Source organism: Clostridium sp. AM29-11AC, from assembly GCF_003480545.1.
In the GTDB taxonomy this organism is placed as follows: Bacteria; Bacillota; Clostridia; order Lachnospirales; family Lachnospiraceae; genus Otoolea; species Otoolea saccharolyticum_A.
Window position 1 is genome coordinate 1 of record NZ_QUJI01000006.1, and the last position, 114,497, is coordinate 114,497.

A 114,497-nucleotide genomic window follows, 5' to 3' on the forward strand; every position below is an offset into this window, starting at 1 on the left:
ACATCGCTAAAGCTCCTATAGAACCACGCGACTATCGCGTGGTTTTCCTGATACAAAAACGGCCCCGCAAATCAGGCGCTTGCGGGGCCGGAGGTCCTCAGGCTTCTCTGTGACCTATTATCTTGTGGGCAGGAAGGAGGAGCGGGGAGAATTTCATTCTCTGTTTTTGTCTCCGGCAGAAAAACATAAACCGTCCGTTTCTCAGCACACCTCCTGCAGTGCCTTCAGAAACTTTTTGACCAGCTCAGAGGGCTCCGAAGAATAGAGGATGCCAAACGGGATGGCATAATTCCAGTCCACGGAAATCACCTTGAGCAGAGGATGGACATCCCTCCAGTTCTCCACCACCATCAGGACATCATTGCTGTTTTCGCAGCGGTTAAATATGTCAACCGTATAGATGTCAAAATCCACCACGTTGATCTGGGGATGGTTTTTCCAGATATCATCACGCAGTTCATCCACGTAATTGCTCCATCCACGGTGCATCATCAGAAGGTTTTCCCCGTACAGATCCTGGATCGTAAGCCGCTCTTTCCCTGCAAGCCGGTGGCCTGCCGCCACTGCACAGCAGATAGGCTGTCTGGACAGCTCCAGCCCGGAGCACTGACGCAGCCTCAGCATGGTATCATCGAAGATCCCCGCTACCACATCGATATTCGTTCCCAGATTTTTCAGAATTTCCCGGGCATTTTCCTGACTGTTCATGAAGGGGATCAGCTGAAGCTTCAGGCCGGGAATCTTTTCCTGAGCCTGACTCCAGGCTGTCACAATCGGCTGGGCAGGCGTCATGGGGGAAGTCCCGATTCGGAGCACCTGATCCTTTTCCTGCATGGCCTTTTTCGCCCTCTCCAGCAGATTAATCTGCTTGGTTACCGCCGGAGCACTGATATAGAGGGCCTCTGCCGCTTTGTTAAAGCTGCCCAGGTCCGCAACTGTGATAAATGTTTCCAGCTGTGTGTTGTACATACGTCAATCCTCCCCCGCTGATGCCTGGTTTCAGGTCAAATCCTGCTTTGCTGTGAGCTGTTTTTTATCATTATAGCGGTTCTTTGGAGGCTTTTCCAGTATGCATCATTAAAGTTTATGGTTTTTTCATAAACCATCTTTCACCACAGCATGCCTCAGTATTTTCAAACCTTCCGCCCATCCCCTGCATACACTGTTATATAGCCTTACGAACAGGAGATCTGAACTATGCCAGTGACAGCAGCTATCACACCGCTCCACATTCTCTATCTGATCGGAGTGGTTTCAATTCTGGCCGTCATGATACTGCGGCTTGACACACCTATCGTCTGTATCGCCTTTCTCTTTCTCATCGGCTCCATGGGACTTCACTCACTTATGGGAGGGATACAGACTGTATTTAACGCCATTCTCTACGCGTCCAGAGAATTTATGGAGATTATTGCCACCATCGCCCTTGTAACGGCTCTCTCCAAGTCGATGAGCGATCTGGGAAGCGATCGGATTCTCATGGCCCCCATGAAGCGGATCATGAGAAATCCCTCCCTCACCTGGTGGATTCTGGGAATTACCATGTTTCTCTTTTCACTCTTTCTCTGGCCTTCCCCCTCAGTAGCCCTGATCGGCGCCATCATGCTCCCCTTTGCCGTGGGCTCCGGACTTTCTCCCCTGTTTGCGGCTATGGCCATGAATCTCTTTGGGCACGGCTTTGCCCTGAGCTACGACCCGGTAATCCAGGGTGCTCCTGCCGTCTCCGCCTCTTCAGCCGGAATCCCGGCCGCTGATATTCTCACAGAGGGGAGGCCGCTGTTTCTTGTCATGGGAGCTGTCACCGTTATCTCTGCCTATCTGCTGAACAGAAAACAGATTGTGGCAGGCTGGAAGAAAGCAAAGGACCAGACAGAGGAAGGATATCAGATACAGGCTCTTTCACAGACAGATGCAAAAGAGCCCGGCAGCCCCCGCAGAGCCGCGGTGATCCTTGCCTTAGCCGTCCCGTCAGCCTTTCTTGCAGATATTCTTGTCATGCTGGCCTTTCATCTGAGCGGCGGGGACGCCACCAGCATTGTATCCGGGACGGCCGTGCTTCTCATGTGCCTCGGCTCAGTGCTGGGATACGGGAGACGCTCTCTGGAAAAGGTGACCTTTTATCTGACAGAGGGCTTTCTCTTTGCCATACGGATCTTTGCTCCCGTCATTGTAATCGGAGCCTTTTTCTTTCTGGGAGGCAGCGGAATCACTGTGATTCTCGGTGAAGAGTATCAGAGCGGAATCTTAAATGACTGGGCCCTGTGGCTGGCCGGCCATGCCCCTCTCAACCAGTATATGGCCGCAGCTCTTCAGCTTCTCGTCGGAGGCCTCACGGGACTTGACGGCTCCGGCTTTTCCGGTCTTCCTCTGACCGGCGCCCTCGCCCAGACCTTTGGAACAGCCACAGGGGCCTCTGTCCCTGTTTTAGCTGCTCTGGGACAGATCGCTGCGATCTTTGTGGGCGGCGGAACCATCGTCCCCTGGGGCATCATCCCGGTGGCGGCTATCTGCGGGGTAAGTCCGTCGAAGCTGGCAGGGAAAAACCTTCTGCCCGTCTGTCTGGGCTTCCTGGCCGTCTTTGCCGTCTCCTGCTTCCTGCTGTAGCTTCGGCTGCGGCAGCCGATCCGACCAGAAGACATGTGCGGCCTGTTTAAAAACAAAACCGGTCAGAGGAGCAGCCGGAAGATACGGCAGAGTCTTTCCCGTCTGATTCAGCCGTAAACTTTTAAACGATTCAGCTGTAGATTTTTGAATTCAACATATAAAGCAGTCAGGGGGTATATCTCATGTGCGCAATTGCAGGTTTTTATAACCATGAAGCAGATTTTAAAAGAAAAGAAGTCTATTGCCGCTCTGTGCTCGAGGCTATGAACCAGGCTCAGAGGCGGCGGGGTCCCGATGACAGCGGAACCTACCTGGACAGCCACTTTGGCCTGGCTCACGTCAGGCTGCAGATCGTAGATTTAGAGACAGGACACCAGCCGATGATCCGCCCCAAAGGGGAGCATAAGGTGGGAATTGTATACAACGGAGAGCTCTACAATATGCCGGAGCTTCGCTCTGTACTCTCGGACCGGGGCTTTTCCTTTGAGACAAAGAGCGACACGGAGGTTCTTCTTCTGGCCTATCTGGCCTGGGGACCGGAGTTCGTGCGAAAGATCAACGGCATCTTCTCCATAGCCATCATGGACACGGAGATGAACCGCCTCCTTCTCTACCGGGATCGCTCAGGGATTAAGCCCCTCTTTTACACGGAGGCAAACGGCACGGTCTTTTTTGCCTCCGAGCTGAAGGGACTTCTGTGCTGTCCCGGAGTTCACCCCCAGGTGGATCGAAAGGGACTCAATGAAATTTTCAGCATTGGCCCTGCCCGGACAGGCGGCTGCGGCGTCTACAAAAATATCCACGAGGTGCTGCCGGGACATTTCCTGTGCTGCTCACCGGGGGGAAGCCGGCTCCACACCTACTGGAAGCTGAAGGCCAGACCCCATGAGGATTCCTTTGATGAGACAGTAGAGAAAACGTCCTTCCTGATCCAGGATGCCGTAAAGCGTCAGATGGTGGCAGATGTCCCCATCTGCACCTTTCTCTCCGGCGGGGTAGATTCCTCCCTGGTTTCCGCCATCTGCGCCGGGGAGCTGAAAAAGAAAAACCGGAAACTCGTAACTTATTCCTTCGATTTTGCCGGAAACAGAGAGAATTTCCGTTCCAATGCATTTCAGCCCTCCCAGGACCGCCCCTATGTGGAGCAGATGGCAGCCTTCCTTGGATCTGAGCACCACTTTCTGGAATGCTCCACCAAAGAGCAGGCCGATCTTCTCTCAGAGTCAGTAAAAGCCCACGATCTGCCCTGTATGGCCGATGTGGACTCCTCTCTCCTCTACTTCTGTTCTCTGGTAAGCAGGCACCACAAGGTAGCCCTGACCGGAGAATGTGCAGACGAAATTTTCGGCGGGTATCCCTGGTTCCACAGGGAGGATTGCCTGAGTGCAGACACCTTCCCCTGGACCATGGATCTGACGCCCCGGAAAGCCCTCCTTTCTGACAGTTTCCTTCAGGAACTTCAGATGGATGACTATGTAAAGGAGGCCTATGAAGCCTCTCTGGCACAGACGCCGCGCCTGGACGGAGAAACCGGGAAGGATGCCAGAAGGAGGGAAATCTCCTGGCTCAACCTTCAGTGGTTTATGCAGACCCTTTTAAACAGGATGGACCGCACCAGCATGAGGAATGGCCTGGAGGCCAGAGTTCCCTTTGCCGATCACCGGATCATTGAATATCTGTACAACGTGCCGTGGGAGATGAAGGCAAAGGACGGCATCGTAAAGGGTCTTCTGCGGGAGGCCGGGCGCGGACTGCTTCCTGACGAGATTCTGTTCCGGAAAAAGTCCCCCTATCCCAAGACCTACGACCAGGGCTATGAAAAGCTGCTGGCCGGGCGCGTAAGAGAGATTCTCCATGACTCTTCCTCTCCCGTTCTCCTGTTCCTGGACCGTGAGAAGACGGAGCGCTTCCTCACAAGTCCCTCCGACTACGGAAAGCCGTGGTACGGTCAGCTTATGGCAGCGCCTCAGATGATGGCCTATCTGATCCAGATTAACTGCTGGATGAAGGAATACCAGGTGGAGGTGCTTCTTTAAGCTGCCGCGGCAAAGGCAGCCTTCTGAAACCCCTCCTTAAAGCAGGGCGGTGACAGTAAGCCTTCCTATCTCCCACTTGCGGAATGCGGCGTACTCCTCTGCCAGCCTGGAAAGCTCTCTTTCCTCCTCCGGCAAAAGGGCAGAAAAAAGCTCTATGGAAATATCTGCCCTGGACGCCTCCGACTCCTTTCTCCGCCCTCCGGCAGACTGTTTTTTCGTCTTCCAGATTCCGACAATGCGTCCGTCTCTTATGACAGCGCCTGGGTTTGCCACGGTCCTCCATACCCTGGGCCACAGAGCTTTCTCTTCCAGAAGAATCTCCCTGTGGCCTGGATCCAGATAGGGATCGTGGGCCCCCAGAAGCAGAAGATGCCGCGGGGTTAGCAAAGCCTCCCCCTCCTTCCTGCTTGTGCAGGCTTCTTCGCCCTTCAGAAAGCTCTCCCTGTCGGAAGACAGGATATATCCTGTTTTTCCTCCAGCCTGCACCGGCTCCAGAGCGGAGGCTGCCTTCTCAAACAGCCGTTTCGCCTGCCTGGGGGAACAGCCCAGCCATTTGGCAAACTCCTGCACTGTGGAAGGCCCGTAGCAGTGAAAATACTTCTCTGTCAGCCTCTTTTCCGCTTCCGGAAGAACCGCCGCCTCGCTGCCTGTCCAGCGCCTGTAGGAAGTGAAATCCTGGCTGGCCCCTGTGCGCTTGCCAAAAACTGTCAGCCCCAGAAACGAACAGGGCCGGAGCAGAAAGGATACCGCCGCCCCGCCTGCCGTCTGTCTGTCAGGCTGACCGTACATGGAGGGAGAATCCCAGAGGGCCCGCCTGTCAGCAGGCAGCCGCTCCCCGATGAGAGATGCCAGGGTCTGATCCAGTTCTTCCTTCCCCGTCACCGTATGGCTGTCCAGATATGCGGCCGCCTCCCTTACATAGGAAAAGACCTCCTCAAAATCCATATGCAGGAAATCCAGGGCCGCCGAGATCCCTCTGGTGTAAATCCACGGCTCCTCGCCGGGAGCTGCTGCCAGGGGATGAAGAAAAATACCGCTCTCTGAAGCGGGAAATACCACAGGGGCGCCGCGAAAGCTCCACGCCTGCACCAGCGTCTTTTCTTCATACAGCTCATTTCTGAGGGCATCCAGGCTGAGCCCGTCAATGCGGTTAAAAAGCGCCGTCTCCCATGCTCCCGGCGGGGAATTCTGAAGCCCGCAGGCGCCGGCTGCCTCCAAAAGAAAATCCCGTCCTCTCCTGGCATCCAGATGATGGGCTCTGATTCTGTGAGAGCGGATCTGGTCCCCGCTCAGGCTCAGGCAGCCGGACAGCTTTTTATCTCTTTTTTCTGTCATCTCTTTTCTCTATCATCTCTTCTATCTGTCATCTTTTCTCTGTCATCTCTTCTCAAACCGGATCACAATATCCTTGAGGATCTCCACCATAGTGTCGATGGACTGCACCGGGATGAACTCATATTTTCCGTGGAAGTTATAGCCGCCTGTGCAGAGGTTTGGACAGGGCAGACCCATGTAGGACAGGCGCGCGCCGTCCGTGCCGCCGCGGATCGGTGTTACCTGGGGAGCGATGCCGAGGGCCTTCATGGCTTCGCTGGCAATATCAATGAGATAGAGGTTTTCCGGCTCGATTTTTTCCTTCATGTTATAGTAGGAGTCCTTCAGCTTCACCACAACTGTCCCCTCTCCGTATTTCCGGTTCAGGTAAGCGGCAGCCGCCTCAAACAGCTCTTTCTTTTTCTCGAATTTTTCCCTGTCATGGTCACGGATAATGTACTCCATATGGGCGCTCTCCACATCCCCGCTGAACTGGTCCAGATGGAAAAACCCTTCATATCCTTCTGTGTACATGGGATTTTCAAAGACTGGAAGCAGAGACTGGAACTCCATTCCCACTAAAAGGGCATTGATCATGCTTCCCTTGGCGCTTCCCGGATGAACTCCGCGGCCGTTAATCTCCACCTTTCCGGAAGCGGCGTTGAAATTTTCATATTCCAGCTCTCCGATAGGGCCTCCGTCAACTGTGTAGGCCACGTCCGCGCCAAACCCCTCCACGTCAAAAAAGTCTGCTCCGCGGCCTACCTCCTCGTCGGGCGTAAAGCCGATGCAGATTTTCCCGTGGGGGATTTCCGGGTGGGACAGGAAGAATTCAGCCATCTCCATAATCTCAGCCACGCCTGCCTTGTCGTCGGCTCCCAGAAGGGTGGTTCCGTCTGTGACAATCAGATCCTTTCCCACACAGTCAGCCATTCCCGGGAAATCCTTGACCCGCATGACGATCTGCTTTTCCTCGTTCAGGACGATATCTCCTCCTCCGTAGTTCTCTACGATACGCGGCCGCACATCCGTGCCGGACATGGCAGGAGCCGTATCCATATGAGAGATAAAACCCAGGGCCTTTACCGGTTTATCTGTAGTAGCCGGGAGCACTGCGTACACATAGCCGTTTTCGCTCATGCGCACATCAGACGCCCCCATCTCCTCCAGCTCTCTTTTTAACACCTCTGCCAGCACTCTCTGCTTTTCTGTGCTGGGAACCTGCTCCTCATCGTCCTTTGACTGGGTGTCAAAGGATACATAATGTAAAAAACGCTCTGCTGCTCTGCTTATCATGTCTAATGTCCTCCTTATCCTGTTTCGGTTTTATTAAAAGTAACTGTTCTGTTTTTCCTCCGCCTCTCTCCACTCCAGATCCTTTTTCACAGCCTCCAGGTAATGGACAAAGTAATCCCGGTAGCTGCGCACCCGGTACTCCTTGTCCACCTCCTCATAGGTAAAGCTCTTTCGGCCTCCCCTCTCCATCCGCACCCAGAACCGCTCCACATCCCGGAAAGGAATGTAGTACATCTCGTCCATGGCCGTGTAGGATACAAGGATAAAGGCGATTCCTCCCTGTTTCTCAAACTCGCCCATAAACGCCACCTGATGGGGATGGAGATTCTGCAAAGGGAAGGTGGATGCGGCGCACTCCTTGGCGTCAAAGCACACGGGGATGCCCTGGATGGCTCCGATGTAGTCCACGGTACTCTTCTGGTCAAAATAGGCCAGAGTGATGTGACGGCTGGCCTTGTCAATGGTAATAGGGGTGATGGGCGTCGGAATCTTCTGGATCAGAGCCAGCCCCTTCTCCCTGTAGCTGTCGTTCGTCCTGTTGATCCGTTCCTCCAGACTGGAGCCTCTGAGCCCTCTTGTTTTCCATGTTCCCATCCCTATCTGCCCTTTCTGTCCCTGTTTCTGCCGGCACATTTCCAGGCCGCAAGAATTTGTCTGCTGTCCTGATCCGGGAATACCGCCTCTGCCATAGTCAGAAAGGTCTCCGGAAGAGGAGCGGCAAATTTCCTGCCTCTGAGCCGGCATAAGGGTCCGGAGAGCTCCCCGGGCATCACCAGCTCGGCGGCATGGAGAAGCTGCCCTGTCACTCCAAACTGCTCCCTTGCCTTCCTGTTTTCCGCCGGATCTCCATATTTGCTGTCACCCACAATGGGGCAGCCGATGGAGGCCAGGTGAGCGCGGATCTGGTGGGAGCGCCCTGTGATCAGCTTCACTTTCAGAAGCGTGTGGGCGCCGCTTCTCAGCAGAGGAGTATATTCCGTACAGATAGGAAGGCTTCCCTCCCTCTCCTCCTTTGTCACCTCCACCCGGTTTGTCCTCTCATCTTTTAAGAGCCATCCCTCAATCCGGCTGGGCTGTTTCACCTGCCCCTTCACCAGGCACAGGTAATATTTTCCAATGCTTCTGTCCTTGATGATTCTCGACAGCTCCTGAAGCCCCGGGAGGCTCTTTCCGGCAGCCACCAGACCGCTGGTATTGCGGTCCAGGCGGTTGCAGACGGAGGGTCGGAAGCTTTTAAGCTCCTCCTTGGTGAGCTGACCGCTCTCCATGAGGTAGGCAATCAGATATTCCACCAGGGACTCATCCCCGTCCCTGGCCTTCTGGGACAGCATGCCTGCCGGCTTATTAATAAAAATCACATCCTCGTCCTCATAGACAATCTCTAACTTTACCCGGCTGACCTTCTGCACTTTTACCTCGGAAAATTTTTCAATGGTCTCCTCAGAGAGAAACAGGCGGATCTCGTCTCCCTCCAGAAGCCTCTCTGAACCGTCGCATTTCTTTCCGTTCAGAGTAATATTCTTTTTCCTCAGCATCTTGTAGACAAAGCTCTTCCCCGCCAGATTCATATATTTGAACAGCAGCTTGTCCAGGCGCTGCCCCGCCTCGTTTTTCGTCACTGTCACAAGCCTCATTACATGGACAATCCTTTCATTACATTTACCCCATATTCTACGCTTCCGTCGTCCTCGTACTCAGAGGCCGGCTTCAGGCTCTTTGCCCTCTTCTCAAAGGAGGAGAGCTCCTTTGTAATCCGAAAGTTCGGATCCAGGCGATTCGCCTTCAGAATCTCATTCAGGGCTTTTTCTGCCCTGGCGGCGTCTGCTTTCTTGTTGGTGCAGTAGGCATAGATCCCCGTGGGATGGACCAGTATGGCATCCATGGGGAGTATGTCGTCTTTGGTGGTCAGCACCAGATCGTAAAGCACCTGGCATTTGTCCTCAAAGGGCCTCATTCTCTCATAAAAGTCCCTGGCCGGCGTCTTAAACGGCAGCACCGCAACATACGGCGAAGCCAGATTGGCCGCCGGAATCACCGTGATCACCGCCATAACAGTGAGAATATTTTTAAGTGCCGTACTGTCTGTCAGCCATCTGGCGCCCAGCTGGGCCAGAATAAAGGCTGCCAGAATGGCGATTTTAAACAGAAGCCCCCGCTTCATGCTGTTTCTGTATCCGTACTCTCCCTTTTTGATCCGTTTCATCTGTCTGGTTCTCCTGATTTTCTGATCTTGCTTTTTGATCTTCCTGTATTTGAGCTTCCTTTGTTTGATCTTACTTTCCCGCTCTTACTTTTTCTGTTTTTGCTTTTCCATTCCTGCTTTCTGTTCTTACTCTTCTGCTCTTCCATCGGCGGACGAAACACCGTCCCCCTCCCCCGTTTCCTCTGCCGGTTCAGGGGCCGTCACCTTTTGGGGCGACAGGGCCGACATGGCTGCCAGCAGAAGGCTGTGGGGCAGAATCTTGGCGGCAGCAAAAAACAGGTTCATAAGCGGCCCGTAGACGGAAACACTCTTTCCCATTACAGAGTCTCTGATGGCCTTTTTTACCACCCGCCTCGGATCTGCCATGGCAAGGAGCTTGTAGAGCGGCATGGTCCCAGTGGTCTGGGCAATGTCGAAAAATTCCGTCCTCACCGGGCCCGGGCAGACAGCGGTTACATAGATCTGGCGGCCCTTGACCTCCTCGTTGAGGGCCCGGCTGTAGCTGAGCACAAAGGCCTTTGTGGCTGCATAGACGGCAAAGCCCGGCTGCGGCAGAAAGGCTGCCGAGGATGCAAACTGGATAATCCTGCTGTTCTTTTCCATATAGGGGAGAACCAGATGGGTAACGCCTGTGAGAACCTCACAGTTGAGCCTTACCATCCCCGCCTCCTCCTCGAGGGGGACCTCTCCCACACGGCCGATTTTTCCAAAGCCTGCCGCATTTACAAGAAACTTTACCCTGGGCTGTTCTGTCTGAAGGGCCTTTGAAAGGCGGGATAACTGCCTGCTGTCTGTCAGATCCATCTCAAATATCCTGGAGGGAACAGGAAGCTGCCGTTTCAGCTCCTTCAGACGTTCCTCTCTTCTGGCAATCAGCCAGATACTGTCAAGGCCTGCAAACCGATCGGCCAGCTGAATGGCTGCCTCCCTCCCCATTCCGGAAGAAGCTCCTGTCACGATTGCAATCTTCATGTTCTGTGCCTCCTTTTCTTTTCCATCCGCCGCCCGGAACCGGCCTGGCCGGTTTCCCGTTCGTCTCATCAGACGTGCTTTTTGTGGACATTCCGAATGGTCTTTTTCTTTTTCGGCGCCTGCGCTCCGTTTCCCTTTCTTCCTGCTGTGCCAGAGCCTCCAAAAGATTCCTGTCTGGTTCCTCCTGGCTTCATAGTGCGCCCGCGGCTGCCTGAGCCTGAACCTGCGCTGTGGGCGGCGTGGCCAGAGCCGGAGCGGTAAAAGCTCTCCCCTGTCCTTCTCGGACGGATCAGACATTTTTTATCAAAGCCGATCAGATCGGTTCTTCCTGCCTTCTTTAAAGCCTCCTCCACCAGATCATAGTTTTTGGGATTTCTGTACTGGATCAGAGCTCTCTGCATGGCCTTCTCATGAGGATTGGTGGGCACGTACACCGGTGTCAGAGTCTTTGGATCCAGACCTGTGTAATACATGCAGGTGGAGATGGTGGACGGTGTCGGATAGAAATCCTGTACCTGCTCAGGCATGTAGCCCAGATCCCTGAGATACTCCGCCAGCTCTATGGCTTCCTTAAGGGTAGAGCCGGGGTGGGAGCTCATCAGGTAGGGAACCAGATACTGCTTCAGTCCCAGACGCTCATTCATCTGCCTGTATTCCTTCATAAACTGGCGGTAAACGCTGTTTTCCGGCTTGCCCATCCGCCTCAGGACGTTGTCGGCCACGTGCTCCGGCGCCACCTTCAGCTGGCCGCTGACATGGTACTGGCACAGCTCCTTTAAAAACTCTCTGCTTGGATCGGCAAGCAGGTAATCAAAGCGGATTCCGGAACGGATAAACACCTTTTTTACCCTGGGAATGTCCCTGAGCTTTCTGAGCAGGGCGATATAGTCCCTGTGATCCGCCCTCAGATTCCGGCAGGGCTTCGGAAACAGGCACTGCCGTTCCGGGCAGACTCCGGCCGTCATCTGCTTTTCGCAGGCAGGAAAACGGAAATTTGCCGTAGGGCCGCCCACATCGTGAATATATCCCTTAAAATCCGGTTCCTCCGTCAAAAGCTTTGCCTCCTCCACGATGGACTCATGGCTTCTGGTCTGGACAATTCTTCCCTGGTGGAAGGTCAGAGCGCAGAAGTTGCAGCCGCCAAAGCAGCCTCTGTTGCTGATCAGGCTGAATTTCACCTCCGTGATAGCCGGAACTCCGCCTGCCGCCTCGTAGGAGGGGTGATAGCTTCTCATATAGGGAAGGGCATATACATCGTCCATCTCCTCCTGTGTCAGCGGCTTGGAAGCCGGATTCTGGATGACGAACAGCTTTTCCCCGTAAGGCTCCACCAGCCGTTTTCCCACGAAGGGATCCGTGTTGCAGTACTGAGTATAGAAGCTCCTCGCATACTCCCGCTTGTCCTCCTTCATCTCCTGATAGGAGGGCAGGCGTATCTCATCATAGACGGAATCCAGATTGTCTGCCCTGTAGACGGTTCCGTCGATAAAGGTAATGTCCTTTACGTCTATTCCGCTGTTTAACGCATCTGCAATCTCCACAATGGATCGCTCTCCCATCCCGTAAGAGATCAGATCTGCCTGGGAATCCAGCAGGATCGAGCGCTTCAGCCTGTCCGACCAGTAGTCATAGTGAGCAAGCCTCCGAAGGCTTGCCTCGATGCCTCCGATGATGATGGGCTTATCCTTGTAAACAGAGCGGATCAGGTTGCCGTATACGATGGTTGCGTAGTCAGGCCTCTTTCCCATTTCCCCGCCGGGTGTATAGGAATCCTTTGCCCGGCGCTTTTTGGAAACAGAATAATGGTTTACCATGGAATCCATATTTCCGCCGGAAATCAGGAAGCCTAACCTCGGCTCTCCAAGCACCGTAATGCTCTCCGGCTTTTTCCAGTCCGGCTGTGGGATGATTCCCACCCGGTAGCCGTGGGATTCCAGCACTCGGCTGATAATCGCATGGCCGAAGGAAGGGTGATCCACATAGGCATCGCCTGTCACATAGACAAAATCACACTGATCCCAGCCTCTCTTCTCCATATCCTCTCTGCATATGGGTAAATAATCATGTATCATAAACTCTCTGCCTTTCCTCCGTCTGTATTTTCACTCTCCGGAAGCTTTGCCGGCGTTTCCTGTCCCGCCCAGCAGCCGGCTGCCTGTTAAAGAAGAGCCAGGTAGCCGTCAATATAGCCGTCGGCCAGCCTTCTCTTTTCCTGTTCCATTCCCTTTGAGAAATCATCCTCCACGGCGAAAACGGTCATGCCGGCCCGCTTTCCGGAAAGAATTCCCGCCGGCACATCCTCAAAGACTGCGCACTCCTCCGGTTTTACAGAAAGCCGGCGGGCCGCCTCCAGGTAGATGTCCGGGGACGGCTTTCCGGCCGCCACCTCGCAGCCCGTAATCACACAGGAGAAAAAGTCCCGGATCTTTAACGCGCTTAACACGGCGTCCACCATCTCCCTGCCATTGCTGGTGCAGATGGCCATTTTAATGTCTCTTTCTGCCGCCTTCTCAAGAAACCGGCGGACTCCCGGCTTTAGCGGCACTTCTGTCCTGTATTTTTCTATAGACATGGCCGTCCAGTCCGCCTTAATCTGCTCCAGGGAATCCGGCAGGGAAAACCGTTCCTTAAAGTAGACGGCCGTCTCCGTAAAGCTCATCCCCTCGATGGCTTTCTGCAGATCCTTCGGACAGGGAATCCCGAATTTTCCCAGATATTCGATATCAATGGCTCCCCACATCCACATGGAGTCCACCAGCGTTCCGTCCAGGTCAAAGAGATAGGCCCTTTTTCCGGAGAGAAGCCCTCTCTCATCCCCGGAGTCTCCTTCCCCCTGAAGCTTTGAAATCTCCTCCTCAGTCAGCCTGCGATAAGCTCCCGGAGCCAGACTCTCATCCAGTCTCAGTCTTCCCATGGACAGCCGCTTCAGATAGACTACGCGGCAGCCCACCGCCTCAAACATGCGCTTGACCTGATGGAATTTTCCCTCGTGAATGGTCAGCTCGATCTCGGAAAGGCTGCTGCCTGCTTTCCCATCATCCTCAGCAGTCCCTGATGCCTTCTGTATCACCAGCCTTGCAGGCAGGGTCCTTGTTCCGTCCTCCAGCGTGAGCCCCTCTTTAAACTGCTCGATTGCGTTCTCTGGAAGTCTCCCCTCTACCCTTGCAAAATATGTCTTGTCCACATGCTTTTTGGGCGAGAGAAGGCGGTGGGCCAGCTTCCCGTCATTGGTAATCAACAGAAGGCCCTCTGTGTCTATATCCAGTCTTCCCACAGGAAAGAGGTCTCTCCTCTTTGCATCCTCAATCAGGCTCACCACGGTCTTATGGCGGCCGTCCTCTGTGGCCGACACCACGCCGGCCGGCTTGTTGAGCATAAAATATTCATAGGCGGCGTAGCCCACCTGCGTTCCGTCCAGGGACACCTCACTTGCAGAAGGCTGAATCTTTCTCTCCGCTTCCCGGCAGATTTCTCCATCCAAGCTCACTCTTCCGCTTTTTATCATTTTCTTGACCTCGCTCCGGCTTCCCTTTTTCATCTCTACCAGATAGCGATCCAGGCGCATGGCCTTCTCCATCACTGCCACCTCCATCCGGGGTAATACTTATTTTTCAGGTTCAGACCTGCTTTTTTAGCCCAGCCCAGGGGGAACCCGTCTGTGCACACGAGAACCCAGGAGCCGTCCGGCCAGGAGGCTTCCTCCTCCCTCAGAGCCACCGTTTCTCCCTTCAGATACCGGATAACCCGCTCATCCTCTGCCTGGAAATCTGCAGTAAAGGGATATTCCTCTTTTCTGAGAGCCATGGCGAGGGCCTGGGACGGTTCAAAGCGTCCCCGCTTCAGTTCTCCCAGCAAAAGCCCGGTGCGAAGAAAACGGATCCCCTTTCCGGCGCCCTTCATATCCTGGAAATCCGGTGGAAGACAGTAAAGTTTCCCGTTTTTCTCCTCCACCTGTCCCGGCAGGCCATCTGTGCCGCCTCGTCTCAGATTCAGGCAGCTCAGAAAAGCCATAGCCTCGTCAGGAAGCTTCAAGGAAGTCCCTGACTGCGCTGTCCTGTCTTTCCTCCGGGGGCGCTCCCCGGAGCCGGCCCGCTGTAGAAGAGCCGCAAAATGTCCCTCCCCCTCTATCCGGTGGGGAAACAGGCGCACACACTCCGGCATCCCTATCCCTTCTGCAAATCCGTGCCTGTGGGGCAGACTGCAAAGGCTCATATCTGGATGTCTGTCTAATATATACCGAATTATTCCCTCATTTTCCTCCCGGTCAAAGGTACAGGTGGAATAGAGCAGATAGCCGCCCGGCCGCAGCATCTTTACAGCCTCCTCCATGATTGCCCTTTGAATCGGCACATAGTCCTCCGGGCCCCGCTCCCTGTAGCTCTTTATCATATCCGGTTCCCTGCGGAACATTCCCTCGCCGGAGCAGGGCGCGTCCACCAGAATGCAGTCAAAAAATTCCGGCAGAAACTCTGAGAGCTTTTCCGGCGCCTCACTGGACACACAGATGTTTGGAATCCCGGCCATCTCCAGGTTTTTCAGGAGAGCCTTTGCCCTGGTATTACTGATGTCATTGGAAAAAAGCAGTCCCTCTCCCCTTAACCTGGCGCCCAGCTCTGTACTTTTTCCGCCTGGGGCGGCGCAGATGTCAAGTACCCGGTCCCCCGGCTTAACTGGAAGCAGATTGGCGGGAGTCATAGCGCTTGGCTCCTGCAGATAGTAGAGTCCTGCGTAATAGTAGGGATGTCTGGACGGCCGGCCTGAGCCTTCATCTGAAGCGTTGTAGTAAAAACCGTTTTCAATCCATGGAACCGGCTCTGTCTGAAAGGGCGAGAGGCGGTTCCAGTCCTCTGCCGAGAGCTTCATGGTATTGACCCGAAGCCCGTTGTGGCAGGGCTTTTCAAAGCTTTCCAGATACGCCTCGTACTCCTTCCCCAGAAGTTTTCTCATCTTTTCCCTGAAATCCTCAGGGAGAAGCTCTGCACGGCAGCCCGGGGCGTTTTCCGTCCGGATTTCTGTTTCTGCGCTGTCCCCGGTCTCCGGCCTGACTCCTCCCAGACTGCCTTGTGCCAGTCTGCTTTCCTCTGATCGGCTTTCTTTCAGTCCCTTTTCTTTCAGTCCCTTTGCTTCCAGGCTGCCCTTCTTTCCCTTTTTTCTGCTGCCCTTTTTCCTGCTGTCCTTCATCCTGTTTTTCATTCCATCCTTCCGTCTGCTCTCAGACTCATTTCTGTATTTCTGTTTGCTTTCTGCCTGTATTTCTGTTTGCTTTCCGTCTGTATCTCTCCCGGACAAAAGCCGCTTCCGGACACGGCCAGTTCCAAAATCTCAGTATTCACAGGAAATCCGCCTTTTTTCAAGATACCTGAGAATCCAGTAGGGATTTACGCTCAGCTCCTCATAGTGGGCTGTCCTGATATAAATTCCCACATGAAGGTGAACCGGGAATTGCCCCACCGTATTTTCTTCCTTTCCATAGCCGGAATCTCCCATGAAGCCTAAAAGCTGCCCGGCTTTCACCGTATCTCCCTCCTGCCATTTGCTGCTGTAGGAATACAGGTGGGCATAGTAGAGGTAGGCGCCCGACTCTGTCCGGATCCCGATTCGCCACCCTCCCTGCTCCAGCCAGCCGACCTTCTCAACGGTTCCGCTGCTCATGCTGACAACAGGGTAAAATCCCCGCTCCCCCTGTCCGCCCATGATATCACAGCCCTCGTGGCCCCGCTCCCCGCCGTAGGTGCGGGGCTGCTGCCAGCCGTCCTCGTAGGTCACATCCGGCGTTTCCGGATCTGTGCTCTCGGGGATTGGGAAATAGACCAGATCGGAAAATACCGTCCGGTACGCCTCAGAAAGCTCCCTGTACTCCGCCGGCTTTCCGGCGAGAAGTTTCTTATTATCATAAGACAGATCCTCACATTCTGTCAAATCGTAATCGTGCTTCACCATCAGAGCAGCCGTCTGATCCGGATCCAGCCATTCCAGGCCGGCCATGGCAGGCCCAAGCCTCATGGCGCGAAACTCCGCAGACTCACTGACATTGGGCTCCAGCCGGGACAGCAAGGCGGCTTCCTCCAGGGAGTGAACAGCCGTCATATTAAAGACCGCCAGAAGCAGAATAAAAATCAAGATCATAACAGAACCTTTTTCCTACATATAGTGTATAAACAATCATATTCGGTCTGCCATGAAAAAATCCATTCTCCGGCTTTTTGCCGTCAGCACTCTGTTTCTTCTGCTCCTGAACCCTTCCCTGTCCCTGGAGGGGGCGAAAAACGGCCTCCTTTTGTGGTTCAACACGGTTCTTCCCACGCTTCTTCCCTTCATGCTCTGCTCCAATGCCATCGTGGTGTCCGGAGCTGTGCCTGTGCTGACCGCTCCCTTTTTTCCGGTTCTCTCCCGCCTGGGGCTGTCCAGGCAGGGAAGCTATGCCCTTCTTTCCGGCCTTCTGTGCGGCTATCCCATGGGGCCCAAAACCACGGCAGATCTGCTCCAAAGCCGAAGCATCTCTCTTTCGGAGGCAAAGCTTCTCCTAGCCGTCTCCGCCTGGCCCAGCCCCATGTTCCTGTCAGGGTATCTGCGGTCTTTTTTAGAGCCGTCTGTCTCCTTCCCCTTGGTGCTGGCATCAGTCTATCTGCCTCTTCTGCCCCTGTCTCTGGCAGCAGGCCGTCTCTATGGGGTTCGCAAAGCCTCAAAAATCTCAGAGAGGAGCTCCTGCCAAAAAGCTGACAGGGGTCTCTTGCGCCCATCAGAACCCCTTTCACCGGCAGCCGGTTTTCCCGGCGACTCTGAGCGGTCGGAGGATACGCCCTCCTTTGACGGGCTGATGATGAACTGCCTGGAAATTATGGCAAAAATCGGGGTGTACCTGATGATCTTTTCTATCCTGGCCGTCTTTCTCGGCCATTTTTCCCCTCCGGGAAGCTTCCTTGGTCCCTGTCTTCTGGGGGCTGTGGAGATGACCACGGGAATCCGGGAGATCGCAGCCTCCATGACAGGCGTTCCGGCTGCTGCCGCCATGCTGGGCTCGGCTGTGTTCGGCGGCCTCTCCGGCATCTTTCAGGTTTCTGCCGTCATAGGGCCCCGAAAGCCCCATATCGAAAAAAATGCCGGACTCTCCATCCGGCATTATGTACTGTGGAAGCTCGCTCACCTCGTCCTGTCCACGGCTCTGTTTATTCTGCTGTCATCTCCTGGTTAGGCACCTCCGGCTGCTGTACCAGGCTTCCGGCCAGCTCATTGCGGTTTGAGGAGACAATGTCATAGCTGGACTGAAGGGAGGATGCAAAGGAATCAAAGCGGCTCTGGGCCTCATCCATGGAATGTTTGATAATCGTCTGGAGGCTTCTCAGCATATCATCCGTATACTGCACAGCTCCCTGGCGGATGCCGTTTGCCTCTCCCACTGCATTGTCCACAATGGCCTGGGCCTGAGCCTGGGCATTCTGAATAATCCCCTCCGCCTCAGCGTAGGCTCTCTGCATAATCTCGTGCTCATTGACCAGTTCATTCGTCTGAGCGGTAGCTTTGGCCACCATGGCGTCAGCCTGAGAGCGGGCTTCCTGAAGAATCGCATCCTGGTTGCTGATAATCTTCTGATACTTTTTAATCTCCTCCGGGATACGAAGACGAAGCTCTACCAGAAGCTCCTCGATCTCCTCCTTATTTACAAGAATCTTCGTATTGGACAGAGGCTGGAATTTGCAGCTCTCAATATATTCTTCAATTTCGTTGATAATCTGTTCAATTCTGCTCATAGCACTCAATCTCCTTTACCCTTCTTACCGTTTCTGAATGACAGAACACTTTTTCTGCACTTCCCTCTCTACCGCCGGATCCAGAAATGCCGAGATATCTCCTCCATACATGGCGACCTCCTTGGCAATACTGGAACTTAAGTATGCGTATTTCAGGTTTGTAGTCAGAAACAGTGTGTCAATTTCCGGGGCGATCACGCGGTTCATCTGCGCCATCTGAAGCTCATACTCAAAATCTGTAACCGCACGCAGGCCTCTGACAATCACCTGCGCCTGATTTTCCCGTGCAAAGTCGATCAAAAGTCCGTCAAATGACTTAATCTCCACATTCGGAAGCTCCTTTGTCACGTCTTTTAACATCTTAACACGTTCTTCCACAGAAAACAATGGAGATTTTGCACTATTATTGAGAACCCCCACGATCAGTCTGTCGAAAATCTGGGAAGAGCGCTCAATAATGTCATAATGCCCCAGAGTTACCGGATCGAAGCTGCCCGGATATATGGCTGTTTTCATATACTGTTTTCTCCTTTAGTATTCAAGAATCCCCCAACCGCCTGGCAGGAGTAATAAATAAATGCTTGTTCGTCTTGTATTCCTTTACGCGGCTGATGCAAAATCCCAGAGACGGAATGTAGGATGTGTCCGTTTCCCTGGACGCCTCTGCAATGATCAGCGTATTCTCCTTTATAAGCGGTGAGCCTGACAGGCGTTCCAACACCTGTTTCTCGTAAAGGTGATTGTAGGGCGGATCCATGAAGATAAAATCAAAGGACATCCCTCTCTCCTCCAGACGGTTCAGAGCAGTCTGCACATCGCAGTTCATCACCATCGCCCTGTCCTCCAGATGGGTTGTCTTTAAATTGCTGCGGATCACCTCCACAGCCTTCGGGCTGTTCTCAACAAACACTGCCAGCTCGCCGCCCCGGCTCAGGGCTTCGATGCCGATTCCCCCGCTTCCGGAAAAAAGGTCGAGAAAACGGCAGTGGTACAGCTCATCCTGAATCATATTAAACAAGGTTTCCTTTATCCGGTCTGTGGTGGGTCTGGTGTCCATCCCTTCCGGTGCCTTTAAAAGCAGCCTTCTCGCGCTGCCTGCTATTACTCTCATATCTTTGTCCTGCTGTTCTTTTTTGACAAAAGGCTTCCTGCCTGTTCGTCAAAGCATATTATAGTATGTAATTCTATTATATACAAGCCAAAATTTTACGAACAGGCTATGTTTTTGGCTGTTGCAGCGTCCGAAGGCGTCGTTTTTTGCAGTTTCGGGAAGGTTCTGTTTCATTTCTTCATCTAATGAAAAAATATTTGCGCGTTCTTCTGCCGAACTCAGGCAGACACTGGAAATCTGCACAAAAGATGCCAGTGTATTATTGCGTTTTAAACACATAATAGGAGTGTAGCATAAAAAACAGCCCATGAAGACAAGACAAAATGAAATAGAGCATGGGCAAAAGTCAGATGAAAAGGAGGGTTTGTTATGTCTACAAATAACAACACAATGAATGTACCAGAGGCTAAGGAAGCAATGAACAGATTCAAGATGGAGGTTGCCAATGAGCTTGGTGTTCCGTTAAACAGCAACGGATACAACGGCAACTTAACTTCTGCTCAGAACGGTTCTGTAGGCGGATATATGGTTAAGAAGATGATCGAGGCTCAGGAAAGACAGATGGCCGGCAAATAAGCTGTTTCAGACACAGCCCACACAGCTTCAGAGTACCTTGCATGACAGAGAGTGAAAGCTCTTTTCTGTAGGGCCACAGAGGCAAACGAAAAAGGAACTGCGGACAGAGACAATTCCTCTGGCCCAGTTCCTTTTTTACTGTTTATTCTGGCGTCCTGCCATGTTTCCTCCCCACCATGGAGCGCAGGCCGGAGCTGATGGAGGGTGCAGACCTCTATCTCAGGCTCAGAAAAGCGCAGAGGTTTCCCCGGCGCTCGGCGTTTCTTCTGTGTGAAAACAGAAGCTCGGGGTTGCAGTGGGTACAGATATTTGTCACAGAAATATTCTCCGGCCGGATTCCGGCCTCCAGAAGGACGATCCGGTTGGCCTCCCACAGGTCAAGGAGGTATTTGCCGTTTTCCTTTTTCCTCAGAATGCTTTCCCTGTGTTCTTTTCCAAAGCTGTCGGCAAAGACCTCGGCCACCTCGGGCCCCACCTCATAGCAGTCTGCGCAGATGCTGGGGCCCACGCAGGCGATCAGGTCCTCCGGCTCTGTCCCGAAAGCCTCCTTCATAGCCTCGGCCGTCTTCTGTCCCATCCGGTTTGCCGTGCCCCGCCAGCCGGAATGTGACAGCCCGATGGCCCGGCGGACCGGATCCAGAAAATAGAGGGGAACACAGTCGGCAAAGAAGGTCACAAGGGTGAGCCCGGGAATGTCCGTGATAAGTCCGTCCACATCCCTGTAATCTCTCTCCCGCACCACGCCCTTTCCGGCGTCCTCCTCTGTGACGCGGCGCACGTTGGTCGTGTGGGTCTGATACGTCAGAACCATCTTTTCCCTCTCCACGCCGAGAGCTGCCGCCATCCTGCTGTAATTTTCCAGCACATCATCCGGGTTATCCCCCCGGGTAAAGGAAAAATTCATCGTCGCAAAATCACCTTTGCTCACACCCCCCAGGCGGGTGGAGAAGGCATGCGCCACCAGTCCCGTTTCCTCAAGAGCCGGAAAGGAAAGATAGGGGACTCCCCGACTCTCCCGAAGCCTTAAAACGGCCCTCTCGTCTTTTTTCTTAAAATGAATTTCCATGGGTTTTATTCTCCTGTTCTGTTGGGCAAAAGAGGTTCCGAGAGGCTGAATCTTTTACGGTCAGAAGGCATCCCGCAAAAGCCTGAAGTCACTTCCCAGAATCGCTACCACGTCAAAACGGCAGGGCTGTTCCGGACAAAGCCCCCTGGCATAGAGGTAGAAGGCAGCGGCCTTCCGGATCTTTTCCTGCTTTCTCTCATTAACAGCCTCTGCCGGATCTCCGGCAGCCAGATCCTTTCTGTATTTTACCTCCACAAAGACCAGCGTGTCTCCCTCTCTCGCGATAATGTCAATCTCTCCGGTCCTGCAGAAAAAATTCTTTTCCAGAATCACATAGCCCTGTTTTTCCAGAAAGGCGGCAGCCAGCTCCTCATACCTGGCCCCTCTGGCCCTGGTACTCTTCCTGCCCGCCGGGCCCTTCCTTCGTTTTTCTTCCTGCATTTCTATTCGCTTTCCAGCTCCTTTGCCTCCCGCTCCATAAATTTCTTCAGAAAACTTCTCCTGTGAATCGGGCACATGCCGTGCTCCCTGACAGCGTCCAGATGAGCCTTCGTCCCGTACCCCTTATGCTTGGCAAAGCCGTATTCCGGGTACAGCCGGTCGTATTCTTCCATCATGTGATCCCTGGTCACCTTGGCAAGAATACTGGCAGCCGCAATGGAAACGCTCTTTGCGTCGCCCTTTATAATCTTCACCTGCCTGCTCTCGTCAATGCCGGGAATCACCACCGCATCATTGAGAAACACGTCCGGCCTGACAGACAGCTTTTCCACTGCCTGGCGCATGGCCTCGTAGGTGGCCTGAAGGATATTTATCTCGTCAATAACAGCCGGGCTGACAATGCCCACACCAAAGGATACCGCCTTTTCCTGAATCTCCACAAACAGCTCCTCTCTGCGCTTTTCTGTCAGCTTTTTGGAGTCATTGAGATAGAGGATCTCACAGTCCGTCGGGAGAATACAGGCCGCCGCCACCACCGGGCCGGCCAGGGGGCCACGTCCCGCCTCGTCGATTCCGCAGATAAAGCCGCAGGAGGCATATTTCCTTTCGTACTCCTTCATCCCCTCCAGGCGGAGAAGTTCCTTTTTAAGCTTTTCACCGCTCAGTGGCTTCATACCTGCGCTCCTTTGTCCTGCTCTCTGCCATCCGGAAATTCCAGGGTGATTCTTCCCAGCTTTCCGCTCCTGAAATCATCCAGAAACAGGTTGGCCGCCTTCTTCAGATCCAGCTCATTTCCCTTGAGAAGGCAGGAACGTACTCTGGCAATCTGCTCCAGCACCTGGTAGGGCTCGTACTTCTCCCCGGGCACCAGCTGGTAGCGGGCCTCCAGCATCTCCCGGTAATGAGTCATCAAAAAGTCTGCCAGCTCCGCCGCCAGCTCTGTCTTGTCAATAATCTCGTCATTGATGGAGCCGATAAAGGCCAGATTCAGGCCGACTGTCTGATCTTCAAACTTGGGCCAGAGGATACCCGGCGTGTCTAACAGCTCCAGCGTCCTGTTCAGACGAATCCACTGGTTTCCCTTTGTCACGCCCGGCTTATTTCCCGTTTTTGCGCAGGCCTTTCCGGCGAAAGAATTGATAAAGGTGGATTTTCCCACATTGGGAATTCCCACTACCATGGCGCGGACCGGGCGGTTCTTGATTCCCCGCCTTCTGTCCCTTTCGATCTTCTCGCGGCAGGCCTCCTGAACCATGGGATGAATCTGTTTTAACCCCATTCCCGTCCGCGCATTGATTTTGATCACATGGAAGCCTCTCTCCTTAAACCAGGAGGTCCACTGTTCATTCATTCTCTCGTCTGCCAGATCCGCCTTATTGAGAAGAACCATCCGCCCTTTTCCCTTGGCCAGCTCGTCGATGTCAGGGTTTCGGCTCCCCAGAGGCATTCTCGCATCCACCAGCTCAATCACCAGATCGATGAGTTTGATGTCCTCCTTCATGGCTCGTTTGGCCTTTGTCATATGGCCCGGATACCACTGTATATTCATAAATTCGTTTCCTTTACTGACTTTTGTTTGTATGGTCTGCGGGAATTTTTCCTTTCCGCCGCAGTGCGATCCCCGCGGAGCGTTTTTATATAACAGGGAACGAAGTTTCCTGTTATATAGAGAAAGGGACAATTTTCATTGTCCCTCTGATTACAAGAATTATTTAACTAACTCTTTTACCTTGGCAGCCTTGCCAACTCTGCTTCTTAAGTAGTTTAATTTCGCTCTTCTAACCTTACCGCGTCTCACTACCTCGATGTTCTCAACAGATGGGGAGTGTACCGGCCATGTTCTCTCAACGCCAACGCCGTTGGAGTTCTTTCTTACTGTGAAAGTCTCACGGATGCCGCCGTTCTGTCTCTTGATTACTGTTCCCTCGAAAACCTGGATTCTCTCACGGTTTCCCTCTTTGATCTTAGCGTATACCTTAACTGTATCGCCTACGTGGAACTCCGGCACTTCTGCCTTTAACTGTGCGTTCTCAATGTTCTTGATAATCTCGTTCATCTAAGTGAACCTCCTTTAAAATCTTTGATGTTCTTAATACAATGCGTAACAGAGGACCATCTCTTTATTTCACGAGTATAGATTGTACCACAGAATTTCTGCCCGCGCAAGGCTTTTTCTGCAGATTTTCTGACTGATTTTCTGACTGGTTTTCTGACTGGTTTTCTGACTGGTTTCCGGCGCGGAGTCTGGAAAAATTACAGCGCATTCCCGCCTCCGCTCAGGTACCGGAACACCTCTTCCAGGCTTTCTATCCTGTAGTCAGGCTGCACCTTTCCCTTATACGGTGTGTAATCGCGGCTGATCAGGCAGGTGTGGACTCCCGCTGCGGCCGCTCCCGACACGTCGCTGGGGCTGTCGCCAATGTGGAGAATCTCCTCCGGCCTCACTCCCAGTGTCCTCACAACCGTATCGAAAAAGGCTCCGTCCGGTCTTCCCTTGCAGATGTGAAGCTCGTCAGAGAGAAAGACCTGCTCAAATGTGATGCCCTCTTTCTTAAGTCTTTCAAGGACTCCCTCTGCCATAAGAGGGCTGGCATCGCTGGATAGAATCAGGCGATACCGTTCCCCCAATTTTTTAAGCACCGAAACCACATCCTCATACACAGGGGCCTGGCCGTGATTTTTCAGGATCACCTCCGCCATCCGTTCCCTGGAGACGCCGAATTTTTCTCCTCCAAACCCGGTAACACGGAGTACCTCCTCTGAACAGCGCAGATACATCTCCTCCATGTCCAGAAATTTGCTTTTCCTGAACGAATCCCGCAGGAGCTTTCCGTAGGCGCTCACAACCGCCTCCGCTCCCGTTCTGGCACGGCGATCTGTGTAATGCTCCCCCAGGATTTCCTTCCAGATCTCGGGAATCCTGGCATTCACATCTGCCAGAGTCTGGAACAGATCAAAGCTCAGCACCCGGTAGGACGCGCGGGCTGCCTTCTCCATCCCCCTTTTCAGGCCGTCGGCATAGGCGTTCTCGGCCTTTGTGAGGACTGCTCCCTCCATCAGCTCCGGCCTGCGCTCCATGGTACGGCGGATGGACTGCTCTCTGCGCCAGGCCTCAATCTTTTTGTGATCCCCTTTAAGCAGCACCTCCGGCACCCGCTTTCCGCGAAATTCCTCCGGGCGCGTATACTGAGGGTACTCCAGCAGATTATCGTGAAAGGATTCAAACTCTGCCGACTCGTCATTGTTCAGCACTCCGGGCACCAGGCGGGAGATGCAGTCAATCATCACCATAGCAGGAAGCTCGCCGCCTGTCAGCACATAGTCTCCCACAGACAGGTAATCCGTCACAATCAGCTCCAGAGCCCGCTCGTCGATCCCCTCGTAATGGCCGCAGAGAAACACCAGCTCCTCCTCCCTGGCCAGCTCCTCTGCGATTTTCTGGGTGAATACGCGGCCCTGGGGCGTCATGTAGATCACTCTCGGCCGCTTTCCGATGCGGGCTGAAAGGGCTTCATAGGCCTCCACCACCGGCCCCGGCTGCATGACCATCCCTGCACCTCCGCCGTAGGGATAGTCATCTACATGGTGATGCCTGTCAGCAGAATAATCACGGATATTGACCGCCTCCGCGGTGATCAGCCCTTTTTCCATGGCGCGCCCGATAATGCTGTTTTTCAGTCCTCCCATCACCATCTCGGGAAATAATGTCAGTATATGGTAATTCATTCCATCCTCCTAAAACCTTCCCCTGCCGGGCTACAGATCCAAAAGTCCGTCCATAATGTGAACCAGCACCCTGCCAGCTTCCAGATCCACATCCAGAATGCACTCCTTGATGGAGGGGAAGAGGTATTCCTTGTGGTCCTTGCCCTCGATCACATACACATCGTTGGCAGCCGTCTGGAGAATATCCTTCACGGTTCCGAACTCCTCCCCCTCGTCCGTCACAACGGTAAGGCCGATGAGATCCACGATAAAGTTTTCGTTTGGGGCCAGCTTCACCGCCTTGTCTCTAGAAACCAGCAGATCCTTTTTTCTGAAAGGCTCTACCTCGTTGATGCTGCCAAACTCCTTAAATTTCAGGATTGCCATTCCCTTAAAAAATTTTACCTGCTCCACGTGAAGAAGGATCTTCTCTTTTCCTGTGTCCAGAAATACCTCCTTCAGCTTTTTAAATCGGTTTATGTCATCGGTTGTGGGAAATACCTTTACCTCACCCCGTACGCCGTGCGGCGAGGTGATCACTCCCACCCGCAAAAACTGCTCCATATGCTCTCTCCTCTGAAACTTCCTTCCGTCTGCCTGTAAAAGCAAAAAGCCGTCTGCTCATAGGGCCGGCGGCTTCGTAGTTACTGAATCTCTACAATAACTTTCTTATCTTCTTTTGATGCGGCTGCTTTTACAACAGAGCGGATCGCCTTTGCAATCCTGCCCTGCTTTCCAATCACCTTACCCATATCGGAAGAAGCGACTGTCAGCTCAACTACAATCTCGTCATCTTTAACAGATTCTGTAACTGCAACCTCATCTGGGTTGTCAACCAGCGCTTTTGCAATCACTTCCACTAATTCTTTCATACCATTCACCTCGCTGACCGGAAACGGCAGGGCCGAAACCAGCCTATGAAAAATGCCTTTAAAAGGCATTCTTCATACAAGCTATTTACTGGATACCGGCGATTTTTAAAAGCTTTCCAACAGTCTCTGTTGGCTGAGCGCCTGTTGCTAACCACTTCTTAGCAGCTTCCTCATCGATCTTGATGGTGCTCGGCTCTGTGTTCGGATCATAGTAGCCAATCTCCTCGATGAATCTTCCATCTCTCGGGGATCTGGAATCTGCAACAACAATTCTATAGAAAGGTGCCTTCTTCTGGCCCATTCTTCTCAGTCTCATCTTTACCATTTCAATTTCACCTCCTTGTAGTGAGTCTTCTATAGGAAATGCTTGCGCATTTACTAACTAAAAGGGGAGCTTCATCTTTCCCATCAGACCTCCGAGACCGCCGCGGCGCTTGCCGCCCATCATGCCCGGAAGCTGCTTCATCATCTTTTTCATCTGCTCAAACTGCTTGACCAGTCTGTTTACCTCGGCAATGTCCACGCCTGCGCCCTTCGCAATGCGCTTCTTTCTCGACGGGTTAATCAGGTCAGGATTGCTCCTCTCCTCCTTTGTCATAGAGAGGATAATAGCCTCCACCCGCTCCATCACTTTCTCGTTGCCGTCCAGATCTACGTCTTTTAGCTGGTTCATGCCCGGCATCATGTTCAGAATGCTGGCCATGCCGCCCATCTTTTTAATCTGGCGCATCTGGTCGAGGAAATCGTTGTAGTCAAACTCTGCCTTCTTGAGCTTCTGGGAAAGCTCCTTTGCCTTCTCCTCGTCGATCACGGCTGTAGCCTTGTCGATGATGGACATAATGTCGCCCATTCCGAGGATTCTCGACGCCATCCGGTCCGGATAAAACTGCTCCAAATCGGAGAGCTTCTCGCCCATTCCCACATAAAGAATCGGCTTTCCTGTCACTGCCTTGATAGAGAGGGCTGCACCGCCTCTGGTATCGCCGTCCATCTTTGTCAGGATTACGCCGTCAATGCCAATCTTGTCGTTGAACATTCCGGCTACATTGACCGCATCCTGTCCGGTCATGGCATCCACGATGAGAAGCGTCTGGTCAACAGATACATTCTCCTTGATCTCCACCAGCTCGTTCATCATGTCCTCGTCAATGTGAAGACGACCGGCCGTATCGAGAATGACCACATTGTTGCCGTTTTTCGCTGCGTGCTCGATGGCAGCCTTCGCGATATTTACCGGCTTGTGGCCCGTTCCCATGGAGAACACGGGAACTCCCTGCTTCTCTCCGTTGATTTTGAGCTGTTCAATAGCTGCCGGGCGGTAGATGTCACAGGCCGCAAGGAGAGGACTTCTTCCCTTTGCCTTCAGCTTTCCGGCAATCTTGGCCGTGGTGGTGGTCTTACCGGCTCCCTGAAGTCCGGCCATGAGAATCACTGTAATCTCATTGGCAGGCCGCAGGGCAATCTCCGTCATCTCGGAGCCCATCAGCTTTACCAGCTCTTCATTTACAATCTTTATGACCATCTGTCCCGGATTCAGACCGTTTAAGACATCCTGTCCCACTGCCCTCTCCTGAACAGAATTGATAAACTGTTTTACTACCTTGAAGCTGACATCCGCCTCCAGCAGGGCCATCTTAACTTCCCTGAGTCCGGCCTTCACATCAGCCTCCGACAGTCGGCCTTTTCCAGTCAGATTCTTAAATACATTCTGCAGCTTGTCTGCAAGGCTCTCAAAAGCCATCCGGCAACCTCCTGTCCGTCACAGTATCCTGTTACAGTTTGATAATATCGCTGGAAATCTCCCCAATCCTGTCGATCAGGGCCTCGTCTCCGCTCTCCCGAAACCTCCTGGTCAGCTCGTGAATCTCCTCCACTAGCTCCCTGGTTCTCTGGAACTTTCGGATCAGACCGAGCTTTTCCTCGTACCCGGCCAAAGTTTTGTCACATCTCTTTATCAGGTCATGGACACCCTGCCGGCTGATTCCCTGCTGGTCTGCAATCTCGCTGAGAGACAAATCGTTAAACACGGCATCCTCATAGATTTCCTTCTGGTGGTCCGTCAGGAGTTCGCCGTAGAAATCATAAAGCAATGTCTGTTCCACAATTTTTTCCATTTCAATCACCTGCATCATCATAGCATAGGGTCTGCCTTCTGTCAAGCATTTTTGCTTTACAGTCAAAAATATTTTTCAGAACCTGTTTTTAAGAATCATCTGTCCCTGTTTTTTGACGTCCGATCTTCTGCCAGCGCCCCATAGCAGCACAGATCTGAGAGGCCCTGGTTGTTTCTTCCTGCCTGCCTCATCGTCCCCTCATAGCGCATCCCGCATTTTTTCATCACCTGACCGGAATGAGGGTTGTTCACATCGTGAAGGGCTTCTATGCGGTTTGCACCTACCGTATCAAAAAAGTAATCCATCACGCAGCTGAGGGCCTCTGTCATGATCCCCTGGTGCCACCACCGCTTTCCCAGGCAGTAGCCCACCTGTACCATAGAAATACTGTCATCGTGCTTTACCGCGCTGATGCTGCCGATGGGCTCCCCGGCAGATCCTTCCTCTCCTTTTAATACTATGGCCCACTGATAGCAGTCTTTTCTCTCATTCTCATAATCTCTCACCCACACTGCCAGCGTTTTTTCAGCGTCCTCCAGACTTTTGTAGGGCTGCCAGGTCAGAAATTTTGTCACCTCGCCGTCACTGGCCCAATTTTTATACATGGCAGGCGCATCGTCCTCTGTAAACCGGCGAAGAATCAGACGTTTTGTCTCCAACCGTTTCGTTCCGCTGTGATTCATGGATGTCCCTTCCTTCTCTGCTTTTATTTTTGCAGCCATTATACCATATCTTCCCTGTCTGCAGGCTTTTGAGTCTGTGTCTTTTTGCTCCTCTGTCCTTCTCTGTGCGGTTTCTGCATGTGCCAAAGCAAAGCGGCTGCACTTCCTGTACCAGTTAAGAATATGAAGCCGGCAATCAGCCACAGGCCGGATATTCCGATTTTATCTGCAGTAAAGCCTGCGAAGCAGCTGGCCAGAAAGCCTCCTATCTGTATGGCAAGCCCTCCTCCGCTGAGGGCTGTAGCCCGAAGAGCCGGCGATACTGCCCGGTGGACTGCACTGCTCTGGGCCATGGAAAAAATTCCGAGCAAGAAGTAAAGAAGGAGATAAAACATTGAAAAAAAGAGAACTGTCTCTGACCTGCAAAGAAGCAGCAGAACTCCTCCCGTCATCAGACCTGACAGCGCAAAGGCCGGGACGGCTGTTTCCTCCTTCAGATATTTTCCGGCAGCCAGACTTCCTGCCGCAGAGGCGGCGTAATAAAAAAAGCCCAGAACGCCGGGAATCCAGGAATCCTGTGCTCCCGGCAGAAGCCCCGCCAGCATCGGCTGCCAGTATGTCTCCATGAGTGCCAAAGAAAAACCTGCAAACAGAGAACTGCCAAGAAGAATGGGCAGACCGTTTGACAAAAGCTCCCAGAAAGCCCTTCTATTTTCTCCCGTTTCCTCTCTGGCCGCCAGATGGTTTTCTCCCTTCCGTTTTGCCTTCTCCCGCACTCCTTCGTCCTCTGCATGACCCTTATAAGACGCCTTGTTCGCCCCTGCCTCTGCGGTAAAGAAAAGGGCGCAAAAGAGGGCCGCTGCCGTCAGTATCACTGCCCCAGTCAGTACAAGCTGGCTCGCCGTCTCTGCCGAGTGCCTCCCGCCGGCATAGTTCAGAACACCTCCGAGAAGGGCTCCCCCTGCGCAGCCTGAAATTTCTGCCAGCTCCAGGTGCATAGCTCCTCTCTCAACTGTAATGGTTCCATCTGCAATACAGGAGTCCATGTACAGTGCGTCCATGCTTCCGCTGGAAAATGCTCCGGATGCGCCGTAGAGAAAGAACGCTGTACAGACTGCCCAAAAGGAACGTCCCTCCAGCATCAGAAGCAGGGCTCCCAGCCCTACAGCCTGCGCCGTAATAAATACCCGTTTTCTTCCTGCACAGTCGGCGAGCACCCCGCTGGGCACTTCCAGCAGAAATGACGCGGCTGAAAAAACGGCAAACGCAGCTGAGAGCTGTGAAAAAGTCAGTCCCTTTCTCAGCACAATCAGGCTCAGCACTGCGGCCAGCGCTCCCTTTCTGGCAGCCTCCAGTCCCAGCGCCAGAAGCGCTCCCCAAAAAATTCTGTTTTTTCGCATTCCTCTTCCCATTGGCTTTTGCTTCTGTTTCTTCTCCATATCCTTCTCTATATCCCTGTCACCTCTTTTCACCTTTTTTCCATCCATTTTCAGCCTGGCAGAAAATCAGGCCATACTCGCAGGGTACCGTCCCCTCCGAGGGTATTGCATGCTCTGATAAAAAATCTGCCAGCCTGCGGCGAAGCTGTGCGATCTCCTCCTGTTTCAGATAAACGACGCCGAACATAGCATCCCCCTTCTCAGGGTTTAATTCCTGGGATTTCTCCTCCGCCTCCCGAACCATGTTAAAAAAATGTTCCTCCAGCTCGTTCATGGAATTTCTTACGAGTGCGTCTCTCATCTGACCGGCTGCCGGTTCCGTTTCTTTCAGATACACATCCACCGGCGCTGCGCGGTAATATTTGGCTGTCAGGCCATGAATCTTCTCTGTGTGGGACAGTTCTACAAGTCCCACCTTTTCAAGAGCTGCCAGATGGTGCCCTGTGCTGGACGGGGCCACATGAAGGCAGTCTGCAAGCTGCTTAGCCGTCATTCCAGACGGCTCCAGGTAGAGACAGTGAAGAATCTTCTGCCGGAGCGGATGCATGTAGGCTCTCAGTTCTTTTTCCGTGCGCAGATAGAGTTTTTTCCTTCCTGCCGCGGTTCTCTCCTGATCAGGAATTTCCTGTGATTCTGTTCTTGGCGGTTTTGATTGTCTCATCTAATCTTCCTCCTCGTGTCCCCTTGATTTCAATTCTCCATTTACCCCTGCATACTGTTTCCAGACATGCCGATCATAACACAAATTGTTATGTTTGTTTTTTTTGATTATATCATAACATTTTTTGTTATGTCAATCCTGACTTTTCTCCTAAACGATCCCAGGTTTCCATTTTTACGAAATAAAAGTAATTGACAAAAACAATGCCCACAGGAACGCAAACACGTTTTCATTGCAGGTGACAGCGGATGAAGATATAATATACCTGTTAATCAGAGTCGGAAAAGGAGAAAAGAAAGTTGAAAAAAACAATTTTATTCGTGGTTTTACAGCAGTATGCGGACTGGGAGGCGGCATATATTTCTTCTGCAGTAGCTATGTTAGGAGAGGGACAGTATGAAATCAAGACGGTATCCTTATCTAAGGATTACGTTCAGTCAATCGGTGGATTCAGAATCATGCCCGATTACGATATTACGTCTGTCCCCAGCGACTACGAAGCGCTCATTTTGATTGGAGGTATGACATGGAGAAATGAAAATGCATATCAGCTGAAAGCGCTTGTTGAGGATTGTCGTCAGAAAGGCAGGTTATTAGCCGGCATCTGCGATGCCTCCGCCTTTTTAGGTACAGTCGGCGCTTTAAATGAGGTAATCCATACAAGTAATGATTTGAATGACTTAAAACAATGGGCGGGGGCTCATTACTCCGGTGAACAGAACTATACTGCGAGACAGGCAGTCAGAGACAAAAATATAGTCACTGCCAATGGCACAGCACCGATGGAATTTGCAAAAGAGATCTTACTTGCCTTAAATGTGGCAGATAAGGAGAAAATAATGGACTGGTATAACTTCCACAAATTGGGATTCTACACCGCACCTATGCCTGAAATGTAAAATTTCATTCACACAGAACGCGTGCATCCCTGCATTCTGTGAGAGACTGGCTGCAGATGCAGGACAGTATGGAAAAGCGTGCAGGCAGAAGAGGTATGATTTACCGTATACTTCTTCTGTCTGCACGCTTTTCCGCTATCTTATCGTTTTTTCCAACCGCTCCGCACAGCAGGGCAGAATTGGGATCCCAGAGTTTTCTGTTTTCCTCCACCCTTCTTCTGCTGTCGTTGGCATAGCAGTACAGACAGCCGCCGGGGCAGGTATGGTAGGCTCCTATATCTGTGCTCTCCACGCAGAGACATTCTCCTCTCTGGCCTTTTGCTTTTCTCGTCTCCACACTTCGCCCTGCCGCCCGTTCTAGAAGCTCCCTGCTGATGCAGCCGCTCTTCTTTATTCCAAACCGGGACAGATCACAGGCTTCCGCGCAGGCGCAGATCTCCATTCCATGTTCTGCGGCAATTTCCGACAGAGCGCTGACAAACGGACCGAATGCGCCGCTGTCAGGCATGGTTCTCAGTTCCCCTCCATATGCTTTCATATTTCTCTTTACCTTTGCATAGAGATCCAGAAAGCTGATAACCACCCGTCTGGTATATCCCTGAAGTGCCTCTGCAATCTGCCCGAAGGCCCTGAGATGGTAATCGGCCGTGTACCTGTCAGTAAAAAAGATCGGATCGTATCTCCACACGACTCTGTCTTTCCCAACCTGCGAGGACAGCTCCCTGAATATAGGAATCATGCACTCTTTTTTGTGCGGAAATCCCGGCTCTATATCTCTCCCGTATCCGGTCAGCGTAAACTGAAAATAAAAGGGAATTGGATCAAGAAGCCCAAGTTTTCCAAGCATCGGGCCTGGATTTTTGGTCCAGAATACGATACACTCCACCGCTTCCGGCGTCATGGGAATTCTGCTGAGCTGATGCAGGTTAAATGGGTTCCTGACCAGACAGCTTCCCTCCCTGAGCCTGCCAAAAAACCACTCACTGTAAAAGGCTGGAATATCCGTCCTTCTGCTGACGCTGAGAATCAATGAATCCACCTCCCTAAGTCTCACTGACTTTAAAAAATTTTTTTCTCCCAACTTTTTTGTCCCCTGCTCCGTCTATACTATAGAAATAAAGAAAAGGAGAGATTTTCTATGAAAAAAAAGTATTTAATTCTTCCATATCTGTCAGCAGCCATGCTGCTTTTCACCGGCTGCGCCAGCAGCGCTCCTGGCACCGGAACTGCATCAACCTCAGCTGCCCTGGAATCTTCGCTCTCTGAACAGGAAACGGAAGATTCTAAGGAAAGTTCCAGCGAATCCTCTTCGGCAGAAAGTGAATCCGGGATACGTGTAGAGAAGGGAGAAACGTACCAGGATGGAAATGAGAGAGTTTCAGCAGACATTGCCCGGCCTGTTCTCGTGGACAAATCAGGGGAGGAGCTGCCTGCCAACCAGGAAATTTCCTCCTACATTGACGGCCTGATTGCCGAATATGAGGAGGCCAGAGATGAGGCAGGCGATAAGGGGCATTATTCCGTTTCCTCCGCCTATGAGGTTACCCACGACGGGACACGTTATCTCTCCCTCCGCATCATCACCACCCGTATTATGGCCAGTGGAGCCGAATCCTTCAAAACCTATACAGTAGATAAGCAGACGGGAGAACTCTTAACTCTGTCTGAACTGCTCGGAAGCGAGGACGCTCTGAAAGAGGTCAGCGACAATATCCTGAGCCAGATGAAGGAGCAGATGGAGGCAGATAAGAATGTAACCTATTTCCTGGATCCTGCCACAGACGGTTTCTCCGGTCTGACAGGCGAAGAGAGCTTCTATCTGTCAGAAAGCGGCTCCCTGATAGTAGCCTTTGACGAGTACTCTGTGGCTCCCGGCTCCATGGGAGCTGTAGAATTTACAATTCCCGAAAGCCTTGTCGGCACCTTTGACTGATTTTTGACAGCCCGCCGCTGCTTGACAGGCAGGCATTCTTGCCGGCAGCGGCCGCCTGCCTGTCGCTTTTCTCCCTTTAAACGGGTTTAGTCAAAGAGCCACCAGGTCGGCGGGGCAGCGACCTCCATGCCCAGCTTCTTCTGAAGATTCATGGACTCGTCATTGCCCTCAATGATCTGGCAGAAAGGGATCCTTCCCTGCTCTACAAAGTGGCGGATCAGATAAGCCTCCAGACGAAAGCCTATCCCCTGCCGTCTGTATTCCGGCACGACTTCCAGAAGCCCCATGCTTCCTTCCAGGTGTTCTCCCACAAAGCCGGCCAGATTTCCATTCTGAAACATTCCCCACATCTGTCCCCTGGAAATCAGTTCCTCCACATACTCTCCGGGATCTTCCATGGTCGTGTAATGGCTGCACACCTCTTTTGCATGTTCCGGCTTCAGGCGGATAATGCCGCTGTCGTCAAATGCAGGCGGCTCTGCCTTCATCCATGCAGCCTGGCTGGTGGCCACACTTGTGGAAAAGTGATACTCTTTCTGAATTTCCTCAGCCAGTTCCCTGTTATGCACAGCGAACTGATGGTATGTATTCTTTTTCAGGATATTCCGGCACGGCTCCAGATTGTCTGCCGCAATCATGCAGGTTCTGCTGTCTGTCTCGTAGATCATAACGCCGTCCTCACAGGCATACAGGATCTGCGCATTTTTTCTCCTGACTGCCTCTATCATATCCACATGGGCCAGCAGCCCGCGGCGGTACAGCAGGGAAACTGCCCTGTCTTCCTCATCTGCCCTGTTCAGCCCTCTCTCTTCCCTGAATTCCATATTTTTATCCTCCTGACCATTTTTCTGCACCTGTATGCTCCTCCTGCAGCCCTATTTTCAGCCGCTTTTTCGGAAACCTGCCCCAAAGCCTTCTCCGTCGTTTTCGCCCTCTTCCCCTCTATCCCGGAATCTGCATCAGCCAGCGGTTCTGCTCCTTCATATACAGCAGATGCACCTGCATCCACAGACCGTGGAAAAAAATCCGGCAGCCGAATTCATGAAAGGGAATCCCTGAGTAGTGCTTTTCCTCCTCGTAATCCACCTGTATCGTCTGGATTGTCTGAAGCTCCCCGTTTTCGTCCTGAAATTTAATCAGACGCGGAATCGGCCTGCCCGTACTGGTAAACCAGCAGCCGCAGGCAACTGCAAGCTGTCTGCCCCTCAGCCGGCCGCTGTCTTTATCCTGTATGCCGAAGTCTGTCTTAAATACCATTCCTATCCCCTCCTGAAACTGTGAGGCAAATCGCCGCTCAATCAGAACATATGTTCTTTTGAGTTGATTATATCAGATTCACACAGGCGGTTCAAGATACATTTTATGGAAAATCCGTCTTCTATCACTGCAGAAAGGAAAAACTGAGCTGTTCATACTCTGTCTTTTTCTCGATTTCAGGGAAGGGCCCTTCCAGGAACCCGGCAGTCTTTCTGCCGTCCTTCAGCCATTCCCAGGCGCGGCTCTTCTCTATAATGAGAGGCATGCGCTCGTGTACAGGGAGCATGGTCTGATCTGCGCCGACCGTTAAGATGGCAAACTCATCTCTCTCCTCACCGGCCTGGTAGCATCCGGCCAGAAGAAGGCTCTCTCCCGCCGGTCCCGTAAAGGTAAAACGCTCTCCCGCCAGATTCCACTCATAAAAGCAGGAGGCCAAAGCCAGACAGCGGCGCGCTTCCATACATCCCCGAAAACTGGGCTTTTTCATAGCCGTCTCCGCCCTGGCATTAAAAAGAAGCCGGTTCTTCTCCCTTCCGGAAAATCCCCATCTCTTCTCCTCTACCGCAAATTCCTCACCATTCCAGACCAGAACGGGAGCAGTCCTGCCAGGGCAAAATTCCTCACCTGCCTCCATTTGAGCCTTTCTCCCTGTTTCCGCTGCGGCTTTCAGAATCTCTCGGCCTCTCTTTTTCCACAGGCCTCTCTCCTTTTCCCAGCCAGAAGTCTCCCCGCCTGTGTTGCTGCAGTCTTTTCCTCCTGCCCTGCGGTTCCATAAAGCAAGCAGTTCTCCAATTTCTCTGACTGTCTCTCCATTCAGATAATAGCGGCCGCACATAGGCATTCCCCCTCCTCTCATTCTCTCGCAGTCCCACTTGACTCCGGCAGTATCTTTTCTTCTTTCATGTCTGCCGTCCTTCTTGGCTTCTGCAGCCTCTGTCATAAAGTATACCACAGTTTTTCTGAATCAGTCAGGCCTTTGTCTTTCCAAAGAAGTCTGATAATCTTCGTGCTGTATCTGCGCTGCGCAGGCAGGGAAAAGGCGGGGAGAAGCCTTTCGCACAGGTGTGGCTAAAAAAGAAAAAGCCCTGTAAATAAAGGAAAAATCCAACATTTACAAGGGTTTCACGAAAGTGGAGATAATGGGACTCGAACCCACGGCCTCTTGAATGCCATTCAAGCGCTCTCCCGGTTAGATCGGTTACATACCCCTCTAAATCGGGCCAATAGAGCGTTCAATACGCGGGACACCCCACCAAAAGCCGCAAAACCATCGGCGTTTTTCTTGAAATTCATTATAGCTGGGGCCAGACCGCATATCAATACTAAATTTGAAAACAAGCTCGATACCGCAATTCCCTTTTCGCATGGTATAATTTCCTTGTTCCATAGCGAAAGGGGGTGTTGAGTATGGAGAAAGAATATATAGCTGGTGAGCCGCAAAGATATGAGATCGGCAATCGCGTTTTTATCGTGGAGCCCCGTTATGATAAAAACGGTGAAAGTATGTCGGACATCCTGTTAAAGCTGATGATGGCCGATGTCGATGAAAAAATGTGGAACGAAGGCCACCGCGAAAAAATCTAATCTAAAATTAAATCCGAGTTGTCAAGCAAGGTATTTATTCTAAAACAATTTCATATTGAGCATTACGCCGCCCGAGTGAGACTATGGGCGGCGTTTTCATACACCACAACTTGAAAGGAGGAGTCCCTTATCTGCTGCCAGCCATCGGGCTGGCTTTTTTCATTTCAAGACAAAGGAGGTTTGACATTGGCAGACGATAAAAAGAATATCGGCCCCGAGGCAGAAACGACTGACACGGCCCCCGCGCAGGAGCAGCCTGCTCCCGGCAAGGCCGAGCCCGTTGTGGCAGATCCCGCCCCGGCTGAAAAGGCAGCTCCCGCAGAAAAGGCGGAGCCCACCGTCCCGGAGGCTCCCAGCCCTGCGGCTCCCGAGCCGCTCAAGCCCGACAAGGAGGCCAAGCAGACTGCCACCCCGGACAAGAGTGATCCTGCCCCTGCTCCCTCTGGCAAGGTGGTGGATTTCGCCGCCGCCCGTGAGGAGGCCGGAAAGGACAAGGCCCCGAAGGAAAAGGCTCCCAAGCAGAAAACCACGGAGTCGAAGGACAAAGCAGCGGCCAAGGCCAGCAAGGGCCGCCCGGCAAAGGCTGACAAGGCGGCCCCCGACAAGGCCAAGCCGCCCACGCGAGACAAAATGTCCCAAAGTAAGGCTGCCCCGGAAAATGCTGCACCCAATCCGCAGGAGGCTCCCGCCCCTGCCGCGCCGGAGCAGCCCGCCGCGCCCCGTGACGCTACCCGCGCAGAAAAAGAGGAAATTGTCTACCTCAATCTGTCCGAGCTGCGCCCGTTCAAAAACCATCCCTTTGGTGTCCGTGACGATGCCGAGATGCAGGGCCTTGTGGAGTCCGTCCGGGCAAGTGGTGTAAACCAGCCCGCGCTGGTGCGCCCCACCGAGGATGGCGGGTATGAGATCATCGCGGGCCACCGCCGCCAGAGGGCAAGCGAGCTGGCCGGGTTTGTGAATATGCCCTGTATTGTCCGTAACATGACCGATGACGAGGCCATCCTCGCTATGACGGATGACAACCTGCGCCACCGCGAAAAGATTTTGCCCACGGAAAAGGCACAGTCTTTGAAAATGCAGGTGGAGGCCATCAAGCACCAAGGCGCTCGTCCCGGTGAGGACGCACAGGAGGCGGGTAAACGCTCCACGCAGATCGTGGGTGATCGCAACGGCATGAACTACAAACAGGTACAGCGGTATATCCGCTTGACCGAGCTGGTGCCGGATTTGCAGAAAATGCTGGACGAAAAAAAGCTGGCATTTACCCCCGCCGTGGAGATTTCCTTTATCCGGCCCAAACATCAGAAGTATATCGCCGTGTCCATTGAGGGCCAGCAGTCCTCTCCGTCCCTATCCCAAGCCCAGCGGCTCCGCAAGCTGGATCAAGAGGGCAAGCTGAACGGCGATGTGATCGACGGCATTTTGATGGAAGAAAAGAAGGAGGTTGATAAGGTGATTATCAATAGCGCGGAACTGGAAAAGTATTTCGGCAAGGACAAGTCCCCCCGTCAGATGAAGGATCAGATCATGGCCCTGCTGGATGACTGGAAGGCCAAGCAGCCCCCCGAGCTGGGCAAGCCCGAAAAGAAAACGGATAAGAGCCTGTAACCTCGAGACAATTTGTCCCGAGGTTTTTTCATTGAATGGAGGTTTTAACAATGAAACGACCCCTCGCATATATCACCGCTGCGTGGTGCGGCAGCGATGCCGAAAACGCAAAACAGGCGGCGCAGTATTGCCGCAGCGTGTATGAGGCGGGCTTTTCGCCCATCTGCCCCACGCTGTTCCATCCCCTGTTCCTCAATGATGCCATTCCCGAGGAGCATAAAAGCGGGATCGACATGGCCCGTAATCTGCTCAAACGCTCTCATGTGCTGGTGGTGTGCGGCCATACCGTCACCGAGGCTATGAAGAACGATATTGCTGTTGCCCAGCGGCTGGGTATCACGGCAACCACGCTGGAGGGCATCTTGACGGTCAAGGGACAGGGCCGCCGCTGATATGGCGGCCCTGCTGGAAGCCTACATTACCAACCTCGGCAAATATGCCGAGGGGCAGCTTGTGGGCGAAACGCTGAAATTTCCCACCACGGCGGAGGAGGTACAGTCCCTCTTAAAGCGCATCGGCGTGGACGGCATACGGTATGAGGAGATTTTCATAACCAGCTTTGACGGCGATGTACTGGGGCTGCATGAGCACTTGGGCGAATATGAAAGCATTGACGAGCTCAACTATCTGGCCGCGCTGCTGTCGGAAATGGATCAGAGCGATATAGAAAAGTTTGAGGCGGTCATAGACGCTGGCGAATACACAGGTAGCGTAAAAGACTTAATCAACCTCACGCAAAATCTGGATTGCTTTGAGTTCTATTCCGGTGTCCGTAGTGACGAGGAGCTGGGCCGTATGTATGTGCTGGAGTTCGGCGGTGTGGAAGTCCCGGAACACCTCATTGATTATATCGACTATGAGGCATACGGGCGGGATGTGCGGATCAATGACGGCGGCCACTATGCCCCCGGTGGATATGTGGCCGACAACCGCAGCAGCTTTATAGAGCACTACACGGGCCGGGATGACATTCCCGACGAGCACCGCGTTTTCTCCATGCCCAAGCTGTCCATCCGGGAGCAGATGTCAGCTTTCAAGGAAATTATAGACCGTTCCTCGCTGGAGGGGGAACGGAAACGGCCCACGCTGGGCCATACGGAACGATAACCCCACCTTGGGACAACTTGTCCCGAGGTGAGAAAGGAGGCGGCATAGCTGATAGAAGAAGATATTTCCCGGCGTACTGTTGCAGTTTCCGTCCGGGCCAGTAAGCTGACGGCGCGGAGCCTTGCCTATGTGGTGGCCGCTGTGGGGCGCAAAATCGCCAAAGAACACCGCGCCCGGCAGATCCCTCACGGCAAACAGACGGTCAAGCAACTTATGCGGCATGGCGTGTCTACCAACAGTCTGGAGCTGTCCGGCGATACCAAAAGTTTTGACCGGGTGGCCCGGAAGTGGAATGTGGATTATGCCTTTTACAAGACAGGCCCGGACAAATACCTGTTGTTTTTCAAGGCGGGACAGGCTGATGCCATGACCGCCTGTTTCTCGGAGTATTCCAAAAAGGTGCTGAACAAGTCCAAGTCCAGGCGCATCCCCATCCGGGATCAGATCAAGCGGGCCGGAGATCAGCTCACCCGTGAAAAGCCCAAACAGCGGGAGCGTGTGAAGGAGGCGGCGCATGAAAACAGATAAGCTCCGAAAATTCCTCATTCCCAATATCCCGTATGTGTTCATCGGCTGGGCGTTCCTCAAATTGAGTACGGCCTATCGGCTGGCCGCTGGTGCGGGTTTCCTAACAAAAGTGATGGGGATCGGCCAGACTATCGGCCCGGCCTTTGCCGATTTCGCGCCGGGGCTAAACCCTGTTGACTGGCTGGTTGGTATCGTGGGAGCCGTGGCGTTCCGTCTGTTCATCCACATGAAAAGTAAAAAAGCCAAGAAGTTCCGGCGTGACGAGGAGTACGGCTCGGCCCGGTGGGGAAACGAAAAGGACATCAAGCCCTTTGTCGATCCCAAGTTTGAAAACAATGTCATTCTGACCGGGACGGAGTTTCTCACCATGAACACCCGGCCCAAGATCCCGGCCAACGCCCGAAACCTCAATACCTGTGTCATCGGATCGTCCGGCTCGGGCAAAACCCGCTTTTGGCTCACGCCCCAGCTTTTACAGGCCCATTCCTCTTTCGTGGTGGTAGACCCGAAGGGCGGCGTCCTGTCCCAAGTGGGCAGCTTTCTCCAAAAGCGGGGGTACAAAATCAAGGTATTCAACAGCATCGACTTCTCCAAGTCCATGCACTATAACCCGCTGGCGTATATCAAGAACGAGTCCGACATCCTAAAGTTCGTCAATGCCCTTATTTCCAACACCAAGGGCGAGGGCAAAGAGGGCGATCCGTTCTGGACGAAGGCCGAAACGCTCCTATACTGCGCCCTGCTGGGCTATATCATTTTCGAGGGCGCGGAGGAAGATCGCAATATGAATACGCTGGTGGACATGATCTCCGGCATGGAGGTCAAGGAGGATGACGAGGACTTTATGAACGCGGTGGACTATATGTTTGCCGGGTTGGAAAAGCGAAAGCCGGATTGCTTTGCTGTGAAGCAGTACAAAAAGTACAAGTTAAGCAGCGGCAAGACGGCCAAAAGCATTTTGATTTCCTGCGGTGCTCGTCTGGCTCCCTTTGACATCCCCCAGCTCCGGGAGATTATGAGCTACGATGAACTGGAACTTGACCGTATGGGTGACAGACGGACGGCAACATTTTTCTGCATCAGCGATACGGACAGCACCTACAATTTTTTGGTCGCTCTCGCTTTTTCGCAGATGTTCAATCTCCTGTGTGAACGGGCCGACAATGTGCATGGGGGCCGCTTGCCCCATCATGTGCGCGTCCTGTGGGACGAGGCGGCCAATACGGGCCAAGTGCCGGGGCTGGAAAAGCTGGTGGCCGTCATTCGTTCCCGCGAGGTGAGCCTTGTACTGCTCTATCAGCAGCTTGCTCAATGCAAGGCCATTTACGATAAAAATGCGGAAACGATCCTCGGCAACATGGACAGCGTGATATTCCTCGGTGGCCGCGAGGCCAGCACTATCAAGGAAATATCGGAAAACTGGCTGGGCAAGTCCACGATCTCCATGCAGACGGATGGCCGCACACGGGGCCAGTCCGAAAGTTACAGCCAAAACATCCAGCGGCTGGGCCGGGAGCTGATGACCCCCAGCGAGCTTGCCACAATGCCCGGTGATCGGTGCATCTTGCAGCTCCGGGGCCTGCCCCCGTTCTATTCCCGCAAATACGATCTGAAGCAACACCCCAACTACAAGTTTACGGCTGAGGCCGACAAGAAAAACGCCTTTAACCTCGACAGGCTGATAAACCGCCGCAGGCGGCCCGGCCCCAACGAGGCTTGTGAGGTGTACGAAGTGGATGTGCCCGCCGAGGCGCTCACAGAAGAGGACGAGGACATCCTCAACTATGACGACCTCGACGATCCAGACGCTTTTGTATAAAACCTTGGGCTTTTAGGGTTCCCGCAAAATCAGCGATTTTGTGGGAAGAGGAGGCGCAACGGAGCGTGCGGAGTTTGGGACATTTTGTCCCAAAGTAGCAAAGCGAAGTTTGTGCCGACGAGTCCCGAGGTACGGACGCTGCCGCCCTACACGGGGCGGCTTTTTTCATGGCCGGGTATAGCCCGGAGAAAAGGAGTAATATATGCAGTTTTTCGCTTCTGCCATCAACACTTTGCAGACCCTCGTTATTGCCCTCGGCGCTGGCCTTGGCGTGTGGGGCGTTGTCAACCTGCTGGAGGGCTACGGCTCCGATAACCCCGGCGCGAAGAGCCAGGGTATGAAGCAGCTCATGGCTGGCGGCGGCATCATCGTGCTCGGCACCACTCTGATCCCCCTGCTGTCCTCCCTGTTTTAAGGGTTTAGCTTATGGGATTTCTCACCGACTGGCTTACAGACTGGATAAAAGGGCTGCTGATTGAGGGTATCATGGGCAACCTCACGGGCCTTTTTGATACGGTCAATACCCGTGTCGGAGAGATTGCGGTGCAAGTAGGGACGACCCCGGCGGCTTGGAACGCCGGGGTCTTTTCCCTCATACGGCAGCTTTCTGAAACGGTGATACTGCCGATTGCCGGTCTGATTTTAACCTTTGTTGCCACCTATGAGCTGATCCAGCTCATTATCGAAAAGAACAACCTACACGATCTGGACTACTGGATTTTCTTCAAGTGGATTTTCAAAACGGCGGCGGCTATTCTCATTCTCTCCAATACATTCAATATCGTCATGGCGGTATTTGATATGTCCCAGAGCGTGATTGCCAACGCCGCAGGGCTGGTGCGCGGCTCCACCGACATCAGCGCGTCCATGCTGGATAATCTGGAGGCTACCTTGGAGGCGATGGAAGTCGGCCCCCTGCTGGGTCTGTGGCTCCAGTCGTTCCTCATTCACATTACCATGCTTGCGCTGAACATTATTATTTTCGTCATCGTCTATGGGCGCATGATTGAAATATATCTGCTCACCAGCTTGGCCCCCATACCCGTGGCTACGCTCTCCAACCGTGAAATTGGCAGTATGGGCCAGAACTATATCAAGTCCCTGTTTGCTGTCGGTTTCCAAGGTCTGCTGATCCTTGTGTGCGTGGCCATCTATGCGGTGCTGGTACAGGGTATTGCCACTAGCGGCGATCCCATCGGGGCGATCTGGAGCTGCATCGGCTATACGGTGCTGCTGTGCTTCACCCTGTTCAAAACTGGCTCGGTGGCAAAGAGCATATTCGGCGCGCATTAAGAAAGGACAACGCCATGAACAAAACCACTTTGGAAAACAAGGGGTACCCCGCAAAGTCGGCAGACTTTGTGGGGAGAGGAGGCGCAACGGAGCGGGCGGATTTCGGGACAAATTGTCCCGAAGTAGCAGAGCGGAGTTTGTGCCGACGAGTCCCAAAGGCCCCGGATGGCCGGGTGTTGGAGCCCAGCGGCCTGTTCCTTATGGACGGGATCGAGGGCTTGCGCTCCTTGCCCCGTCATTCGGTGGATATGCTTTTGACCGATCCCCCATACGGCACGACCCGGAACTATTGGGATGTGCCGCTGCCGCTGATCGAGTTTTGGGAGGCGGTGCGCTGGGCGGTCAAGCCGGACGGCGCGGTGCTGCTGTTTTCCCAATGCCCCTATGATAAGGTGCTGGGGGCATCCAACCTTGCCATGCTCCGCTATGAGTGGATATGGTACAAAGAGCGCGGAACAGGCTTTCTCAATGCCAACCGCGCCCCGCTGAAAAAGTCCGAGAACATTTTGGTGTTCTACCAAAAGCCCCCGGTATATAATCCGCAGTTCACCTATGGGGAGCCGTACCGCAAAACCCATGCCCGAAGCGGGAGCAGTCCCAACTATGGCAAGTTTGAACGGGTCGGCACCGAGTCCAGCGATGGGCGACGCTATCCCAGCAACGTCCTTTTTGTGCCTACGGTGTCGCACACGATCCACCCCACACAAAAGCCTGTGGAGCTGTGCGAGTACCTCATTCAGACCTATACCAACGAGGGCGAGGTGGTGGCTGACATCTGCGCCGGCTCCGGCACAACTGCCGTTGCCGCGCTGAACACAGGCCGCCGCTTCATCTGCTTTGAAAATGCCCCCGTGTTCTACGGCCCCGCCGTGGAACGCATTGAACAGGCGCGGCTGGCCGTGGCCGGGGGCGGGAAAGGAGTGTGACAATATCGGAGGATATTCCATCATCTATGCCGATCCCCCTTGGCAGTACCAGCGGAGCAAGGTACAGGGGGCGGCTGAAAACCATTACCCCACCATGAGCATAGACGAGTTATGTGCGCTGCCTGTGGCCGAGATTGCGGCCCCGGACAGCGCACTTTTCATGTGGGCAACATTCCCGCAGCTCCCGGAGGCCCTGCGGCTCATTAAGGCGTGGGGCTTCAACTATAAATCCGTGGCCTTTGTGTGGCTGAAAAAGAACAAGAAGGCCGATAGCTGGTTTTATGGGCTGGGTTTCTGGACGCGGGGCAACGCGGAGATCTGTCTGCTTGCCACACGGGGCCACCCCAAACGGCAGGCCGCCGATGTCCACCAGTTTATCATTTCTCCCATCGAGGCCCATAGCAAAAAGCCGGACGAAACGAGGGACAAAATTATTTCCCTCATGGGCGATCTGCCCCGTGTGGAGCTGTTCGCCCGTCAGACCCCGCCCGGCTGGGATGTATGGGGCAACGAGGTGGAGCCGACAATCCGGGACTTCGGGACAATTTGTCCCAAGGAAGGAGTGTGACGGATGCCCTATGTAAATGTCCCCAACGACCTATCCAAAATCAAAACGAAAATCGCCTTTAACCTCACCAAACGCCAGCTTGTCTGTTTCGGCATCGGCGCGGCGGTGGGCGTCCCGGCCTATCTGCTCTCCCGTGGTGCCATCGGCAACACCGGGGCGCTGTTCGTCATGCTGGTGATCATGCTCCCGGCCTTTATGATGGCCATGTATGAAAAAGACGGGCTGCCCTTTGAAAAGGTGCTGCGAAACATCCTCAACACCCGGTTTCTGCGGCCCGGTGTGAGGCCCTACAAGACGCAGAACATCTATGCGTCATTCACAGGAAAGGAGGAGCCTATTGCAGAAAACAAAAAGTAAAAGCAAGCCAAAGGCAAGTAAGCGCCGGGCCGTGGTGTCTGCCCAGCAGACGATCCCCTATGTGGCGATGCACCCGGACGGCATCTGTCAGCTCCCCGGCGGGCTTTACACGAAAACGGTGGAATATGAGGACATCAATTATGCCGTTGCGTCCACCGAGGATCAGACTGCTATCTTTGGCGGCTGGAGCTCATTCCTCAATTACTTTGACAGTTCCTTGCCGTTCCAGCTTTCTTTCGTCAATCGGCGTTCCCGGTCTACCCACCGTTACAAGGTGAATATCCCGGCCCAGCAGGATGCGTTCAACAGCATCCGGGGCGAGTTCGTGGATATGCTCAAAGGCCAGATTGCCAAAAGCAACAACGGCATTGAACGCTCCAAATACATCACCTTTGGTCTGCCCGCTGGCAGCGTGGCCGAGGCCCGGCCCCGTCTGGATCGTGTAGAGGCCGATGTGATGGGCAACTTCAAGCGGCTGGGGGTACAGTCCCGGCCCCTCGATGGCCGGGATCGGCTGGCCGCCTTGCATGGGCAGCTCCACCCCGGCAGTCGGGAGCCTTTCCGATTTGCGTGGAAGGATATTCCCAGAACTGGCATGGGTACGAAAGACTTTATTGCCCCGGACAGCTTCGACTTCCGGCAGAGCCGTACATTCCGGGTGGGCCAGTCTTGGGGAGCTGCGTCCTACTTGCAGATTTTGGCGTCGGAAATGTCGGATAAGCTGCTGGCTGAAATCTTGGAGCTGGATGCCGAGCTGACGGTGACGCTCCATGTTCAGACGGTGGATCAGCTCAAGGCCATTAAAACCATCAAGGGTAAAATCTCCGATATTGGACGCATGAAGGCCGAGGAACAGAAAAAGGCTGTCCGGGCCGGGTACGATATGGAGATTTTGCCCCCCGACCTCATTACCTTTTCCAAGGATGCGGCAGAGCTGCTGGCCGATCTGCAATCCCGCAACGAGCGAATGTTCCTTTTGACCTTTACCGTCATCAACCTTGCGCCCAGCCGCCAGCGTTTGGAAAACGATGTATTTACCGTGTCCGGCATCGCGCAGAAATACAACTGCGCTCTGAAAAGACTGGACTGGCAGCAGGAGCAGGGTTTCCTGTCCTCGCTGGTGCTGGGGTACAACGGCATTGAGATCCAGCGCGGTATGACAACCAGCTCCACGGCGATCTTTATTCCCTTTATGACCCGTGAGCTGCGTATGGACGGACAGGCCCTGTACTACGGCATGAACGCCCTTTCCCATAATGTCATCATGGCTGACCGCAAAAAGCTGAAATCGGCCAACGGAATGTACCTCGGCTCCACGGGATCGGGCAAGTCCTTTGCGGCAAAAAGAGAGTTGATCAATGTGTTCCTTGCCACCAGCGACAGGATCGTGGTGGTAGACCCGATGGGCGAATATGCCCCGCTGGTGAGGCGGCTGGGTGGACAGGTCATCGAGATCGCCCCGGACAGCCCCAACCATATCAATCCTATGGACATCCAGCTATCCACCAATGACGAGGACAGCCCCCTGTCCATGAAGGCCGACTTCCTGTTGTCCCTGTGCGAGTTGATCGTGGGCGGCAAGGAGGGCTTGCAGCCCATCGAAAAGACGGTCATTGACCGCTGTGTGCGGCTGGTCTACCGGGAGCTGGCGCTGGGGATCGGTAGCGGGGATATGCCGCTGCTGCAGGACTTGTATGAGGAACTGCTGAAACAGCCGGAGCCGGAGGCCCGGCGTGTGGCAACGGCGCTGGAGCTCTACTGCACAGGCTCCCTCAACCTGTTCAACCACCCCACCAATGTCCAGACGGATGCCCGTGTGGTGTGCATCGTTCTGAAAGGCATGGGCGAAAACCTCCGCAAGATCGCCATGCACATTACAAACGAGTTTGTCACATCGGCTGTCAACACCAACCATGCCGAGGGCCTTGCTACTTGGTGCTACTTTGATGAGTTCCATATTCTGCTCCGCGATCCGCTGACGGCCAGCTACTTTGTGGCCGTGTGGAAGATGCTCCGTAAAAAGGGCTGCGTCCCCTCGGCGCTGACGCAGAATGTGAAGGACTTGCTGGCAAGCCGGGAAATCGAGGCCATTCTGGATAACACCGACTTTATGATCCTGCTGTCACAGGCCCAAAGTGACCGGGCGATCCTCGCAAAGCAGCTCGGCATTTCCGAGCATCAGCTCTCCTATATCACCCATAGCAATTCCGGCGAGGGTTTGCTGTTCTACGGCTCCGTGACCATCCCGTTTGTGGATCGTTTCCCCAAGGGTGAGATTTACAATCTGCTGACCACCCGCCCGGAGGATATGGCCCATGAGCGAAAGGACGAATAAGGGCGGGGCCACTTCGGGACAAAAAGTCCCAAAGTCCCCCAAAAGCAAGTTTAGAGCCAAAAGCCAGCAGGAGCAAACCGCCGAGTCCAAGCTGCGTATGGAAAAGCGCGGCGAACAACTGGATAAGGCCAAGAAAAAGCTGGCAAAGCAGAAACCGCCGAAAAAGTCCGGCCCCGTGAAAAAGGCGGGCCGGGCGGCGGGTGCAACCGTTCATGGGTATGTGCATGGCAAGCTATATGAGGTAGAGCATGAGAATGTCGGCACCGAAAGCGCCCACCGATCCGAGCTGGTCGGTGAGGCCGCCCTGCGCTCCACATCCCGGTATGTAAAAAAGCAAATCCGGGAGCACCCGGCCAAAGCGGTGCAAAAGGCCGAGTCCAGGCACATCAAGGCTACGGCGGATTATCAGTACCGGGCCACGGTGGAGGCCCACCCGGAAATGCAAAAGGGCGGCGCGGTGTCCCGGTATATCCAAAAGCAGAAAATCAAGCGGCAATACGCAAAGCAAGCGCGGGAGGCTGCAAAGCAGACGGCCAAGGCCGCAGAGAAAACGGCGGTCACAACGGAAAAGCTGGCGGCCCGGGCCGTGGCCTTTGTCAAGCGGCATCCTGTGGGGGTGTTGCTGTTCCTTGCCTGTTTTCTGCTGCTGGTGCTCATGCAGTCGTGTATGTCCTCTGCGGTGACGATTGGCAACGGCGTGGTGGGGGCCATCGGCGCGTCCACCTATGCCGCCGAGGATGCCGATCTGCGCGGGGCCGAGGCCGCCTACTGCGGGCTGGAGGCCGAGCTGCAAGACTATCTGGACAGCTACGAAAGCACTCACGATTATGACGAATACCACTTTGAGCTGGATGACATTGAACACGATCCCTATGTGCTGCTGTCTATTATCAGCGCCATACACGAAGGGGCGTGGACGGTGGACGAGGTACAGGGAACGCTGCAAATGCTCTTTGAAAAGCAGTACATTCTGACGGAAACGGTGGTGACGGAGCGCCGCTACTACCTCGAAACGGACACATGGACGGACGAAGAGGGCAACACCCATACCGACACATACCGGGTCTATTACGATTACTACATTTGCACCGTGACGCTGGAAAACTTCAACCTGTCCCATCTGCCCATCTACATTATGGGCGAGGATCAGCTCTCCCGGTACGCCCTGTATATGTCGGCGCTGGGCAACCGTCCAGACCTGTTTCCATCGTCCCCCTATGTGGCAAAGTACACCGCCGATCCCGTGGAGCATGAGATCCCGGAGGCGTATTTGGCCGACGAAACCTTTGCCGCCATTTTGGAGGAGGCCGAGAAATATATCGGCTATCCCTATGTATGGGGTGGGTACAAGCCCAGCACATCCTTTGATTGCTCCGGCTTCGTGTCCTATGTCTACAATCAATGCGGCTGGGACTTTGGGCGGTTGGGGGCGCAGGGGCTGTATAACATCAGCCGCCGCACCAGCTCACCCCGCCCCGGCGATCTGGTGTTCTTCACCGGGACTTATGATACCCCCGGCGTTTCCCATGTGGGTATCTATGTGGGCGATGGCTGGATGCTCCATTGTGGCGATCCCATCGGGTATGCCAATCTCAACACAAGCTACTGGCAGTCTCATTTCTACGCCTACGGGCGGTTATCGTGAAGGAGGTTATCTATGGCAACTACGAAAAGCGCGAAAATCGAAGCCGAGATCGAAAAGGTCAAGGCCAAAATCGCGGAACAGCAGACCAAACTGAAAGAACTGGAACAGCGCAAGGTGGAGGCTGAAAACAGCGAGATCGTGGACATCGTGCGCGGCATGAGCATCCCTCTCGCGGAGCTGCCGCTGGTGCTCCAGCAGCTCCGGGCCGGGAAAACCTTGGGACAAAATGTCCCGAAGTCCGAGGAGGTGGCTGCGGAATGAAAAAGCTGCGTGTTCTTTTACTGACGCTCTGCGTGGCCGTGTTCATGTGCGGCTTTACCGTGACGGCCCATGCCGGGGGCGGTGACGAGTACATCGAGCCTACCGACCAGTGGGAAGGGCTGGAGGAGCCTACCCCCACCACCGAGCCGGGGGTAGGCTTTTCTGACGAGGGCAACCTTGTCACCCGCGATCTGCTCTATGACGAGCACACCAACAAGCAGTTTATCACCGTCCAGACCAGCGGCGGCAATACATTCTATATCGTCATTGACTACGATAAGCCCGTGGACGAGGACGGCGAACAGTACGAAACATACTTTTTCAGCATTGTGGACGAGGCCGATCTGCTGGCTGCTATGGAAGCCGCCGGGATGGAAGTCCCCGCCTGTGCCTGTACGGATAAGTGCATGGCCGGGGCCATCAACACCGATTGCCCCGTATGCGCCACCAACATGACCGAGTGCGTGGGCGTGGAGCCCGAGCCGGTGGAGGACACCGAGCCTGTGGACGATCCCGAGCCGGAGCAGCCCGAGGACACAGACGGCAATATGGGTACGATCCTGCTCATTTTGGCGATTGCCGCCGTGGGCGGCGGTGCTGGCTGGTATTTCAAGGTTTACCGCCCCAAGCAGCAGCGGGCCACAGAAGCGGTTGAGGAGGACTACGGGGACGAGCTGGATGCCTTTGACGATCTCGAGGACGATACGCCCCCTTGGGACGAGGACGAGGTATGAGCCGGGAACTGACCCGCGAGGAAAAGAGGGCGATCCGCAAGCTGGTGTTTTCCCTGTGTGCGAACTATGATCGGGAGTATGGGTGCTTACCGCTGGACGGCCCCTGTTATATGCTGGGGAAATGCTGGACGGGAGCCTACTGCCGCTACTTCCGGGATGCCGTTCTGCCCAATGATCCGGTGCTGGAGGCGGCGCTGACCGCCGAAGGCCCGGTCCCGGAAACGCGGCCCTGCCCGATCTGTGGGCGACCTTTCCTCCCGGATGGCCGGACACGGTATTGCTCTGCGGCCTGTTCCGCTACTGCCCTGCGAAAACAGAAGCGGGATTATATGCGTAAAACAAGGCGCTGACCCGTGGAAAATTAGGCCCGAAAAAACCGCCTGTATCAAGGCTTTTCGGGGCCGCTTGTGGGGTGGGGTGTATCATTTCATACCCCACCCCTGTTTTCGCAAAATACTTTCCACTTTTTGAAGGAGGTGTACCGTGGAGAAAAACGCCGGATATGTGATCCGCGAGTCCGTTCTCTTTGACAACAAACGGGGATTTGCCATCGCGGAGCATGGAAACCCCAAAGTCCCGGCTCCCTTTGTCACATGGCAGTTTGCCGAAGAGAACGGGCGGCGGGATTATTATTGGGGCCATTACCACGCAGACGAGGCATCGGCTCAAAAGGATTTCAAGGATCGAGCCGCCGACTACAAGCGGATGTATAAGGTGCAGGAGGTCAAGCCCCGCACGATTGCCCAGCAGATGAAAGAGGCCGCAAAGCTGGCCGAGGCTGACCGGGGCCGCGCTGCCCCGAAAAAGACTACCCCCGACAGGGGCGACAGATAGGAGGATCGCTATGCCCGAAAAGTATGACCCGCTGAAAAGCGCGGAACTCACCACCGAGCAGAACTATAATATGATCGACGGTATTCTGAACAACGGCCCGGCCCCGGTGCTCCCGCCCGAGGAAAAGCCGCTGGATAAGGTGCGGGAGATCCCGCCCAAACGCCGCAGCAGGGAGCGCGAGGAGCGTTGACGAAAAAGCGCCGTCGCTGCGTCCATCTCAATGTCATGGTAACGCCCGAGGAGCAGGAGCTGATCTATGAGCGCATGGCCGAGGCGGGTATTCAAAATATGGGAGCATATATGCGGAAAATGGCCCTCAATGGGTATGTGCTCCATGTTGATCTTGCGGATGTGCGGGAGCTGGTGTCCTTGCAGCGGCGGTGTGCAAACAACCTCAACCAAGTGGCGATCCATGCCAATACCTACGGCATCTACCCCTCGGAGATCGCTGCGCTGCAAAAGGACTATGCAGACCTGTGGGGGCCGCTGTCCGTTCTGATTAAAAAGCTGTCGGAGGTGGTGGAGCTATAACAAAACGCGGGGAGCACAGGTTTATACCTTGCTCCCCGCATTATTCTGTTTCATCGGGCAAATATGCGATTATGTCGTCAAGCTCACAATCAAGTATTCTGCAAAGGGCATCCAGCGTGTTGGTAGAAACGGATTCATTCGCTTTCAGCCTACGCACCGTGGAGCTACTGATCTCCCCTTTGACCTGCAAAGTGTATGTGGTTGCATTTTTGCGCTTCATAGTTTCCCACAATGGGGCGTATGAGATCATCCGGCCTACCTCCTTTCACGCTTGCTTATATAAACATTATTGCCTATAATTGACCTAAAGCGTGATAGGCAATATTGCCCATACCAAGGCGGGGCAATTTCAGAAAAGAGGTTTGGATAATGGGAGAGAAAACTTGTTGTGTAACAGGCCATCGTGATGTGCCAGTCGGCAAGGAGCAGTATGTGGAAGAAGCACTACGGAAAGAAGTGCTGGCTGCGATTGCAGCGGGATATACCCGTTTTATCTCCGGGTTTGCCGATGGTGTTGATCTCACTTTTGCCGCCATAGTTGCAGCGGAAAAGAAACAAAATAGCTGTTTGCAGTTGGAGGCCGCGCTCCCATATCGAAACCGTATCAATGCTAAATCTCCCTTGTTTCAAGAATTGCTTGCTTGTTGTGATCGCGTGTATGTTCAGTCTGAAAAATCCAATCGCCAATGCTACCATGAACGCAACCGCTACATGGTACTTTCCTCGGATCGGGTAATTGCCGTTTATGACGGGAGATCCACGGGCGGCACTTTTTACACCATTCGTTTTGCACAGGCAAACGAAAAGGAAATTCGCATCATTGAGATATAATCCTTGGGACATTTTGTCCCAAAGTAGCCCGGCCATCGACATCCTTGTTTGCTTATATGGGCGGAGTTATAATATTGGTAGGAGGAAACCCATCAACTTTTACAGGAGGTAGCCGCTTATGATCGTTCTGAAAATCCTTGCCGCCCCCTTTGTGGTGGTGCTCACCGTTCTGGCCGCCGTGGTGTCTTTTCTGTTCTGTATGGCAACTGCGGTTTTCGTTGTGGCCTGTGTGGTGCTGACCCTGCTTGCCGTGGCCCTGTTCATCAGCGGCCAGACGCTGGGCGGGATCGTGTTCCTTGTCCTTGCGTTTCTGATCTCTCCCTATGGCATCCCGGCCATCGCGGAGTGGCTGGTGGATAAGCTGCACAATCTCAACTTTGCTCTGCGGGGCTTCATCACAGGCTGATACTTCGGGACAATTTGTCCCAAGGTAGCATGACGGCGGCTGAACACAGCCGCCGTTTTTCTTACAGGAAGGAGGGCTGCCTACGGCAACGACCTATCTCAAAAAGCACAAAATCAGCAAGGGAGAAACTATCGCGCAATCGCTGAAGGATCGGTTTGAATACGGACAAAACCCGGATAAGACGCAGGGTGGCGAGTTGATTTCTTCCTATGCCTGCGACCACATGACCGCCGATGCGGAGTTCCTGTTAAGCAAGGCAAAGTACCGGGCTGTCACGGGCCGGGAGCAGCGCCGGGATGCCGATGTGCTGTGCTATCAGATCCGGCAGGCGTTCAAGCCCGGAGAGATTACCCCGGAGGAGGCCAATCGCATCGGCTACGAAACGGCGATGCGCTGGACGAAGGGCAAGTACGCCTTTTTCGTTGCCACCCACACAGACCGCCAGCATATCCATAACCATATTTACTACAATTCTACTTCGCTGGATTGTACCCGGAAGTTCCGGGATTTCATCGGCTCGGCCCGCGCTGTGCGGCGGCTCTCGGATCGGGTGTGTCTGGAAAATGACCTGTCCGTGATCCTCAATCCCAAGCTACATAGCAAGGGCCGCTTTCTTCACTATGGGGCATGGCTGGGAGCCGAGCGCCAGCCCTCTTATAAAGAAAGGCTGCGCCTTGCCATCAACGATGCTCTCGCAAAAGGCCCCGCCGATTTTGCCGACTTTCTGCGGCTCATGGCGGAGTCCGGGTATGCGGTCAAGCATGGGCGCGGCGGTGTGATCTCGTTCCTTGTTCCCGGACAGGAACGGGCAACGCGGCTCCGGGCATCCACCCTTGGGGAAGGTTACGATCCCGAGAACATTCGAGCCGTGATTGCCGGGAAACGACCCGTCCCGCATATCCACGATGCGGCGGCTCCCACGCCCAGGCGTGTCAATCTCATTGTGGATATACAGGAGCGTCTGCGCTCCGGCAAAGGCCCGGCCTATGAACGGTGGGCCAAGGTGTATAACCTCAAACAGATGGCAGCAGCCCTCATGTTTTTGCAGGAGCACCAGCTCACCGAGTATGACCAGCTCGCTGCGCAAGCTGACGGAACGGCCCAGCGGTTTCATGCGCTGGCCGGGGAACTGCGTCAGACCGAGGCTGACCTCGCCAAAACCTCCGCGCTGATGGAGGCTGTGGTGCAGTACGCCAAGTCCCGGCCTGTGTTCGAGGGGTACAAGGCGGCCCGGTACAGCAAGAAATATCTGGCCGAGCATGGCCCGGAGCTGGCCGACTACCGGGCAGCGAAGGCGGCACTCAATGAGCTGCTGGACGGTGAAAAGCTCCCGAAGATGGACGCGCTAAAAGAAAAACGCCGCAAACTTGCAGCGCGAAAAAAAGCCCTCTATGCCGAGTACCGGGCGGCCCAGCAGGAAATGCGGGAGGCCGTGGCGGTCAAGGCGAATATCGATCATCTGCTCGGCCTGTCGGACGAGCGCAAAAATAAGGAACAGGAGCGATAAGCAACGGTGACGCAGACAACAGACTTCGGGACAACTTGTCCCAAAGTGCCGGGTTTGGGGAGGCTCCCCAACAAGCGTTTTTGCAGCCCCCACGGGATGCAAAAATAGCAAGTGTGGCTACACTTGCCCTGCTTGCCATTTGTGCGCTCCTCTCAAAATAGCGCAAAACGTCTTGACCGATTCGGTTATTTATGTTACACTGTATACAAATAACCGATTCGGTTATTTGAAGGAGCAGAATAGTAATGGAAAAATTATTAGCGCTTTCACAGGAGAAACAGGCAACAATCCGTAATGCGGCGCTTGCCTGTTTCGCAAGACATGGATATGAAAAAACGTCAATCAATGATATTGCGGTAGCGGCAGGTATCTCAAAGGCGTCTATATTCCAGTATTTTGGAAATAAGCAGACACTTTACCAGTATTTATTTGATTACTGCGCTGCCCAAATGAAGCAAGCCTATAACACGAGTGCATTGGAGGAAACTACGGATTTCTTTGACCGTGTATGGGAAGCCAGCGTTATGAAAGTGGAAATCTTAAAAAAGCACCCGCATATTGCGTCGTTTATTGCAAGTGTGGCAGTGGAACCAACGCCTGAATTGAAAAGTGCCATATTTTCAGAAGCAAATGAAAAATATATCGCATCGCTTGTTCTGCATGAGCGGGATTATAAAAAATTCAGACACCCGGAGGATGCAGAATTAGTGTTTCAGATGCTTATGATGCTTGCAAAGGGTATGTCCGTTCAGTTGGAAAGTGGAGTGGATTATGACAGCATGATGAAAGAGTTTCGAAACATCCTAGATATGTTGAAACACAACTTTTACAAGGAGGAATATTTGCCATGAGCAAGCCGGTAATTGTCCTAAACGAACTTACAAAAAGCTATGGAAAACATCGAGGAATTGAAAACATTAGCTTTACTGTTGAACAAGGCGAGGTTTTCGGCTTTATTGGCCCCAATGGAGCAGGAAAATCTACCACAATCCGTACTCTAATGGGCCTGCTGAAACCCTCCAACGGAGGAGCCTCTATCTTTGGGTTAGATTGTAGTCGGGAGCCCGCCCGTATCGCAAAGGATGTGGGGTATCTTCCCAGCGAAAACTGTTACTACAACAATATGAAAGTAAAAGAAATGCTTTTCTACACAGCAGAACTCTATGGTGTGAATGCCCACAGCCGGATGGAAGAATTAGCGGAGCGGTTGAATTTAGACTTATCCAGGCGAATTGGCGATTTGTCTTTAGGGAACAAGAAAAAAGTTGGCATTGTGTCGGCTCTGTTACCCTCTCCGAAGTTGCTGATTATGGACGAGCCTACCAGTGGCCTTGACCCGCTCATCCAGCAGGCTTTCTATGATATTCTGAAAGAAGAAAACAAACGAGGTGTGACCATTTTTCTGTCCTCCCACGTTTTGAGTGAGGTGCAAAGACTTTGTGACCGTGTAGCCATTCTGCGGGAGGGGAAGCTGATCAGTGTTCAATCCATGAAGGAACTGCGGGAAAACGGATACAAGAAAATCTCGCTGACAGCAAAAAGCGCCATTCCAGAGGATTTCTTTTCTGTTCCCGGTACGGCTAATTTAGAGTGGGACAAGAGCAAGACTTCTGTATCCTTTATGTTCAGCGGACCAGTTATGATGATTATGAACCAGCTTCATCGGCTGGAGCTGGAGGATATTTTAATTGAGGAACCGTCATTGGAAGAAGTATTCCTCCACTACTACGAATAGGAGGTCGTTATGTTGATTTTTCGATTTGAATGGAAACGAAAACGAAAATATATTCTGATTTGGGCCGCAACTCTTGCGGTCTGTATCTTCTCCATGACGCCAGTGTATTATGGCATGATTGAAACGGTGGAAACTTTGCCTGTGGAATTTACACAGGGAGGCTTTTTTGAAACGGTTGGTATTTCTCTGGAGCTATTGATGGAGCCACTTGGTATGTACTCGTTCCTCACAGGCTTTTTTATGGTTGCAGGGGGGATTTTCGGGATGCACTTGGGGCTGTCGTTACATACAGAAGAGTGTACGGGAAATACGGCTGAATACTTATACACAAAGCCTTGTGGACGGAAACAGATTTATATGGGAAAGCTGCTATGTGCGCTTGCCGGAATATGTGTAACAGGGATTTTTTATCTGGCGACTTCATTTCTAACGATGACTCTGTTCCGTTTCGGATTTCCCATCGGGGAATTTTTCTTGGTGGCAGGTTCGTTTATTCTCATCTCCCTCTTTTTTGCACTATTGGGACTGATGGTTGGAATATTTCACCCCAATAATCGTTCCCCACTTCTGACAGCCGGATTGGTTGTGTTTGTGGAATATTGTATCACTTCTTTTTCGAGGACTGTCAATATCCGGGCAATCGGCTTTTTATCGCCGTTTTCTTTTTTCAGTCCAGCGGAAATCCACAATGCTGGAACTTATTCATGGGACTATATGCTCTGGTATCTGCTCCTGCTGTTTGGGTTTGCGCTGCTGGCATACTGGAAAATCTTGAAGCGGGATATTGCGTTGGCTGTGTAAAGGAGGAAACGAATGAAGGCGTTAGTGAAAAACGAGCTGCGCTTAACAAGAAAACTACTGCTGATCTGGATGGGAATTGTCTTGATTTTGTGTGGCTTCGCTTACTTTGAGTATTTGTCACTAAAGGAAAGCCTCAATGAGCTGACAGGGCTAATATCGAATTTTCCGAAAATTCTGAAAGCTATGTTTGGTGTGAGCGGTGATCTGACTTCTGCTTTGGGCTGGTATGGCTGTATGTATTATTGGGTCACGATGCTAACCAACAGCTATGCGGTCTATCTCGGTGTTTCGTGTGTAGCGAAAGAACAGGCGCAGGGAACGGCAGAATATCTATTTACAAAACCAGTGGGTCGCAACAAGGTTGTCTGTGCCAAAGCAGTTGCCTGTGTATGTAATTTGCTTGCACTTGCGGTATTCAGCGGGTTATGTAATTATTTTACCGCCATTTTACCGCTAGGCGGTTTAGAGCAAAGAAACGCTGCTTTTACCACCACATTGGGCCTGTTTTTGACAGGGTTGACTTTGTTTGCAATCACGCTTCTGGCCTCCAGCCTGACGAGAACCTATAAAGGGGCTGTTCGGATAGGCGCGGGAATATTATTGCTCTTTTATGGCATCAGCATCACCGCCGAATATCTTGAAGCTCCAATGCTGTACTGCTTAACGCCATTAAAATTCTTCGATGTTTACACAGTGGCAATAAGTGGAATACAGTTTTCGTTCTTCCTATTGGCTATGATAATTGCGATTGGTTCTGTTATCACAGCTCAAAAAGTTTGGACGCTCAGGGAAATTTGAAATGAACGATATGGATAGCTTCGAGTGGCTGCTATGTCCTGTCTGTAACAGTAAAACTCGTATCAAGCTGCGGTTAGATACTGAGCTGAAAAACTTTCCTTTGTTTTGTCCTAAATGCAAACAAGAAACTTTAATCAGCGTAGAAAAATTTAAGATTTTAGTTATCACAGAGCCAGACGCACAGACGCAGAGCCGATAACCCGTTAGCCCTCAGGCGCGGATTATCGGCTCTTTTGTTTTCGGCGGCTGTCAATTAAAGCCGCCGCGTTATACGACGACTTTATGAGGAACACGGCGGTTTCCGAGGAGGGATCGTCGTGTTCATTTTGCTTTTTCATAGTACGCATGATCTTCACCAGCTAAAAAAAGCGTAGCTCCCCCTCCGGGCAAGTCCGGCATTGGACGCGAAATTTGCCAGTACATTAAGAATAATGTCATTTCACGCGCTTGTGTGGCATCACGCCATGCGAGCGCGTTTTTCTATACCCACCTTGGGACAAGTTGTCCCGAGGTAGGCAGGGGCGGCCCCGGCTGCCGATCCCCGCCATCCCCCGTTCAGATCGTCCACCCACAACAAAAATCTGAACGGAGGAAAATATAATGACTACTATCAATCTGAAGGACTTTTACTCTTGGCACACCCATGATGAATATATCGAAGTTTCCGATGAAGTGGCCGCCGAGCTGCGGGCCGACAAGCTGTATGAGGCTGCCTACCAGCGGCGGATAATCCGCAATAAGGCACAGTATTCCCTCGACTGTGATGATGGGATCGAATACTCTGCCTGCCTTTCCGAGCCGACCCCGCAGGAGCTGCTGGAGCGCATGGAGCGTTTCTGCGATCTGTGGAACGCGCTGAACACTTTGCCCGAAACGCAGGGGCTTCGCATTGATGCCTGTATCATTGAAGGCAAGAGCATGACTGAGGTTGCCGAGGCCGATGGCGTAAGCGTGGCCGCCGTACATAAATCTATCCAGCAGGGTTTGAAGTCCATGAAAAAATATTTGCAAAATGTTTGATGTAGGGGGTTAAAAAACATCTTCCAAATGTCCTTGGTATATGAGAGGAGTTGATCCTCTCCACAACTGAATAGCGGCGGCTCCGGGCATAGTGCGAGGAGCCGGGCGGCGGGTGCGCCAGGACTTCTCCAACACGGAGGACGAGCGATCCACACCAACGCCGCAAGTGGGGACTTGCCACCCCACGGCCACGATCCGCGAGTGGACAGGCTGGCAGCCTGTCCCCCGGAGCTGCCGCACCACCCCAGCAAGGAGCGTCGCGCCGAGTATAGCTGTCTTATGACGGGCCAAGAAAATGAGCGCGGCGCTCCTTATTCTAACTTCGAGACAAATTGTCCCAATGTGGAGAAAGGCAAAAGGGCGACACCCAATCGCGGGTGCCGCCTTTTCGTGTTTCCCCAACAGACAACGGGGATCAATCAGTTCTACGCCATTTGTGAAGGAGGTCATCTATGGAGCGCACAAGAGAATTAACCACTTTCGCCATTGACGGTTATCAAATATCCGCTACCTTTGCCGATAGCAGAAACACAACGGCCCTCGGCCATGTGAAACAGATTTTGCTATCCTCTTTTGCCAACAATGCCGCCAAGCATACCCACGGCGACATCCTTGCAATCCACCCCAATCGGAGCGATAATAATAGTGGGGGTAGCCCCTATGTACCTTGAAAAGTTCATATCTCCCGCGTATTGATTCGCTCTTTTGGTTTGCCCTTATGACAAATGAAAGGACGGATCAATATGGAAAATAACATTCTTATCGGAACTCGCGTTGACTGTTTGTATAGAGTGTCCACCGACAAGCAAGTGGACTATGACGATAAAAGCCAAGCCGACATCCCCATGCAGCGCAGAGAGTGCCACCGCTTCTGTGAAAAGATGGGCTGGACGATTGTTCACGAAGAACAGGAGGACGGCGTATCCGGCCACAAGGTACGGGCCGAAAACCGCGACAAACTCCAAATCATCAAAGAACGGGCCAAGCAGGGCAAGTTCGATATTCTGCTGGTGTTCATGTTTGACCGCATCGGGCGTATCGCTGACGAAACGCCCTTTGTGGTGGAATGGTTTGTCAAGAACGGCATCCGGGTATGGAGTACCCAAGAGGGTGAGCAGCGTTTTGATACCCACACCGACAAACTCACCAACTATATCCGCTTCTGGCAAGCTGACGGTGAAAGCGAAAAGACTTCTATCCGCACAAAAACCGCCCTCGGCCAGCTTGTCGAGGACGGCGGTTTCAAAGGCGGGCTTGCTCCCTACGGCTACGATCTCGTAAAAAGTGGCCGCTTCAACAAGCGAAAGCATGAGGTTTATGAGCTGGTTGTCAACGAGGCCGAGGCCGCTGTGGTGCGGATTATCTTTGACAAGTATGTGCATGAGGGCTACGGAGCCCAGCGGATCGCCACCTATCTGAATAAGCTCGGGTATCGGGCAAGGTCGGGTAAGATGTGGCACCACGCCAGCATCCGGGGTATCATCTGCAACCTCACCTATACCGGCGTACTCCGCAGCGGCGATAGCCGATCCCAAGTGCTGCTGCACTTGCAGATTATCCCGCCGGAACTCTTTGAGGCCGCACAGCATATCCGCACTTCCCGTGCCAATTCTGCCGAACAGGAGCGCCGTGTTCCTCTCAACACCCGAGGCCAGTCCCTGCTGGCCGGGAATGTGTTTTGTGGTCATTGTGGCTCCCGGCTCTCACTCACCACAAACGGCAAGGCTTATCCCTGCAAGGACGATCCAAACCGCATTGTAAAGCGTGTACGGTATATCTGCTACGGCAAAACCCGCAAGCAAACGGAATGTGACGGTCAGACCGGGTACACGGCACATACCCTTGACGGCATCATTGATAAGGTGGTGCGACAGATCTTTGAGCGTATGAAAGCTGTCCCCAAAAGTGAGATCGTCAATATCCGATACAAAGAAAAGATGGAGGAACGGAAAGCGCTGCTCCGCAGCATCCGGGCCGAACATACAAAAGTATCTGCCGAGCTGAATATGCTGAAGGCCGAGGTCATTAAATCCCTGCGCGGCGAAAGTGCTTTTTCGCAGGACTTGCTCGGCTCTCTGATTTCTGACTGTGAGACAAAATGTCTCGAAGTTCAGCAGCAGCTTGAGGCGGCGCAACTGGCCTATGACGAAGGACAGGCTGTGCTGGAACACTTGAACGCCCAATACGATGACATTATCTCTTGGGCTGATATGTACGACACCGCCAGCATGGAGGCAAAGAAAATGATCGTCAACTGCCTTATCAAGCGGGTGGAGGTCTACCGGGACTACAAGTTGCATATCGACTTTAACATTGACTTTGAGCAGTTCAGCATGGGCATGGACATCGTTGCCATCGCTGCATAAAGCAAAAACCCCACTTCCGAAGAAGTGAGGTTTTCGTTCACAATCTCTTGGTGATGGTGGAGATAAGCGGGATCGAACCGCTGACCTCTTGAATGCCATTCAAGCGCTCTCCCAGCTGAGCTATACCCCCAGATAAGAGAGATTGTGATGTTTAATTTTTATGTTCCCTGTACGGGGGTTGTTTACCGCTTCAACCGGGCTCCCAGCTGAGCTATATCCCCAAATATTTAATTCTTCTGACAGGTCATATAATACCATAAAAAATCTGTTTATGCAAGTTTTTTTCAACTATTTGTTCTTTTAATCTGGCCGCTGCCCCTGTCTCTTTCCTCCTTTTTCATCTGCCTGCGCGGCGCAGGCTGCAAAATATGCCATGTCTGCTTTCTGAGTAAGCCGGCATTTCCAGTGTTCACCTGTCCAGAGCTGAAACCGGAAAAACCAGTGCGATATACCTCTATCGTCTGATACAGAGAGCTTTCAGACAGATACCGGAGCACTCCAGTGCACTTTCGCCTGCCTGGAAGTCTCCGGCCTTCTTTTTCTTCTGTCCGCCTACTTCATCAAATCGTAGACAATCGCTGAAAAGGCAGCCACTCCTTTTACCAGCACCTCCTCATCCACATCAAAGCGGACCGTGTGCTGCGGGGAGGCCATTTTCGTCATGGTTCTCATATACACGGCCTGTCCTCCCTGCTCCTGGACACGGTTCATCATAAATCCAATGTCCTCGCTGCCCCAGTTTCTCGCGTTGGGGTTGCTGCTGACGCGGTACTGGGGGAGGTGTTCCTTTACCATGTTCGAAATCCGCTCAATTAACTCCGGGCTGCTGACCTGGGACGGAGCATGGCCTAAAAGCTCCATCTCACAGGTACATTCCTCCATAGCGGCGGCCGCCTGGCAGATCTCCCTTGCCCGTTTGTCCATATAGTCGTTAATCTGCGTCGTCTCGCCGCGCACCTCCATAATCAGCATGGCCTCGTCGGCTATCACATTGCTGTTGCTGCCGCCCTTTATGACCCCCACATTGACACGGCTGATTCCCTGGCTGTGGCGGGCGATTCCTGAGAGTCCCACAGTTGCATGGGCGGCAGCCAGAACGGCATTTTTCCCCTCCTCCGGAAATCCCCCGGCATGGGCTGACTGTCCGTGAAATAAAACCTGATACTTGCAGGTGGCCAGAGAGCCGTAGGTTCCCGGCGTAATATCTCCGTCATCCTCCCTGTCATCCGGCGCCACATGGGTTCCGGCAAAATAGTCCACTCCGTCGAGATGCCCGTTCTCCACCATGGCGTAGGCGCCCTTTGTCCCCTCCTCTCCAGGCTGGAACAAAAATTTTACAGTGCCGTGAAGGCTGTCCCTAATCCCTGACAGCAGCTTCGCCGTTCCCAGACCGATGGCTCCATGACAGTCATGACCGCAGGCATGCATCATCCCATGGTTGACAGAAGAAAAGCCTTCCCTGTACGGGCGGTGCTCCTCGTCGGAGGCCTCCGTCATGGGCAGAGCGTCAATGTCAAACCGCAGGGCTGTCACAGGCCCCTCGCCGCAGCGCAGAATCCCCACGACTCCCGTGTAGCCCTGCCCCATTTCCTCTGTCAGAAATTCCTCCGGCGCTCCCTGGCTCTTTACCTTCTCGAAGTGTTCTCTGAGCGTTTCACCGTCCGGCACAGCCATTCTGGCTCCCTCCCGGCAGACGCTTTTTCCCGTCAGCACCTCCAGCCCCAGGCTCTTCAGATACTCTGCAATTTTGGCGGAGGTGCGCATTTCCAGCCATCCTGTTTCCGGATACCGGTGAAAATCACGGCGGATCTTCGTCAGCTCCTCTCTCTCCTTTTCTGCCATTTTCGCAATCTTCTGATACATATCCTCCCTGTTCTCAGAGGTATTTTTCATCTCTGATTTTTTTATCTCCGCATCTTTCATCTCTGCATCTTCCATGACATTTCCTCCTTCTCCTGCTTCACAGAACCTTTTTCCGGCACTTACACGTACATTTCCGGGGGCATCCGGTCGTCTTTTGAGAGAGTCCGGATCACCCGGCAGGGATTTCCCGCCGCAAACACGCCGGAAGGGATATCCCTGGTCACCACGCTTCCGGAACCGATCACCGTGTCATGCCCAATCGTGACGCCGGGATTTACGGTCACCCTTCCTCCCAGCCATACATTGTCCCTGATCGTGATCGGACGGCAGTATTCCAGATTGTATTTTCTCCCCTCCGGGTCAGTCCTCACATTCCGCTCCCCGGCAAGCATCGGGTGCACCGGCGTGAGAAGCGCCAGCCCCGGCCCGGCAAACACCTGATTTCCTATGTGAATCGGCGCGCAGTCAAGGAAAATGCTGTCAAAATTAAAGTAACAGTTATCGCCGATATAGGTATTGCATCCATAGTCAAAGCGGATACTCGGCTCCACACAGGTGTCTGCGCCCAGATGGCCTAAAAGCTCCTCCAAAATCTCCCGGCGGGTGGCGCCCTCGTCCTCGTCCGTCCTGTTATAGCGGTTGGCGGCCTTCCTTGCAGCCCTTCTCAGACGGCTCAGATAGTCATCTGACGGATCATACAGAACACCCTTTAGCATTTTTTCATATTCTGTCATCGCGTTTCTGTCCTTTTCTCTGTTTTCAGTGTTTTGTCTGCACGTATAAATATACTATATTTATTTTCCTTCTGCCACTGGATTTAACAGAAACTTTCATTTTTTCCCTGCCCTTTACTATCCCGTCCATTCGCCGGCCTGCTTTATTTTTTCTTGATTCAAATGACAGATCCGGGATCATTGTGTATAATGAAAACGGCTTCTGCCTGTTTTCCCTGTTCCTCCTGCGGAGTACAGGGCAGGCAAAGTGCAGAAATTCGCGAATATATCAGGAGAAAATAGATGAACAGAAATACAGATGATTTAAGAGAAAACCGCTTAAACAGGAAAAAAATTCTCGTGATCGGCTCCACCTGTGTAGACATTATCATCCAGATCGATCACCTTCCCAGAACGGAGGAGGACATCCATCCCACCGGCCAGTCCCTGTCCCTGGGCGGCTGCGCCTACAATGTGGCCAACATGATCCGGCTTTTCAACGCTCCCCTCACCTTCATCTCCCCGGTGGGCACCGGCTTCTACGGAGAATATGTGGAAAAGGAGCTGAAAAAGCGGGGCTTTGAGGTTTTCGTCCATGTGCCGGACCGGGAAAACGGCTGCTGCTACTGTCTGGTAGAAAAGGGCGGGGAGAGAACCTTTATGTCCTGCCATGGAGCAGAATATACCTTTGACAAAAAATGGATGGAGCCCTTTGAGAATACGGACTTTGACATGGTTTATGTCTGCGGGCTGGAAATTGAAGAGCCCACCGGGCTCAGCCTGATTGAATATCTGGAGCAGCATCCAAAGCGGGAGCTCTTCTATGCCCCGGGCCCCAGAGGAATCCAGATCAGCAGGGAAAAAACGGAGCGCATTTTCGCCCTCCATCCCATTCTCCATATCAATGAGTCAGAGGCCTTCGCTCTCTCCGGCTGCTCTTCGGTCACAGATGCAGCCCGCGCCCTCTCTGAGCGGACAAAGAACACGGTTGTCATCACCCTGGGCGAACAGGGTACCTACTGTCTCGAACGAAACGGCCTCTCCTATCTGGAGCCCTCAAAGCCGGCCCGGGTTGCGGACACCATAGGAGCCGGAGATTCCCACATCGGCACTCTGATGGCATGCCTGAGCCTGGGGCAGGATATGGGAGAGGCCATCCGCACCGCCAACCGGATCGCCGCAGCCGTCGTGGAAGTTCAGGGCGCCTCCCTGTCTGAGGAGGAGTTTCTGGCAGCTCTTGGGCAGCAGAAACGATAAAAACGGCGGAGCAGAAACCCCACAGGTCTGAGAAAAACATGGCCGCAGTGTCTGAACGCTGTCCTTCGCGCTCTGACACTGCGGCCATCCTTTCAAAACTAGAGCATATCTTCATACTTCTTAGCTGCTTCCATAAATGGTCCCATCTCCTGTTCCAGCTCTCTGCGGATTTTCTGAAGATCCGCCTTCACCAGCTGCTTTCCTCTCACCAGAAGCTCCCCGTTTACCATCACAGTGTCCACATTCGATGCATTGGCAGAGTAAACCAGAGCCGAATAGGGATTATAGCAGGGAAACATATTGACGGAATCCGTTTCCACTATCACCAGATCTGCCTTTTTTCCCGCCTCGATGGAGCCCAGCTCCTGTCCGGCTCCCAGGGCCAGAGCCCCTCCCATGGTTCCGATTTTCACAATGCCGTCGGCCGGGAACAGGCTCCTGTCATGGTAAGCCGTTTTCTGGAAATCGGCAAAGAGTTTAAACAGGGTAAAAAGATCCAGGGTATTTCCCGAGGAGGCGCCGTCTGTGCCAAGCCCCACAGGGATCTTTCTCTTAAGCATGGCAGGGACTGGCGCTACTGCCCGTCCTCCCTTTGTGTTGGAACCGATACAGTGGGCGACAGACGCCCCTGTCTCTGCCAGCAGGTCCATATCATGCTCTGTCATATAGACACAGTGGGCCAGCAGCGTTCTGCGGCTTAAAACTCCCAGCTCATGCAGAAATTCGGTGGGCGTTTTTCCCTGACTCTTAAACTGCTCCATTTCAAAATCCATCTCACTGGAGTGAAGCGTATAGAGGGTGTCATATCTGCACGCCAGCTCATAGGACTTCACCAGCATTTCAGGGGTATTGCTGTAGGTGGCGTGGGGGGCGATAAGGGGATGAACCAGTTCACTGTCCTTCCACTGGCGGATAAAATTCTCCCCGTAGGCCAGCCCTCCGTAGGGCTCGCCGCTGTCGCAGGTTTTCTGGCCGATGACTGTCTCTCCAAGCCACCCTCTCATGCCCAGCTCCTCGCAGGCTTCTGCCACCTCGTCCTCGAAATAATACATATCCACGAAGGAGGTGACACCGGCCAGAAGCATTTCACAGATGCCGTACCGGGCCGCCAGGCGAACCAGGCGTCTCGTCATGGCATCGTTTTCCAGAGGGAAGAGGAAGCGTCTGAGCCTGTCTGCGCAGTCATCTCCCAGGGTTCTGAAGGGCATCATAGACACATGGCAGTGGGTGTTGATAAGCCCGGGAAGCAGGATTCCTCCCCGCCCGTCAATCACCTCTGCCCCCTCCTGAAGCAGATTTTTCTCAGAGCTGTCTTCCCATTCCCCCGCCTCAAGGATTCGGCCTCCCTCTGTCAGGACATAGCCGTTTCGGTATATGGTATTTTTCTCATCCATGGTCAGCACGGTCACATTTTTAATCAGTTTCTTCATTCGCTTCTCCTTCCGGGATTTCTCCCTCTTTCACTATGTCCTCTTCTGCCGGTTTTTCTTCTTACGTCTCGGTCTTTCTGTTGATATACTCGGTCCTGATTTTCGAGTAGGCAAACTTCTGGCTGGAATAGAGGCCGTAATATCCGGAAAGCGTGAAGCTCACCGCGATGGACAGGACAAAGTAGGGCATCGCCTCATAGCCAAACATTTCAAAGCCGATAAGCAGCGTGGAAATCGGGCAGTTGGTAACGCCCACAAACAGGGCCAGCATGCCGCAGGCGGCCATCAGTCCGTGGGGCTGGCCGGTCAGCATGGCAAATGTGCAGCCGAAGGTGGCTCCGATACAGAAGGTGGGCACAATCTCGCCTCCCTTGAATCCTGCCTCCAGGGTCACCGCCGTAAACAGAATTTTCCAGAGGAAGGCCTCATAGCGCACCTCCCCCTCGAAGCACTGCTCAATCAGATGGATTCCGCTCCCGTTATAGTCAATATTCCCGACCAGAATCGTCAGGACAATGACAAGAAAGCCCCCTGCAATCACCCGCTTGTTCGGCGTCGGAAAATACTTTTCATAGATCCTGGCTGTGCGGTGGAGCACGATGCAGAACAGCTCCGACACCAGGGCGCAGAGAAGCCCCAGGATGATGATCAGGAGCGCCATCTTAAGACCGAACTCAGGGATCTCTCCGATGGGAAAGGCCTCCGCCTTAAGCCCCAGATGGCTGGACACAGCCGCGCCGATGAAGGCGGAAAATACGCAGGGGACCAGAGCCGCATAGTACATGACTCCGATGCTGATAACCTCCATGGAAAACACAGCTGCTGCCATGGGAGTTCCGAACAGGGCGGCGAAGGCCCCGCTCATCCCGCACATAACAGCAATTTTTTTATCCTTCTCATCCAGCTTCATTAGCTTTCCGATCTGGTTTCCTATGCTCCCTCCCATCTGAAGGGCAGCTCCCTCTCTTCCCGCCGATCCGCCGGAAAAGTGAGTCAGCACCGTTCCCAGAAAAACTGCAGGGGCCATGCCCAGGCTGATATCCGAGTTCGTGTAGATGGACTCGATCACCATGTTGGTTCCCCTGTTTTTGTCCTCCTTAAGAATATGGTATATCCAGACAATCAGAAGCCCCGTCACAGGAAGGAAGTATATACTCCACCTGTTTGTTCTGAAATAGTTCCCGGCCCACAGAACACAGTGGCCGAATGCCGTCCCGATCAGCCCGGTGGACAGACCGATGAGGACGGAAATTGCGCTCCACTTGACAAAATAGTGGAGATTTTTTCCCATAGGTGTGTTTTTATTCAGCTGATACATAGAGGTTCCCTGCCTTTGCCTGTCCCTTGTCTGCCCGGCTCATAGTTCCCGCCGTGAGCCGGGCTCTCATGCAGCTTGCTGCTGCTACATTTCATAGATGCTTTTGGACTTTACTAATTTCGGTCTGTAGCCTGCGTCATTTAATGCAGCTACGATACTGTTTTTGTGCTCCGTGCCAAAGGCCTCCAGCGTAATGCGAAGCTCCACAGCCGCATTCCGGTTGATGCTGACAAACTGATTGTGCTCCAGTTTGATTACATTGCCCTGCTGCTCAGCCAGAAGAGAAGCCACCTTGGCCAGCTCGCCGGGCTTATCCGGCAGCAGCACGGAAACCGTAAATACCCGATCCCTCTGAATCAGGCCGTGCTGGACAATGGAGGCCATGGTGATCACGTCCATATTGCCTCCGCTCAGAATCGAGACAATCTTTTTCTTCCTGACATCCAGATGCCGGAGAGCCGCCACGGTCAGAAGGCCGGAATTCTCCACGACCATTTTGTGGTTCTCCACCATATCCAGGAAAGCCACAATCAGCTCTGAATCCTCGATGGTGATAATTTTATCCACGTTTTCCTGAATATAGGGGAACAGAAGATCTCCCGGAGTCTGGACAGCCGTTCCGTCTGCGATTGTGTTGACACTTGGAAGAGAAACCACCTTTCCCGCCTTCAGGGATTCCTGCATACAGTTGGCTCCTGCAGGCTCCACGCCGATGATCTTGATTTTCGGATTCAGGAGCTTGGCCAGGGTGGAAACGCCTGTGCACAGCCCGCCTCCGCCGATGGGAACCAGAATATAGTCAACGGTGGGAAGCTCTTTGATAATCTCCATGGCGATCGTTCCCTGTCCTGTGGCTACGTCCAGATCATTGAACGGATGGACGAAAGTATAGCCGTGCTCATCCGCCAGCTTGTAGGCGTGGGCCAGGGCCTCATCAAACACGTCGCCTTCCAGAACCACCTCTGCTCCATAGCTTCTGGTGCGGTTTACCTTCATCAAAGGGGTGGAGGTGGGCATCACAATGGTGGCCTTGATCCCTGCCAGCTTCGCCGCATAGGCCACGCCCTGGGCGTGGTTTCCGGCTGACGCCGTGATCAGGCCTTTTTTCTTCTCCTCCTCGCTCAGGGTGCTGATCTTGTAGTAGGCTCCTCTGACCTTGTAGGCGCCTGTGTACTGCATATTTTCCGGCTTAAAGTACACTTTATTTCCCGTCATGTTGGAGAAATGCTCGCTGTAGACCAGCTTTGTCTCGGTTATGACCCTGCTGACTGCCTCAGTCGCTTCCTCAAATTTCTCCAGTGTCAGCTTCTTCTCGTTTTTTTCCTTCTCGCACATCGTTTCCAGTCTCCTCTCTGATGTAAGGGCGGCATCTTCAGACAGGGCTTCTCTTGTCCTGCGCCGCTGTTTCTGCGTGTCTGCTGTTTCTGCGTATCTGCTGTTTCTATGCAGTTTATCTGTTTACATAAAAATATTATGTAAATCAGCGTGACTGTATATTCTGTTTTGAAAACCTATTGCCCAGTCTCTACTGACTTGTCTTATTGAACAGAGCGTTTACGAAATCATTGGCATTGAATTTCTGGAGATCGTCGATCTTTTCTCCGATTCCCACATATTTTACCGGAATCCCAAGCTCTGACTGGATCGCCACGGCAATTCCGCCCTTCGCTGTTCCGTCTAACTTCGTCAGGATAATTCCCGTAATGTCAGCCACCTCCATAAACTGCTTTGCCTGTGACAGAGCGTTCTGACCCGTGGTTCCGTCTAAGACTACCAGCGTTTCCCGGTAAGCCTCCGGAAACTCCTTGTCAATGATGCGGTTAATCTTCTTCAGCTCCTCCATGAGATTTTTCTTGTTGTGAAGGCGGCCGGCCGTGTCACAGATCAGCACGTCCGCGTGCCTTGACTTGGCGGCGGCGATAGCGTCGTAGATGACAGCCGCCGGGTCGGAGCCCTCCTGCTGGGCAATCAAATCTACTCCCGCCCGGTTTGCCCACTCTGTGAGCTGCTCAATAGCCGCTGCGCGGAAGGTATCTGCGGCAGCCAGAATCACCTTCTTTCCCTGGCCTTTCAGCTGGCCGGCCAGTTTCCCCACAGAGGTAGTCTTTCCCACTCCGTTGACGCCGATGACCAGCACAACCGACTTTCTGTTCTCAAACTCATAGGCGTTTTCCCCCAGATCCATCTGGGAACGGATGCTTTCAATCAAAAGCTCCTTGCAGTCTGACGGCTCCTTGATATGGCGCTCCTTTACCTTTGCTCTCAGATCCTCCATAATCGCCATGGTTGTCTGGATTCCCAGATCTCCCATAATCAGCGTTTCCTCGATCTCCTCGTAAAAGTCATCGTCGATGGCGGAAAATCCGCTGAAAATCGTATCGATTCCCGCCACAATAGAATTTCTCGTCTTGGTCAGTCCCTCCACAAGGCGGCCGAAAAAGCCTTTTCTTCCCTCACTCATACTGTCTGTGTCCTCCTGTTATTCCGGTATTCCTTTCAATGCTGAATCCGTCTGATTTCAATATTGTTTCCAATCTGTCCCCTGCCCCATACTGGATCAGAATCTCGTCTTTCCCGCCTTGGCCTGGGCCTCCAGCTCGCTCTCCACTAGGCTGACGGAGACAAGGGTGGAAACTCCCTTCTCCTGCATGGTGATTCCATACAGCCGGTCAGCTGAAACCATGGTTCCCCTTCGGTGGGTGATCACGATAAACTGGGTGTATTTTGTCAGCTTATGCAGATACTTTGCAAAGCGGTCCACATTGGAATCATCAAGCGCCGCCTCAATCTCGTCCAGCAGGCAGAAGGGCGACGGCTTCAGATTCTGAATGGCAAAGAGAAGAGCGATGGCAGTGAGCGCCTTCTCTCCGCCGGAAAGCTGCATCATGTTCTGCAGTTTCTTGCCCGGCGGCTGGGAAATGATCTGGATTCCCGCCTCCAGAATGTCCTCATCCTCCTGGAGAACCAGGGTTCCGTGGCCTCCGCCGAACAGTTCCTTAAACACCTTGTCAAATTCCAGACGGATCTGTGCAAACTTTTCCTCAAACTGGAGACGCATTCCCGTATCCAGTTCCTCGATAATCTTGAGGAGCGTTTCTCTGGCTGTCACCAGATCCTGATGCTGAGTGTTCAGGAACTCATACCGCTCTGACACCTCCCTGTAATCCTCGATGGCATTGACATTGACAGAGCCGAGGGCTTTTATCTCTCCCTTCAGCCGGTCAATGCTTCTGTGGATTTCAGGGATAGTCTCCGGCTCCTCCTTTGCCAGGCTGCAGGCTCCCGAGTAAGTCAGTTCATACTCGTCCCACATATAGGAGATTCTGGACTCTATCCGCTCGGCAGCTCTCTCCCTCTGCCCTTCCAGGCGGAACATCTCCCTGTCCAGGCTGCTGATTCGGCCGGACAGCTCCTCCCTGCTCTTAAAAAAGGCTTTCTGACCTGCCAGCAGCTCCTCCTTTCTGGCTGTCTGCTCCGACAGGCTCTCCCGGATGGCCGCGGTGTCCTTCTCCTGCTCCCCGATCTGCTTTCTGATGCTGTCAATCTGGCGTTTTTTCTCCTCCACCGCCTCAGCACTCTTGCCGCTGCCGCTGTCAAGCTCTCTCTGCTCGGCGCAGAGCCTCTCCTCCTCGTTCTTCAGCCGTCTGATATTTTCTGAGATAAAGCTGTCCTGCTGCCGGACATTCGCCTCCGAAAGCTGGGCCTCCGAAAGACGGCCAGCCGCAGCCTCACGGCTCTCCTGGGCTCTCGAAAGCTCTTCTGACAGGCGATTTGCCAGCTCTGTTTTCTCATCGTGCAGGGTCTCCAGCTTTCTCATCTCCTCTGACAGTTTTTCCGTATTCTCTCTGATCTCCCGGAGCTGAAATTCCAGCTCGCGGCTCTCCATGACCAGATCAGAGGAGGATTCCGCTATCTCCTGCCTTTTTCCCTCCAGCCGCTCAAGATTGAGCTCAGAGGTATTTTTTCTGAGAAAGGCCTCCTGCTTTTCTCCCCTCAGGCGCTCTGCCTCCTCCTTAAACTGGATCTGCAGAGCCTCGTTGGCCGCTATGGACTTATGGAGCTCCTCCACCGCCTCCAGGGCAGAGCGGCAGGCTGTTTCCAGTTCTGCAATTTCCCTCTGGCGTCCCAGAAGATTGCTGCTGTTTTTAAAGGAACCTCCTGTCATAGAGCCTCCGGCGCTGAAAAGCTCCCCCTCCAGAGTTACAATCCGCAGCGTATGCCTGAATTTTCTCGCCAGGGCAATGGCGTTGTCGATTCCATCTACCACAACGACACGGCCTAACAGGTACCTGGAAAGTGCCTGGTATTCGTCCTTCACTTCCACCAGGTCGCTGGCAAGCCCCAAAACCCCGGGTTCTCTCAGGGCCTTCTCCTGGGTAAAGCCCCCTCTGTCGCTGATTCCTGTCAGAGGGAGAAAGGTGGCCCGCCCGAACCTGTTTTTCTTCAGATATTCAATCAGCTCCTTGGCTGTCTCCTCCCGGTCAGTGACAATGTTCTGGATACTTCCCCCGAGGGCCGTCTCAATAGCTGTCTCATATCGTTTCGATGTGGCAATCAGGTCCGCTACCACGCCGTGAATTCCCTTTACTCTGTTTTTCTGTTCCATTACGCGGCGGATGCTCGTGCCATAACCCTCATACCGCTCTGCTAAATTTCGCAGGGATTCCAGCTTCGTGTGGCTGGTGTGGTATTTCTGCTGCTCTGCGCTCAGCCTTCTTGCAAGCTCTGCACCCTCATCCTCCGCCTCAGTCAGACGGCAGGCGTTGGCCTCCTCCTGGCTGATGAGAGCGGCAAGCTCCTCCTCCACTCCGGCGAGAACGGCCTCCTCCTTTTTCAGCTCTTCCTCCTGAACAGATTCGTCGCTCTTAAATCGCAGGAGCTTCTGCATCACCTCTGAGCGGCGCACATCCACCTGCTCCAGCATGGTTTCATAGCGCTGGCTCCTGGCGGCAAGACCGGCCTTCTCATTGAGGGCGTTTATGATCACAGCCTTTGCCGCCTCTGACTCTCCGGAAATGGAAAGAAGGCGTTTTTCCCATTCCTCCAGCTCGCTCTGAGCGCTTTTCAGGGCAGCTTCGGCTTCCTGAACCTGCCTTCCGGCTTCTTCCTTCTGCTTTTCATACTCAGCCCTCTGGGAAGCCTTTTCTGAAAGCTCTACCAGGATCGCAGCAGACCTGCTCTTAATGTGTTCCTCGTTCATCCGCTCTGAGTTGATCTGCTCCTCCAGGACCGCAATCTGGCCCTCCAGGCTCTCCCTCATCACACCGGCTCTGGAAAGCTGTTCTCTGCCTGCAGCAAGCTGTTCCTCCACAGCCTCTGCCTCTTTTTCCAGGCGTTCATAATCCAGCTTGAGCTTTTCAGCACTCTCCTTCGCATCCTCCAGATCTCCGTTTACTATCTGCTTCTTATCCTCCAGCTCCTTCAGCTGCAGATTCAAAGCCTTATGCTCCAGTAAAAACAGGTTGGCATCCTCGCCTTTCAGCTCCTCTCTGAGCCGCAGGTACTCCTTTGCCGCCTCTGACTGGGCCTTCAGAGGCCCCACCCGTTTCTCCAGCTCTGAGAGAATATCACTTACTCTGACCAGATTCTGCTCCTCATCCATGAGCTTTCTCTGGGCGATAAGCTTTCTCCTCTTAAATTTGACGATTCCTGCAGCCTCGTCGAACAGCTCCCTGCGCTCTTCCGGCCTGCCGCTCAAAATCCGGTCGATCTGTCCCTGCCCGATAATGGAATATCCTTCCTTGCCGATACCCGTATCATAGAAGAGTTCCTGGATATCCTTCAGGCGGCAGGCACTGCCGTTAATCCGGTATTCGCTCTCGCCGGAACGGTACAGACGTCTGGACACCGTCACCTGGTCATAGGATATGGGCAGCCTGTGATCAGAGTTATCAAGGGTGATCGCCACATAGGCAAATCCCTGGGGCCTTCGTATCTCGGTTCCCGAGAAGATGACATCCTGCATGGTTCCGCCGCGAAGCTGTTTTGCCCTCTGCTCTCCAAGCACCCACCGCACTGCGTCCGCCACATTGCTCTTCCCGCTTCCGTTTGGGCCCACGATGCCGGTGATCCCGTTGTGGAATTCAAAAAGGATTTTATTGGCAAACGACTTGAATCCCTGAATTTCAATGCTCTTTAAATACATACGCTACCTTAGATTCCTTCCCCAGCCTCTCGCTTCAGCTTTAAAATAGCCTGGTAGGCAGCCATCTGCTCTGCAGCCTTTTTTGTGCGGCCGGCCCCTCGGCTGACTTCCCGTTCTCCGATCAGGGCAGCCACCTCAAACGTCTTATTGTGATCCGGCCCCTCCTCTTTCAGAAGCTCATAGGACAGAAGCTCTGTTCCCCTCGCCTGCACCATTTCCTGGAGAATGGTCTTGCTGTCATAGAAGAGCTTTTTATGCTCCATATCATTTAAGACATAATTTAATATAAACTCCTTCGCACAGGAAAAGCCGCCGTCCAGGTAGATGGCGCCGATCAGGGCCTCCATGGCGTCTGAAACCACAGAATTTCTCGTCCTTCCTCCCGTAGCATCCTCGCCTTTCCCCAAAAGCAGATAGCCCCCCAGACCGATCTGCTCGGCACAGTAGGCCAGGGTCGGCTCGCAGACCATGCTGGCCCTGGTCTTGGTCAGGTCTCCCTCCGGCATATCCGGGAATCGGTGAAAAAGAAAATCGCTGGACACGATCTCCAGAACAGCGTCCCCCAGAAATTCCAGCCGTTCGTTGCAGCCCAGCTTTCCCAAATGCTTCTCATTGGCGTAGGAACTGTGGCTCATGGCCAGCTCAATCAGTGATTTATCCTTAAAGCAGTAATGGATTTTATCCTCCAGCTCCCTAAAGTGTTCTCTTGGCATAACTTCCTCCTGTTCCTGTCCGTCAACAGGTTCTATATGATGGGAGCAGCCCCGTCGCCAGAGCTGCTCCTTTTAAGATGGTATTAATTTAACGCATTCCGAATCTGCTGCGCCGCATCTCCCACTGTGGCAATTCTCTCTGCCGCATCTGCGGGGATCTCGATGTCAAACTCCTCCTCAATCCCCATCACAATCTGAAAAATGTCCAGGGAATCCGCTCCCAGGTCATCCACAAACGAAGCGGAGGCTTTAATCTCCTCAGGCTCTGCATTCAGCACTTCGGCGATAATGCTCTGCAATTTTTCAAATTCCATCGTTTTCCTTCCTGCCTTCCCTTTTTCTTCGCGTATATTTTACACACTGTCCTGCGGCAGATCAAGCATTTTCTTTTGTCTCCTTCAGACTTTCAAAGATTTTTTCATTTATCCTCTGCTCTGTGAAGGTAAGGCACTGGATAATGGAATTTTTCACCTCTGTCCGCTTGGAGCTTCCATGGGTTTTTACAACCAGACCCTTAAGTCCCAGAAGCGGCGCTCCGCCGAAGCGGCTGGCGTCGAAATCCTTTAAGGTCGCTTTTAAGGCAGGCTTTACAAGCAGAGCCCCAATCTTTGAGCGAAGGCTCGTCATCATTCCTTCCTTTACCTTGGAAAGAAGGGTGGCACCCACTCCCTCGTAAAGCTTCAGGATTACATTCCCCACAAAGGCCTCAGCCACAATCACATCTGCTCCGCCGTGAGGAATCTCTCTGGCCTCAATGCTGCCTGTAAAGCGGATGTCCCCGCATTCCTTTAAGAGAGGAAAGGTTTCCTTCACAAGAGCATTTCCCTTCTCCTCCTCCGCTCCAATGTTTACAATGGCAACGCTGGGACTCTTGACTCCCATCACATGCTCCATATAGATAGAACCCATCTTTGCAAACTGAACCAGGTGGGAAGGCCTTGCATCCACATTCGCCCCGCCGTCTAAAAGCAGGGATACTCCCCTCTCCGTGGGGATCAGGACAGCTAACGGAGGCCGCTCCACTCCCTTGATCCGGCCCACCAGGACCTGTCCGCCTACCAGGATGGCTCCCGTGCTTCCCGCAGATACAAGGGCATCTGCCTCTTTGCGGCGCACCATATTCATTCCCACTACCAGAGAGGAATCCTTTTTTGTCCTGATGGCGTTTACCGGAGGCTCCTCTGTGGCAATCACCTCAGAAGCTCCGATAACCTCTATCTGTTCCTTATTATATGTATACTTTGAAAGCTCCCTGTTCACAGCCTCTTCCTGGCCGATGAGAAGCACTTTTATCTCGCTCTTTTCTCTGACTGCCTCCACAGCACCTGCCACAAGCTCCGCCGGCGCATTGTCTCCTCCCATAGCATCTACTGCTATTCGAATCATCTTAAATCCCTTCTTTCACCTGATAAACCTGTAATTACTATACTAGAGATTGTCTGATAAATCAACATTTTCTTTCAGTAAATGCATCCAATTACAGCTGTTCATCCCTGATAAGCCTTTCCTTTTCCGTCATCTTCCCAGCTGCCAGAAGGCTACCGCGCTGGCAGCCGCCACGTTCAGGGAATCCACGCCGTGAGACATGGGAATACGCACCACATAATCGCTTTCCCTGATGGTCTGGGCGCACAGGCCTTCTCCCTCTGTGCCCATGATAACAGCCAGCTTTTCCTCTCTTCTGAGTGCCGGCTCGTCAATGCTGACTGAATCGTCGCTCAGAGCCATGGCCGCTGTCTTAAAGCCCATCTCTCTCAGAAGCTCCTGCCCGTTCTCCGGCCATTTTACCTTCTTTCCGTCAAAAAAGGTCCACGGGATCTGAAACACTGTTCCCATGCTCACCCTGACAGCTCTCCGGTACAGCGGATCGCTGCACCCGGGCGTCAGAAGCACTGCATCCATGCCAAGGGCAGCTGCAGAGCGGAAAATCGCCCCCACATTCGTGGGATTCATCACATTTTCCAGAACCACAATCCGCCTGGCTCCGGCGCAGATGCTGCAGGCCTCCGGCATCCGTTTTCTCCGCATGGCGCACAGGACACCGCGTGTGAGCTGAAAGCCCGTAAGTCTGGTCAGCACATCAAACTGTGCCGTATAAACAGGGATATGACCGCAGCGGGCAATCACCTCCCTCCCCTGTCCTTCCACATGCTTTGTTTCCATCAGAAGGGAAATCGGCTCATATCCGGCATCCAGCGCCCGCTCGATTACCTTTGGGCTTTCTGCAATAAAGATTCCCGGTTCCGGTTCATAAAGGTGAAGCAGCTGTCCCTCAGGAATTCTCGCATATACATCCAGCTCAGGGGCCTCCAAGTCCTTTATTTCTATAATATCAGGCATTCCTTCTCTCCTTCTGGTCATCAAATGTTCATCGCCTAAGTTTATGAGACTAGCGTTTATTCTTTTCATAGAGAATCTGAAGGCCCTTCAGGAGCAGATCATCATCCAGGATAATCTCCCGCCTGCAGTGGGGAACAATTCTCCTTGCCAGGCCGCCGGTAGCTACAACCGTCACCTTCTCTCCCAGTTCCTCCTCTATCCGGTCTATAATCCCATCCATGGCCGCCGCTGCGCTGTAGATCACCCCGCTCTTCATACAGTCGATGGTATTTCTTCCGATCACCCGCTCAGGCGGCGCTTCCAGGCTGATTCCTCCAAGCTGTGACGCATGAGAGGTCAATGAGTCAAGAGAAACGCCGAGTCCCGGATAGATCATCCCTCCCAGATACCGTTTCTGCCCATCGATCACGCAGACCGTATTTGCTGTGCCCATATCAAAAATTGCAAGAGGAAGGGGATACTCTGCTATTCCGGCAACAGAATCTGCCACCAAATCTGCTCCCAGCTGGGCCGGATCGTCAATCCGGATATTCAGTCCTGTCTTGATGCCGGACCCGATCACGAGAGTCTCTTTTTTCAGAATTTTCTCGGCAGCCCGCTTAATATTCACCGTAATCTGCGGAACTACGGAGGAGATAATTCCCCCCTCTATCTCAGCCGGGTGGACATGATAGATGTCCAGAACGCTCTTTATATCAATGGCATATTCCAGCTCCGTCTTCGTCCTCACAGTGGAAAGCCGCTCAATAAAATGGCATTTTTCCCTGTCAATGCATCCGACAACAATATTTGTATTTCCCACGTCAATAGCTAATATCATCTGTAATTTCCTCCATTTTCTCCCTATCCATCCTGCGGGTGCTTTTATCATTATAGATGGAGATGAGGGAAAATGCAATCTGAAACCATTGGGATGTAAAATTATATCGCTTTTCTTTCCCTCCCTGATGATAAAAGCGCCGTACTCTCCCGGATTATTCCGGCAGAGTACGGCGCTTTAAGAGACGGTGTCACTGGCCTTTATACAGCCTCAGGATTTCACTATGTACCGTCGTACGTCTTCTTTCCCGATAGACACTATCTCCACTGTTTACGAATTTTCAGCTGCATATTTCCTATTTGCAGATCTTCTTAAACTCATCTGCAACGAACTGAACCTGTGTTCCGACAATAACCTGAACACTGTTCTTTCCAGGACGGATTACACCTGCAACACCTGCAGATTTGATCTTCTTCTCATTGACAAGAGCCTGATCCTTTACTTCGAGACGAAGACGTGTGATGCAGTTGTCAACGGAAGTCACGTTGGAAGCCCCTCCAAGTCCCTCAAGGATGATAGAAGCTACCTCTGTGTAGTTGTTATTGGCAAGGCTTACGCTCTTCTCGCTCTCTGTATCGTCATCCTCGCGTCCCGGAGTCTTTAAATCAAACTTCGTAATGACAACGCGGAATACCAGATAGAATACGATAAATGCCGCAATTCCCAGCGGAATAATCAGCAGTGTCTTCGCTGCAGCCGGAAGCTGTGCGGAGAAAATAAGGTCTGTAAGACCTGCAGAGAAGGAGAATCCTGCACGGAATCCCAGAGCAACTGTGATGCCTGCAAAAATACCATATAACAGGGCATATACCAGGTAAAGGCCTGGAGCTAAGAACATGAATGCGAACTCGAACGGCTCAGTAACACCGCAGACAAAGGCTGCGATAGCTGCAGAACCTACAAGACCGATAGCCAGTTTCTTCTTTTCCTTCTTTGCGCAGTGAACCATGGCCAGAGCTGCACCAGGGATACCAAACATCATACATGGGAAGAATCCTGCCATGTACATACCAAGGCTCCATGTCACATCTGCAGATGTCTCGCCTGCCCAGAAGTGAGTCAGGTCACCGATACCGATGGTATCAAACCAGAATACATTGTTCAGGGCGTGGTGCAGACCGAATGGGATCAGCAGACGGTTGAAGAATGCGTAGATACCTGCACCTACTGCGTCCAGGCTCATGATTCCCTCACCGAGAGCTACCAGGGCACCGAATACAACCGGCCATACAAAGAACAGAACTGCTGCCACGATAATGGAAACAAGCGCTGTTACAATGGCAACGCTGCGCTTTCCGGAGAAGAAGGACAGCCAGTCCGGAAGCTTTGTGGACTTAAAGCGGTTGTAGCACATTGCACCGATAATACCTGCCAGAATACCGATAAACTGTGTCTCGATCTTGCTGTAGGATAAGTCTACCGCATCGGCTGCAACGCCTGTTAAGGTTGCGACAACTGCCGGATTTAAGAGCTTGGTCATCATCAGCCAGGATACCAGACCTGACAGACCTGCCGTACCGTCGTTGTCATCAGACATGCCCACTGCAACGCCTACTGCGAACAGCCAGGACATGTTGTCGATCAGGGCGCCTCCGGCCTTCACCAGGAAGAAACCGATAATTGGCAGCGCGCCTGTAATTTCTCCACCCTGCATAGAATTCGGGCAGAGGAAGTAGCCGATTCCCATCAGAATACCACAGACAGGAAGACATGCAACCGGGAGCATCAGGGATTTTCCCAGTTTCTGTAAAAACTTCATTACCATAAATAATGAACCCCTTTCCTTTATTTCGCCTTCCGGCGATGTTTTTATCTGAACCTGCCCCCTTGGCAGGAACAAATCATGTTTCTCTCAGGAGAAGCTTAAAGGCTTCTCTTGCTTTTTCTTCACCTGCTCCGTCAAATTCAAACCGGAGTTCTTCCCCGAAAGCGGCTTCCAGACTCAGAAGTTCCATGATGTTTTTGCAGTCTGCCTGCCGCTCAGACCCAAAGGCTGTAATCCGGCAGCCGTACTTTCTCGCTTCCATGAATATCTTCGAGGCCGGTTTTACGTGAAGTCCCTCGGGAACTCTTATCCTGACAGTCAGTGTTTTCATCTCATCTGCTCTCCTGTCCGCTTCCGGCAGCCTCTGCCTACAGCTCGATGATCGGATCCAGCTCCTTCACATCCATTCCCGTATGGCATACCATGTTCGGATAATCCGGCGTGTTGCAGATAATCACGGGAGTGATCACATCGTATCCTGCCGCCTTGATGGCCTCCATGTCAAACTCTAAAAGCAGCTCTCCTGCCTTCACCTTATCTCCCTGTTTCTTGTGGGCCGTATAGTGCTCTCCCTTTAAATTTACTGTGTCAAGACCCACATGAACAATAATCTCGGCACCGTTGTCTGCGGTGATGCTGACCGCATGTTTTGTCTCAAAAAATACGCTTACCACTCCGTCCGCCGGAGCAACCACCCGTCCCTTGGAGGGGATGACAGCAACTCCCTTTCCGAGAATTTCCTGGCTGAAGGTGGGATCATTTACCTCTTTCAGGGAAACTGCCTTTCCCTCCACCGGCGCTAAAATCACTTTCTTATCGTCTTTGCCTCCAAACATCTTTTTCAGTGAAAACATCAAACTACCTCTCTTTCTTCAGCTGACTCTAGGTTCTGATTCTTCTGATATGGACAGCCAGATATGCGGTCTCTTCCTCCGTCACATCATGGCTGTATGTATCCTTTATATATTCTCTGAGCTTTAAGCTGCATTCATATTCTTCCGGGTACATCTCTGAAATGAGGCGGTTAAATTCAGGACTTCCGCTGTCTAACAGCTCTCCTGCCACAATCCTCTGAGCCAGAAATCTCAGGTGAGTGACAAACCGCTGGTAGTTCAGAGAGGTTTCATCCAGGCTCATCCCAAAATACTCTGTTACGATTTTCACCACCTTCTGTATCAGGTTCGTAATGTCAATCGTCTCTCTCATGGCTGTGTTATACTCTGCTGTTACCACATGGAGAGCGATAAACCCAGCCTCATCTACAGGAAGCCTGACTCCCACCCGGCGCTCAATAAGAGCAACTGCATACTCTCCTATCAGATACTCTTCCTTGTAAAAGGCTCTGATCTCGTTAAGAAGCGGATTGGAAAACCGGATCTTCTGCCGAAATCTCTCAACAGCAAAATTGATGTGATCCGTCAGGGTAATGTAAATATTCTGATTCAGGCTTCTGTTCAGCACAGTCTTTGCATAGCTTATAATCTCACTGGAAACCTGGATATGCTCTAAAGGCAGGTTGGAGAGAAGCTCCTTAAACCGATCCATGCTGTTCTGGCTGTCCAGGCGGAATATCTTTTCTATCTTTGCCTGGGGAATCTCCCTTCCGGCTTTCATTCCAAAGCCCAGGCCCCTTCCCATAACTATGACTTCCTTCCCGTCTGCATCCAGAGCGCTGACAATATTATTGTTAATGATTTTGTCGATTTTCATAAATCATGCTTCCTCTTCAGGCAAAATAAAAAACCAACCTTGAAAATGAAGTTCCCTGCGGAACACTGCACCGCTCCCTTCCTCATCAAAATTGGTTTTGCCTGCTTACCAGTAACAATCCATAGCTTATTAACTTTCCTAAATTTTACCAAAAATCAGACGATTAGTCAATAGATATTTTATTTTTTGTTTATATTTTTTTAATGATTATCGGATAAATTGTCCTTAAAATCTGTCATTATCCCATCCTTCTGTGGATTTTGTCCTGCTTTTTACTCTGCATCAGAGTCTTATCTGGAGAGGAAGGAGTATCTCTCCCTCATCCCTTCCTCTCCCTGAAATTCCCATAGGAAAACCACAGCAGCACCAGAAAAACAGCTCCAAACGGAAGCAGAAACAGCAGATCCTCTATCTTTTTCATTCTGGGCAGAATAACCGCCGCCAGTATGAGCAGCGGAACCATCCACTTCACCGCAAGCCGCATAAGCCCTCTCCTTTTTGCCGGCACTGCCCCGTCGCCAGCCTCCTCTGGATGCTTCATGGTACAGCATATGACCGCTCCCCACCGGCTGAAACGGCGATAGGCGGTGTACTCGATCCCGTTTAGTGTAAACTCCGGGTACATCCCTTCTTTCGTAATGACCAGATCCTCGTCATTTTCTCTGGCATACTGGCACAGGGCATCCGTAAACTCCCGGCTGTTCATGCACATCGTGTCAGGCCTGAAGGAAAATTCCCGCTTGGCCTGTGCCCTGGCCACGGCAATGAAATCCTCTGCAAAATCCACGAAAACAGATCCTCCCCTCTCCAGTTCCTCCATCTCGTTCAGATATTTCTCCGCCTGAAGCTCATCCAGCTCAGTCTCCCGGATCCTACCATAAAATTTCAGCACAGCCTCCAGATGCTTCTTCTCCTTCTCCTGCCTCTTTTTCTGGGCTGTCAGGGCCTCCTGCAGGCTCTGTTCCCTGATGAGCATTCTTCTGATATCTTCAATAGGCATATCCAGCTTCCGAAACAGTTTGATCCTTTTTAGCTGTTCTGCCTCCTCCTCCCCATATATCCGGTAGCCGTTTTCCGGATTTCGCTTTGGCGAAAGAAGGCCCTGCTTTTCATAGTACCGGATATTCTGACTGCTGATACCCGTCTGTTTTTCCATCTCTTTTATCCCCATCTCGTTTCTGCCGCCCATATCCTCACTCCTCTCCTGGTTCGCTTGCCTCCTGGTTCTTTTCTCTCTTCTGCCGTGCATGCTTCTCTTTTCTTACAGAAATTATAAAGGATATACCAACTGCAAGGTCAAGAGATTTTGCATAAAAACGGCAGGATCAGGCTTCCTCCCGCGCGAACAAACTTCCCTTTCGTCCACGGGGTATGTCCTGATCCTGCCTTCCCGCTTTTCATGCTATTTTTTCAGCGCAGCTGTCACTTCAGCGTAGGCAGCATCCACCTCGGGCATCACCGCCGAAGCCTGGTCCATCCTGCCATCTCTGAGGAACTCTGTCTGCTTCTCCACTGCACGGTACAGGCGCTCAAGGGAGAGATTCCCAGCCACCCCCTTTAAAGTGTGAGCGGCCTCGAAAGCGCCTTTGGCGTCTCCCTCTGCCATGGCAGTCTTCAGCAGGCTGTAATTGGCATCGTCTGCAAATTTTTCCAGAAAGCGGTTGAAAAGCATCTCGTTATTCATAAAACGGCCCAGCGCCTCTTCCACCTGGATTCCGGCTGCCGTCAGTCTGTCATACCTGTCTTTTTCCATCGGTACACCTCCCTTCAGACATTCTGGTTTATTTTCTCCTGATACATCCTGCGCAGCTCTCCCTCCACCTGAAGGAAGCTGTCTATCAGCTCCGGATTGAACACCCCGCACTCTTCGTTTACAATCATCCTGACCGCCTCATCACAGCTGCAGGCATCCCTATAGCACCGTTTGCTGATCAGCGCGTCATAGACATCTGCCAGGGAGACCACCTGAGACCATACGGAGATCTCATCCCCCTTCAGACCGTCCGGATATCCTCGTCCGTCCCACCGCTCGTGATGATGAAGTGCAATATCGTAGGCGTAGGAATAGGATTCGTGCTCCTTCATCTGCGGAATCTTGGCAAGCAGACGGCCTCCCTGAATGGTATGAGTCTTCATTATCTCAAACTCCTCTGGCGTAAAGCGGCCAGGCTTTTTTAATATGGCATCGGGAATGGCAATCTTTCCCACATCGTGCATAATGGCCGCCAGGGCAATCAGCTCTATCTCATTCTCTGAAAGCCCGTCCCCGAACCTGGTATTCCGCAGAAGAAAGTCCGTAATGTCATGGATTCTGCGCACATGCTCCCCGGACTCATCACTTCTGAACTCGATAGCCGTCGAGAGGGATTCCACCATTCCCACGCTCATCCGGTACATCTTCTTTGTCTGCTCAAAAAGTTCCTCACGCTGGCGTTCCACCACATTTCCAAGGCGCTTTCTGGCCTGAAACAGCTCGATGATGGAATTGACACGCCGTGTGACGATGTGGGGCACTACAGGCTTTCCGATCACATCCATGACTCCCAGAGCGTAGGCCTCCCGCGTCACCTCGTCGCCGGTTTCTGCCGTCACCAGAAAGACAGGCATGTGCTCTAAAAGATTCATCTCCTTCATAATCCTTAAAAGCCCGATGCCGTCCAGCTCCGGCATAATCACATCCAGAAGGACAGCACAGATGCGCTCTGCGTGATCCGCTAATATCGCAAGAGCCTCTCTTCCGTTCTCCGCCTCCTCAATCCGGTAGGAGTCTCTGAAAATTTCCGCCAGAATGGCCCGGTTCATCTCCACATCATCTATAATCAGAAGCGTATCTGCCGTATTTGGAGAGCTTATGTCTGCATTTTTCATTGGTATTCCCTCCTTATTTAGATACATTTTACTGAACTATCGAAAAAAATTCAACCGCGGGAGGCAGAGAGGCAGAAACATACAGAGCAGACCAGCCTTCCGTAGGCAGTCCGTCAGGCATTTTGGCGGACTGCTTTTTCCAGGCGGGACAGGGCGTCAAGCAGTACAGATTTGGGGCAGGCCAGATTCATGCGCTCAAAGCCCTTTCCCTCAGGTCCGAACAGGATCCCCTCGTCAAAAAACAGGTCCGCCTCTGTCATAATCTCCTCCTGTCTTTCCGGCGTCCATCCGAGGGCCCGAAGGTCCATCCACTGAAGATAGGTTCCCTGAAGCTTGGCTGTGCGGATTTCAGGCAGGCGCTCCTCCATAAACTGCTTTAAGGTCCGGTGGTTCTCCCAGATCACCTGGATAGCCTCGTCGAGCCAGGCATCGCACTTCGTGTAGGCTGCCTCCATGGCCTTGTAGCCCAGGGCATTGACCCTGCCCTCAAAGGAAACCTTTGCCATCTGTGCCTTCAGCCTTCTTCTCCTCTCCTGATCCGGGATGATCACGCAGGAGGCCTGAAGTCCTGCCAGGTTAAAGGTCTTGCTGGGGGCCATGCAGGTCATGGTATTTTTTTCTGTCTCCTCCGAGAGGGAGGCGAAGGAGGTAAAGGTATTTCCGGGCATGATCAGATCGCAGTGGATCTCATCGGAGATGACGAACACCTGGTGCTTCAGGCAGATGCGGCTCACCTCCATAAGCTCCTCCCTTGTCCACACCCGTCCCACCGGATTGTGGGGATTGCACAGGATCAGGAGGCGGTTTTCCGGCTTTGACGCCAGCTCCTCCAGCTTTTCGCAGTCAATGGAGTAGTGGAGGTTTTCCCCCTCAATCAGCGGACATCTGACCATCCTGCGCCCGTTTTCCTCCACTGCCTTATAGAACGGATAGTAGACCGGAGGCATGACGATGACCCCGTCTTCCTCCTCCGTAAAGGCAGCTACCCCGTGATAGAGGGCGTTGACGATCCCCGGCGTCGTGTAGAACCACTCCGGCCTTGTCTCCCAGCCGTACCTTCTCCTGGTCCATCCCGTAACCGCCTCGTACCAGGAGGGCTCCGCCGTCTGGTAGCCAAGCACTCCCTGGTCGAGACAGTCCTTTAACGCCTCCACAATCTCCGGCGGATTTTTGAACTCCATATCTGCTATGGAAAAGGGGACAATCCCCCTTTCCACCTGAGGCTTTTTCTTTTTCATCAGGTTCCACTTGACGGAGCCATTGTCGTAGCGGTCCAACACTGTTTCAAAATCGTATTTCACGGTAAATCCTCCCCTTTATCTTCTCAATTATAGTTTCGCCTGCTGCCTGTAATCTCTATAAAGCCAGATCAAACAGAGAGAGCTGATTGCTCTCCGGAAGCCCCTTAAGAAGCCCCAGATCGGCCATCAGATCGGCCACTGTCTTCGTCACCTTCGAGCGGTTGATAAAGTCCTCCTTGGACAGGAACGGGCCGTCCTCCGCCGCGAACACAATTCCGTCCGCCGCCTTCTCCCCCAGCCCGTCAATGCTGCTCAGGGACGGCATTAGCTTTCCGTCGATAATCTGGAAGTTTCTGGCGCTGGCCCTGTAAATATCGATGGGCATAAACTCAAAGCCCCTGGCATACATCTCCTGGACAATCCTCATATCCCTCAGGGTATCCTGCTCCTTTTTCGACAGGGTATCCAGCCGCTTTTTGTAGTCAGCCAGATGGTACTCCAGCTTCTCCCTTCCCTGACACATCAGCTCATAGGAAAAGCCGCTGGCGCGGATGCTGAAGAAGGCCGCATAGTAGGCAAGAGGATAAAACACCTTGCAGTAGGCGATGCGCCATGCCATCATAACGTAGGCTGCCGCATGGGCCTTCGGGAACATGTATTTGATCTTTTTGCAGGACCAGATATACCAGTCCGGCACGCCGTGGGCTGTCATCTCCTCCTCCCACTCAGGCTTCAGGCCCTTGCCCTTTCGCACACTCTCCATGATGGTGAAGGACAGTCCCTCCTCCAGGCCCCTGCTGATCAGGTAGACCATGATGTCATCTCTGGTACAGATGGCAGTCTGAATGGTTGCCTTTCCCTCCTGGATCAGAGTCTGGGCATTGCCTAACCACACATCGGTTCCGTGGGCCAGACCTGCAATCCGCACCAGGTCGGAAAAGTATTTGGGCTTTGTGTCAAGGAGCATCTGCATGGCAAAGTCCGTTCCAAACTCCGGCACACCGAGGGCCCCCAGAGGGCAGCCGCCGATGTCGTCCGGCGTGATTCCCAGAGCTTCCGTGCTCTGGAAGAGGCTCATGACCTCCTTACAGTCAAGGGGAATATCCCTGACGGGATCCAGGCCTGTCAGATCCTGAAGCATACGGATCATGGTGGGATCATCGTGTCCGAGAATATCCAGCTTCAGCAGGTTGTGGTCAATGGAATGGTAGTCAAAGTGGGTGGTGATCGTCTTTGAGGTCATGTCATCTGCCGGGTGCTGTACAGGGGTGAAGGAGTAGATCACCTCCCCGTGGGGAAGCACGATGATTCCTCCCGGGTGCTGTCCCGTCGTTCTCCTGACTCCCACGCAGCCGGTGACAATGCGGTTGATCTCGCAGGCTCTCTTTCGCTGTCCCCTCTCCTCGTAATACTTTTTCACATAGCCGAAGGCCGTTTTGTCCGCCAGGGTTCCGATGGTTCCCGCCCGGAAGGTCTGCCCTTTTCCGAAGATTACCTCCGTGTAATCGTGGGCGCGGCTCTGGTATTCTCCTGAAAAGTTCAGGTCGATATCCGGCTCCTTGTCCCCCTTAAATCCCAGGAAGGTCTCGAAGGGAATATCAAACCCGTCCTTCTTTAAAGGCTTTCCGCAGACAGGACAGAGTCTGTCCGGCATATCACACCCTGCCATTCCGGAAAACTTCTTCACCTCCTCAGAGTCAAAGTCGTAGAAATGGCAGTTTGTACAGTAATAGTGAGGACTCAGAGGATTTACCTCTGTGATACCCGACATAGTAGCCACGAAGGAGGATCCCACAGAACCTCTCGAGCCCACCAGATAGCCGTCCTCATTGGACTTCCACACCAGCTTCTGGGCGATGATATACATCACCGCAAAGCCGTTGGAGATAATGGAGTTCAGCTCCCTCTCCAGACGCTCCACCACGATCTTCGGGAGCTCCTCCCCGTACATCTCATGGGCCCTGTTGTAGCAGATGTTCCGGAGCATTTCATCGGAGTTCGGGATAACCGGCGGGCATTTGTCCGGCCTGACCGGCGAGATCCGCTCACACATAGCGGCGATTTTTCTCGTATTGGTGATCACCACCTCCTCAGCCTTGTCGCTTCCCAGGTATTCAAATTCCCTCAGCATCTCCTCGGTGGTGCGAAGATAGAGAGGTGCCTGGTCATCGCAGTCCTTGAAGCCCTTTCCAGCCATGATAATCCGGCGGTAGACCTCATCCTCCGGGTCGAGAAAATGCACGTCGCAGGTGGCGCAGACCGGCTTGTTGAACCGCTCTCCCAGCTCCACGATCTTCCGGTTCAGATCCTTTAAATCCTCCTCTGTCTTCACCGTGCTCTTCTCGTCTCTGAGCATGAAGGCATTATTTCCCAGAGGCTGGATCTCCAGGTAGTCGTAGAAGCTGACAATCTTATTGATCTCCGCCTCCGGCACTCCCCGCAGCAGGGCCTGGTAGAGCTCGCCGGCCTCGCAGGCTGAGCCGATAATCAGCCCTTCCCTGTATTTGAGGATCTGGCTCTTTGGAATCCTCGGCCGCTTTGCATAGTAAACCAGGTTCGAGTCGGAAACCAGGCGGTACAGGTTGATCCGCCCCACATCGTTCTTGGCCAGAATAATGATGTGGTTGGTGGGCATTTTCCGAATGGTCTCCACGCTCATCCGGCTCTGCTCATTCAGCTCATCCAGGTTTTCAATGCCGCGGCTTTTCAGCATTTCCACAAATTTGACAAAGATCTCCGCCGTCGCCCCGGCGTCATCCACGGCCCTGTGGTGGTTTTCCAGGGAAATCCGCAGCTCCTTGGCCACCGTATCCAGCTTAAAACGGTTCAGGTTCGGAAGCAAAAACCGCGCCATGGAAACCGTATCCAGCACCGTGGGCTCGAAGCTTTTTCCCTGGAGCATGGCATTGTGCCTGATAAAGCTCATATCAAAGGAAGCATTGTGGGCCACCATCACCGCATCGCTGCAGAATTCCAGAAACTTCGGAAGCACTTCCTCGATTTTCGGCGCCCCCAGAACCATGTTGTCGCTGATGCTGGTGAGTTTTTCGATCTCAAAGGGGATGGGCACCTCCGGGTTGACGAAGGTGGAAAACCGGTCCACGATTTTTCCGTTTTCCACCTTTACCGCGCCGATTTCGATAATCTTGTTCTTCAGAGGGCTGAAGCCCGTTGTCTCGATATCGAACACCACGCAGGTGTGGTCTAAGGACTGTCCCCTGGAATCCTCTGCCAGCTGCTTTAAATCATCTACCAGATAGCCCTCTACGCCGTAAAGGACCTTGAAGCCGTCCCCCTTTTCCACTGCATGGTTGGCGTCCGGGAAGGCCTGGACACAGCCGTGATCCGTCACGGCAATCGCATCCATCCCCCACTTTTTGGCCCTCTTTATAATGTCCTTCACCTCTGAGACTCCGTCCATATCGCTCATCTTCGTGTGGCAGTGAAGCTCCACACGCTTGACAGGGCTGTTGTCCATGCGCTTTCCGGTGAAATCCTCGCACTTCTTGATGCCCACAATGGAGCCCAGAGTCAGCTCCCCGTCAAACCGGTCAATGGTGGCTACTCCCTTGAGCCGCACAAACTGCCCGGCTGCGGTAGCCTTTTTCAGATCCTCCACAGCCTCTTCCTTTGCAAAGATCTTTACGCCGATGGTATCTGTGAAGTCTGTAATGGTAAAGATAAAGAGCCGTTTGCCGCTTCTGAGCTCCCGGATCTCCGTGGTCAGGATCTTTCCGCGGATGCAGACCTCTCCTACCTCTCCCTCAATCTGGCTGATCTCTGTCAGCTCATCATCGTCGAAGCTGCGCCCGTAAAGTACGTCGGGATCCTCCGCCCTCCTGTAGCCGGAGCGGGCAAACTCCTTCTTTTTGAATTCCTTCTTTCCGTAGGTCCCCGAAGAGCCTTTGGCTGTATTCTTCTCCTTTTTCCCGCTGCCGGAAACTCCTCTGGAAGCGGAAGCGTCCTTTCCGGAAGCTCCTCCGGCTGTCCTGTCTGAGCCGCCGGCTGCTTCAACTTCTACCGGCTGCAGCTTTGCTCTGCCGTCTTCACCGGAAGGCAGCCCGCCCTCCGGGCCGTCTGCTCCGAAGAGATCCAGACCGTCCGCTGAGGCCGCAGCCATGCTGTCCAGGTAGGTGCTGTAGCCCGGATCAAAGGGAAGAGGCTCTGAGGGCGCCTCGCCTTGCCGGCGCATCTGGTAGGGCACAATCACCGGGTCCACAGCCCGCTTTGCAGGCTCCCGGTACTCCTCGTCAATCTCCATGGGCAGGCCGCAGCGCTCCACGAAAATTTTCTCCAGAATCCGCTTCAGCTCCGGCGTCCTGTCCCTGGCTATCATCGTATCCTCCAGAGTCAGGCGCATCACGTCCTCCCGCTCAAAGGTACATTCCGCCTTTCGGAACATGCTGTAGAGAAGGATGCTGTAATTTTTAAGCTCCATAAGGATGCTGTCCCTGTAGACCATCAGGAGTTTTTCCGGCGTGTACTGTCCGGAAAGGCGGTATTTTTCCTGAATCTTGATGGCTACCCGCTTGCCGGGGAACAGCTGCTCCCGGATCCCCTTTTCCAGCCCGTAAATATTCTGTTTGTGAATCAGCCTCGGACTTACAATATAAATGCGAATAGAGCTTCTGTCCCTGGTGGTGGTGACTCTCTCCACCTCCACCAGGTCTAAAAGCTCCCGCAGATTGTCCGTGATATGTAAGTCAGGAAATACTTCTAAAAAAGGTTTCATTCCCCATCACCTGTTTTCTTTGCATTCTGCATCATGGCGTCCAGCTCTCCCTTCAGGGCGCCAAGCAGCTCCTCCTCCGGAACCTTGCGGATCACCTCTCCCTTTTTGATGAGAAGTCCCTCTCCGATTCCTCCGGCAATTCCGATGTCTGCCTCCCTGGCCTCTCCGGGACCGTTGACTACACAGCCCATGACAGCTACCTTAATATCAAGGGGATATTCCTGCACCATATTTTCCACCTGGTTTGCCAGGCCGATGAGGTCGATCTGGGTGCGGCCGCAGGTAGGACATGACACTACCTCCACTCCGCCCTTTCTGAGCCCCAGTGTGCGCAGGATCAGCTTTGCTGACTTGATCTCCTCCACCGGATTTCCCGTCAGAGACACGCGGATCGTATCTCCGATCCCCTGATTCAGGATGAGTCCCAGCCCGATGGCTGACTTGATATTGCCGGACAGCACCGTTCCGGCCTCGGTGATTCCCACATGGAGGGGGTACATGGTTTTTTTCGCGATCAGCTCATGAGCCTTCACACACATCAGAACGTCTGATGACTTGATGCTGATGACCAGATTGTCATATCCCATGCGCTCAATCATGGAAACCTTGTCCAGGGCGCTCTCCACAATTCCCTCTGCCGTCACGCCGCCGTACTTCTCTATCAGATGCTTTTCCAGGGAACCGCTGTTGACGCCGACGCGGATGGGAATTCCATACTCCTTCGCCTTGTCCACCACTGCCTGCACCCGCTCCTCGGAACCGATGTTTCCCGGGTTGATGCGGATCTTGTCCGCCCCGCACTCGATGGCCGCTATGGCCAGGCGATAGTCAAAGTGAATATCCGCCACAAGGGGGATATGGATGGAGCGCTTTATAGTCTTTAAGCTCTCTGCTGCCTCCATGGTGGGAACCGCCACGCGGATAATATCGCAGCCTGCACGCTCCAGCTCCAGAATCTGGGCGATAGTGGACGCCGCGTCCTCTGTTTTCGTATTGCACATGGACTGAATCAGAATCGGATTTCCACCGCCAATGACGCGGTTCCCGATCTGAACTGTTTTCGTTGAATCTCTGTATGCCATATGAGGCTTCCTCCGATCATTTGATTTGTGTAGGTGTGTGTAAGTGTATGGGGCATTGGCCGCATACCTGAACAGCCCCGGCCTCTCCTCCCGGCAAGCCGGCTCCCCGAATGGGGAGTCAGAGGCTGCTCAGGTGCCCGTTAAAGTACGTTTATGATGTCATTAAACAGGATCACGACCATCAGAACCATCAGAACGGCCATTCCAGCCATGTGGATCATGCCTTCTTTTTCGGGATCTACAGGGCGGCCGCGGAGGGCTTCTATCAGGATGAACACCAGACGGCCTCCGTCCAGGGCCGGGATGGGAAGCAGATTCATGATTCCCAGGTTGGCGCTCAGCAGCAGGCTCATGTTGATCAGGTTCATCAGAACATTCAGAAGGCCATAGCTGCTGCTTGCCTCCACCGTCTTATCGATCATAACCACGATTCCCACCGGGCCGGCCACATCTTCTCTGGATACCTGGCCGGTTACCAGCATCTGAAGGCTCTTAAAGGTTAAGTCTATAATGTAGCGAAACTCGTAGAAACTGTACTGCAGCGCCTCAAACACAGACTCAGGCGCTCTGGGATAGGCGCTTACAATTCCCATCAGATAGCCGCCCGCCTCCTCTGAATAGGCAGGGGTCACATTTGTCCGGTAAAGCTCTCCCTCTCTTTTGTACTCCAGTTCCATGGGCTCTCCCGGATGGAAGGTGTTCTGCATTGCAACTTCCTGGTACAGGTTTATCCGCTTTCCGTTAATTCTCGTGATTACGTCACCCGGCTGAAGGCCCGCCTCGGCGGCAGGGGATCCCTCCTGCACCGCTCCGATCTCCGGAGGCTGACAGCCTGCATAGGCCACCACAGCGATACCGCAGGCCAGAGCGAGGATGAAATTAAACACAGGTCCCGCCGCAATCGTCAGAAAACGCGCCAGCACAGACGCCTCGTGAAAGGCCAGCCCTCTGACAGGTGTGCCGTCCGGTCCATAGCGGACAGGCGGCTCTGACGGATTCCTGCGGCTCTCCAGGACAGCCTGAAGGGGCTCGGAAGGTTCCTCCCCAAAAGAAGCCAGGGCCTCACTTTTTTTCCTGATGTCTTTTTGGGCCTTTTCATCCATGCTCATGCTCTCGGGATCCTCATCCTCCCCCAGCATCATGCAGGAGCCGCCAAAGGGCAGCAGTTTCAGCGAATATCTGGTATCGCCCCGTTTGAAGCTCAAAAGCCTCGGCCCCATGCCCAGGGAAAATTCCAGGACACAGATGCCGCCAAGCTTTGCAAACAGGAAATGTCCAAACTCGTGGAAAAGAATAATTATGCCAAATACCAGAATTGCTGCAAGCAAACTCAACAATCTATCACCTGCTCTCTCAAATTCTATTTTCTTATCCGCTTCTCCTAAAAGTTACAGCTGTTCAGATAATCGTAAGTTTCCTGCTCCGCCGCAAGGATTTCATCCACGGAGGGGTTGTCAATCACCTTATGCTGTCTCATGGCAGCCTCTATCATGTCAGTGATGGCAAGATAACTGATTTTTCTGTCTAAAAACCTGGCAACTGCCAGCTCATTGGCAGCATTAAACACAGTGGGAAGGGAACCGCCCCTCACGCCGGCCTCTCTTGCCAGGGCAAGCCCTCTGAAGTTTTCATAGTCGGGAGCCTCAAAGGTAATCTGCCCAAATTTTGTGAAATCTAACCTTTCGCCAGGCAGGAATCTTCGCTCAGGATAGTAGAGCGCATACTGAATGGGCAGCTTCATGTCCGGAGTTCCAAGCTGGGCAATTACTGCGCCGTCCTCAAATTCTACCATCGAGTGGATGACGCTCTGGGGCTGAACGACCACCTGCACCTGATCCATTGTCACGCCAAACAGCCATTTCGCCTCCATCACCTCAAGTCCCTTATTTACCATGGTGGAGCTGTCGATGGTAATCTTTCTGCCCATGGTCCAGTTGGGATGCTTCAGCGCGTCCTCCACCTGAATCTGTCTCATCTGCTCCCTGGTTCTGCCTCTGAAAGGTCCGCCGGATGCAGTCAGAAGAATCTTGTGAATCCGGCTGCCTCCCTCTCCGTTCAGGCACTGGAACACAGCGCTGTGCTCACTGTCCACCGGCAGGATCCTGACTCCCATTTTTTCCGCAAGAGGCATAATCAGATGTCCGGCCGTCACAAGTGTTTCCTTGTTGGCCAGGGCAATGTCCTTCCCTGCCTCCATGGCAGCGATGGTGGGCCGGATTCCGAGCATTCCCACAATGGCTGTCACCACAATCTCAGCCGACGGTTCTGTGCATACCTCGATCAGACCGTCCATCCCGGACACAATCTTCACATCCAGGTCCCTCACAGACTCACGCAGCCTTCCCGCTGCCTCCTCCTCCCATACGGCGGCCAGTTTGGGCCGGAACTCCCTGATCTGCTGTTCCAGAAGCTCCACATTTCTCCCTGCCGCCAGGGCAGTTACCTCTATATCCTTATTCGTGCGCACCACTTCTAATGTCTGCGTTCCAATAGAGCCGGTGGAACCCAGAACTGCAATTTTTTTCATGTCTTCCTCCGTATATTTCATCTTCCCTGGTTTCTTCATTCCACATACATCTCAGGCTGCATTCTCCGGTCTTATCCTGCCTGTTCTCTTCCGCCTGCTTTCTTTTCCTGCTTTCTTTCTCCTGCTTCCCTCCGCTGCTTCTCTTCCGCCCGGGCCGCCGTCCTGAACGCCCCTCCGCTCAGGGACATTACCCCAGAAAGGTCAGGGCGAAGAAAATGGCTGGGGCGGTAAAGATCATACTGTCAAACCGGTCGAGCACGCCTCCGTGTCCCGGAATCAGATGGCCGTAGTCCTTTACATTGTGGTTCCTCTTGATGGCAGAGGCAGCCAGATCTCCGATCTGTGAGATCACAGCCGAGATGGCGCAGGCGATGGCGCAGGCTGCAGGCGGATTGACAATCTCCGCCATCCTGGAACCAAACACCGCTCCGAAAATCAGTCCCAGCAGGGCAGCTCCCAGGACACCGCCGACAGCTCCCTCCACCGTCTTTTTCGGGCTTAAAAGAGGCGTCAGCTTGTGTTTTCCAAACAGCATGCCCACACAGTAGGCGCAGGTATCGCAGCCCCAGGAACTCAGCACGATCAGCCATACCAGATACTTTCCGTCTGTCATTGCCCGCACCTGATACAGGTAGGACAGCATTACAGCCAGATAGAAAATACCGAAAAATGCCACTGTCACCTGCTCCGTTCTGTAGTGGGGAAACGTAATCACATAGATGGCCATTAAAATCATCAGAGCTGCAATCGCCATCAGCACCACATAGTTTTCCCGGTGAAACCAAAGAAGGGCATAGTAAAAAATTCCGGCTGCATAGCCCGCAATACCCGGCGCCTTTTTCTCGATCTCCACCACACGGTAAAGCTCAAACATACCAATCAGGGAGAGCGCCGCCGTCACAGCAAACAGAAGCGCGCCGCCAGTTCCCACGATCAGGACTGCCAGAATCACCAGCACAATTCCGCTCACAAGTCTGGTTGTAAACATGACAAATTCCCCCCTCGCTATTTGGCGCCGCCAAACCGCCTCTCTCTCGTATTATACTGGGCAATAGCTTTTACTAATTCCTCCCGGTTAAAATCCGGCCACAGGCAGTCTGTAATGTAAATCTCGCTGTATGCCAGCTGCCAGAGCAGATAGTTGGAAAGCCGGATCTCCCCGCTGGTTCGGATTAACAGATCCGGATCGGGAATTCCTGCTGTATCTAAATAGGAAGCAACCGTATCCTCTGTCACCGCATCCGGATCAAGAATACCGCTCTTAGCATCCCTCATCATCTGCTTCACTGCTCTTCTGATCTCATCGCGGCCGCCATAATTTACGGCAATCACAAAGGTCATGCCCGTATTGTCCGCTGTCTCTCTTTCCAGCCTGTCTATGCCTTCGATAATATCCTGATCAAACCTTGTTCTGTCTCCGATCATCTTTACCCGGACATTGTTGACCCTGGCAATCTTCAGAAGCCGCTTCAGGTAGTAGCGGAACAGCTGCATCAGGGCGCCCACCTCTTCTACAGAGCGCTTCCAGTTTTCCGTGGAAAAACCGTATACAGTCAGATAGTCAATGCCTAGTCTGGCTGCATCCTCAACCGTTTTCTCCACTGTCACACATCCCTGTTTATGTCCGGCAGTCCGCGGAAGCCCTCTCTTTTTGGCCCATCGGCCGTTTCCATCCAGGATCAGGGCAACATGTCTCGGTATTACCAGTTTTGAAATATCAGTTTCCATATATAACCTCCAGCAAAAACGGGGCAAAACACCAGATAGATGGCTGTCTTATCCCCGAAGCATCTGCCGGCAGAAGGTTTCACTCGTTCTGAATCCATTCTTCTGTCAGCACAAATAAGGGGCAGGCGAACCTGCCCCCCATATTAAACTGTCATAATCTCTTTTGTCTTAGTCTCAACAGCCTTATCAATCTTATCGATCATCTTATCTGTCATCTTCTGGATCTTCTCCTCTGCATCAGATAAGTCGTCCTCGGAAATCTCGTTGGCCTTCTCCATCTTCTTGAAGGTGTCGTTGGCATCGCGGCGGATATTTCTGACTGCCACCTTTGCGCCCTCACCCTTCTTCTTTACATCCTTGGCCAGCTCTTTTCTGCGCTCCTCGGTAAGCTCCGGGAAAATCAGGCGGATCACAGAGCCGTCGTTGGTGGGATTGATACCCAGGTCAGAGGTGAGAATCGCCTTCTCAATGGCCTTCACCAGGCTTTTCTCCCATGGCTGAATCTGAATCATCCTCGGCTCCGGAACAGAGATATTAGCCACCTGCTGAAGAGGTGTCGGGGCTCCATAGTAGTCGACTCTCAGCTTATCCAAAACGTGGGGGTTTGCACGTCCGGCGCGGATAGAGCTGAATTCATTCAGCAGCGCGTCATAGGACTTGTCCATCTTTTCCTCAAATATCTTCATTTTCTCCTGCATAAAAAAATCCTCCTGTTATGCGGTAACTACTGTACCGTTTATTTTCCCCTGCATCGCATTTGCAATGCCGTCCTTTTCATTTAAGCTGAACACTGCCATGGGAACATGGTTCTCCATGCACATGATGGAAGCCGTCAGATCCACTACAGCCAGCTGCTTGTCAATCACCTCCTGGATGGTGATTGTATCATACTTTTTCGCATTCGGGTTGATCTTCGGATCGCTGTCATATACGCCGTCGATGGCCTTCGCAAGAAGAATGCAGTCCGCCTCCATCTCGATGGCTTTCAGAGCCACTCCTGTGTCAGTGGAGAAATACGGATGGCCTGTTCCGCCTGCAAAGAACACTACCTTGCCCTGCCTGAAATATTTATTCGCTCTGTCCTTGGAGAAGAGCTTTGTCATAGAGCCACAGGCGAAAGGCGTGAGAATCTCCGTTTCCATACCCGTGCTTCTGAAAATTTCGGAAACGTAAATACAGTTCATCACAGTGGCAAGCATACCGATCTGATCTGCCTTGGTGCGGTCGATGGCATTGCTCTGGCGTCCTCTCCAGAAGTTTCCTCCTCCGATGACAACGCCCACCTCTGTACCGGCATCCACAGCCAGTTTTACCTGCCTGGCCACTTCCTTGACCGTGTCCTCGTCAAAGCCTGTCTTTTTCTCACCTGCCAGGGCTTCACCGCTTAACTTGAGTAATACGCGTTTCATTTCCATAAGTCTGTTCTCCCTGTTTTCTCTTGTTTGTGAGGGCAGCATAAGACCAAACGCAAAGCCGGAGTTCTGACGAAGGCAAAGGCCTGCGAAAGAAAATCCGGCGTGCAGTTTTTTGTATATCTGCCCACTTAGGGCTATTGTACCACAGAATGTGGGATTGCGCGAGGGGAATTTTTGTGAAATGGGAGAATATTGAAAATCCGGCCAACGATTTTTTATTTTTTCACAAATTTCTTTCACACTTTGGAATTTGCTGAAACACCATTGCTCACATTGTTCTTTTTTCACCTTTTTCCTTGCTTTTTCCGGCGTGTCACGCTATCATTGAACCAAAAGCCGAAAAGAAAAAATACTCTCGGAAAAATACTCTCCTGCCTGCGCAGGGGAACCGGAAAGGAGCATGTATCTATGGAACCACTCAGACTGCTTCAGGAAATCCTGAGCGAATACACCGACGCCGCTGTCACCCCCTCCGCCTCCCTCATTGAGGATCTGGGGCTGGACTCTTTTCTGATCGTCTACTTTCTCACACAGGCAGAGGAGCGCCTGGGCTTTCAGATAGACGAGTCAGAGTTTGAAACGATTGTCACCATCGGTGATGTGCTGGAGCTGGCAGAAAAGGCGAAGCAGTCCTGAATGTTCTCTGGGGACAGACGCCTTATACTCCGCAAACCCTCTGCCTGTTACAGCTTCCAGACCCATCCCCGCTGAATCGCCTCCAGGTTTTCTCTGATCCGTTCTTCCGGCCAGTCCCACCATCTAAGCTCCAGCAGCCTCTGGATCGTCCCGTCTGAGAATCTTTTCTTAATAGGCCTTGCCGGCACTCCTCCCACCACTGTGTAGGGCGCCACATCTTTTGTCACAACAGCACGGGCTCCGATTACAGCTCCGTCTCCAATGGTGACACCAGCCAGGATTACCGCCTCATACCCAATCCAGACATCATTTCCGATTACAATATCTCCCTTATTGTCCCACGCCTCGGAAACCCTTGTTTTTTCCAGCTCCCACTCCTCAAAAAAGAGCGGAAACGGATAGGATGACAGCGATCGCATTGTATGGTTTGCACTGTTAAAAAGAAACTTTGCTCCGCAGGCGATCGAGCAGAATTTTCCGATTGACAGCCGGTCGCCATTAACCGGATAGTGGTACAATACGTTGTTTTTCTGAAAATCTGCCGGAGGGTGGACGAAATCATGATACATGGTATAGCTGCCCACTGTGATGTTCGGATGGGTAATGGCATTTTTCAGATAAATGGTCTGTGTATCCCCGGTTCTGGGATACAGTTTTTCTCTGTCAGGCATTTTGTCCTCCTGTCTCTTTTACTCGGGGACGCTGCAGAATGAATTTTCAAAATCATTCAAATTCCTTTTGATTTTCAGTTCCCCTGACTTTTATTTTAAATGCCTGGGCTTCTGTATCACAATACACCGTTTGATACCGTTTTGTTCTGTATCAGGAGCCGGCTGCAGCACCACAGCAAATCATGACAGCGCTTCGGACCGGCTTATATCTCTTCCTGACTGCCGTGTGCTCCAAGCACCCACAGCGCATAGTCCACATACAGGTTGCAGGACAGGAGCAGTGCTTCCTCATCCATGTCAAACAGCCCGTGATGGTGGGCTACCCCGCTTCCGGGCTTTTCGCTGTTTCTCGTTCCAATGAAGGCGTACATTCCCCTGGCAGCGGCCAGATAGTCTGCAAAATCGTCTGCCTGCAGCGCCTTCGGATAGTTTGCCACTATATTTTCTCCGTCTGTCAGTTTCCCGGCAACCTCTGTCACCTCTCTGACTGCCTCCTCATCATTGACCAGGGGAGCTGCAAAATCTTTAAATTCCACCTGAACCTGGGCCCCATACATCCTGGCGGTCTGCTCTGCAATCTCCCTCACCCTTCTGTTCGTAAACTCTCTCACCTCGGGGAGGAAGCTTCTGGTTGTTCCCTCGATCTCAGCATGTTCCGCTACGATGTTGTACTGGGTTCCGGCCCTCACCACGCCGACGCCTACCACCACTGTCTCCAGAGGATTCGTGCTTCTTGCAACAATGCTCTGAAGGTTTACCACAATCTGGGAGGCGATGTAGGCTGCATCAATTCCCAGCTGAGGGGTGGAGACATGGGCGCCCTTTCCTGTTACGCTGATCTTAAAATAGTCGCAGCTGGCGTTCTGAGGGCCTGCTGTCAGGGCAACTTTTCCGCTGTCCAGCCCGCTCGCCACATGGGCGCCAAAGACTCTTGAAACGCCTTCCAACAGCCCTGCGTTTACAAACTGGCGGGCGCCGGCGCCGATCTCCTCCGCCTGCTGGAAAAACAGCCGTACCTGCCCGGAAAATTCTGCTTCCTTTTCCTTCAGAATTTTGGCGGCAGTCAGCAGAGTGGCCGTATGTCCGTCGTGGCCGCAGGCATGGCAGACGCCCTCGTTCACCGAGCGGTAGGCCACATCCTTCAGATCCTCCATGGCCAGGGCGTCAATGTCAGCCCTCAGGGCCACGATTCTCTTTCCCCTGCCTGAAGCTTCTCCTGTGAAATCATCTTCTGCCTTTTTCCCGTCTATCCAGGCATAAACTCCCGTCTCTCCCACCCTCTCATGGGGAACCGCCATCTTGTCAAGCTCCTCCTCTATTTTCCGGCAGGTATTGTACTCTTTTAAGCTGACCTCCGGGTGGGCGTGAAAATACCGCCTCATTCCGATGAGATACTCTCTCTCCCGTGATACATATTCCTTAACTGCCACTGTCTTTCCCTCCATTTCAGGCTGTTTTCCGGCTGGCCTGCAGTTTTTCTTCTGCAGTTTGCCTGCTCTTTTTGGCTTTCTTTGCCTTTTTCAGCTTTGCTCTTTTTCTCTTTATCAGTCTGCTTCGCCTTTTCTTTTCAGAGAGAGGCAGATGAAACTGCTCTCATCTGCCTCCTATTAAAAATCTTTCTTCTAAAAATCTTTTTTCTTACTTCTTACAATAATTACTCTGCTTCTGCCTCTGTCTCCGGGCTCTCTGCTCCCTCTGACTCAGGAGCGTCAGCCTCTCCGGCGCCTTCCCATGCACACAGGAAAGCTCCCTGGTAGGCCTCCTCGATGGTCTTTTCTACCTCAGGAGACTGGTAAGCCTCCACGATCTTTTTATACACCTCGTTATCCTTGTCCTCTGTGCGGGCTGCAATAACATTGACCAGCTCCGGAACCTGTGTATTTGTATCTGGATTTACGTCCTCTGTGAAGATAGAGTCTGTAGTCGGATTCAGTCCTGCCGTGTAAGCATTTCCGCCGTTGATGATGGCTGCTGCGCAGTCCGGAAGGATATTTGCCAGGGTAGCGGACTCAGCCTCCATGATCTCGATCTGCACGTTGTACTTTGTGATATCGGCCTTTGTGGGAACAAAGCCCTTCTCCGGATCGCACTCAATGAGTCCGGCCTGCTCTAAAAGCTTTAAGGCTCTTCCTCCGTTTGTCAGATCATTTGGAATGGCAATGGTATCTCCGTCCTTGATGTCCTCAATGGAGGAAACCTTATCCTTATTATTATAGATGGCTAACGGAGCGATGATAGTATCTCCGATTGCCGTCAGATCGTATCCCTTCTGAGCCATATCTGTTTCCAGATAGGTCTTGGTCTGGAAGGCATTCAGGTCAATCTCGCCGTCGGCAAGAGCCCGGTTGGGAGCCGCATAGTCGGTGAATTTTACCAGCTTTACCTGGATGTTCTCCGGAGCCAGAAGCTCGTTGACCGTATCCCACTGAGCGTTATACTCTCCAACCACACCGATCTCCACTACAGTAGGCTCTTCGGCGCTCTTTTCTGCCCCTGCGCTCTCTGAGCCCTTGTTCGCCGTGTCCGCGCTTCCGCTTCCGGAGCATCCGTAGAGGGCAAATGCAGCTGCTGCCACTGTCAATACTGCTGCTGTCTTTTTCCAAGTCTTTTTCATAATCATTCTCCTTTTCTCTCTTCTGAATTTCTTTATCTCTTCCCCGCCCATAGAACTTTTCTAAAAAAGCGGAAGGAAAAATCTTGAATCGTCCTGCATCAGTGGGTAGTTTTCTTGATTATCACATTTCCCACAAACTGGATCACACTGATAATAATGAGAATAATGATCACCGTCACCCAGCTCATATCCGTGTACCCCATCTGATAGCCGTAGCGGATGGCGAAGTCTCCGAGGCCTCCGGCTCCGATGGCTCCGGCCATGGCCGTGATTCCCACCAGACTGACAAAAGTAATCATAGTCACGCGGGTGATGCCGGGAATACTCTCTTTTAAGTAAACGCTGAAAATCATCTCCACCGGTGAAAATCCCATGGCCTCGCTGGCCTCAATAAGCCCGCGATCCACATCAGCCAGAACTGACTCGATCTGCCTTGCAAAGAAGGGGACAGTTCCCACAATCAGAGCCACATAGGCGCCCTTCACTCCCGAGCCGGTTCCCACGATCGCCCGGCTCACCGGAATCAAGAGTACCATCAGGATGATAAAAGGGATGGAGCGGATCACGTCAATGGCCTTGTCAATAATCCGGTACAGCACGACATTCTGCATGATTCCTCCTCTCTTCGTCGCGATCAGCAGCACGCCGAAGAAAATTCCCAGGAAAAAGGCGAACACTCCCGATACAAGAATCATCTGAAATGTCTGAAACAGACTCGTAATCAGCTCCCCGCCCAGCGTTTCCAGGTGCGGCGCTATGGTGTAAATAAAACTCATTCCTTAATTACCTCCATTTCTACTCCCAGGGAGCGGATATATGCAATGGCATCCTTCATGGACGCTTCTTCGCCTGACAGGGTGACAACCAGTTTTCCGAGAGGCTTTCCCTTCAGATAGTCAATGTTTCCGTAAATAATATTGGCGCTCACCCCGAACTTACTGGAAATCGCCGAGATAAGCGGCTCCCCTGCATTCCCGCCGGAGTATGTAAGAAGCACCATCTTGTCTCCCGGGTTAAGCTCCGTCAGGCTGTGTCCCTCCGCAATCAGCTCATGGATCTTTGAGAGACTGTTTGCCGTGTCGATGAAGTTTTTCGTCATCTCCTCCTTGGGATGGCTGAACACGGAAACCGTGTCTCCTTCCTCCACCACAGAGCCTCTCTCCATCACAGCCACTCTGTCACAGATGTCCTTCACCACAGCCATCTCATGGGTGATAAGGACGATGGTGATTCCTAGCTTTTCATTGACCTGCTTAAGCAGCTTTAAAATCGACTGGGTCGTCTGCGGATCCAGGGCGCTGGTGGCCTCGTCACACAAAAGCACCTTCGGATCGTTTGCAAGGGCTCTGGCGATGGCCACCCTCTGCTTCTGGCCTCCGGAAAGCTGAGACGGATAGGCGTCGCGCTTGTCGGAAAGCCCTACCAGATCCAGGAGTTCCAAAATCTTCTTATCCTTCTCCGTCTTGGAAAGACTGCTCTTTTTCAGGGGGAATGCAATATTCTGGTAGACGGTTCTGGAGCGCAGGAGATTAAAATGCTGGAAAATCATTCCGATTTTTCTTCTCACCTGGCGCAGGCGCTTTAAGTCCATGGCCGTCAGCTCCTCGCCGTCCACAAATACCCTTCCCTGAGTGGGGCGCTCAAGGAGATTGATGCACCGCACCAGCGTCGATTTTCCCGCTCCCGAAAAACCGATAATGCCGAAGATTTCCCCCTCCTCTATCTGAAGATTCACGTCCTTTACCGCATGAACGTCTCCCGCAGACGCGGTAAAGGTCTTGCTGACATGCTCTAACTGAATCATTGACTCTCATCCTTTCCTCTCTCAAACAAATCTCTGCACAGGCCGCTTGGGAAACAGCTTCTGTTTTGCCTCATTGGTCTCCTGCCCTTCAGGCTTTTTGTCTCTCAGAAAACCAAAAAACCCCCGCCCTGATATTGCTATCAGGACGAGGGCAACTGCTCCCGTGGTACCACCTAATTTCACCTGCTGCTCACACAGCCAGGCCTTATCAAGTACGTCCGCCGTAACGGATTATACTCTGTCGCTGTAACGGGCGCTCCCGTCGCGGTCTAAAATCTTCGACCGTGCGGCTCTAAGACCATCTTCACATGCCTGTCTTTATTCCCTCACACCAAACGGGAACTCTCTGTGAAAGCATCAGCCTGCTACTCTTCTCTTCACTGCCTTTTCTAGGATTCTCTTTTGAATTTTCCTTTTTTCAAATGCAGTTTCCTGCTTAAGTTGTGATTATCTTAATCCTTTCTGTCCGATTTGTCAACTGTTTTTTTATTTTCAGACAATTCCTGGTAACAATTCAGCCATACGAGGATTCGGGCAGGAAAATGCGTTGAAAGCGTGCTTTCATAAAAATTTTCCTGCCCGAATCTTCATAGAACAAACGCTCAGCGCTTCTTGTCCGCTGCAAGCGGACAAGAAGATACATGGCTGAACTCCTGCAATTTCTGTACAGCCTCAGCAGACGGAACAGATAAGAACCTGCATCATACCCGGCGCCTTCATCGGCAGTTCTTATCGACAGTTCTTATTTAGTAATTCTCCTTGCGTACTTCAAAGAAGCTCTGTGGATGAGCACATACCGGACATACCTCCGGAGCCTTCTTTCCGATGACAAGATGACCGCAGTTTCTGCACTCCCACATGGTCTCCTCGGACTTCTCAAATACTTTCTGCATCTCAACATTGTTTAAGAGCTTTAAGTATCTCTCCTCATGGGTCTTCTCAATCTCAGCCACCATTCTGAACTTGGCAGCCAGAGCTGTAAAGCCCTCCTCCTCTGCCTCCTTGGCAAAGGTTGCGTACATGTCTGTCCACTCATAGTTCTCGCCCTCTGCAGCTGACTTTAAGTTCTCCGGTGTGGAGCCGATTCCGTGGAGTTCCTTAAACCACATCTTCGCATGTTCCTTCTCATTGTTGGCTGTCTGCTCAAAGATGGCTGCAATCTGCTCATAGCCTTCCTTCTTTGCAACACTTGCGAAATATGTATATTTGTTTCTTGCCTGTGACTCACCTGCAAATGCAGTCTGTAAGTTCTGTTCTGTCTTGCTTCCCTTTAATTCCATGGTAATCCCTCCGTTTAAAATATTTTATTTTAGTAATTATTACTGTTTTATCTTACACTGGTTTCCAGAATTTGTCAAGAAGTAAAGCAACAATTTCCGGGTGACTTTGTAAGATTATAGCATTTTATCTGCGGGACACGGCTGATTTCTCACCTTTCAGACAAACGCCGAAAAAAAATTGTTTTATTTTCTTAATATTTTCTGAAATTCATTGACACTAAAAGTGATTCCCCTATAATCTGTTACCAGAGAGGCTTACCAGCCCGACGACAAACAGTCCGGCAGTCCAGGCTGCACTGTCTGAGCTTTCGCAAATGGCGCTGCCTGTTTCCCTTTCGCCCAGGCGCCGGCCCGACAGACTGCGGATTTATAAGACTTGAAATAAAGGAGTATTGAAACTATGTGCGGAATCGTTGGCTATATCGGCAGCAGGCCTGCCGCTCCTATTTTACTGAACGGACTTTCCAAGCTGGAATACAGGGGATATGATTCGGCAGGCATTGCCGTCTACAACGGAGAACAGATTGTGATGGAAAAGGTAACCGGGCGTTTAAACCGCTTAAGGGAACTGACCCGCGACGGCGAAACCCTTCCCGGCCTTTCAGGCATCGGCCACACGCGCTGGGCCACACACGGAAGCCCCTCCGATGTAAATGCCCACCCCCATTTCAACAGAGACGGCTCCATTGTGGTGGTGCACAATGGAATTATCGAAAATTATGCCAAGCTGAAACAGACTCTCATCGGCCGCGGCTATGAATTCCTGTCTGAGACGGATACAGAGGTGCTGGCCCACCTTCTCGACTATTATTATAAAGGGAAGTGTGCAGGAAACCCTCTGGCCGCCCTGACAAAAGTCATGCAGAAGGTAGAAGGCTCCTATGCCCTGGGCATTCTGTTCAGAGATTTCCCGGAGCAGATATTTGCCGCCAGAAAAGACAGCCCTCTGATTGTAGGAGGCAGTGAAGAGGGAAATTTCATCGCCTCCGATGTGCCGGCCATCCTCCAGTATACCAGAAGCGTCTACTATATGGAAAACGAGGAGATCGCCGTTCTCTCCAGGGAGGGAATCCGGTTTTTTAACATGGACGAGGAGGAGCTCTCCAAGGAGCCTGTGACCATCGAGTGGGATATTGACGCAGCTGAAAAAGGCGGCTATGAGCATTTCATGCTGAAGGAGATCTATGAGCAGCCAAAAGCAGTCCGCGACACCCTGACTCCCCGCATCAGAGACGGCAGGGTAGTCATAGAGGAGCTTGGCATGACGGACGAAGAGATCGCCCGCATCCGGAAAATTATGATCGTGGCCTGCGGCTCCGCCTATCACACAGGCGTCACAGCGAAATACGTGTTTGAGGGTATTTCCCGCATCCCGGTAGAGGTAGATTTGGCTTCCGAGTTCCGCTACCGCAACCCCATCTTCGAGGAGGGCACCCTTGTCGTCGTTGTCAGCCAGTCCGGCGAAACTGCCGACTCTCTGGCCGCTCTCAGGGAGGCCCATGAAAACGGGCAGCGGGTCCTGGGAATCGTCAATGTGGTGGGAAGCTCCATTGCCAGAGAGGCTGACAATGTCATGTACACCTGGGCAGGCCCGGAAATCTCTGTAGCCACCACCAAGGCCTACAGCGCCCAGCTGGCCGCCTTCTATCTCCTGGCTCTCCGCTTTGCAGAAGTCAGAAAGACCATCTCCCCCGAAGAATACACGGAGTACATCGATGCTCTCCTGAAGCTGCCGGAACAGATGGAGGAGATTCTGAAGGACAGGGAGCTGGTTCAGCGCTTTGCAAACCGTTACCTGGCTGCGGATCACATTTTCTTTATCGGACGCGGAATCGACTATGCCATCTCTCTGGAGGGGTCGCTGAAACTGAAGGAAATCTCCTACATTCACTCTGAGGCCTACGCCGCCGGGGAGCTGAAGCACGGAACCATTTCGCTGATCGAGGACGGTACCCTGGTGGTTGCTCTGGCGACCCAGGCACACCTCTATCCGAAGACTGTAAGCAATATCGTGGAAGTCAAGACAAGGGGAGCTTTCGTCATGGCTCTGGCCAATGAGGATAATACAGCGATTGAGCAGGTGGCCGACTATACAATCCATGTGCCGGATACCAACCGCTATTTCACCAACTCTCTGGCCATCATTCCTCTGCAGCTTTTTGCCTACTATGTATCTCTCGGCAGAGGACTTGATGTGGATAAGCCGAGAAATCTGGCAAAATCCGTGACCGTAGAGTAGCTTTCCTGATACTCTGTGAGGACTCTTTCCAGGCTGCGGCCAGGTTTCAGAACAGTTAAAGGCCCCTGATGCATCCGGCCGGCAAATCGTCCGGCCTCCATCCGGGGCCTTTATACTGAAACTGTTTCTCAAAAATAAATACTGATGAATAACTGGTTTTACTTGTTCTCAGCCTTCAGGGCTTTCAGCTCATCAAATACAACATCGTTAAGCACCTTGATATAGGTTCCCTTCATTCCGGAAGAACGAGACTCAATAACGCCGGCGCTCTCAAACTTGCGCAGCGCGTTTACGATTACGGATCTTGTAATTCCCACTCTGTCTGCAATCTTGCTTGCAACCAGGATTCCCTCGTTGCCTTCCAGTTCATCGAAAATGTGTGTGATTGCCTCAAGCTCAGAGAAGGATAAGGTGCTGATGGCGGATTTAACAATCTGAATCTTCCTTGTCTCCTCAGCATTCTCCTCGTTTACGGAACGCATCATCTCCAGGCCCACTACGGTGGTGCCGTACTCGCTCAGGATAATGTCGTCGATATCATACTGCTCATCTGACTTATAGATGAACAGGGTTCCCAGACGCTCTCCCGACATGTCGATTGGCGTGATAATCGCCTGATATTTCTTTACGTTTTCCTCTGCAAAGCCTAGAGTTGCCAGATTCACATTTTCTTTTGTCGACAATACATTCAAAAGACGCTCGTTTAACATATGGTCAACAAAGCCGCCTACCTGATCCTCAATCAGCTCCTCGATCTCATCAATCCCCGGGCAGATAGCCACTCCGAGAACCTTTCCCTTCTTGCTGATGACAAGAATATTCGAGTGAAGAATCTCACTGAGAACTTCACAGATGTCGTTGAATACCACCTTGTGTGAATGATTGTTATGCAATAATTTGTTAATTTTCCTTGTTTTGTCCAACAACTGAACGCTCATTACCAGTTACCTCCTTTTCTTAATCATAGTATTTTAAAATTATTGCTTGCTCAAATAAATTGTAACACGATTTTGTTTTAATAACAAGAGTTTTTCTGGTTTTTTCAACTTTCTTAATAGTTTTTTTTAGTAGCTGGTATAGCTGCAGATGTTTCACAGGTCATTTTCTTCTTTACAGCATTCTGAACAATCAACGAAGTGGCTTTCAACTCTCAGTTTAAAATATCTCCGCCCTCCCCTGGCGGCTCCTCCATACCAGGGCTGTCTGCTGCAGCGCTTTGGCTTCTTCGGCACAAAACAGGCAGGTACCGTTCAGGGAACCTGCCTGCCGATCATCTATTCCTGCTGCTGTCTGTTTTCCTTGGTCTTTACATAGCCGCACTCCTTATTGGTGCACAGGAGTTTGTTGCCCTTCTCCACCATCAGACCGCCGCACTCCGGGCAGCGCTCAGCAGAGGGCTTCTGCCATGACATGAAGTCGCACTCCGGGTTATTCTCACATCCGTAATACTTTCTGCCCTTCTTTGTCTTGCGGATCACAATCTCCTTTCCGCACTTTGGACAGGCGACCCCAATCTTTTCCAGGTAAGGCTTGGTATTCCGGCACTCCGGGAAGCCCGGGCAAGCCAGAAATTTCCCATGAGGACCGTATTTGATGACCATCATCCGGCCGCACAGGTCACAGGGCACATCGCTGACCTCATCAGCGATCTTCACTGCCTCCAGCTTCTTTTCCGCCTCCTTCACCGCCTCCTCCAAATCGGGATAGAAGTTCTCAATAACCGTTTTCCACTGTACCGTGCCGTCCCCGATCCGGTCCAGCAGGTACTCCATATTGGCGGTAAAGGCAGTGTCCACAATGCTCGGAAACGCCTTCTTCATCATGCGGTTGACTACTTCGCCTAACTCTGTCACATAGAGGTTTTTATTCTCCTTCACCACATACCGCCTTGCAAGGATGGTTGTGATCGTCGGCGCATAGGTACTGGGGCGGCCAATCCCCTGCTCCTCAAGAGCCTTTACCAGAGATGCCTCTGTGTAGTGGGCCGGCGGCTGAGTAAAATGCTGACTGCTCTCAAGATCCTCGCATGCAAGCACATCGCCTTTCTCCAGCTTTTCTGAGAGGACTGTGCTCTCCTCCTTCTCATCCTCCTGCACGTAGACAGACATAAAGCCGTCAAATTTCAGCTTGGAGGCAGACAGAGTAAAAAGGTATTCTCCGCCTGCATACCCGGCTGCCACGCGGACGGATGTGGTCTCATACACGGCAGCCTGCATCCGGCTGGCCGCAAACCGCTTCCAGATCAGCTGGTACAGGCGGAACAGATCCCTCGCCAGAGATTCCTTCACCACGGCAGGAGTCAGGGAGATGTCTGTGGGACGGATAGCCTCGTGGGCGTCCTGAATCTTGGCTCCTCCCTTTTTCACCGCTTCCTCTGTGGATACATACTGTTTTCCATATTTCTCTTCGATAAACTCCCTGGCTGTCTTGTCGGCCTCCTCGGCGACACGGGTGGAGTCTGTACGCAGATAGGTGATAAGTCCTATGGTTCCCTTTCCCTCAATATCCACGCCCTCGTAAAGCTGCTGGGCAAGCCTCATGGTTTTCTGGGTGGAGAAATTAAGGGTCTTGGACGCCTCCTGCTGAAGCGTGCTGGTGGTAAACGGGATCGGAGCCTTCTTCACTCTCTCCCCTGTCTTTACTTCATCCACCGTATACTGGGCTCCCTCAAGAGCTGCTGTGACAGCTTCCAGCTCCTCTTTTTTGTGGATGGCCATACGGCCCTCCCTGGTTCCGTAAAATTTGGCTGTCAGCTTTTTCTTTGAGCCTTTTGCCTTGAGTTTTGCTTCCAGATTCCAGTATTCCTCCGGGATAAAGGAGCTGATCTCTTCCTCCCTGTCGCAGATCATGCGCAGCGCCACTGACTGCACGCGGCCCGCACTCAGCCCTCTCTTTACCTTCGCCCAGAGAAGCGGGCTGATCCGATAGCCGATCATGCGGTCCAGAACGCGTCTTGCCTGCTGGGCGTCCACCAGGTTCATATCAATCGCCCTCGGCGTCTTTAAAGCCGCCTTTACGGCATTTTTCGTGATCTCATTGAATGTAATCCTGTATACCTTCTTATCTTTGCAGTCCTCCAGCTTCAGGGCCTTGGAAAGATGCCAGGAAATCGCCTCTCCCTCCCGATCAGGGTCAGTAGCCAGATAAATCTTGTCTGCTTTTTTTACTTCTTTTCTGAGCTTTGCCAGAATGTCCCCCTTGCCCCGGATGGTAATATATTTCGGTTCATAGCCATGTTCAATGTCAATCCCCATCTGGCTTTTGGGCATATCCCTCACATGCCCGTTGGAAGCGTCCACCTCATAATTTGAACCGAGAAATTTCTTGATCGTCTTCACCTTTGCCGGTGACTCCACAATTACCAAATTTTTAGCCATAGCCAACTCCTACCTGAATTTCCTAACGTAATACTGGTTTGATGTCTGGACGGCGAATCCGTCCAGTTCCAGTTTTAAAAGGACTGCCGTACATTCCCCGGCAGGCAGCCCGCTCTCCGTCACAATCTGTTCCAGATGCTTCGGTTGTAAATCTAGGCAACTATACACCATTTTCTCGTTCTTGACAAGACCATTTTCAGTTTTTTTCATAATCTTCCCGTTTTTTTCACTTTTCATGCCCAGAAGGCTCAGCACATCCTCCGGCGTCATGAGAAGCCCGGCGCCGGACTGTATTAGCTCATTGCAGCCGGCGCTTAAGGGATCGGTAACGCGTCCTGGAACTGCAAACACATCCCTGCCCTGCTCCAGAGCCAGACCTGCCGTAATCAGGGAACCGCTCCTTTTCCTGGCCTCCACCACGATCACCAGATCGGAAAGGCCGCTGATAATCCTGTTTCTCATGGGAAAATTGGCGGGGTACGGCGGTGTTTTCGGCACAAACTCCGTGATCAGCCCACCCTGCAGCCCTATCCGCTCAGCCAGCTCCGTATGCTCTCTCGGATAGCAGATGTCGATCCCGCAGCCGAGAATCCCGTAAGTGTCCCCGCCTGCCTCCAGCGCTCCCCCATGCCCTGCCCCGTCGATTCCCAGAGCCAGTCCGCTCACCACCTGAACTCCCGCTCTGGCCAGCTCTCTGGACAGGTACCTGGCCTCCTCCCTTCCATAGTAGCTGCATCCCCTCGCTCCTATGACAGCTGCCGAAGGCCTCTGATCCTCCGGCAGCCTTCCCTTTACGAACAGCCCCAGAGGCATGCCCGGAAGCTCTCTGAGCCGCTCAGGATAGCCGCTGTCGTAGATTGTGATAAAGTCTATTCCCCTCTCCCTGAGCCTATGATATTCTTCTGTGCAGGACTCCAGATTCCTTTTTTCTGAAAGGATCGCTCCCCTCTCTCTGGCCGTCAGGAAGTGACAGGCCTTAAGCTCCTGTTCCTTCATATAATATATGCTTCTGAATCCTCCCGTCTCATTCAGGAGGCGCTCCATTTTTTCGGCCCTCAGCCCTGGCACATGGCACAGCCAGTAGAGATATTCCTTTTCTGTCATTTCCGAAACCCCCAATATCTTTTTTCAAAGCTCCTGTAGGACACAGCCTCGCTCAGATGCACGCGTCCAATCTGCCTCTCTCCATCCAGATCAGCGGCTGTGCGGGCCGCCTTGAGTATCTTCTCAAGCCCCCTCGCGCTGAAGCCGTAGCTTCTGTATACAGCCTGAAGGAATTTTTCATCCTCCGGCCTGAGTCGGCAGAATTCTTCTGTTTCCGCAGGCCCCATCTCACTGTTAAACCGGATGGCCATGCCCTTGAAGCGCTCCTTCTGCATGTTTCTGGCTCTTTCCACGCGTTTTTTCATTGAGGCTGAACATTCCTCCGCCTCCTTCTGTTTCGCGCCGTCCTGCCCCCGCAGATCGCTGTAGGACACGGCAGGCACCTCCACTCCCAGATCAATCCGATCGAGAAACGGCCCAGACACCCTGCTCAGATACCTTCTGATCTGCGCTTCCGTGCAGGTACAGCGGCTCTTGTCCGGATAATGGCCGCAGCGGCATGGGTTCATGGCGCAGACCAGCATAAAATCTGCCGGAAACTCCACGCTTCCATTCAGCCTAGACACAGTAATCCGTCTCTCCTCCAGAGGCTGCCTCAGCAGATCCAGAATCCTTGCCGGAAATTCCGTCAGCTCATCGAGAAACAGGACGCCTCCCGAAGCCAGAGAGATCTCCCCGGGCCTGGGATTTCTTCCGCCTCCGGCTAGGGACTGGGCCGTGACGCTGTGGTGAGGCGCCCGAAACGGCCTGCGGGTCATAAGAGGAAGCTCCTCCGGCAGCAGGCCGCAGATACTGTACACCTTCGATACCTCTATGGCCTCCTCAAAGGTTACAGCAGGAAGAATTGAGGGGAGCCGTTTGGCCGCCATGGTCTTTCCTGTTCCGGCAGGGCCGATGAGCAGGCAGCTGTGCTTTCCCGCCGCAGCCATCTCCATGGCGCGCTTTACCGTAATCTGCCCGCATATATCTGCATAATCAGGGAAGGCCTCCTCCCCCGTCTCTTCCTCCTTTTCAAACACTTCCCTGGAGAACCACTGCCCGCGGATGTTCTCCGGCCTGCGCAGAAGCTCCGCAAGGCCGCCGAGACTGGAAACTCCCACGATCTCTATTCCCTCCACCACAGTTCCCTCTCTCACATTCCTCTCCGGCACAAAGCAGCGGGAGAACCCCGCCTGCCTGGCACAGTAGACCCGCGGGAGAATCCCATTGACCGGCTTCACCTCCCCGTTCAGGCCGAGCTCACCCAGAAATACGGCTCCTGAGGCCGTCTTTTCAAGTTCCTCCTCCAGGCAGCACAGCACTGAGGCCGCTATGGCCAGATCAAAGGCTGTTCCCTCCTTTCTGACTCCTGCCGGTGACAGATTCACCGTAATTCTCCTGGGCGGCAGAAGCACACCGGAATTTCTCAGGGCAGTTCTCACCCTCTCCTGCGCCTCTCTCACCTCCTCTGACAGGTAACCCACCATGTTGAACGACGGAATCCCGCTGCTCATATCCGTCTCAATGGCAACCAGATACCCCTCTACGCCGCGTATGCCGCAGCTCACTGTCTTGCTGAACAAAATACATACTCCCTTCCCCCGCCGTGATGTGATGCGGGCCTCTGAAACTGAATGATCGATTTGCCAGACAATCCATTCGAAACCTTCTCGGTCTGGAGGCTTCCCGGCATGGAAACTTCTGTTATAGATAATAGAATGGAACGTCATAAAAAGAAATCAATGAAAAATTAAGAAATCAGTGAAAATGATAAGATTCGTAAAATAAGAAATTGCCAGAGATAAAAAACTGTTGAAAAATTGCTGAATGTTGAAGAAAAGAGGTTCAGGAACAGAAAAAAATTCAGAAAAAATGCAGACCGGGCTGGCAGCAGCAATGCACAGACTCGAAACAGAAAATCCTGCTCTCGTCCTGGCACTTTCATTGTCTCACAGATAACAGGATTTTGCAAAGTTTTTTTGCAGAATCTTTTGCAGGATTCTGCAAGGCTAAGCTGTATGGATAAGGATTCTGTATGCAAACCGGCGGAGGAAAAATCCCCCGCCGGCAGCTTAAATCTGATATTGATTGAACGTACCCTTTTAATTAGTCGTTTCCGTACAGTGTAACGAGCTTGGTCAGGTAAGAGTATCTTGCCTTTGCCTCTTCCTCGTTCTTTGCAGACAGCTCTTTTGCTCTCTCCGGATTCTTCAGAGCCAGAGATGCGTAACGAACCTCGCCCTTTAAGAACTCCTGGTAGTCTCCTGTCGGAGCCTTGCTGTCTAAGGAGAACTTCTTCTCAGCAGCCGGGTTGAAGCGGAAGTTGTGCCAGTAACCGCACTCTACAGCCAGCTTCTCCTCTGTCTGAGCCTTGCTCATACCCTTCTTGATACCATGGTTGATACATGGAGCGTAAGCGATAATTAAGGATGGTCCCGGATATGCCTCAGCCTCAGCCAGAGCCTTTACAGTCTGGTTGTAGTCAGCACCCATGGAGATCTGTGCTACGTATACATAGCCGTAGCTCATAGCGATAGAAGCCAGATCCTTCTTCTTAACATCCTTTCCGCCTGCTGCGAACTGTGCCACAGCACCTGTTGGTGTAGCCTTGGAGGACTGTCCGCCTGTGTTGGAGTAAACCTCTGTATCGAATACCATGATGTTGATGTCCTTGCCGGAAGCGAGAACGTGGTCAACACCGCCGAATCCGATATCGTAAGCCCATCCGTCACCGCCGAATACCCACTGGGACTTCTTGCCGAGGAAATCTTTGTTCTTTACGATCTCCTTGCAAACCGGGCAGTCAATTCCCTCTAAAGCGGCTACCATCTTATCTGTAGCAGCGCCGTTTAATGCGCCTACGTTGTAGGTGTCAAGCCACTCCCTGCATGCAGCCTTCACTTCCTCGGAAGCCTCAGCGCCTGCAACGATGCCCTCAACCTTTGTCTTTAATCCGTCACGGATTGCGTTCTGAGCTAATAACATACCGTAACCAAACTCAGCGTTGTCCTCGAACAGAGAGTTGTCCCAGGCCGGACCGCGTCCCTGCTTGTTTACTGTGTATGGTGTGGACGGTGAAGAGTTACCCCAGATAGAGGAACATCCTGTCGCGTTGGAGATATACATTCTGTCACCGAAGAGCTGTGTAATTAACTTCGCGTACGGTGTCTCTCCACATCCTGCACATGCGCCGGAGAACTCTAAAAGAGGCTGCTTGAACTGGCTTCCCTTTACTGTTGTCTCCTTGAACTTGGCGATAACATCTTCCTTGATGTCCAGAGTCTGGCCGTAATCGAATACCTTCTGCTCGCCGAGGTTAGCGTCCAGAGCGCTCATGGTGAGGGCCTTCTCACCCTTCTTTCCTGGGCAGACATTTGCACAGGAACCGCATCCTGTACAGTCAAGAGCGGAGATTGTCATGGCGAACTTGTACTCCGGCATACCTGTCATCGGAAGAGCCTTTGTTCCCTCCGGAGCTGCTGCAAGCTCAGCGTCTGTCATGGCGATTGGACGGATAACAGCGTGCGGGCAGACATAGGAACAGAAGTTACACTGGATACAGTTGTCCGGATTCCATGTCGGAACATTTACAGCGATACCGCGCTTCTCATATGCAGAGGAACCGGATGGTGTGGAACCGTCTACATAGTCTACGAATGCGGATACAGGCAGGTTGTTTCCTTCCTGAGCGTTTACAGCTGCCTGAACGGTGTTGACGAACTTCACAACATCCTCGCGTCCGGATGTAGCGTGAGTCATATCCAGTCCCTCGTCCTCGCAGTTTTTCCAGCTCTCCGGAACCTGAACCTCTACCACGTGCTGAGCGCCTGCGTCGATGGCTGCCCAGTTCTTCATAACAACGTCCTCACCCTTGCGGCCGTAGGTTGCCTTTGCAGCAGCCTTCATCAGCTCGTTTGCCTTGTCAGCCGGGATGATATCAGCCAGCTTGAAGAATGCAGACTGAAGGATTGTGTTGATACGTGTCGGGCCCATGCCTGTCTCGATACCCAGCTTCACACCGTCGATGGTGTAGAACTTGATATGGTGCTCGGCAATGTATCTCTTAACCTGTCCCGGAAGGTGCTTCTCAAGGCCTTCCATATCCCATGGGCAGTTTAACAGGAATGTACCGCCGTCAACCAGCTCCTGAACCATGTTGTACTTGCGTACGTATGCCGGGTTGTGGCATGCTACGAAGTTGGCACGGCGAATCAGATAGGTAGACTTAATCGGAGAATGGCCGAAGCGCAGGTGGGACATGGTGATACCGCCGGACTTCTTGGAATCATAGTCAAAGTAAGCCTGAGCGTACATGTCTGTGTTGTCGCCGATGATCTTGATGGAGTTCTTGTTAGCGCCTACAGTACCGTCTGCTCCAAGTCCCCAGAACTTGCAGTTGATGGTTCCCTCTGGAGTTGTAACAAGGGGCTCACCCAGTTCCAGAGAAAGGTTTGTAACGTCATCCACAATACCGATTGTGAATTTCGGCTTCTCTGTGTTGTTGTATACAGCTACGATCTGAGCCGGAGTTGTATCTTTGGAACCTAAGCCGTAGCGTCCTGTGAAGATCTCCACATCGCCGAACTTGCTTCCTCTTAAGGCAGCAACTACATCCAGGTACAG

Annotated in this window: 111 protein-coding genes, 1 tRNA gene, 1 pseudogene and 1 other annotated feature (1 of these 114 running past the window's edge); of the genes and pseudogenes, 39 read left to right on the top strand and 74 right to left on the bottom strand. The window is 52.7% G+C overall.

The features are described from left to right. Positions 1–201 precede the first annotated feature (201 nt). A complete protein-coding gene (locus DW757_RS06215) occupies positions 202–969 on the bottom strand; it encodes a LysR family transcriptional regulator (RefSeq protein ID WP_118751290.1) in 768 nt (255 codons plus the stop codon). 228 nt (positions 970–1,197) lie between these two features. On the opposite strand from DW757_RS06215, the gene DW757_RS06220 reads away from it, so the two are divergent. Next, positions 1,198–2,604, top strand: coding sequence for a citrate transporter (locus DW757_RS06220; RefSeq protein WP_118751291.1), 1,407 nt, complete (start codon positions 1,198–1,200; stop codon positions 2,602–2,604). 182 nt (positions 2,605–2,786) lie between these two features. Next, positions 2,787–4,640, top strand: coding sequence for an asparagine synthase (glutamine-hydrolyzing) (gene asnB, locus DW757_RS06225; protein ID WP_118751292.1), 1,854 nt, complete (start codon positions 2,787–2,789; stop codon positions 4,638–4,640). A gap of 36 nt (positions 4,641–4,676) precedes the next feature. On the opposite strand, the gene DW757_RS06230 is transcribed toward asnB, so the two are convergent. The 11 genes from DW757_RS06230 to DW757_RS06275 all read right to left on the bottom strand — a co-directional run bounded on the left by DW757_RS06230 (position 4,677) and on the right by DW757_RS06275 (position 16,551). After that, positions 4,677–5,975 (bottom strand): crosslink repair DNA glycosylase YcaQ family protein, encoded by a 1,299-nt coding sequence (locus DW757_RS06230; RefSeq protein ID WP_118751293.1) that lies wholly within the window; start codon positions 5,973–5,975, stop codon positions 4,677–4,679. A 42-nt stretch (positions 5,976–6,017) separates the two neighbouring features. Continuing rightward, positions 6,018–7,250 carry a peptidase T gene (pepT, locus tag DW757_RS06235; protein ID WP_118751294.1) on the bottom strand — a complete coding sequence of 411 codons (1,233 nt, stop codon included), beginning with the start codon at positions 7,248–7,250 and terminating at the stop codon, positions 6,018–6,020. A 33-nt stretch (positions 7,251–7,283) separates the two neighbouring features. Beyond that, the gene (locus DW757_RS06240; protein WP_182433264.1) at positions 7,284–7,844 is read right to left on the bottom strand and encodes a Holliday junction resolvase RecU; all 561 of its coding nucleotides are present in this window, start codon (positions 7,842–7,844) and stop codon (positions 7,284–7,286) included. Positions 7,845–7,846: 2 nt separating this feature from the next. Then, positions 7,847–8,884: an RluA family pseudouridine synthase gene (locus DW757_RS06245; protein ID WP_118751296.1), complete on the bottom strand. Its 1,038-nt coding sequence runs from the start codon at positions 8,882–8,884 to the stop codon at positions 7,847–7,849. Continuing rightward, a complete protein-coding gene (locus DW757_RS06250; RefSeq protein WP_008398323.1) occupies positions 8,884–9,453 on the bottom strand; it encodes a hypothetical protein in 570 nt (189 codons plus the stop codon). Before DW757_RS06250 ends, DW757_RS06245 begins: the two co-directional genes overlap by 1 nt. Before the next feature lie 126 nt (positions 9,454–9,579). Continuing rightward, entirely contained in the window at positions 9,580–10,425 is an 846-nt protein-coding gene (locus DW757_RS06255) for an SDR family NAD(P)-dependent oxidoreductase (protein ID WP_182433265.1), read from the bottom strand. 68 nt (positions 10,426–10,493) lie between these two features. Continuing rightward, the gene (locus DW757_RS06260; protein WP_118751298.1) at positions 10,494–12,497 is read right to left on the bottom strand and encodes a YgiQ family radical SAM protein; all 2,004 of its coding nucleotides are present in this window, start codon (positions 12,495–12,497) and stop codon (positions 10,494–10,496) included. 86 nt (positions 12,498–12,583) lie between these two features. Further along, positions 12,584–14,002, bottom strand: a complete 1,419-nt coding sequence (locus DW757_RS17990) for a pseudouridine synthase (RefSeq protein ID WP_118751299.1) — start codon at positions 14,000–14,002, stop codon at positions 12,584–12,586. Continuing rightward, complete coding sequence (locus DW757_RS06270; protein WP_279221216.1) at positions 14,002–15,618, bottom strand: RsmB/NOP family class I SAM-dependent RNA methyltransferase; 1,617 nt, start codon at positions 15,616–15,618, stop codon at positions 14,002–14,004. The genes DW757_RS17990 and DW757_RS06270 overlap by 1 nt, the downstream gene beginning before the upstream one ends. Next, positions 15,615–15,758, bottom strand: coding sequence for a hypothetical protein (locus tag DW757_RS17630; RefSeq protein ID WP_156796984.1), 144 nt, complete (start codon positions 15,756–15,758; stop codon positions 15,615–15,617). The genes DW757_RS06270 and DW757_RS17630 overlap by 4 nt, the downstream gene beginning before the upstream one ends. Beyond that, positions 15,748–16,551, bottom strand: a complete 804-nt coding sequence (locus tag DW757_RS06275; RefSeq protein ID WP_118751301.1) for a M23 family metallopeptidase — start codon at positions 16,549–16,551, stop codon at positions 15,748–15,750. Before DW757_RS06275 ends, DW757_RS17630 begins: the two co-directional genes overlap by 11 nt. Positions 16,552–16,603: 52 nt before the next feature. On the opposite strand from DW757_RS06275, the gene DW757_RS06280 reads away from it, so the two are divergent. After that, positions 16,604–17,617: a hypothetical protein gene (locus DW757_RS06280; protein WP_118751302.1), complete on the top strand. Its 1,014-nt coding sequence runs from the start codon at positions 16,604–16,606 to the stop codon at positions 17,615–17,617. Here DW757_RS06280 and DW757_RS06285 read toward each other — a convergent pair. From DW757_RS06285 to rsmD, 3 genes and pseudogenes are all read right to left on the bottom strand, one after another. Further along, positions 17,592–18,173 (bottom strand): hypothetical protein, encoded by a 582-nt coding sequence (locus tag DW757_RS06285; protein ID WP_008398331.1) that lies wholly within the window; start codon positions 18,171–18,173, stop codon positions 17,592–17,594. The two genes, DW757_RS06280 and DW757_RS06285, sit on opposite strands and share 26 nt — an antisense overlap. Before the next feature lie 24 nt (positions 18,174–18,197). Then, entirely contained in the window at positions 18,198–18,689 is a 492-nt protein-coding gene (gene coaD / locus DW757_RS06290; protein WP_008398332.1) for a pantetheine-phosphate adenylyltransferase, read from the bottom strand. A 22-nt stretch (positions 18,690–18,711) separates the two neighbouring features. Further along, a pseudogene (gene rsmD, locus DW757_RS06295) lies at positions 18,712–19,299 on the bottom strand (16S rRNA (guanine(966)-N(2))-methyltransferase RsmD); the annotation flags it as partial. A 354-nt stretch (positions 19,300–19,653) separates the two neighbouring features. On the opposite strand from rsmD, the gene DW757_RS06300 reads away from it, so the two are divergent. Beyond that, positions 19,654–19,860, top strand: a complete 207-nt coding sequence (locus tag DW757_RS06300) for an alpha/beta-type small acid-soluble spore protein (protein ID WP_015574163.1) — start codon at positions 19,654–19,656, stop codon at positions 19,858–19,860. A 214-nt stretch (positions 19,861–20,074) separates the two neighbouring features. Here the strand turns inward: DW757_RS06300 and pgeF are convergent, their stop codons facing one another. From pgeF to DW757_RS06370, 14 genes are all read right to left on the bottom strand, one after another. Further along, on the bottom strand, positions 20,075–20,926 hold the full coding sequence (pgeF, locus tag DW757_RS06305) for a peptidoglycan editing factor PgeF (protein ID WP_118751303.1): 852 nt from the start codon (positions 20,924–20,926) through the stop codon (positions 20,075–20,077). Positions 20,927–20,986: 60 nt separating this feature from the next. Continuing rightward, positions 20,987–21,367: a YraN family protein gene (locus DW757_RS06310; protein ID WP_021965607.1), complete on the bottom strand. Its 381-nt coding sequence runs from the start codon at positions 21,365–21,367 to the stop codon at positions 20,987–20,989. 2 nt (positions 21,368–21,369) lie between these two features. Next, positions 21,370–22,041: a ribonuclease HII gene (locus tag DW757_RS06315; RefSeq protein WP_008398339.1), complete on the bottom strand. Its 672-nt coding sequence runs from the start codon at positions 22,039–22,041 to the stop codon at positions 21,370–21,372. Continuing rightward, on the bottom strand, positions 22,038–22,916 hold the full coding sequence (ylqF, locus tag DW757_RS06320) for a ribosome biogenesis GTPase YlqF (RefSeq protein WP_118751304.1): 879 nt from the start codon (positions 22,914–22,916) through the stop codon (positions 22,038–22,040). Before ylqF ends, DW757_RS06315 begins: the two co-directional genes overlap by 4 nt. Before the next feature lie 159 nt (positions 22,917–23,075). Further along, complete coding sequence (gene rplS, locus DW757_RS06325; RefSeq protein WP_008398341.1) at positions 23,076–23,423, bottom strand: 50S ribosomal protein L19; 348 nt, start codon at positions 23,421–23,423, stop codon at positions 23,076–23,078. 197 nt (positions 23,424–23,620) lie between these two features. Beyond that, entirely contained in the window at positions 23,621–25,093 is a 1,473-nt protein-coding gene (gene trmD / locus DW757_RS06330; RefSeq protein WP_118751305.1) for a tRNA (guanosine(37)-N1)-methyltransferase TrmD, read from the bottom strand. A 30-nt stretch (positions 25,094–25,123) separates the two neighbouring features. Continuing rightward, a complete protein-coding gene (gene rimM / locus DW757_RS06335; RefSeq protein ID WP_008398345.1) occupies positions 25,124–25,636 on the bottom strand; it encodes a ribosome maturation factor RimM in 513 nt (170 codons plus the stop codon). Between the two features lie 80 nt (positions 25,637–25,716). After that, entirely contained in the window at positions 25,717–25,944 is a 228-nt protein-coding gene (locus DW757_RS06340; protein ID WP_021965798.1) for a KH domain-containing protein, read from the bottom strand. A gap of 85 nt (positions 25,945–26,029) precedes the next feature. After that, positions 26,030–26,269 carry a 30S ribosomal protein S16 gene (gene rpsP / locus DW757_RS06345; protein ID WP_008398347.1) on the bottom strand — a complete coding sequence of 80 codons (240 nt, stop codon included), beginning with the start codon at positions 26,267–26,269 and terminating at the stop codon, positions 26,030–26,032. Positions 26,270–26,326: 57 nt separating this feature from the next. Continuing rightward, the gene (ffh, locus tag DW757_RS06350) at positions 26,327–27,685 is read right to left on the bottom strand and encodes a signal recognition particle protein (protein ID WP_118751306.1); all 1,359 of its coding nucleotides are present in this window, start codon (positions 27,683–27,685) and stop codon (positions 26,327–26,329) included. 31 nt (positions 27,686–27,716) lie between these two features. Further along, on the bottom strand, positions 27,717–28,079 hold the full coding sequence (gene ylxM, locus DW757_RS06355) for a YlxM family DNA-binding protein (RefSeq protein WP_008398349.1): 363 nt from the start codon (positions 28,077–28,079) through the stop codon (positions 27,717–27,719). 74 nt (positions 28,080–28,153) lie between these two features. After that, positions 28,154–28,741 carry a GNAT family N-acetyltransferase gene (locus tag DW757_RS06360; RefSeq protein WP_118751360.1) on the bottom strand — a complete coding sequence of 196 codons (588 nt, stop codon included), beginning with the start codon at positions 28,739–28,741 and terminating at the stop codon, positions 28,154–28,156. A 38-nt stretch (positions 28,742–28,779) separates the two neighbouring features. Beyond that, complete coding sequence (locus DW757_RS06365) at positions 28,780–30,192, bottom strand: MFS transporter (RefSeq protein ID WP_182433266.1); 1,413 nt, start codon at positions 30,190–30,192, stop codon at positions 28,780–28,782. Further along, positions 30,179–30,820, bottom strand: coding sequence for a helix-turn-helix domain-containing protein (locus tag DW757_RS06370; protein ID WP_118751308.1), 642 nt, complete (start codon positions 30,818–30,820; stop codon positions 30,179–30,181). Before DW757_RS06370 ends, DW757_RS06365 begins: the two co-directional genes overlap by 14 nt. A 299-nt stretch (positions 30,821–31,119) precedes the next feature. On the opposite strand from DW757_RS06370, the gene DW757_RS06375 reads away from it, so the two are divergent. Next, positions 31,120–31,719 (top strand): type 1 glutamine amidotransferase family protein, encoded by a 600-nt coding sequence (locus DW757_RS06375; protein WP_118751309.1) that lies wholly within the window; start codon positions 31,120–31,122, stop codon positions 31,717–31,719. Between the two features lie 100 nt (positions 31,720–31,819). On the opposite strand, the gene DW757_RS06380 is transcribed toward DW757_RS06375, so the two are convergent. After that, positions 31,820–32,800 carry a DUF1848 domain-containing protein gene (locus tag DW757_RS06380; protein WP_118751310.1) on the bottom strand — a complete coding sequence of 327 codons (981 nt, stop codon included), beginning with the start codon at positions 32,798–32,800 and terminating at the stop codon, positions 31,820–31,822. A gap of 57 nt (positions 32,801–32,857) precedes the next feature. Here DW757_RS06380 and DW757_RS06385 point away from each other — a divergent pair, with 57 nt between their 5' ends. Continuing rightward, entirely contained in the window at positions 32,858–33,652 is a 795-nt protein-coding gene (locus DW757_RS06385; RefSeq protein ID WP_118751311.1) for a DUF3298 and DUF4163 domain-containing protein, read from the top strand. 86 nt (positions 33,653–33,738) lie between these two features. Here the strand turns inward: DW757_RS06385 and DW757_RS06390 are convergent, their stop codons facing one another. From DW757_RS06390 to DW757_RS06400, 3 genes are all read right to left on the bottom strand, one after another. Next, positions 33,739–34,476, bottom strand: coding sequence for a GNAT family N-acetyltransferase (locus DW757_RS06390; protein ID WP_147355631.1), 738 nt, complete (start codon positions 34,474–34,476; stop codon positions 33,739–33,741). 118 nt (positions 34,477–34,594) lie between these two features. Next, positions 34,595–34,909, bottom strand: coding sequence for a hypothetical protein (locus DW757_RS06395; protein WP_008398357.1), 315 nt, complete (start codon positions 34,907–34,909; stop codon positions 34,595–34,597). 124 nt (positions 34,910–35,033) lie between these two features. Then, a complete protein-coding gene (locus DW757_RS06400) occupies positions 35,034–35,849 on the bottom strand; it encodes an SOS response-associated peptidase family protein (RefSeq protein ID WP_118751313.1) in 816 nt (271 codons plus the stop codon). Positions 35,850–36,316: 467 nt separating this feature from the next. On the opposite strand from DW757_RS06400, the gene DW757_RS17360 reads away from it, so the two are divergent. The 19 genes from DW757_RS17360 to DW757_RS06500 all read left to right on the top strand — a co-directional run bounded on the left by DW757_RS17360 (position 36,317) and on the right by DW757_RS06500 (position 51,039). After that, the gene (locus DW757_RS17360) at positions 36,317–36,493 is read left to right on the top strand and encodes a hypothetical protein (RefSeq protein ID WP_015574152.1); all 177 of its coding nucleotides are present in this window, start codon (positions 36,317–36,319) and stop codon (positions 36,491–36,493) included. 186 nt (positions 36,494–36,679) lie between these two features. Further along, on the top strand, positions 36,680–38,101 hold the full coding sequence (locus DW757_RS06410; RefSeq protein WP_087154058.1) for a ParB/RepB/Spo0J family partition protein: 1,422 nt from the start codon (positions 36,680–36,682) through the stop codon (positions 38,099–38,101). Positions 38,102–38,151: 50 nt separating this feature from the next. Beyond that, positions 38,152–38,493, top strand: a complete 342-nt coding sequence (locus tag DW757_RS06415) for a hypothetical protein (RefSeq protein WP_015574151.1) — start codon at positions 38,152–38,154, stop codon at positions 38,491–38,493. A gap of 1 nt (position 38,494) precedes the next feature. After that, the gene (locus tag DW757_RS06420; protein WP_015574150.1) at positions 38,495–39,208 is read left to right on the top strand and encodes an antirestriction protein ArdA; all 714 of its coding nucleotides are present in this window, start codon (positions 38,495–38,497) and stop codon (positions 39,206–39,208) included. Between the two features lie 129 nt (positions 39,209–39,337). Then, entirely contained in the window at positions 39,338–39,736 is a 399-nt protein-coding gene (locus DW757_RS06425) for a PcfB family protein (RefSeq protein WP_181966738.1), read from the top strand. Continuing rightward, complete coding sequence (locus DW757_RS06430; RefSeq protein WP_015574149.1) at positions 39,723–41,555, top strand: VirD4-like conjugal transfer protein, CD1115 family; 1,833 nt, start codon at positions 39,723–39,725, stop codon at positions 41,553–41,555. Before DW757_RS06425 ends, DW757_RS06430 begins: the two co-directional genes overlap by 14 nt. 202 nt (positions 41,556–41,757) lie before the next feature. Next, a complete protein-coding gene (locus DW757_RS06440; protein ID WP_058722652.1) occupies positions 41,758–41,970 on the top strand; it encodes a Maff2 family mobile element protein in 213 nt (70 codons plus the stop codon). Positions 41,971–41,981: 11 nt separating this feature from the next. Next, a complete protein-coding gene (locus tag DW757_RS06445; protein WP_015574146.1) occupies positions 41,982–42,848 on the top strand; it encodes a VirB6/TrbL-like conjugal transfer protein, CD1112 family in 867 nt (288 codons plus the stop codon). 200 nt (positions 42,849–43,048) lie between these two features. Further along, positions 43,049–43,774 carry a site-specific DNA-methyltransferase gene (locus DW757_RS06450; RefSeq protein WP_076918095.1) on the top strand — a complete coding sequence of 242 codons (726 nt, stop codon included), beginning with the start codon at positions 43,049–43,051 and terminating at the stop codon, positions 43,772–43,774. A gap of 4 nt (positions 43,775–43,778) precedes the next feature. After that, positions 43,779–44,342: an MT-A70 family methyltransferase gene (locus DW757_RS06455; RefSeq protein ID WP_076918096.1), complete on the top strand. Its 564-nt coding sequence runs from the start codon at positions 43,779–43,781 to the stop codon at positions 44,340–44,342. Between the two features lie 3 nt (positions 44,343–44,345). Further along, the gene (locus tag DW757_RS06460; protein ID WP_015544973.1) at positions 44,346–44,699 is read left to right on the top strand and encodes a PrgI family protein; all 354 of its coding nucleotides are present in this window, start codon (positions 44,346–44,348) and stop codon (positions 44,697–44,699) included. A 67-nt stretch (positions 44,700–44,766) separates the two neighbouring features. Beyond that, a complete protein-coding gene (locus DW757_RS06465; RefSeq protein WP_341455966.1) occupies positions 44,767–47,034 on the top strand; it encodes a VirB4-like conjugal transfer ATPase, CD1110 family in 2,268 nt (755 codons plus the stop codon). Next, positions 47,015–48,679: a C40 family peptidase gene (locus tag DW757_RS06470; RefSeq protein ID WP_015574144.1), complete on the top strand. Its 1,665-nt coding sequence runs from the start codon at positions 47,015–47,017 to the stop codon at positions 48,677–48,679. The genes DW757_RS06465 and DW757_RS06470 overlap by 20 nt, the downstream gene beginning before the upstream one ends. A gap of 12 nt (positions 48,680–48,691) precedes the next feature. Further along, positions 48,692–48,940, top strand: coding sequence for a DUF4315 family protein (locus DW757_RS06475; protein ID WP_015574143.1), 249 nt, complete (start codon positions 48,692–48,694; stop codon positions 48,938–48,940). Further along, positions 48,937–49,674, top strand: a complete 738-nt coding sequence (locus tag DW757_RS06480) for a DUF4366 domain-containing protein (RefSeq protein WP_015574142.1) — start codon at positions 48,937–48,939, stop codon at positions 49,672–49,674. The genes DW757_RS06475 and DW757_RS06480 overlap by 4 nt, the downstream gene beginning before the upstream one ends. After that, positions 49,671–50,024: a cysteine-rich VLP domain-containing protein gene (locus DW757_RS06485; RefSeq protein WP_015544972.1), complete on the top strand. Its 354-nt coding sequence runs from the start codon at positions 49,671–49,673 to the stop codon at positions 50,022–50,024. Before DW757_RS06480 ends, DW757_RS06485 begins: the two co-directional genes overlap by 4 nt. A gap of 133 nt (positions 50,025–50,157) precedes the next feature. Then, positions 50,158–50,508: a hypothetical protein gene (locus DW757_RS06490; RefSeq protein WP_022131682.1), complete on the top strand. Its 351-nt coding sequence runs from the start codon at positions 50,158–50,160 to the stop codon at positions 50,506–50,508. Between the two features lie 10 nt (positions 50,509–50,518). After that, a complete protein-coding gene (locus DW757_RS06495) occupies positions 50,519–50,698 on the top strand; it encodes a DUF4316 domain-containing protein (protein WP_015544971.1) in 180 nt (59 codons plus the stop codon). A 35-nt stretch (positions 50,699–50,733) separates the two neighbouring features. Beyond that, positions 50,734–51,039, top strand: a complete 306-nt coding sequence (locus DW757_RS06500) for a plasmid mobilization relaxosome protein MobC (RefSeq protein WP_347559970.1) — start codon at positions 50,734–50,736, stop codon at positions 51,037–51,039. Positions 51,040–51,079: 40 nt separating this feature from the next. On the opposite strand, the gene DW757_RS06505 is transcribed toward DW757_RS06500, so the two are convergent. Then, a complete protein-coding gene (locus tag DW757_RS06505) occupies positions 51,080–51,289 on the bottom strand; it encodes a helix-turn-helix transcriptional regulator (RefSeq protein ID WP_015544970.1) in 210 nt (69 codons plus the stop codon). Between the two features lie 119 nt (positions 51,290–51,408). Between DW757_RS06505 and DW757_RS06510 the strand changes: the two genes are divergently transcribed. From DW757_RS06510 to DW757_RS06565, 11 genes are all read left to right on the top strand, one after another. Further along, entirely contained in the window at positions 51,409–51,870 is a 462-nt protein-coding gene (locus tag DW757_RS06510) for an SLOG family protein (protein ID WP_015574141.1), read from the top strand. Positions 51,871–51,988: 118 nt separating this feature from the next. After that, complete coding sequence (locus DW757_RS06515; RefSeq protein WP_015544968.1) at positions 51,989–52,276, top strand: CD1845 family protein; 288 nt, start codon at positions 51,989–51,991, stop codon at positions 52,274–52,276. Positions 52,277–52,418: 142 nt separating this feature from the next. Then, complete coding sequence (locus tag DW757_RS06520) at positions 52,419–53,783, top strand: relaxase/mobilization nuclease domain-containing protein (RefSeq protein ID WP_071429069.1); 1,365 nt, start codon at positions 52,419–52,421, stop codon at positions 53,781–53,783. 245 nt (positions 53,784–54,028) lie between these two features. Further along, entirely contained in the window at positions 54,029–54,634 is a 606-nt protein-coding gene (locus DW757_RS06525; RefSeq protein ID WP_087384499.1) for a TetR/AcrR family transcriptional regulator, read from the top strand. After that, on the top strand, positions 54,631–55,518 hold the full coding sequence (locus DW757_RS06530) for an ABC transporter ATP-binding protein (RefSeq protein ID WP_015574139.1): 888 nt from the start codon (positions 54,631–54,633) through the stop codon (positions 55,516–55,518). Before DW757_RS06525 ends, DW757_RS06530 begins: the two co-directional genes overlap by 4 nt. 9 nt (positions 55,519–55,527) lie before the next feature. Next, a complete protein-coding gene (locus DW757_RS06535; protein WP_015544018.1) occupies positions 55,528–56,319 on the top strand; it encodes an ABC transporter permease subunit in 792 nt (263 codons plus the stop codon). Positions 56,320–56,331: 12 nt separating this feature from the next. Next, a complete protein-coding gene (locus tag DW757_RS06540; RefSeq protein ID WP_015574138.1) occupies positions 56,332–57,117 on the top strand; it encodes an ABC transporter permease subunit in 786 nt (261 codons plus the stop codon). Between the two features lie 10 nt (positions 57,118–57,127). Beyond that, positions 57,128–57,316 (top strand): cysteine-rich KTR domain-containing protein, encoded by a 189-nt coding sequence (locus DW757_RS06545; protein ID WP_117508171.1) that lies wholly within the window; start codon positions 57,128–57,130, stop codon positions 57,314–57,316. Between the two features lie 401 nt (positions 57,317–57,717). After that, positions 57,718–58,137, top strand: coding sequence for a sigma-70 family RNA polymerase sigma factor (locus tag DW757_RS06550; protein WP_015574136.1), 420 nt, complete (start codon positions 57,718–57,720; stop codon positions 58,135–58,137). 452 nt (positions 58,138–58,589) lie between these two features. Continuing rightward, positions 58,590–58,808 carry a hypothetical protein gene (locus DW757_RS06560; protein WP_015574135.1) on the top strand — a complete coding sequence of 73 codons (219 nt, stop codon included), beginning with the start codon at positions 58,590–58,592 and terminating at the stop codon, positions 58,806–58,808. 72 nt (positions 58,809–58,880) lie between these two features. Next, positions 58,881–60,503 carry a recombinase family protein gene (locus DW757_RS06565; RefSeq protein WP_015574134.1) on the top strand — a complete coding sequence of 541 codons (1,623 nt, stop codon included), beginning with the start codon at positions 58,881–58,883 and terminating at the stop codon, positions 60,501–60,503. Positions 60,504–60,557: 54 nt separating this feature from the next. On the opposite strand, the gene DW757_RS06570 is transcribed toward DW757_RS06565, so the two are convergent. The 3 genes from DW757_RS06570 to DW757_RS06585 all read right to left on the bottom strand — a co-directional run bounded on the left by DW757_RS06570 (position 60,558) and on the right by DW757_RS06585 (position 63,100). Continuing rightward, positions 60,558–60,633, bottom strand: a tRNA-Ala gene (locus tag DW757_RS06570). 422 nt (positions 60,634–61,055) lie between these two features. Continuing rightward, a complete protein-coding gene (locus DW757_RS06580) occupies positions 61,056–62,441 on the bottom strand; it encodes an amidohydrolase (protein WP_118751314.1) in 1,386 nt (461 codons plus the stop codon). A gap of 44 nt (positions 62,442–62,485) precedes the next feature. After that, positions 62,486–63,100: a sugar O-acetyltransferase gene (locus DW757_RS06585; protein WP_118751315.1), complete on the bottom strand. Its 615-nt coding sequence runs from the start codon at positions 63,098–63,100 to the stop codon at positions 62,486–62,488. A 282-nt stretch (positions 63,101–63,382) separates the two neighbouring features. Between DW757_RS06585 and DW757_RS06590 the strand changes: the two genes are divergently transcribed. After that, the gene (locus tag DW757_RS06590) at positions 63,383–64,336 is read left to right on the top strand and encodes a PfkB family carbohydrate kinase (RefSeq protein WP_118751316.1); all 954 of its coding nucleotides are present in this window, start codon (positions 63,383–63,385) and stop codon (positions 64,334–64,336) included. A gap of 98 nt (positions 64,337–64,434) precedes the next feature. Here DW757_RS06590 and DW757_RS06595 read toward each other — a convergent pair whose 3' ends face one another. From DW757_RS06595 to pyrH, 26 genes are all read right to left on the bottom strand, one after another. Further along, the gene (locus tag DW757_RS06595; protein WP_118751317.1) at positions 64,435–65,766 is read right to left on the bottom strand and encodes an amidohydrolase; all 1,332 of its coding nucleotides are present in this window, start codon (positions 65,764–65,766) and stop codon (positions 64,435–64,437) included. 61 nt (positions 65,767–65,827) lie between these two features. After that, on the bottom strand, positions 65,828–67,084 hold the full coding sequence (locus DW757_RS06600) for a chloride channel protein (protein ID WP_015574129.1): 1,257 nt from the start codon (positions 67,082–67,084) through the stop codon (positions 65,828–65,830). Positions 67,085–67,168: 84 nt separating this feature from the next. Then, positions 67,169–68,419, bottom strand: a complete 1,251-nt coding sequence (gene ilvA / locus DW757_RS06605) for a threonine ammonia-lyase (protein WP_118751318.1) — start codon at positions 68,417–68,419, stop codon at positions 67,169–67,171. A 190-nt stretch (positions 68,420–68,609) separates the two neighbouring features. Continuing rightward, entirely contained in the window at positions 68,610–69,545 is a 936-nt protein-coding gene (gene ftsY, locus DW757_RS06610) for a signal recognition particle-docking protein FtsY (RefSeq protein WP_015574128.1), read from the bottom strand. Between the two features lie 96 nt (positions 69,546–69,641). Continuing rightward, on the bottom strand, positions 69,642–73,229 hold the full coding sequence (smc, locus tag DW757_RS06615) for a chromosome segregation protein SMC (RefSeq protein WP_118751319.1): 3,588 nt from the start codon (positions 73,227–73,229) through the stop codon (positions 69,642–69,644). 8 nt (positions 73,230–73,237) lie between these two features. Further along, positions 73,238–73,942 carry a ribonuclease III gene (gene rnc / locus DW757_RS06620; RefSeq protein WP_008398372.1) on the bottom strand — a complete coding sequence of 235 codons (705 nt, stop codon included), beginning with the start codon at positions 73,940–73,942 and terminating at the stop codon, positions 73,238–73,240. Positions 73,943–74,025: 83 nt separating this feature from the next. Next, positions 74,026–74,256 (bottom strand): acyl carrier protein, encoded by a 231-nt coding sequence (gene acpP, locus DW757_RS06625; protein WP_008398373.1) that lies wholly within the window; start codon positions 74,254–74,256, stop codon positions 74,026–74,028. A gap of 61 nt (positions 74,257–74,317) precedes the next feature. Further along, positions 74,318–75,328, bottom strand: a complete 1,011-nt coding sequence (gene plsX, locus DW757_RS06630; RefSeq protein ID WP_118751320.1) for a phosphate acyltransferase PlsX — start codon at positions 75,326–75,328, stop codon at positions 74,318–74,320. Positions 75,329–75,457: 129 nt separating this feature from the next. Continuing rightward, positions 75,458–76,282 carry an RNA methyltransferase gene (locus tag DW757_RS06635; RefSeq protein WP_015574126.1) on the bottom strand — a complete coding sequence of 275 codons (825 nt, stop codon included), beginning with the start codon at positions 76,280–76,282 and terminating at the stop codon, positions 75,458–75,460. Between the two features lie 49 nt (positions 76,283–76,331). Further along, complete coding sequence (locus DW757_RS06640) at positions 76,332–77,102, bottom strand: type III pantothenate kinase (RefSeq protein ID WP_015574125.1); 771 nt, start codon at positions 77,100–77,102, stop codon at positions 76,332–76,334. Positions 77,103–77,397: 295 nt separating this feature from the next. Continuing rightward, entirely contained in the window at positions 77,398–78,861 is a 1,464-nt protein-coding gene (gene nagE, locus DW757_RS06645) for an N-acetylglucosamine-specific PTS transporter subunit IIBC (RefSeq protein WP_118751361.1), read from the bottom strand. A gap of 82 nt (positions 78,862–78,943) precedes the next feature. Then, positions 78,944–79,198 (bottom strand): HPr family phosphocarrier protein, encoded by a 255-nt coding sequence (locus DW757_RS06650; protein WP_118751321.1) that lies wholly within the window; start codon positions 79,196–79,198, stop codon positions 78,944–78,946. A 37-nt stretch (positions 79,199–79,235) separates the two neighbouring features. After that, positions 79,236–79,721: a PTS glucose transporter subunit IIA gene (locus tag DW757_RS06655; protein WP_008398383.1), complete on the bottom strand. Its 486-nt coding sequence runs from the start codon at positions 79,719–79,721 to the stop codon at positions 79,236–79,238. Positions 79,722–79,749: 28 nt separating this feature from the next. Next, positions 79,750–80,577 carry a PRD domain-containing protein gene (locus DW757_RS06660; protein ID WP_118751322.1) on the bottom strand — a complete coding sequence of 276 codons (828 nt, stop codon included), beginning with the start codon at positions 80,575–80,577 and terminating at the stop codon, positions 79,750–79,752. A gap of 319 nt (positions 80,578–80,896) precedes the next feature. Next, entirely contained in the window at positions 80,897–81,766 is an 870-nt protein-coding gene (locus tag DW757_RS06665) for a MerR family transcriptional regulator (RefSeq protein WP_243033462.1), read from the bottom strand. 213 nt (positions 81,767–81,979) lie between these two features. Then, on the bottom strand, positions 81,980–82,330 hold the full coding sequence (locus DW757_RS06670; protein WP_008398390.1) for an Hpt domain-containing protein: 351 nt from the start codon (positions 82,328–82,330) through the stop codon (positions 81,980–81,982). Positions 82,331–82,344: 14 nt separating this feature from the next. Next, a complete protein-coding gene (locus DW757_RS06675) occupies positions 82,345–83,445 on the bottom strand; it encodes an HD domain-containing phosphohydrolase (protein ID WP_118751324.1) in 1,101 nt (366 codons plus the stop codon). Between the two features lie 113 nt (positions 83,446–83,558). Continuing rightward, the gene (locus tag DW757_RS06680) at positions 83,559–84,746 is read right to left on the bottom strand and encodes a MalY/PatB family protein (protein WP_118751325.1); all 1,188 of its coding nucleotides are present in this window, start codon (positions 84,744–84,746) and stop codon (positions 83,559–83,561) included. A 55-nt stretch (positions 84,747–84,801) separates the two neighbouring features. Beyond that, positions 84,802–89,418, bottom strand: coding sequence for a PolC-type DNA polymerase III (locus tag DW757_RS06685; protein ID WP_118751326.1), 4,617 nt, complete (start codon positions 89,416–89,418; stop codon positions 84,802–84,804). After that, entirely contained in the window at positions 89,415–90,575 is a 1,161-nt protein-coding gene (gene ispG, locus DW757_RS06690) for a flavodoxin-dependent (E)-4-hydroxy-3-methylbut-2-enyl-diphosphate synthase (protein WP_279221218.1), read from the bottom strand. The genes DW757_RS06685 and ispG overlap by 4 nt, the downstream gene beginning before the upstream one ends. A 65-nt stretch (positions 90,576–90,640) precedes the next feature. Beyond that, positions 90,641–91,834: an RIP metalloprotease RseP gene (rseP, locus tag DW757_RS06695; RefSeq protein ID WP_243033465.1), complete on the bottom strand. Its 1,194-nt coding sequence runs from the start codon at positions 91,832–91,834 to the stop codon at positions 90,641–90,643. Between the two features lie 47 nt (positions 91,835–91,881). Then, entirely contained in the window at positions 91,882–93,027 is a 1,146-nt protein-coding gene (locus DW757_RS06700) for a 1-deoxy-D-xylulose-5-phosphate reductoisomerase (RefSeq protein ID WP_118751362.1), read from the bottom strand. 187 nt (positions 93,028–93,214) lie between these two features. Continuing rightward, positions 93,215–94,015, bottom strand: coding sequence for a phosphatidate cytidylyltransferase (locus DW757_RS06705; protein ID WP_008398401.1), 801 nt, complete (start codon positions 94,013–94,015; stop codon positions 93,215–93,217). Between the two features lie 17 nt (positions 94,016–94,032). Beyond that, a complete protein-coding gene (locus DW757_RS06710; RefSeq protein ID WP_008398403.1) occupies positions 94,033–94,755 on the bottom strand; it encodes an isoprenyl transferase in 723 nt (240 codons plus the stop codon). A gap of 143 nt (positions 94,756–94,898) precedes the next feature. Next, a complete protein-coding gene (gene frr / locus DW757_RS06715) occupies positions 94,899–95,453 on the bottom strand; it encodes a ribosome recycling factor (RefSeq protein ID WP_008398406.1) in 555 nt (184 codons plus the stop codon). Between the two features lie 15 nt (positions 95,454–95,468). After that, positions 95,469–96,170, bottom strand: a complete 702-nt coding sequence (gene pyrH / locus DW757_RS06720) for a UMP kinase (RefSeq protein ID WP_118751328.1) — start codon at positions 96,168–96,170, stop codon at positions 95,469–95,471. Between the two features lie 408 nt (positions 96,171–96,578). Between pyrH and DW757_RS06725 the strand changes: the two genes are divergently transcribed. After that, positions 96,579–96,806 carry a phosphopantetheine-binding protein gene (locus DW757_RS06725; protein WP_008398444.1) on the top strand — a complete coding sequence of 76 codons (228 nt, stop codon included), beginning with the start codon at positions 96,579–96,581 and terminating at the stop codon, positions 96,804–96,806. Between the two features lie 47 nt (positions 96,807–96,853). On the opposite strand, the gene DW757_RS06730 is transcribed toward DW757_RS06725, so the two are convergent. The 6 genes from DW757_RS06730 to rbr all read right to left on the bottom strand — a co-directional run bounded on the left by DW757_RS06730 (position 96,854) and on the right by rbr (position 103,175). Beyond that, the gene (locus DW757_RS06730) at positions 96,854–97,477 is read right to left on the bottom strand and encodes a CatB-related O-acetyltransferase (protein ID WP_015574109.1); all 624 of its coding nucleotides are present in this window, start codon (positions 97,475–97,477) and stop codon (positions 96,854–96,856) included. A gap of 203 nt (positions 97,478–97,680) precedes the next feature. Further along, positions 97,681–98,907 (bottom strand): amidohydrolase, encoded by a 1,227-nt coding sequence (locus DW757_RS06735; protein ID WP_021966470.1) that lies wholly within the window; start codon positions 98,905–98,907, stop codon positions 97,681–97,683. Positions 98,908–99,131: 224 nt separating this feature from the next. Next, positions 99,132–100,091: a MetQ/NlpA family ABC transporter substrate-binding protein gene (locus DW757_RS06740; protein WP_118751363.1), complete on the bottom strand. Its 960-nt coding sequence runs from the start codon at positions 100,089–100,091 to the stop codon at positions 99,132–99,134. Positions 100,092–100,189: 98 nt separating this feature from the next. Beyond that, positions 100,190–100,867, bottom strand: coding sequence for a methionine ABC transporter permease (locus DW757_RS06745; protein WP_118751329.1), 678 nt, complete (start codon positions 100,865–100,867; stop codon positions 100,190–100,192). Next, positions 100,864–101,895: a methionine ABC transporter ATP-binding protein gene (locus tag DW757_RS06750; RefSeq protein ID WP_118751330.1), complete on the bottom strand. Its 1,032-nt coding sequence runs from the start codon at positions 101,893–101,895 to the stop codon at positions 100,864–100,866. The genes DW757_RS06745 and DW757_RS06750 overlap by 4 nt, the downstream gene beginning before the upstream one ends. A 138-nt stretch (positions 101,896–102,033) precedes the next feature. Beyond that, positions 102,034–102,285, bottom strand: a binding site (T-box leader). 356 nt (positions 102,286–102,641) lie between these two features. Further along, positions 102,642–103,175, bottom strand: coding sequence for a rubrerythrin (gene rbr / locus DW757_RS06755; RefSeq protein ID WP_008398455.1), 534 nt, complete (start codon positions 103,173–103,175; stop codon positions 102,642–102,644). Between the two features lie 400 nt (positions 103,176–103,575). Between rbr and glmS the strand changes: the two genes are divergently transcribed. Continuing rightward, entirely contained in the window at positions 103,576–105,414 is a 1,839-nt protein-coding gene (glmS, locus tag DW757_RS06760; RefSeq protein ID WP_118751331.1) for a glutamine--fructose-6-phosphate transaminase (isomerizing), read from the top strand. A gap of 158 nt (positions 105,415–105,572) precedes the next feature. Here glmS and codY read toward each other — a convergent pair whose 3' ends face one another. The 5 genes from codY to nifJ all read right to left on the bottom strand — a co-directional run. Beyond that, positions 105,573–106,352, bottom strand: coding sequence for a GTP-sensing pleiotropic transcriptional regulator CodY (gene codY, locus DW757_RS06765; protein WP_008398458.1), 780 nt, complete (start codon positions 106,350–106,352; stop codon positions 105,573–105,575). A gap of 336 nt (positions 106,353–106,688) precedes the next feature. Continuing rightward, the gene (gene topA, locus DW757_RS06770) at positions 106,689–108,791 is read right to left on the bottom strand and encodes a type I DNA topoisomerase (protein WP_118751332.1); all 2,103 of its coding nucleotides are present in this window, start codon (positions 108,789–108,791) and stop codon (positions 106,689–106,691) included. 9 nt (positions 108,792–108,800) lie between these two features. Continuing rightward, positions 108,801–109,895 (bottom strand): DNA-processing protein DprA, encoded by a 1,095-nt coding sequence (gene dprA / locus DW757_RS06775; RefSeq protein WP_087384406.1) that lies wholly within the window; start codon positions 109,893–109,895, stop codon positions 108,801–108,803. After that, positions 109,892–111,457 carry a YifB family Mg chelatase-like AAA ATPase gene (locus DW757_RS06780; protein WP_118751333.1) on the bottom strand — a complete coding sequence of 522 codons (1,566 nt, stop codon included), beginning with the start codon at positions 111,455–111,457 and terminating at the stop codon, positions 109,892–109,894. The genes dprA and DW757_RS06780 overlap by 4 nt, the downstream gene beginning before the upstream one ends. 523 nt (positions 111,458–111,980) lie before the next feature. Continuing rightward, a protein-coding gene (gene nifJ / locus DW757_RS06785; RefSeq protein WP_008398464.1) for a pyruvate:ferredoxin (flavodoxin) oxidoreductase crosses the window boundary here: on the bottom strand, positions 111,981–114,497 show its 3' portion. Its footprint extends 1,017 nt past the window's final position; only the last 2,517 of its 3,534 coding nucleotides appear in the window; the start codon falls outside the window, past its right edge; its stop codon occupies positions 111,981–111,983.

What these genes read in the sequence shown, in the direction of transcription:
- DW757_RS06285 (WP_008398331.1), bottom strand. Translation starts at nt 18,173, where the DNA reads ATGAGCAGAATTGAACAGATTATCAACGAAATTGAAGAATATATTGAG.
- rimM (WP_008398345.1), bottom strand. Translation starts at nt 25,636, where the DNA reads ATGGAGCAGTTTTTGCGGGTGGGAGTGATCACCTCGCCGCACGGCGTA.
- DW757_RS06545 (WP_117508171.1), top strand. Translation starts at nt 57,128, where the DNA reads ATGGATAGCTTCGAGTGGCTGCTATGTCCTGTCTGTAACAGTAAAACT.
- DW757_RS06750 (WP_118751330.1), bottom strand. Translation starts at nt 101,895, where the DNA reads ATGATTCAGTTAGAGCATGTCAGCAAGACCTTTACCGCGTCTGCGGGA.
- topA (WP_118751332.1), bottom strand. Translation starts at nt 108,791, where the DNA reads ATGGCTAAAAATTTGGTAATTGTGGAGTCACCGGCAAAGGTGAAGACG.
- DW757_RS06565 (WP_015574134.1), top strand. Translation starts at nt 58,881, where the DNA reads ATGGAAAATAACATTCTTATCGGAACTCGCGTTGACTGTTTGTATAGA.
- DW757_RS06470 (WP_015574144.1), top strand. Translation starts at nt 47,015, where the DNA reads ATGAGCGAAAGGACGAATAAGGGCGGGGCCACTTCGGGACAAAAAGTC.
- DW757_RS06730 (WP_015574109.1), bottom strand. Translation starts at nt 97,477, where the DNA reads ATGCCTGACAGAGAAAAACTGTATCCCAGAACCGGGGATACACAGACC.
- frr (WP_008398406.1), bottom strand. Translation starts at nt 95,453, where the DNA reads ATGCAGGAGAAAATGAAGATATTTGAGGAAAAGATGGACAAGTCCTAT.
- ffh (WP_118751306.1), bottom strand. Translation starts at nt 27,685, where the DNA reads ATGGCTTTTGAGAGCCTTGCAGACAAGCTGCAGAATGTATTTAAGAAT.
- DW757_RS06660 (WP_118751322.1), bottom strand. Translation starts at nt 80,577, where the DNA reads ATGAAAATCGACAAAATCATTAACAATAATATTGTCAGCGCTCTGGAT.
- DW757_RS06525 (WP_087384499.1), top strand. Translation starts at nt 54,029, where the DNA reads ATGGAAAAATTATTAGCGCTTTCACAGGAGAAACAGGCAACAATCCGT.
- DW757_RS06370 (WP_118751308.1), bottom strand. Translation starts at nt 30,820, where the DNA reads ATGAGACAATCAAAACCGCCAAGAACAGAATCACAGGAAATTCCTGAT.
- DW757_RS06515 (WP_015544968.1), top strand. Translation starts at nt 51,989, where the DNA reads ATGATCGTTCTGAAAATCCTTGCCGCCCCCTTTGTGGTGGTGCTCACC.
- DW757_RS06550 (WP_015574136.1), top strand. Translation starts at nt 57,718, where the DNA reads ATGACTACTATCAATCTGAAGGACTTTTACTCTTGGCACACCCATGAT.
- ftsY (WP_015574128.1), bottom strand. Translation starts at nt 69,545, where the DNA reads ATGAGTGAGGGAAGAAAAGGCTTTTTCGGCCGCCTTGTGGAGGGACTG.
- dprA (WP_087384406.1), bottom strand. Translation starts at nt 109,895, where the DNA reads ATGACAGAAAAGGAATATCTCTACTGGCTGTGCCATGTGCCAGGGCTG.
- rplS (WP_008398341.1), bottom strand. Translation starts at nt 23,423, where the DNA reads ATGAACGAGATTATCAAGAACATTGAGAACGCACAGTTAAAGGCAGAA.
- DW757_RS06280 (WP_118751302.1), top strand. Translation starts at nt 16,604, where the DNA reads ATGAAAAAATCCATTCTCCGGCTTTTTGCCGTCAGCACTCTGTTTCTT.
- DW757_RS17990 (WP_118751299.1), bottom strand. Translation starts at nt 14,002, where the DNA reads ATGGAGAAGGCCATGCGCCTGGATCGCTATCTGGTAGAGATGAAAAAG.
- DW757_RS06745 (WP_118751329.1), bottom strand. Translation starts at nt 100,867, where the DNA reads ATGAGTTTTATTTACACCATAGCGCCGCACCTGGAAACGCTGGGCGGG.
- codY (WP_008398458.1), bottom strand. Translation starts at nt 106,352, where the DNA reads ATGAGCGTTCAGTTGTTGGACAAAACAAGGAAAATTAACAAATTATTG.
- glmS (WP_118751331.1), top strand. Translation starts at nt 103,576, where the DNA reads ATGTGCGGAATCGTTGGCTATATCGGCAGCAGGCCTGCCGCTCCTATT.
- DW757_RS06215 (WP_118751290.1), bottom strand. Translation starts at nt 969, where the DNA reads ATGTACAACACACAGCTGGAAACATTTATCACAGTTGCGGACCTGGGC.
- DW757_RS06670 (WP_008398390.1), bottom strand. Translation starts at nt 82,330, where the DNA reads ATGGAAAAAGACAGGTATGACAGACTGACGGCAGCCGGAATCCAGGTG.
- pgeF (WP_118751303.1), bottom strand. Translation starts at nt 20,926, where the DNA reads ATGGAAATTCATTTTAAGAAAAAAGACGAGAGGGCCGTTTTAAGGCTT.
- DW757_RS06595 (WP_118751317.1), bottom strand. Translation starts at nt 65,766, where the DNA reads ATGAAGAAACTGATTAAAAATGTGACCGTGCTGACCATGGATGAGAAA.
- ilvA (WP_118751318.1), bottom strand. Translation starts at nt 68,419, where the DNA reads ATGTGCGAGAAGGAAAAAAACGAGAAGAAGCTGACACTGGAGAAATTT.
- DW757_RS06640 (WP_015574125.1), bottom strand. Translation starts at nt 77,102, where the DNA reads ATGATATTAGCTATTGACGTGGGAAATACAAATATTGTTGTCGGATGC.
- DW757_RS06655 (WP_008398383.1), bottom strand. Translation starts at nt 79,721, where the DNA reads ATGTTTTCACTGAAAAAGATGTTTGGAGGCAAAGACGATAAGAAAGTG.
- DW757_RS06535 (WP_015544018.1), top strand. Translation starts at nt 55,528, where the DNA reads ATGTTGATTTTTCGATTTGAATGGAAACGAAAACGAAAATATATTCTG.
- trmD (WP_118751305.1), bottom strand. Translation starts at nt 25,093, where the DNA reads ATGAATTACCATATACTGACATTATTTCCCGAGATGGTGATGGGAGGA.
- DW757_RS06465 (WP_341455966.1), top strand. Translation starts at nt 44,767, where the DNA reads ATGCACCCGGACGGCATCTGTCAGCTCCCCGGCGGGCTTTACACGAAA.
- DW757_RS06540 (WP_015574138.1), top strand. Translation starts at nt 56,332, where the DNA reads ATGAAGGCGTTAGTGAAAAACGAGCTGCGCTTAACAAGAAAACTACTG.
- DW757_RS06420 (WP_015574150.1), top strand. Translation starts at nt 38,495, where the DNA reads ATGGCGGCCCTGCTGGAAGCCTACATTACCAACCTCGGCAAATATGCC.
- DW757_RS06710 (WP_008398403.1), bottom strand. Translation starts at nt 94,755, where the DNA reads ATGGAAACTGATATTTCAAAACTGGTAATACCGAGACATGTTGCCCTG.
- DW757_RS06725 (WP_008398444.1), top strand. Translation starts at nt 96,579, where the DNA reads ATGGAACCACTCAGACTGCTTCAGGAAATCCTGAGCGAATACACCGAC.
- DW757_RS06665 (WP_243033462.1), bottom strand. Translation starts at nt 81,766, where the DNA reads ATGGGCGGCAGAAACGAGATGGGGATAAAAGAGATGGAAAAACAGACG.
- DW757_RS06460 (WP_015544973.1), top strand. Translation starts at nt 44,346, where the DNA reads ATGCCCTATGTAAATGTCCCCAACGACCTATCCAAAATCAAAACGAAA.
- DW757_RS06590 (WP_118751316.1), top strand. Translation starts at nt 63,383, where the DNA reads ATGAACAGAAATACAGATGATTTAAGAGAAAACCGCTTAAACAGGAAA.
- ylxM (WP_008398349.1), bottom strand. Translation starts at nt 28,079, where the DNA reads ATGATGATGCAGGTGATTGAAATGGAAAAAATTGTGGAACAGACATTG.
- DW757_RS06580 (WP_118751314.1), bottom strand. Translation starts at nt 62,441, where the DNA reads ATGGAAGATGCAGAGATGAAAGATGCGGAGATAAAAAAATCAGAGATG.
- pepT (WP_118751294.1), bottom strand. Translation starts at nt 7,250, where the DNA reads ATGATAAGCAGAGCAGCAGAGCGTTTTTTACATTATGTATCCTTTGAC.
- plsX (WP_118751320.1), bottom strand. Translation starts at nt 75,328, where the DNA reads ATGATTCGAATAGCAGTAGATGCTATGGGAGGAGACAATGCGCCGGCG.
- DW757_RS06430 (WP_015574149.1), top strand. Translation starts at nt 39,723, where the DNA reads ATGAAAACAGATAAGCTCCGAAAATTCCTCATTCCCAATATCCCGTAT.
- DW757_RS06650 (WP_118751321.1), bottom strand. Translation starts at nt 79,198, where the DNA reads ATGAAAACACTGACTGTCAGGATAAGAGTTCCCGAGGGACTTCACGTA.
- DW757_RS06495 (WP_015544971.1), top strand. Translation starts at nt 50,519, where the DNA reads ATGCCCGAAAAGTATGACCCGCTGAAAAGCGCGGAACTCACCACCGAG.
- DW757_RS06400 (WP_118751313.1), bottom strand. Translation starts at nt 35,849, where the DNA reads ATGACAGAGGCTGCAGAAGCCAAGAAGGACGGCAGACATGAAAGAAGA.
- acpP (WP_008398373.1), bottom strand. Translation starts at nt 74,256, where the DNA reads ATGGAATTTGAAAAATTGCAGAGCATTATCGCCGAAGTGCTGAATGCA.
- DW757_RS06315 (WP_008398339.1), bottom strand. Translation starts at nt 22,041, where the DNA reads ATGAAGCCACTGAGCGGTGAAAAGCTTAAAAAGGAACTTCTCCGCCTG.
- DW757_RS06360 (WP_118751360.1), bottom strand. Translation starts at nt 28,741, where the DNA reads ATGAATCACAGCGGAACGAAACGGTTGGAGACAAAACGTCTGATTCTT.
- DW757_RS06485 (WP_015544972.1), top strand. Translation starts at nt 49,671, where the DNA reads ATGAGCCGGGAACTGACCCGCGAGGAAAAGAGGGCGATCCGCAAGCTG.
- DW757_RS06310 (WP_021965607.1), bottom strand. Translation starts at nt 21,367, where the DNA reads ATGCAGGAAGAAAAACGAAGGAAGGGCCCGGCGGGCAGGAAGAGTACC.
- DW757_RS06510 (WP_015574141.1), top strand. Translation starts at nt 51,409, where the DNA reads ATGGGAGAGAAAACTTGTTGTGTAACAGGCCATCGTGATGTGCCAGTC.
- DW757_RS06585 (WP_118751315.1), bottom strand. Translation starts at nt 63,100, where the DNA reads ATGACAGAATATGAAAAAATGCTAAAGGGTGTTCTGTATGATCCGTCA.
- DW757_RS06675 (WP_118751324.1), bottom strand. Translation starts at nt 83,445, where the DNA reads ATGAAAAATGCAGACATAAGCTCTCCAAATACGGCAGATACGCTTCTG.
- rnc (WP_008398372.1), bottom strand. Translation starts at nt 73,942, where the DNA reads ATGCCAAGAGAACACTTTAGGGAGCTGGAGGATAAAATCCATTACTGC.
- DW757_RS06300 (WP_015574163.1), top strand. Translation starts at nt 19,654, where the DNA reads ATGTCTACAAATAACAACACAATGAATGTACCAGAGGCTAAGGAAGCA.
- rpsP (WP_008398347.1), bottom strand. Translation starts at nt 26,269, where the DNA reads ATGGTAAAGATGAGACTGAGAAGAATGGGCCAGAAGAAGGCACCTTTC.
- DW757_RS06440 (WP_058722652.1), top strand. Translation starts at nt 41,758, where the DNA reads ATGCAGTTTTTCGCTTCTGCCATCAACACTTTGCAGACCCTCGTTATT.
- DW757_RS06230 (WP_118751293.1), bottom strand. Translation starts at nt 5,975, where the DNA reads ATGACAGAAAAAAGAGATAAAAAGCTGTCCGGCTGCCTGAGCCTGAGC.
- coaD (WP_008398332.1), bottom strand. Translation starts at nt 18,689, where the DNA reads ATGAAAACAGCCATATATCCGGGCAGCTTCGATCCGGTAACTCTGGGG.
- DW757_RS06240 (WP_182433264.1), bottom strand. Translation starts at nt 7,844, where the DNA reads ATGGGAACATGGAAAACAAGAGGGCTCAGAGGCTCCAGTCTGGAGGAA.
- DW757_RS06740 (WP_118751363.1), bottom strand. Translation starts at nt 100,091, where the DNA reads ATGAAAAAGACTTGGAAAAAGACAGCAGCAGTATTGACAGTGGCAGCA.
- smc (WP_118751319.1), bottom strand. Translation starts at nt 73,229, where the DNA reads ATGTATTTAAAGAGCATTGAAATTCAGGGATTCAAGTCGTTTGCCAAT.
- rbr (WP_008398455.1), bottom strand. Translation starts at nt 103,175, where the DNA reads ATGGAATTAAAGGGAAGCAAGACAGAACAGAACTTACAGACTGCATTT.
- DW757_RS06395 (WP_008398357.1), bottom strand. Translation starts at nt 34,909, where the DNA reads ATGGTATTTAAGACAGACTTCGGCATACAGGATAAAGACAGCGGCCGG.
- DW757_RS06635 (WP_015574126.1), bottom strand. Translation starts at nt 76,282, where the DNA reads ATGCCTGATATTATAGAAATAAAGGACTTGGAGGCCCCTGAGCTGGAT.
- DW757_RS06530 (WP_015574139.1), top strand. Translation starts at nt 54,631, where the DNA reads ATGAGCAAGCCGGTAATTGTCCTAAACGAACTTACAAAAAGCTATGGA.
- DW757_RS06480 (WP_015574142.1), top strand. Translation starts at nt 48,937, where the DNA reads ATGAAAAAGCTGCGTGTTCTTTTACTGACGCTCTGCGTGGCCGTGTTC.
- DW757_RS06340 (WP_021965798.1), bottom strand. Translation starts at nt 25,944, where the DNA reads ATGAAAGAATTAGTGGAAGTGATTGCAAAAGCGCTGGTTGACAACCCA.
- DW757_RS06250 (WP_008398323.1), bottom strand. Translation starts at nt 9,453, where the DNA reads ATGAAACGGATCAAAAAGGGAGAGTACGGATACAGAAACAGCATGAAG.
- DW757_RS17360 (WP_015574152.1), top strand. Translation starts at nt 36,317, where the DNA reads ATGGAGAAAGAATATATAGCTGGTGAGCCGCAAAGATATGAGATCGGC.
- DW757_RS06685 (WP_118751326.1), bottom strand. Translation starts at nt 89,418, where the DNA reads ATGAAACCTTTTTTAGAAGTATTTCCTGACTTACATATCACGGACAAT.
- DW757_RS06700 (WP_118751362.1), bottom strand. Translation starts at nt 93,027, where the DNA reads ATGAAAAAAATTGCAGTTCTGGGTTCCACCGGCTCTATTGGAACGCAG.
- DW757_RS06260 (WP_118751298.1), bottom strand. Translation starts at nt 12,497, where the DNA reads ATGATACATGATTATTTACCCATATGCAGAGAGGATATGGAGAAGAGA.
- DW757_RS06415 (WP_015574151.1), top strand. Translation starts at nt 38,152, where the DNA reads ATGAAACGACCCCTCGCATATATCACCGCTGCGTGGTGCGGCAGCGAT.
- ylqF (WP_118751304.1), bottom strand. Translation starts at nt 22,916, where the DNA reads ATGAATATACAGTGGTATCCGGGCCATATGACAAAGGCCAAACGAGCC.
- DW757_RS06220 (WP_118751291.1), top strand. Translation starts at nt 1,198, where the DNA reads ATGCCAGTGACAGCAGCTATCACACCGCTCCACATTCTCTATCTGATC.
- DW757_RS06500 (WP_347559970.1), top strand. Translation starts at nt 50,734, where the DNA reads ATGGTAACGCCCGAGGAGCAGGAGCTGATCTATGAGCGCATGGCCGAG.
- DW757_RS06505 (WP_015544970.1), bottom strand. Translation starts at nt 51,289, where the DNA reads ATGATCTCATACGCCCCATTGTGGGAAACTATGAAGCGCAAAAATGCA.
- DW757_RS06390 (WP_147355631.1), bottom strand. Translation starts at nt 34,476, where the DNA reads ATGGAATTCAGGGAAGAGAGAGGGCTGAACAGGGCAGATGAGGAAGAC.
- DW757_RS06450 (WP_076918095.1), top strand. Translation starts at nt 43,049, where the DNA reads ATGGACGGGATCGAGGGCTTGCGCTCCTTGCCCCGTCATTCGGTGGAT.
- DW757_RS06475 (WP_015574143.1), top strand. Translation starts at nt 48,692, where the DNA reads ATGGCAACTACGAAAAGCGCGAAAATCGAAGCCGAGATCGAAAAGGTC.
- pyrH (WP_118751328.1), bottom strand. Translation starts at nt 96,170, where the DNA reads ATGGAAATGAAACGCGTATTACTCAAGTTAAGCGGTGAAGCCCTGGCA.
- nagE (WP_118751361.1), bottom strand. Translation starts at nt 78,861, where the DNA reads ATGAAGTTTTTACAGAAACTGGGAAAATCCCTGATGCTCCCGGTTGCA.
- DW757_RS06385 (WP_118751311.1), top strand. Translation starts at nt 32,858, where the DNA reads ATGAAAAAAAAGTATTTAATTCTTCCATATCTGTCAGCAGCCATGCTG.
- DW757_RS06245 (WP_118751296.1), bottom strand. Translation starts at nt 8,884, where the DNA reads ATGAGGCTTGTGACAGTGACGAAAAACGAGGCGGGGCAGCGCCTGGAC.
- DW757_RS06705 (WP_008398401.1), bottom strand. Translation starts at nt 94,015, where the DNA reads ATGTTTACAACCAGACTTGTGAGCGGAATTGTGCTGGTGATTCTGGCA.
- DW757_RS06560 (WP_015574135.1), top strand. Translation starts at nt 58,590, where the DNA reads ATGGAGCGCACAAGAGAATTAACCACTTTCGCCATTGACGGTTATCAA.
- DW757_RS06445 (WP_015574146.1), top strand. Translation starts at nt 41,982, where the DNA reads ATGGGATTTCTCACCGACTGGCTTACAGACTGGATAAAAGGGCTGCTG.
- DW757_RS06275 (WP_118751301.1), bottom strand. Translation starts at nt 16,551, where the DNA reads ATGATCTTGATTTTTATTCTGCTTCTGGCGGTCTTTAATATGACGGCT.
- DW757_RS06270 (WP_279221216.1), bottom strand. Translation starts at nt 15,618, where the DNA reads ATGAAAAACAGGATGAAGGACAGCAGGAAAAAGGGCAGCAGAAAAAAG.
- asnB (WP_118751292.1), top strand. Translation starts at nt 2,787, where the DNA reads ATGTGCGCAATTGCAGGTTTTTATAACCATGAAGCAGATTTTAAAAGA.
- DW757_RS06255 (WP_182433265.1), bottom strand. Translation starts at nt 10,425, where the DNA reads ATGAAGATTGCAATCGTGACAGGAGCTTCTTCCGGAATGGGGAGGGAG.
- DW757_RS06600 (WP_015574129.1), bottom strand. Translation starts at nt 67,084, where the DNA reads ATGTATCAGCTGAATAAAAACACACCTATGGGAAAAAATCTCCACTAT.